The 115,343-nt window shown below is 43.2% G+C and carries 108 protein-coding genes, 1 tRNA gene, 1 other RNA gene and 3 pseudogenes (2 of these 113 cut by a window edge); 54 read left to right on the top strand and 59 right to left on the bottom strand.

Translation table 11 applies throughout. The annotated features are described in order from the left end of the window. The 8 genes from D1814_RS18595 to D1814_RS18565 all read right to left on the bottom strand — a co-directional run. Positions 1 to 18: the 5' end (the start) of a bifunctional diguanylate cyclase/phosphodiesterase gene (locus D1814_RS18595; protein WP_118495134.1), read on the bottom strand. The gene continues 2,028 nt to the left of window position 1, outside the view; the window shows 18 of its 2,046 coding nt (coding positions 1-18); its start codon is at positions 16 to 18; the stop codon falls past the left edge of the window. Continuing rightward, positions 18 to 524 carry a YfiR family protein gene (locus tag D1814_RS18590; protein WP_118495133.1) on the bottom strand — a complete coding sequence of 169 codons (507 nt, stop codon included), beginning with the start codon at positions 522 to 524 and terminating at the stop codon, positions 18 to 20. Before D1814_RS18590 ends, D1814_RS18595 begins: the two co-directional genes overlap by 1 nt. Positions 525 to 533: 9 nt before the next feature. Continuing rightward, positions 534 to 1,586 carry a hypothetical protein gene (locus D1814_RS18585; RefSeq protein WP_118495132.1) on the bottom strand — a complete coding sequence of 351 codons (1,053 nt, stop codon included), beginning with the start codon at positions 1,584 to 1,586 and terminating at the stop codon, positions 534 to 536. A gap of 207 nt (positions 1,587 to 1,793) precedes the next feature. Continuing rightward, a complete protein-coding gene (locus tag D1814_RS18580; RefSeq protein ID WP_118495131.1) occupies positions 1,794 to 3,989 on the bottom strand; it encodes a TonB-dependent siderophore receptor in 2,196 nt (731 codons plus the stop codon). Beyond that, positions 3,986 to 4,288: a DUF3526 domain-containing protein gene (locus tag D1814_RS19770; protein ID WP_332309993.1), complete on the bottom strand. Its 303-nt coding sequence runs from the start codon at positions 4,286 to 4,288 to the stop codon at positions 3,986 to 3,988. Before D1814_RS19770 ends, D1814_RS18580 begins: the two co-directional genes overlap by 4 nt. Continuing rightward, positions 4,173 to 5,303: a DUF3526 domain-containing protein gene (locus D1814_RS19765; RefSeq protein ID WP_332309992.1), complete on the bottom strand. Its 1,131-nt coding sequence runs from the start codon at positions 5,301 to 5,303 to the stop codon at positions 4,173 to 4,175. Before D1814_RS19765 ends, D1814_RS19770 begins: the two co-directional genes overlap by 116 nt. Next, positions 5,300 to 6,742 carry an ABC transporter permease gene (locus D1814_RS18570; protein WP_118495130.1) on the bottom strand — a complete coding sequence of 481 codons (1,443 nt, stop codon included), beginning with the start codon at positions 6,740 to 6,742 and terminating at the stop codon, positions 5,300 to 5,302. Before D1814_RS18570 ends, D1814_RS19765 begins: the two co-directional genes overlap by 4 nt. Further along, positions 6,739 to 7,461, bottom strand: coding sequence for an ABC transporter ATP-binding protein (locus D1814_RS18565; protein ID WP_118495129.1), 723 nt, complete (start codon positions 7,459 to 7,461; stop codon positions 6,739 to 6,741). The genes D1814_RS18570 and D1814_RS18565 overlap by 4 nt, the downstream gene beginning before the upstream one ends. Before the next feature lie 315 nt (positions 7,462 to 7,776). Here D1814_RS18565 and D1814_RS18560 point away from each other — a divergent pair, with 315 nt between their 5' ends. Further along, positions 7,777 to 8,379, top strand: coding sequence for a thiamine biosynthesis protein ThiC (locus D1814_RS18560; protein WP_118495128.1), 603 nt, complete (start codon positions 7,777 to 7,779; stop codon positions 8,377 to 8,379). Positions 8,380 to 8,647: 268 nt separating this feature from the next. Here the strand turns inward: D1814_RS18560 and ssrA are convergent. Beyond that, positions 8,648 to 9,007: a transfer-messenger RNA gene (ssrA, locus tag D1814_RS18555) on the bottom strand. Between the two features lie 408 nt (positions 9,008 to 9,415). On the opposite strand from ssrA, the gene D1814_RS18550 reads away from it, so the two are divergent. Next, positions 9,416 to 10,639 (top strand): NADH:flavin oxidoreductase/NADH oxidase family protein, encoded by a 1,224-nt coding sequence (locus D1814_RS18550; protein ID WP_118495127.1) that lies wholly within the window; start codon positions 9,416 to 9,418, stop codon positions 10,637 to 10,639. Positions 10,640 to 10,742: 103 nt separating this feature from the next. Here the strand turns inward: D1814_RS18550 and smpB are convergent, their stop codons facing one another. Further along, a complete protein-coding gene (gene smpB / locus D1814_RS18545; protein WP_012518302.1) occupies positions 10,743 to 11,222 on the bottom strand; it encodes an SsrA-binding protein SmpB in 480 nt (159 codons plus the stop codon). A gap of 145 nt (positions 11,223 to 11,367) precedes the next feature. On the opposite strand from smpB, the gene D1814_RS18540 reads away from it, so the two are divergent. Both D1814_RS18540 and D1814_RS18535 read left to right on the top strand, forming a co-directional pair. Continuing rightward, positions 11,368 to 11,799, top strand: a complete 432-nt coding sequence (locus D1814_RS18540; protein WP_118495126.1) for a type II toxin-antitoxin system RatA family toxin — start codon at positions 11,368 to 11,370, stop codon at positions 11,797 to 11,799. Then, complete coding sequence (locus D1814_RS18535; RefSeq protein ID WP_118495125.1) at positions 11,796 to 12,143, top strand: RnfH family protein; 348 nt, start codon at positions 11,796 to 11,798, stop codon at positions 12,141 to 12,143. Before D1814_RS18540 ends, D1814_RS18535 begins: the two co-directional genes overlap by 4 nt. An 85-nt stretch (positions 12,144 to 12,228) precedes the next feature. On the opposite strand, the gene D1814_RS18530 is transcribed toward D1814_RS18535, so the two are convergent. Both D1814_RS18530 and D1814_RS18525 read right to left on the bottom strand, forming a co-directional pair. Next, positions 12,229 to 12,705, bottom strand: coding sequence for a MarR family winged helix-turn-helix transcriptional regulator (locus D1814_RS18530; RefSeq protein WP_012518305.1), 477 nt, complete (start codon positions 12,703 to 12,705; stop codon positions 12,229 to 12,231). 30 nt (positions 12,706 to 12,735) lie between these two features. Beyond that, on the bottom strand, positions 12,736 to 14,706 hold the full coding sequence (locus D1814_RS18525) for a BCCT family transporter (protein WP_118495124.1): 1,971 nt from the start codon (positions 14,704 to 14,706) through the stop codon (positions 12,736 to 12,738). 322 nt (positions 14,707 to 15,028) lie between these two features. On the opposite strand from D1814_RS18525, the gene D1814_RS18520 reads away from it, so the two are divergent. Both D1814_RS18520 and D1814_RS18515 read left to right on the top strand, forming a co-directional pair. Continuing rightward, the gene (locus D1814_RS18520) at positions 15,029 to 17,731 is read left to right on the top strand and encodes a TonB-dependent receptor (protein WP_118495123.1); all 2,703 of its coding nucleotides are present in this window, start codon (positions 15,029 to 15,031) and stop codon (positions 17,729 to 17,731) included. 250 nt (positions 17,732 to 17,981) lie between these two features. Beyond that, positions 17,982 to 19,946 (top strand): tetratricopeptide repeat-containing sulfotransferase family protein, encoded by a 1,965-nt coding sequence (locus D1814_RS18515; RefSeq protein ID WP_118495122.1) that lies wholly within the window; start codon positions 17,982 to 17,984, stop codon positions 19,944 to 19,946. A gap of 97 nt (positions 19,947 to 20,043) precedes the next feature. Here D1814_RS18515 and D1814_RS18510 read toward each other — a convergent pair whose 3' ends face one another. After that, positions 20,044 to 20,508, bottom strand: a complete 465-nt coding sequence (locus tag D1814_RS18510; RefSeq protein WP_118495121.1) for a hypothetical protein — start codon at positions 20,506 to 20,508, stop codon at positions 20,044 to 20,046. Between the two features lie 301 nt (positions 20,509 to 20,809). Here D1814_RS18510 and D1814_RS18505 point away from each other — a divergent pair, with 301 nt between their 5' ends. Beyond that, complete coding sequence (locus D1814_RS18505) at positions 20,810 to 21,523, top strand: diguanylate cyclase (protein WP_118495120.1); 714 nt, start codon at positions 20,810 to 20,812, stop codon at positions 21,521 to 21,523. A gap of 218 nt (positions 21,524 to 21,741) precedes the next feature. On the opposite strand, the pseudogene ppsR reads toward D1814_RS18505, so the two are convergent. After that, positions 21,742 to 22,553, bottom strand: a pseudogene (gene ppsR, locus D1814_RS18500) (posphoenolpyruvate synthetase regulatory kinase/phosphorylase PpsR). A gap of 271 nt (positions 22,554 to 22,824) precedes the next feature. Here ppsR and ppsA point away from each other — a divergent pair. Continuing rightward, positions 22,825 to 25,197 carry a phosphoenolpyruvate synthase gene (ppsA, locus tag D1814_RS18495; RefSeq protein WP_118495119.1) on the top strand — a complete coding sequence of 791 codons (2,373 nt, stop codon included), beginning with the start codon at positions 22,825 to 22,827 and terminating at the stop codon, positions 25,195 to 25,197. A 294-nt stretch (positions 25,198 to 25,491) separates the two neighbouring features. Continuing rightward, positions 25,492 to 25,641 carry a hypothetical protein gene (locus D1814_RS19470; protein ID WP_162889844.1) on the top strand — a complete coding sequence of 50 codons (150 nt, stop codon included), beginning with the start codon at positions 25,492 to 25,494 and terminating at the stop codon, positions 25,639 to 25,641. Positions 25,642 to 25,833: 192 nt separating this feature from the next. On the opposite strand, the gene D1814_RS18490 is transcribed toward D1814_RS19470, so the two are convergent. From D1814_RS18490 to D1814_RS19830, 3 genes and pseudogenes are all read right to left on the bottom strand, one after another. Then, entirely contained in the window at positions 25,834 to 28,095 is a 2,262-nt protein-coding gene (locus D1814_RS18490) for a xanthine dehydrogenase family protein molybdopterin-binding subunit (RefSeq protein ID WP_118495118.1), read from the bottom strand. After that, positions 28,092 to 28,598, bottom strand: a complete 507-nt coding sequence (locus D1814_RS18485; protein ID WP_118495117.1) for a (2Fe-2S)-binding protein — start codon at positions 28,596 to 28,598, stop codon at positions 28,092 to 28,094. The genes D1814_RS18490 and D1814_RS18485 overlap by 4 nt, the downstream gene beginning before the upstream one ends. A 476-nt stretch (positions 28,599 to 29,074) precedes the next feature. Continuing rightward, positions 29,075 to 29,167 (bottom strand): annotated as a pseudogene (locus D1814_RS19830) (tellurium resistance protein TerC); the annotation flags it as partial. Positions 29,168 to 29,560: 393 nt separating this feature from the next. Between D1814_RS19830 and D1814_RS18475 the strand changes: the two are divergent. Continuing rightward, the gene (locus D1814_RS18475; protein ID WP_118495115.1) at positions 29,561 to 29,977 is read left to right on the top strand and encodes a DUF4826 family protein; all 417 of its coding nucleotides are present in this window, start codon (positions 29,561 to 29,563) and stop codon (positions 29,975 to 29,977) included. A gap of 47 nt (positions 29,978 to 30,024) precedes the next feature. Here the strand turns inward: D1814_RS18475 and D1814_RS18470 are convergent, their stop codons facing one another. The 7 genes from D1814_RS18470 to D1814_RS18440 form a co-directional block, all read right to left on the bottom strand. Further along, positions 30,025 to 30,483: a GNAT family N-acetyltransferase gene (locus D1814_RS18470; protein ID WP_118495114.1), complete on the bottom strand. Its 459-nt coding sequence runs from the start codon at positions 30,481 to 30,483 to the stop codon at positions 30,025 to 30,027. A 9-nt stretch (positions 30,484 to 30,492) separates the two neighbouring features. After that, the gene (locus tag D1814_RS18465) at positions 30,493 to 31,659 is read right to left on the bottom strand and encodes a cupin domain-containing protein (RefSeq protein ID WP_118495113.1); all 1,167 of its coding nucleotides are present in this window, start codon (positions 31,657 to 31,659) and stop codon (positions 30,493 to 30,495) included. 321 nt (positions 31,660 to 31,980) lie between these two features. Continuing rightward, positions 31,981 to 32,829: an adenylate/guanylate cyclase domain-containing protein gene (locus D1814_RS18460; RefSeq protein WP_118495112.1), complete on the bottom strand. Its 849-nt coding sequence runs from the start codon at positions 32,827 to 32,829 to the stop codon at positions 31,981 to 31,983. 105 nt (positions 32,830 to 32,934) lie between these two features. Next, positions 32,935 to 34,302 carry an adenylosuccinate lyase gene (purB, locus tag D1814_RS18455; protein WP_118495111.1) on the bottom strand — a complete coding sequence of 456 codons (1,368 nt, stop codon included), beginning with the start codon at positions 34,300 to 34,302 and terminating at the stop codon, positions 32,935 to 32,937. 13 nt (positions 34,303 to 34,315) lie between these two features. After that, positions 34,316 to 34,942 (bottom strand): high frequency lysogenization protein HflD, encoded by a 627-nt coding sequence (gene hflD, locus D1814_RS18450; RefSeq protein ID WP_118495110.1) that lies wholly within the window; start codon positions 34,940 to 34,942, stop codon positions 34,316 to 34,318. After that, positions 34,942 to 36,051 (bottom strand): tRNA 2-thiouridine(34) synthase MnmA, encoded by a 1,110-nt coding sequence (gene mnmA, locus D1814_RS18445; RefSeq protein ID WP_442857718.1) that lies wholly within the window; start codon positions 36,049 to 36,051, stop codon positions 34,942 to 34,944. The genes hflD and mnmA overlap by 1 nt, the downstream gene beginning before the upstream one ends. Positions 36,052 to 36,493: 442 nt before the next feature. Next, positions 36,494 to 37,036 carry an rRNA large subunit pseudouridine synthase E gene (locus D1814_RS18440; protein WP_118495108.1) on the bottom strand — a complete coding sequence of 181 codons (543 nt, stop codon included), beginning with the start codon at positions 37,034 to 37,036 and terminating at the stop codon, positions 36,494 to 36,496. A 513-nt stretch (positions 37,037 to 37,549) separates the two neighbouring features. Between D1814_RS18440 and D1814_RS18435 the strand changes: the two genes are divergently transcribed. Beyond that, a complete protein-coding gene (locus tag D1814_RS18435) occupies positions 37,550 to 39,769 on the top strand; it encodes an NADP-dependent isocitrate dehydrogenase (RefSeq protein ID WP_118495107.1) in 2,220 nt (739 codons plus the stop codon). Positions 39,770 to 40,309: 540 nt separating this feature from the next. Here D1814_RS18435 and cspD read toward each other — a convergent pair. Next, entirely contained in the window at positions 40,310 to 40,528 is a 219-nt protein-coding gene (gene cspD, locus D1814_RS18430) for a cold shock domain-containing protein CspD (RefSeq protein ID WP_014949330.1), read from the bottom strand. 245 nt (positions 40,529 to 40,773) lie between these two features. Between cspD and clpS the strand changes: the two genes are divergently transcribed. Beyond that, on the top strand, positions 40,774 to 41,094 hold the full coding sequence (gene clpS, locus D1814_RS18425) for an ATP-dependent Clp protease adapter ClpS (RefSeq protein WP_118495106.1): 321 nt from the start codon (positions 40,774 to 40,776) through the stop codon (positions 41,092 to 41,094). A 24-nt stretch (positions 41,095 to 41,118) separates the two neighbouring features. Further along, entirely contained in the window at positions 41,119 to 43,395 is a 2,277-nt protein-coding gene (gene clpA / locus D1814_RS18420; RefSeq protein WP_118495105.1) for an ATP-dependent Clp protease ATP-binding subunit ClpA, read from the top strand. Between the two features lie 163 nt (positions 43,396 to 43,558). Here the strand turns inward: clpA and infA are convergent, their stop codons facing one another. The 4 genes from infA to trxB all read right to left on the bottom strand — a co-directional run bounded on the left by infA (position 43,559) and on the right by trxB (position 46,335). Beyond that, entirely contained in the window at positions 43,559 to 43,777 is a 219-nt protein-coding gene (infA, locus tag D1814_RS18415; protein ID WP_008844395.1) for a translation initiation factor IF-1, read from the bottom strand. 75 nt (positions 43,778 to 43,852) lie between these two features. Beyond that, positions 43,853 to 44,575 carry an arginyltransferase gene (locus D1814_RS18410; protein WP_118495104.1) on the bottom strand — a complete coding sequence of 241 codons (723 nt, stop codon included), beginning with the start codon at positions 44,573 to 44,575 and terminating at the stop codon, positions 43,853 to 43,855. Next, positions 44,572 to 45,318 carry a leucyl/phenylalanyl-tRNA--protein transferase gene (gene aat, locus D1814_RS18405; RefSeq protein WP_118495103.1) on the bottom strand — a complete coding sequence of 249 codons (747 nt, stop codon included), beginning with the start codon at positions 45,316 to 45,318 and terminating at the stop codon, positions 44,572 to 44,574. Before aat ends, D1814_RS18410 begins: the two co-directional genes overlap by 4 nt. Before the next feature lie 51 nt (positions 45,319 to 45,369). Continuing rightward, positions 45,370 to 46,335 carry a thioredoxin-disulfide reductase gene (gene trxB, locus D1814_RS18400; RefSeq protein ID WP_118495102.1) on the bottom strand — a complete coding sequence of 322 codons (966 nt, stop codon included), beginning with the start codon at positions 46,333 to 46,335 and terminating at the stop codon, positions 45,370 to 45,372. Positions 46,336 to 46,920: 585 nt separating this feature from the next. Between trxB and yfbV the strand changes: the two genes are divergently transcribed. Further along, positions 46,921 to 47,370: a terminus macrodomain insulation protein YfbV gene (yfbV, locus tag D1814_RS18395; protein WP_118495101.1), complete on the top strand. Its 450-nt coding sequence runs from the start codon at positions 46,921 to 46,923 to the stop codon at positions 47,368 to 47,370. A gap of 103 nt (positions 47,371 to 47,473) precedes the next feature. Here the strand turns inward: yfbV and D1814_RS18390 are convergent, their stop codons facing one another. The 3 genes from D1814_RS18390 to D1814_RS18380 form a co-directional block, all read right to left on the bottom strand. Further along, positions 47,474 to 47,926 carry a SprT family zinc-dependent metalloprotease gene (locus D1814_RS18390; protein ID WP_197025475.1) on the bottom strand — a complete coding sequence of 151 codons (453 nt, stop codon included), beginning with the start codon at positions 47,924 to 47,926 and terminating at the stop codon, positions 47,474 to 47,476. A gap of 89 nt (positions 47,927 to 48,015) precedes the next feature. After that, the gene (sppA, locus tag D1814_RS18385) at positions 48,016 to 49,881 is read right to left on the bottom strand and encodes a signal peptide peptidase SppA (RefSeq protein WP_118495100.1); all 1,866 of its coding nucleotides are present in this window, start codon (positions 49,879 to 49,881) and stop codon (positions 48,016 to 48,018) included. A gap of 195 nt (positions 49,882 to 50,076) precedes the next feature. Continuing rightward, a complete protein-coding gene (locus D1814_RS18380) occupies positions 50,077 to 50,262 on the bottom strand; it encodes a hypothetical protein (RefSeq protein WP_118495099.1) in 186 nt (61 codons plus the stop codon). Between the two features lie 44 nt (positions 50,263 to 50,306). On the opposite strand from D1814_RS18380, the gene D1814_RS18375 reads away from it, so the two are divergent. Together D1814_RS18375 and D1814_RS18370 are read left to right on the top strand one after the other, a co-directional pair. Beyond that, complete coding sequence (locus tag D1814_RS18375) at positions 50,307 to 50,918, top strand: HvfX family Cu-binding RiPP maturation protein (protein ID WP_118495098.1); 612 nt, start codon at positions 50,307 to 50,309, stop codon at positions 50,916 to 50,918. Positions 50,919 to 51,100: 182 nt separating this feature from the next. Then, the gene (locus tag D1814_RS18370) at positions 51,101 to 51,652 is read left to right on the top strand and encodes an NAD(P)H nitroreductase (protein ID WP_118495097.1); all 552 of its coding nucleotides are present in this window, start codon (positions 51,101 to 51,103) and stop codon (positions 51,650 to 51,652) included. Positions 51,653 to 51,758: 106 nt separating this feature from the next. On the opposite strand, the gene D1814_RS18365 is transcribed toward D1814_RS18370, so the two are convergent. The 16 genes from D1814_RS18365 to D1814_RS18290 all read right to left on the bottom strand — a co-directional run bounded on the left by D1814_RS18365 (position 51,759) and on the right by D1814_RS18290 (position 68,414). Further along, on the bottom strand, positions 51,759 to 52,598 hold the full coding sequence (locus D1814_RS18365; protein WP_118495096.1) for a DUF2797 domain-containing protein: 840 nt from the start codon (positions 52,596 to 52,598) through the stop codon (positions 51,759 to 51,761). 107 nt (positions 52,599 to 52,705) lie between these two features. Then, positions 52,706 to 53,713, bottom strand: a complete 1,008-nt coding sequence (gene ansA, locus D1814_RS18360; protein ID WP_118495095.1) for an asparaginase — start codon at positions 53,711 to 53,713, stop codon at positions 52,706 to 52,708. Positions 53,714 to 53,926: 213 nt separating this feature from the next. Continuing rightward, the gene (gene lipA, locus D1814_RS18355) at positions 53,927 to 54,889 is read right to left on the bottom strand and encodes a lipoyl synthase (RefSeq protein WP_118495094.1); all 963 of its coding nucleotides are present in this window, start codon (positions 54,887 to 54,889) and stop codon (positions 53,927 to 53,929) included. Beyond that, positions 54,882 to 55,466, bottom strand: a complete 585-nt coding sequence (lipB, locus tag D1814_RS18350) for a lipoyl(octanoyl) transferase LipB (RefSeq protein WP_442857725.1) — start codon at positions 55,464 to 55,466, stop codon at positions 54,882 to 54,884. The genes lipA and lipB overlap by 8 nt, the downstream gene beginning before the upstream one ends. Positions 55,467 to 55,553: 87 nt before the next feature. Then, positions 55,554 to 55,817, bottom strand: coding sequence for a DUF493 family protein YbeD (ybeD, locus tag D1814_RS18345; RefSeq protein WP_118495092.1), 264 nt, complete (start codon positions 55,815 to 55,817; stop codon positions 55,554 to 55,556). A gap of 101 nt (positions 55,818 to 55,918) precedes the next feature. Further along, positions 55,919 to 57,103: a D-alanyl-D-alanine carboxypeptidase family protein gene (locus D1814_RS18340; protein WP_183037611.1), complete on the bottom strand. Its 1,185-nt coding sequence runs from the start codon at positions 57,101 to 57,103 to the stop codon at positions 55,919 to 55,921. 411 nt (positions 57,104 to 57,514) lie between these two features. Continuing rightward, positions 57,515 to 58,525: a septal ring lytic transglycosylase RlpA family protein gene (locus D1814_RS18335; RefSeq protein ID WP_118495091.1), complete on the bottom strand. Its 1,011-nt coding sequence runs from the start codon at positions 58,523 to 58,525 to the stop codon at positions 57,515 to 57,517. A gap of 5 nt (positions 58,526 to 58,530) precedes the next feature. Next, positions 58,531 to 59,646 carry a rod shape-determining protein RodA gene (gene rodA, locus D1814_RS18330; RefSeq protein WP_118495090.1) on the bottom strand — a complete coding sequence of 372 codons (1,116 nt, stop codon included), beginning with the start codon at positions 59,644 to 59,646 and terminating at the stop codon, positions 58,531 to 58,533. Beyond that, on the bottom strand, positions 59,646 to 61,559 hold the full coding sequence (gene mrdA, locus D1814_RS18325; RefSeq protein ID WP_118495089.1) for a penicillin-binding protein 2: 1,914 nt from the start codon (positions 61,557 to 61,559) through the stop codon (positions 59,646 to 59,648). Before mrdA ends, rodA begins: the two co-directional genes overlap by 1 nt. 30 nt (positions 61,560 to 61,589) lie before the next feature. Continuing rightward, positions 61,590 to 62,060, bottom strand: coding sequence for a 23S rRNA (pseudouridine(1915)-N(3))-methyltransferase RlmH (rlmH, locus tag D1814_RS18320; RefSeq protein WP_118495088.1), 471 nt, complete (start codon positions 62,058 to 62,060; stop codon positions 61,590 to 61,592). Positions 62,061 to 62,174: 114 nt separating this feature from the next. Then, entirely contained in the window at positions 62,175 to 62,495 is a 321-nt protein-coding gene (gene rsfS / locus D1814_RS18315) for a ribosome silencing factor (protein ID WP_118495087.1), read from the bottom strand. A gap of 17 nt (positions 62,496 to 62,512) precedes the next feature. Next, complete coding sequence (gene nadD / locus D1814_RS18310; RefSeq protein WP_118495086.1) at positions 62,513 to 63,214, bottom strand: nicotinate (nicotinamide) nucleotide adenylyltransferase; 702 nt, start codon at positions 63,212 to 63,214, stop codon at positions 62,513 to 62,515. 47 nt (positions 63,215 to 63,261) lie between these two features. Next, the gene (gene holA / locus D1814_RS18305; RefSeq protein WP_118495085.1) at positions 63,262 to 64,290 is read right to left on the bottom strand and encodes a DNA polymerase III subunit delta; all 1,029 of its coding nucleotides are present in this window, start codon (positions 64,288 to 64,290) and stop codon (positions 63,262 to 63,264) included. Between the two features lie 24 nt (positions 64,291 to 64,314). After that, entirely contained in the window at positions 64,315 to 64,842 is a 528-nt protein-coding gene (locus D1814_RS18300; RefSeq protein ID WP_118495084.1) for an LPS-assembly lipoprotein LptE, read from the bottom strand. Between the two features lie 11 nt (positions 64,843 to 64,853). Beyond that, entirely contained in the window at positions 64,854 to 67,457 is a 2,604-nt protein-coding gene (gene leuS / locus D1814_RS18295; protein WP_118495083.1) for a leucine--tRNA ligase, read from the bottom strand. A 321-nt stretch (positions 67,458 to 67,778) separates the two neighbouring features. Continuing rightward, positions 67,779 to 68,414: an SRPBCC family protein gene (locus D1814_RS18290; protein WP_118495082.1), complete on the bottom strand. Its 636-nt coding sequence runs from the start codon at positions 68,412 to 68,414 to the stop codon at positions 67,779 to 67,781. A gap of 284 nt (positions 68,415 to 68,698) precedes the next feature. Here D1814_RS18290 and D1814_RS18285 point away from each other — a divergent pair, with 284 nt between their 5' ends. Further along, positions 68,699 to 71,095: a Lon protease family protein gene (locus D1814_RS18285; RefSeq protein WP_118495081.1), complete on the top strand. Its 2,397-nt coding sequence runs from the start codon at positions 68,699 to 68,701 to the stop codon at positions 71,093 to 71,095. Positions 71,096 to 71,241: 146 nt separating this feature from the next. Here the strand turns inward: D1814_RS18285 and D1814_RS18280 are convergent, their stop codons facing one another. Beyond that, positions 71,242 to 72,018 (bottom strand): 3-hydroxyacyl-CoA dehydrogenase, encoded by a 777-nt coding sequence (locus D1814_RS18280; protein ID WP_118495080.1) that lies wholly within the window; start codon positions 72,016 to 72,018, stop codon positions 71,242 to 71,244. A gap of 114 nt (positions 72,019 to 72,132) precedes the next feature. Further along, positions 72,133 to 72,426, bottom strand: a complete 294-nt coding sequence (gene yhbY / locus D1814_RS18275) for a ribosome assembly RNA-binding protein YhbY (protein ID WP_014949363.1) — start codon at positions 72,424 to 72,426, stop codon at positions 72,133 to 72,135. A gap of 95 nt (positions 72,427 to 72,521) precedes the next feature. Here yhbY and rlmE point away from each other — a divergent pair, with 95 nt between their 5' ends. The 9 genes from rlmE to D1814_RS18230 all read left to right on the top strand — a co-directional run bounded on the left by rlmE (position 72,522) and on the right by D1814_RS18230 (position 81,836). After that, the gene (gene rlmE, locus D1814_RS18270) at positions 72,522 to 73,151 is read left to right on the top strand and encodes a 23S rRNA (uridine(2552)-2'-O)-methyltransferase RlmE (RefSeq protein ID WP_014949364.1); all 630 of its coding nucleotides are present in this window, start codon (positions 72,522 to 72,524) and stop codon (positions 73,149 to 73,151) included. Positions 73,152 to 73,252: 101 nt separating this feature from the next. Then, positions 73,253 to 75,199, top strand: a complete 1,947-nt coding sequence (gene ftsH, locus D1814_RS18265) for an ATP-dependent zinc metalloprotease FtsH (RefSeq protein ID WP_118495079.1) — start codon at positions 73,253 to 73,255, stop codon at positions 75,197 to 75,199. A gap of 148 nt (positions 75,200 to 75,347) precedes the next feature. Next, positions 75,348 to 76,172: a dihydropteroate synthase gene (folP, locus tag D1814_RS18260; RefSeq protein WP_118495078.1), complete on the top strand. Its 825-nt coding sequence runs from the start codon at positions 75,348 to 75,350 to the stop codon at positions 76,170 to 76,172. A gap of 9 nt (positions 76,173 to 76,181) precedes the next feature. Next, positions 76,182 to 77,525 (top strand): phosphoglucosamine mutase, encoded by a 1,344-nt coding sequence (gene glmM / locus D1814_RS18255; protein ID WP_118495077.1) that lies wholly within the window; start codon positions 76,182 to 76,184, stop codon positions 77,523 to 77,525. A gap of 96 nt (positions 77,526 to 77,621) precedes the next feature. Further along, on the top strand, positions 77,622 to 78,365 hold the full coding sequence (gene tpiA / locus D1814_RS18250) for a triose-phosphate isomerase (RefSeq protein ID WP_118495076.1): 744 nt from the start codon (positions 77,622 to 77,624) through the stop codon (positions 78,363 to 78,365). Positions 78,366 to 78,375: 10 nt separating this feature from the next. Further along, positions 78,376 to 78,789 carry a preprotein translocase subunit SecG gene (secG, locus tag D1814_RS18245; RefSeq protein WP_118495075.1) on the top strand — a complete coding sequence of 138 codons (414 nt, stop codon included), beginning with the start codon at positions 78,376 to 78,378 and terminating at the stop codon, positions 78,787 to 78,789. Between the two features lie 15 nt (positions 78,790 to 78,804). Next, positions 78,805 to 78,890, top strand: a tRNA-Leu gene (locus D1814_RS18240). Between the two features lie 231 nt (positions 78,891 to 79,121). Further along, the gene (locus D1814_RS18235) at positions 79,122 to 81,416 is read left to right on the top strand and encodes a GGDEF domain-containing protein (protein WP_118495074.1); all 2,295 of its coding nucleotides are present in this window, start codon (positions 79,122 to 79,124) and stop codon (positions 81,414 to 81,416) included. Positions 81,417 to 81,677: 261 nt separating this feature from the next. Then, on the top strand, positions 81,678 to 81,836 hold the full coding sequence (locus D1814_RS18230) for a YqaE/Pmp3 family membrane protein (protein WP_015067141.1): 159 nt from the start codon (positions 81,678 to 81,680) through the stop codon (positions 81,834 to 81,836). A 184-nt stretch (positions 81,837 to 82,020) separates the two neighbouring features. Here D1814_RS18230 and D1814_RS18225 read toward each other — a convergent pair whose 3' ends face one another. From D1814_RS18225 to D1814_RS18215, 3 genes are all read right to left on the bottom strand, one after another. After that, entirely contained in the window at positions 82,021 to 82,476 is a 456-nt protein-coding gene (locus D1814_RS18225; RefSeq protein WP_118495073.1) for a hemerythrin domain-containing protein, read from the bottom strand. Positions 82,477 to 82,705: 229 nt separating this feature from the next. Continuing rightward, the gene (gene gdhA, locus D1814_RS18220; protein ID WP_118495072.1) at positions 82,706 to 84,058 is read right to left on the bottom strand and encodes an NADP-specific glutamate dehydrogenase; all 1,353 of its coding nucleotides are present in this window, start codon (positions 84,056 to 84,058) and stop codon (positions 82,706 to 82,708) included. Between the two features lie 7 nt (positions 84,059 to 84,065). Beyond that, entirely contained in the window at positions 84,066 to 85,694 is a 1,629-nt protein-coding gene (locus tag D1814_RS18215) for a diacylglycerol kinase family protein (protein WP_118495071.1), read from the bottom strand. 150 nt (positions 85,695 to 85,844) lie between these two features. On the opposite strand from D1814_RS18215, the gene D1814_RS18210 reads away from it, so the two are divergent. From D1814_RS18210 to D1814_RS19655, 3 genes are read left to right on the top strand one after another with little or no spacing between them, the layout of a single operon-like run. Next, the gene (locus D1814_RS18210) at positions 85,845 to 86,375 is read left to right on the top strand and encodes a DUF2878 domain-containing protein (protein ID WP_118495070.1); all 531 of its coding nucleotides are present in this window, start codon (positions 85,845 to 85,847) and stop codon (positions 86,373 to 86,375) included. A 19-nt stretch (positions 86,376 to 86,394) separates the two neighbouring features. Next, a complete protein-coding gene (locus D1814_RS19660) occupies positions 86,395 to 86,847 on the top strand; it encodes an SDR family NAD(P)-dependent oxidoreductase (protein WP_232368925.1) in 453 nt (150 codons plus the stop codon). Positions 86,848 to 86,886: 39 nt separating this feature from the next. Beyond that, complete coding sequence (locus D1814_RS19655) at positions 86,887 to 87,099, top strand: hypothetical protein (protein WP_232368924.1); 213 nt, start codon at positions 86,887 to 86,889, stop codon at positions 87,097 to 87,099. A 64-nt stretch (positions 87,100 to 87,163) separates the two neighbouring features. Here D1814_RS19655 and D1814_RS18200 read toward each other — a convergent pair whose 3' ends face one another. Further along, positions 87,164 to 87,994: an HAD family hydrolase gene (locus D1814_RS18200; protein ID WP_118495069.1), complete on the bottom strand. Its 831-nt coding sequence runs from the start codon at positions 87,992 to 87,994 to the stop codon at positions 87,164 to 87,166. A gap of 204 nt (positions 87,995 to 88,198) precedes the next feature. Continuing rightward, the gene (locus D1814_RS18195; protein WP_118495068.1) at positions 88,199 to 88,789 is read right to left on the bottom strand and encodes a hypothetical protein; all 591 of its coding nucleotides are present in this window, start codon (positions 88,787 to 88,789) and stop codon (positions 88,199 to 88,201) included. 649 nt (positions 88,790 to 89,438) lie between these two features. Here D1814_RS18195 and D1814_RS18190 point away from each other — a divergent pair. From D1814_RS18190 to D1814_RS18170, 5 genes are all read left to right on the top strand, one after another. Beyond that, positions 89,439 to 90,485 carry a DNA topoisomerase IB gene (locus D1814_RS18190; RefSeq protein ID WP_118495067.1) on the top strand — a complete coding sequence of 349 codons (1,047 nt, stop codon included), beginning with the start codon at positions 89,439 to 89,441 and terminating at the stop codon, positions 90,483 to 90,485. 367 nt (positions 90,486 to 90,852) lie between these two features. Further along, positions 90,853 to 92,367, top strand: a complete 1,515-nt coding sequence (gene putP / locus D1814_RS18185; protein ID WP_118495066.1) for a sodium/proline symporter PutP — start codon at positions 90,853 to 90,855, stop codon at positions 92,365 to 92,367. A gap of 16 nt (positions 92,368 to 92,383) precedes the next feature. Then, positions 92,384 to 93,493: a glutamate 5-kinase gene (gene proB / locus D1814_RS18180; RefSeq protein ID WP_118495065.1), complete on the top strand. Its 1,110-nt coding sequence runs from the start codon at positions 92,384 to 92,386 to the stop codon at positions 93,491 to 93,493. Then, positions 93,490 to 94,737: a glutamate-5-semialdehyde dehydrogenase gene (locus D1814_RS18175; RefSeq protein ID WP_118495064.1), complete on the top strand. Its 1,248-nt coding sequence runs from the start codon at positions 93,490 to 93,492 to the stop codon at positions 94,735 to 94,737. The genes proB and D1814_RS18175 overlap by 4 nt, the downstream gene beginning before the upstream one ends. Before the next feature lie 131 nt (positions 94,738 to 94,868). After that, positions 94,869 to 95,819, top strand: a complete 951-nt coding sequence (locus tag D1814_RS18170) for a mechanosensitive ion channel family protein (protein WP_118495063.1) — start codon at positions 94,869 to 94,871, stop codon at positions 95,817 to 95,819. A gap of 91 nt (positions 95,820 to 95,910) precedes the next feature. Here D1814_RS18170 and D1814_RS18165 read toward each other — a convergent pair whose 3' ends face one another. Then, positions 95,911 to 96,465 carry an HNH endonuclease gene (locus D1814_RS18165; protein WP_118495062.1) on the bottom strand — a complete coding sequence of 185 codons (555 nt, stop codon included), beginning with the start codon at positions 96,463 to 96,465 and terminating at the stop codon, positions 95,911 to 95,913. A gap of 355 nt (positions 96,466 to 96,820) precedes the next feature. Here D1814_RS18165 and pnp point away from each other — a divergent pair. The 9 genes and pseudogenes from pnp (at position 96,821) to D1814_RS18115 (ending at position 106,748) form a co-directional block, all read left to right on the top strand. Continuing rightward, positions 96,821 to 98,933 (top strand): annotated as a pseudogene (pnp, locus tag D1814_RS18160) (polyribonucleotide nucleotidyltransferase). 160 nt (positions 98,934 to 99,093) lie between these two features. Next, positions 99,094 to 99,387, top strand: a complete 294-nt coding sequence (locus tag D1814_RS18155; RefSeq protein WP_118495061.1) for a DUF1244 domain-containing protein — start codon at positions 99,094 to 99,096, stop codon at positions 99,385 to 99,387. Positions 99,388 to 99,670: 283 nt separating this feature from the next. After that, positions 99,671 to 101,287: a TIGR04141 family sporadically distributed protein gene (locus D1814_RS18150; RefSeq protein ID WP_118495059.1), complete on the top strand. Its 1,617-nt coding sequence runs from the start codon at positions 99,671 to 99,673 to the stop codon at positions 101,285 to 101,287. A gap of 290 nt (positions 101,288 to 101,577) precedes the next feature. Next, positions 101,578 to 102,156, top strand: coding sequence for a hypothetical protein (locus tag D1814_RS18145; protein WP_118495057.1), 579 nt, complete (start codon positions 101,578 to 101,580; stop codon positions 102,154 to 102,156). A 155-nt stretch (positions 102,157 to 102,311) separates the two neighbouring features. Next, positions 102,312 to 103,217: a retron St85 family effector protein gene (locus D1814_RS18140; RefSeq protein ID WP_118495055.1), complete on the top strand. Its 906-nt coding sequence runs from the start codon at positions 102,312 to 102,314 to the stop codon at positions 103,215 to 103,217. Between the two features lie 154 nt (positions 103,218 to 103,371). Further along, entirely contained in the window at positions 103,372 to 104,331 is a 960-nt protein-coding gene (locus D1814_RS18135; RefSeq protein WP_118495053.1) for a retron St85 family RNA-directed DNA polymerase, read from the top strand. 1,179 nt (positions 104,332 to 105,510) lie between these two features. Further along, the gene (locus tag D1814_RS18125; protein WP_118495049.1) at positions 105,511 to 105,969 is read left to right on the top strand and encodes a nuclear transport factor 2 family protein; all 459 of its coding nucleotides are present in this window, start codon (positions 105,511 to 105,513) and stop codon (positions 105,967 to 105,969) included. 128 nt (positions 105,970 to 106,097) lie between these two features. Continuing rightward, complete coding sequence (locus D1814_RS18120; protein WP_118495047.1) at positions 106,098 to 106,292, top strand: hypothetical protein; 195 nt, start codon at positions 106,098 to 106,100, stop codon at positions 106,290 to 106,292. Positions 106,293 to 106,385: 93 nt separating this feature from the next. Further along, entirely contained in the window at positions 106,386 to 106,748 is a 363-nt protein-coding gene (locus tag D1814_RS18115) for a hypothetical protein (RefSeq protein ID WP_118495045.1), read from the top strand. Positions 106,749 to 107,082: 334 nt separating this feature from the next. Here D1814_RS18115 and D1814_RS18110 read toward each other — a convergent pair whose 3' ends face one another. The 3 genes from D1814_RS18110 to D1814_RS18100 form a co-directional block, all read right to left on the bottom strand. Continuing rightward, a complete protein-coding gene (locus D1814_RS18110; protein ID WP_118495043.1) occupies positions 107,083 to 107,391 on the bottom strand; it encodes a type II toxin-antitoxin system RelE/ParE family toxin in 309 nt (102 codons plus the stop codon). Between the two features lie 6 nt (positions 107,392 to 107,397). After that, complete coding sequence (locus D1814_RS18105; RefSeq protein ID WP_118495041.1) at positions 107,398 to 107,640, bottom strand: type II toxin-antitoxin system Phd/YefM family antitoxin; 243 nt, start codon at positions 107,638 to 107,640, stop codon at positions 107,398 to 107,400. A gap of 158 nt (positions 107,641 to 107,798) precedes the next feature. Beyond that, on the bottom strand, positions 107,799 to 108,776 hold the full coding sequence (locus tag D1814_RS18100) for a transposase (protein ID WP_118495039.1): 978 nt from the start codon (positions 108,774 to 108,776) through the stop codon (positions 107,799 to 107,801). 96 nt (positions 108,777 to 108,872) lie between these two features. Between D1814_RS18100 and D1814_RS18095 the strand changes: the two genes are divergently transcribed. From D1814_RS18095 to D1814_RS18045, 11 genes are all read left to right on the top strand, one after another. Then, entirely contained in the window at positions 108,873 to 109,166 is a 294-nt protein-coding gene (locus tag D1814_RS18095; RefSeq protein WP_118495037.1) for a hypothetical protein, read from the top strand. A 342-nt stretch (positions 109,167 to 109,508) separates the two neighbouring features. Next, positions 109,509 to 110,228, top strand: coding sequence for an NYN domain-containing protein (locus D1814_RS18085; protein WP_025255155.1), 720 nt, complete (start codon positions 109,509 to 109,511; stop codon positions 110,226 to 110,228). Positions 110,229 to 110,336: 108 nt separating this feature from the next. Beyond that, complete coding sequence (locus D1814_RS18080; RefSeq protein ID WP_147402519.1) at positions 110,337 to 110,576, top strand: hypothetical protein; 240 nt, start codon at positions 110,337 to 110,339, stop codon at positions 110,574 to 110,576. Between the two features lie 596 nt (positions 110,577 to 111,172). After that, on the top strand, positions 111,173 to 111,493 hold the full coding sequence (locus D1814_RS18075; protein WP_118495033.1) for a hypothetical protein: 321 nt from the start codon (positions 111,173 to 111,175) through the stop codon (positions 111,491 to 111,493). A gap of 281 nt (positions 111,494 to 111,774) precedes the next feature. Continuing rightward, positions 111,775 to 112,182, top strand: coding sequence for a thiol-disulfide oxidoreductase DCC family protein (locus D1814_RS18070; RefSeq protein WP_118495031.1), 408 nt, complete (start codon positions 111,775 to 111,777; stop codon positions 112,180 to 112,182). A gap of 120 nt (positions 112,183 to 112,302) precedes the next feature. Then, positions 112,303 to 112,473, top strand: a complete 171-nt coding sequence (locus tag D1814_RS19465; protein WP_162889843.1) for a hypothetical protein — start codon at positions 112,303 to 112,305, stop codon at positions 112,471 to 112,473. Positions 112,474 to 112,618: 145 nt separating this feature from the next. After that, on the top strand, positions 112,619 to 113,248 hold the full coding sequence (locus tag D1814_RS18065; RefSeq protein WP_118495029.1) for a hypothetical protein: 630 nt from the start codon (positions 112,619 to 112,621) through the stop codon (positions 113,246 to 113,248). 67 nt (positions 113,249 to 113,315) lie between these two features. Further along, positions 113,316 to 113,819 (top strand): zf-TFIIB domain-containing protein, encoded by a 504-nt coding sequence (locus D1814_RS18060; RefSeq protein WP_118495027.1) that lies wholly within the window; start codon positions 113,316 to 113,318, stop codon positions 113,817 to 113,819. 64 nt (positions 113,820 to 113,883) lie between these two features. Further along, positions 113,884 to 114,333: an MBOAT family O-acyltransferase gene (locus D1814_RS18055; RefSeq protein ID WP_118495025.1), complete on the top strand. Its 450-nt coding sequence runs from the start codon at positions 113,884 to 113,886 to the stop codon at positions 114,331 to 114,333. 32 nt (positions 114,334 to 114,365) lie between these two features. Continuing rightward, complete coding sequence (locus D1814_RS18050; RefSeq protein ID WP_118495023.1) at positions 114,366 to 114,956, top strand: GNAT family N-acetyltransferase; 591 nt, start codon at positions 114,366 to 114,368, stop codon at positions 114,954 to 114,956. Between the two features lie 66 nt (positions 114,957 to 115,022). Continuing rightward, positions 115,023 to 115,343, top strand: the start of a protein-coding gene (locus tag D1814_RS18045; RefSeq protein WP_118495020.1) for a DUF1444 family protein. The gene runs 528 nt beyond the window's last position; 321 of the gene's 849 nt are visible here — the first part of the coding sequence; it begins with the start codon at positions 115,023 to 115,025; its stop codon lies off the right edge, out of view.

The following is a 115,343-nucleotide window of genomic DNA, read 5'->3' as shown; positions in this document are numbered from 1 at the left end:
CGAGGAGCGTCGAAACATTACTTGATCCTCGCGACTTGTAACAGCTTAGCGCTAATCTTAATGTCTAATTCGTCTGCTCTTGCTATATCGATTTCAAACCTGAGTTTTTGGTTTTCAGTGTAAAAGCGGAAAACAGGGGCTGCACCAGTTAAAGTATCGCTTTCTGTAATCAATACGCTGTTACGCAAATGGGCGACCGTTAAATCATCACTTGTAGATAAATAAGTCATATGACAGGCGCTGGCGTCTTTACTATCAGATACTACAACGCTTGCTTTTTCCTTTTCTCGGGTTTTTACTAATGCATCGAAAAACGACAAAAGCTCATCGTTCTTGTGAATACAAAAAACGGTAGGAACAGACTCATTGCGCTCCCATGTAATAAACTTGGTAAAGTTGTACATGTAAGCGGCTTTAAGCTTATCAATTTTAGGGAGTTGGGCAATAGCGTTGGAACAGAGTAAGCAATACACGACTGTTACCCATGTTGTTTTGACGACAAAAGCGGTTATAAGTTTAATCACACAGTTTACTTAAAAAAGGGTCGACAATTGAAAGCCAAATCGCCACAACTCTTTGGGTTGAGGGCCATTTAGATTTTGATATACCGGTCTACTACCACTTAGTTGCAGTTGCAGCCAATCAGTAGCAAGGTAGTTTACGCCCCCGAACAATCTTACTTTACTCCCACCATATAATTCTGGATTAGTTATACCTGCAGGGTAGGGAAAATCACCATCAACAGTTATTTCATCGTCTCGTCCGTGAATTGAATCTGCATAGCTCAGTTCTGCGCCGGCAAATAGGCTGGTTTCTTGCGAAATAACAAAATTGTATTTGCCGTTAAGTTCGTAGTTGTTGCCTAAACGATAGTTTCTATCGTTGTCACCGGTACGAACTCTGGCCGAAAACATAATAGAAAACGGGTAACGTCCTTTATTTTGATAGCCTATTTCGAAAGGGAAATCATATGTGCCAGAACCAAGTTGCATAGTGTAGGGAAGTTGCTGGTCACCGGCAGCGCGCGGCGTATCTCCCTCTTCATCAATTGAACCTGAAGGAAGACTAATGCCGCCACTTAACCAAATACTGTAGTTTTCGTTCGACGCGAACTCATAGTGCCCAGTAACGACGACATCGCCTAATCCTTCAGATGAAATTAAAAACTCATCATATCCGGGCACCACGCTAACATGATCGGTTTCTTGCCTAATTAACGGTATCTGAATGCCTAACTTGATGTTGCTTCTTACTTGATAACCTATTTGTACAATTTTCGCATATTGATTAATGACGGTAGGCACAACCGGGAAGTTCTCTTCAGTTCGGGGTTCTTCACCAGGGCTAAATAGTACTTCATCCAGTGATACATCGCTGTCGTCAATCATATAACCGTCAAACTCAGCAGCTTTAAACTGTAAGGATAGTGTCCACTTTCGTTTTTCTAAACTGTCAGCATTGTCACTAACATTCACGTTGAGTAAATCTTGGAAGCTCATTTCAGCAAATTCTGATGGCGTGCTTTGTGAGTAAGCGAACCCGCTGGTAAAGATAAGAGAGCATGGAAATATATAGCGTAGCAACATATTAGAACCGCTGAAAAAGAGATGTCTGCATAAGTATAGGGTAGTATACGGGAGTTAAGAAACCTTGCTTATTAGTCTTTAGTATTGTTTTTGTTTTTAGTGTTTTGATTAATAAGGAAAAAATTTATTTAGCACTGAAATAAAAAAGAGGCCAATTCGATATCGGCCTCTTTTTAATTCATCTAATAAATTCTATGTTTTTAACAATTAAAAACGATAGGCCGCTGTTAGCCTAAAGCGCTGCGGCGCACCTGGTTCAACCCACACATCAGCAAACGAGTTAGTGTAAAACTCTTCGTCAAATAGGTTGTCTACCGCTACTTTAACCGATAGGTTCTCAATAGGCTCTATCTCAGCAAACGCACGCACTGTAGTGTAGCTTGGTAAGTAGAAGTCAGTGGCAGTTTGACCTAAGCGTTCGTCTACATACAATAGTCCAGAACCAATACGCACTGGCATATCTGCTAAAGTAAGACCCTTACTTAGCTGGATACTTAATTGGTTTTCTGGAACGTTTATTAACGGGTCTCCAGACTCAATTGCCGAAACAAAATTAGCATCCGCCGCATCGTTTGTGCTTTCTGCATCAACGAAGGTGTAGGACACCCAAAGCGAAACGTTGTTTTCAAACTCTGCGTTAATATCTAGCTCGATACCGCGGCTTCGCGCTTCGCCTGCTGGTGTTAAGAAAAAGCCATCTGATGCTTCTTCACTGTCATCAAACACCAGGATGTTGCTTTGCTCAATATTAAATAGTGATAGCGTGATATCGCCTCGCACGTTGTCAAACATTGACGTTAAATCGGTTTTAAGGCCAATTTCAGCAGATTCTGATTCGTTCGGCTCGAAAGGGTTACCTGCAAAATCAGAACCTGTTAACTGACGGAAGCCTTCGCCGTAGGTGGCATAAACGCTGGTGCTGTCGTTAAACACATAAACGGCGCCCACTTGCGGCGAGAAACGGGTATCATCTTGCGACGTAGTGCTTACCGGGCTTGCTAAGCGATTATCTATTTCTTGTTCAAACTTATCAAAACGACCGCCTAAACGAATTTGAAGGTTGTCGGTAAGGTTAATTTGGTCCTGAAAGTAAACGCCCCAAGCTTCTTGTACTTCTAGGCGGTCTAGATTGTCAGAAAGCTCAACATCGGGAAGCGGTGAGTAATCAGGGTTGAATATATCGACCACAAGGTACTGATCTAAGTCTAAATCGTTAATGTCGGTATCGCCTGAGAAAAAGGGTGGGCGATAGCGCAGAATCACCTGGTCGTTTTCAAATTTATCGTAGTCAGCACCAATAATAACGCGATGGGTTAGTGAGCCTGTTTCAAATTCACCCGCAATTTCGCCTCGTAATACAAGGTAATCAGTTTCAAAGTTACGATAACGCTTAAAGCGTGATAACAATACTTGATTAGGGTCGATAAATAGCGTTTGACGGCCACCAAAATTATTCTCTAATGCATTACCTTCAAACGTGGTATCACGCAACCCTGCACCTAACAATAAGTTCCAGTCATCAGCTAGCTTGTGAGAAACTTCAATTTGATGACCAACAACTTGGGTATCGATAGTGTCGCCATTCGGATCGCCAGTAAAGGTTTCAATGGGTTGATGGCCTAATTCGCCGTCAATAGCCACTACACCGCGATCAAAAGGAATCTTTTGTTCTGTGTACTCTAGCTCGTAAGTCATGGTAGTATCTGCCGACGCTTCCCAGGTTACCGATGGATAAAACCCAAAGCGCTCGGTTTCTACTGTATCGCGGAAACTTTCTGCGTCTTCATAAAAACCAACTAAGCGTACGCCAACATTCTCAGATGCGCCCGCAACAGTTTGTACGTCAGCTTCAACACGCATTTGCTCCCAGCTTCCGTAAGTGGCTTTAACTTCACCTCCTTCACGAAACTGAGGACGTTTAGTTACTAGATTAATTGCGCCACCTGGCTCACCACGTCCGAAAAGCGCTGCTTTCGGGCCTTTCAATACTTCTACGTGATCAATGCCAGATAAGTCACGAGGACCGCCGAAGCCACGACCTGCGTTAAAGCCGTTTACCAGAAAGCCGCTTGGTAAGTTTTCGTCCCCTGAAAAGCCACGAATTGCAAAGCTATTCCAAAGGCCGCCAAAATTATTTTGTCGTGCTACAGATGCCGATAGATCTAGTGCGTCATTCAAATTAATAGCACCAGCATCGCTAAGTAAGCCTAAGTCTATATCTTGGGCAGCTGCAGGTACCTCTTTGTATTCAAAAGCCCCTTGATACGCGCGGTGCATACCGTGCACGGTTATTTTTTCAACATCAGCTTCATTTTGGTTGTTATCGCTTTGCGCTAAAGCCGACGTGCTTAATAAAGCTGATATAGAGGCTGCAAGTGATGTTTTCACCCAACTAGTTTTCATTCTTCTTTTCCTGTGCGGTTCTCGTGTGAGCTTTTAGTGTTTGGTGTAAATTGTGGTAGTGCCTCAAAGCTTTCCTGAGAAAATTCAGGCTCTTTGAAAAGGTGATAGTAATAAAATTTTCGTAGCGCCTTATGAAAAGCGCGTACATCATTTTCATAGCCCACCATGGCGCTTACATTAGTATCAGCAGCGCTTGATAATAAACGTTGCGTAAGCAAGGAAGGAGAAAGTAAGGCTACGTAGCTTGCAATGGTGTCTCTTTGAAGCGTGGCGGCCCTGATAAGCTTTCGACAAGTCACTAGCCGTTTGGTCGCCCACTTGTTGAAATGCGTAGTACCATTTCCAATTAAATGAGCTGTCTCGTTCAGGGTCAAATTCTGTGTAGTCGGCCCACTGTGGATGCGTGGCTATGAATGCACGCCACGTGTCTTCAACGGGCTTATCCCACGCGCTATTTACTGCTTCGCGTTGGGTAAGCACAATGTCGCCGCCTTCAGGTGTTTCAACCACCGCATTAATTACCGTGTGTGCGGTCACAGGAACAACAACAGTGGTAACAAGCCAAACGCCCAGCATTATAGAGGCAAGGTGCGTTGCACTGAAATTTGCAAAACGTTTTGCTGCGCCAATCACAAGAACAATGACACTCCACAACGCAATGTTACCTATTACTATTGCGCAAACGGTTAATAGAGAGGGTAAAGATGCACCGTTAATTAATCCGAACACCACAAATGGAGCGAGCGTAACAAGCGCTAAAGGAACTAAGGTAACTAATACTCGTGATGTCCATATCGCATGGGCATTGCGTGCAGTTACATTGAGCAAATCGAAGCGTCGGGCTTCCCGTTCCTTTGCTTTTAAATCGTAAAGTAGCAATATGATAAATAATGGCAGCAATACGCTGGTCACAAAGGCAAAATCGAAACGCCCTAAAAACGCAAGCTCGGGGTTGTCGGTATCGCTTTCGTAAATTTGCCCTTCTAACGCAAGCATGCGTATACGGTGCTTCCAAGGAAATACATCTCTTTCACCTACGGCAGCAAAAGCCAGCGGGGAAGGGGGGGCATAAGTCAGATGAAAGGCGTAATAAGCAACCATGCCGAAGTTCGACTGGTGAGTGATAACGGCTTCACGCTCTATTTGGTCTTTTTCTAGTAAGCGTTCAATAGTGGCTTGTTGTTCGTGCATTTCTGCATAACCAGACCACAACGACACCGCGCTTAAAAGAAATACGACTAATAACGTAAGTTTTATTTGACGGTGACCAAAAACAAAATTAGCTTCACGTTTAAGATCGGTAAAACGCATCATGGGTTTAACCTCCTAACAGCCGCTTTTAAAAGCAGGGCGGTAATGCATACCCAAACAAACAGTTGTAGAAAATAGATAAGCGCGTTTGAAATGCGTGTGTTTGCTGCTTCAGGTTTGAAATTAAACTCGGCTAGCAATGCCCAATTATCTGCATCCACAACAGCTTTATCAGCCGCTTCTTCGCTTGCGTTGCGGTTCATGTCGAGTTTGTAGTCCAGCTTTTCAACATGCACTTTATTTAGCCCTTGCACGAATTCAAGGCGCAGAGCTTCTGCTTCTCGTAAAAAACGATGATGGGTTTCAAGGCTGGTACCCGCTAATATTGTAGAGATTGCGCGAACGGCAACGGTAGGCGATAGCCAACCAAACTGACGTGCAATATGTGCTTGTTCTAACTCTTCACCCATTCTGTTTTCGGCAAATTCATTAAGCACTTTTGCCTGTCTGCCTTCTGAATACTGAGCAACAACACCGCGGAAATTAACAGGCAGGTCGTCTACGGAATCCACATTGTATTTTGCTAATAAATCTTCTTTTAGCTTTTTAAATGCAGGGTCGTCTACGTCGTGACCGTCGCCCAAACTTCTAAGCTTTTCTTCTACTTTGAAGTCCGCTTCAAGCTTGCCAGTAGAAGGGGCGGCATTCGTTGCTACGCTGCTTCCCAAGCGAGGAAGTAACACACACGCGGCCATCCAAATAACAATAAGCATGGTGAAGCTAACACTGCTTTTTTCAAATAACGCTGAGCACGCGGTTACAACAGTAGCCCATAGCAAGAAGTAAACGGCGTAACTTAAGCAAAATAGCATCACCACGAGCGGGCTTTCGCTTGAAAAAGCTACATACAAGCAGGCCAGCAGCAAAGGGAGTAAGAACAAACCGCTAGCTGTAATTAACGCTAAAAGTTTTCCTAACATTAGCTGCCAGCGCGTAGTGCCTTGTGACAACAACAAAGTAAGTGTGCCGGCCTCGCGCTCTCGAGATACGCTGCCGTAACCAATGAGAATAATAAACAGCGGCGCAAGTACTAACGCAAGGAAGCTAGGGGTTAAGCTACTAAAACGCGTAAGCCCAACCGATTGCCTCTGCTCGGCAAACATGGCGCTATTTTGTCGATGCCCTTCTAAGAAAATAGCGTTACCCGTGTAGGTGTCTACACCAGGTTCAATTACGCTTAATGGAGTAGGGGCACGAAAAACATAATGACCGTAATGCACCATTCGGTGAGGGTGCTTGTCAGGCTGCGCTTTAAAGCGTTCTTCTGCTTCAGTTTGAAGGTGCTCTCTAGCGTGCGCGGCTTCCTCAATGTGAAATGCATTCACAACCAATGCCGCAAGGGTCAGTATCGCCCCTAGCAACAGCACCGTAGCGGCGACTTTCGTGCGCAGCCAATAGCGCCACTGATCTGCACAAATGGTTTTAACTACACTAAATATCATGCTTTGCGCCCTGCAAATGCTGCGTGTACCGCTTCAGTATCAATAGGCGTATCGCCAACACGCTCGAAGGAGCCGGTTAGCTTACCGTTACTTAAAAGCACAATACGGTGAGCGACTTGACAAGCGCCATACACGTCGTGGGTTACCATAAAAATGGTAGCGCCGTTGGCCGCTAGTTCAGAAACCAACGCATTAAACTCGTCAATGGCGGCAGGGTCTAGGCCTGATGTGGGCTCATCTAAAAACAGCACAGGGGCATTACGCAACAAAGCAAGGGCAATTGCGGTCTTCTGGCGCATACCTTTCGAGTAGTTTGATAACGCCTTATTCCATGAATCTTCTTGAAGCGCCACTTTGCGAAGTGCTGCAAAAATGTCTTCGTCTGATTTTTCTACACCAGCTACCGAAAGAAAGTAACGGATATTTTCCCAGCCAGAAAGGTGACCATAAAGCGTTACAGATTCAGGTAAATAAGCGACAGACTTTTGAACATCGTTAGGGTGAGTAGTGGCGTTGTGGCCCAAAACAGTAGCGCTACCACTGCTTGCCTTCATCAAACCTAAAAAGGTTTTAAGGGTAGTAGATTTACCAGCACCGTTTCCGCCTAAAAGTGCAAAAACTTCGCCCTTGCCAACATTGAAGTTTAGATTGTCTAAAAGCGTGCGGTTTTCAACGCGCACGGTCAGCGCATCTGCGCATATTACTGAATTTGTTTGCATTGTATAACGTGCTGTAACTGAAATTAGATAGCAATGTTATAATATAACGAAATGAATGGGAATACGTTTTACTATCAAGTGAGAGTGGAATGACCAATCAAACAGAGAAAGTAGAGCTTGAATAGAAAAAGTGTTGATTATGTGAATGAAAATAACTGGTTGATTGGTTGTTGGTCACCTCAATAGATTAATATTTCCTCTCTATATAGATGATTTCCAATTTTTACCAAATTTAGTGAAATAAATAATTAGCTTTACCTGTCTTATACCAACATCAATAAATGCTACTTACATATCTAAAAATAGAGAGCCATAATGGAATTTACACATAAGCGCACCATTCAAATTACAGCGTCGTTATTATTACTACTAGCAGTAACACAGGCTGTCTTTACAGCGCTTTACAGCAGCGGAATTAGCTTTTCAAGGCAGTATGCCTGGGGATCTGAAGCCGTAATTTTTACTGTGCTAGCTGCTTTTGCTAGTACCGCTATGGTGCAGGCAAAAAACGCCCAGCTAGGCTGGTCGGCTATTACTTTTAGCGCCGTTCTAAATATTGTGCAGGTAAGTATTGGCCTAACGTTATTTTCAACCTTCGGTCAAGTTGCTGGTGCAGTAGAAGGCGCTAAACCTTTAATTGGCGGCGTAGTATCTTTGTCTTTCATGATTTACTACGCGGCTAAATTACTATTAGGATTAGCAGCCGTCGTTTTCGGCCTATCTTTTGTGGCAAAAGGTGGTAAAGCAATTGGAGGTTTAACAGCTGTAGCCGGTTCAGTAGCTATGCTTTCTAATGCCATATTAATTATATTTGGTCGTGATGGATTTCTACCATCGGGTGTAGCTGGCGCTTCAGGTATGATTGCAACGTTACTATTGGCTATCTGTTTAATCAGCCTAAACCGCAAAGCAGACTAGCACTTAGTATCTTTCACATAAGGTACTTTACTAAGTAAAACATCGGCGTGTGTTAGTGGTCGGTGGGGGCGTGAGCAGTGGCGTACTGTTTAGTGTATCTAACCTGCCGCTAACGACTTTTTTAAATTATTAATGTTGCGTCGATAGTAGGGTGACAGAGGGCGTGTTAATTTCAGAGTATGCTTTCACATTATGGCTCTGGTTGAGAGGAAGTTACTGAGTTTGAGACATAAAAAAAGACGTCATAGGACGTCTTAATTTATTGAATTGGTGGAGCTGGCGGGATTTGAACCCGCGTCCAGAAAATGTCTACCTTTGGTACTACATGCTTAGTTTGTCATTTATTTAACTGCTTGGAACTCCGACAAACAGGATTTCCTTGCAGCTGGCCTAATACTGTTTCGCGGTTCACCCTTAGACAAGGTTCCCTCGCTATCCTACTTGGATGACCTTCCGAATCCCCGCTAGCAGGAAAAGACTAGGGTGGAAGGGCCTATACCGGTTATTAAGCGGCTAGTGCGTAAGTTTCGTCGTTTGCGACTATTTAAATGCGGCTTTTTTAAGAGGCCAACCGCTCCTCTGCATGCACCTCCGGCTTCCTAGATCCTGTCGAATCCTAATCAGCCCCGAGTGTGATTTTCAATAATAACACAAATGTTACGTCATTAAATGCTTTCTTTTAGAAAACGCTTTAAATTTTAAGGGTTTGGCTATAAAACAACCAAAAATAACACTTATGTTTTCAAAAGCTTACTATGCGAGCTAAGAAAACAAAGCTAAGAAAACAAAGATACCTTCATAACAGCAAGCCTATTATCGACTTGACATTGATATGTGGCTAGCAACATTATTTTTCAAGGGCCTGTACTAATATAGGGATAAGAAAGCTTAATGATAGCTTTCTGTTTTAATTAAGCGAGCCATCTGATTAATAATTTTTTAGCGAATTTTTAGGGAATAAGTACCTATGTAAGGATGCATTTAGCGGCAAGAACCATTAAAGTACGTCAGCATAATTAAAAGGCTTGTAGTGTAAATGTCTTCAGATTCCATATTGTATTCTCCTTATACCCTGCCTTGTGGCGTAACGGCGCGAAACCGCCTTGTTAAAGCTGCAATGGAAGAAAATATGTCGAGCATGGGAAACATTCCCGGTGAGTCTTTATATTCACTTTATCGATATTGGGCCCATGGTAATTTAGGCATGGTAATTACGGGTAACGTTATGGTTGATAAAGCAGCTATGACGGGGCCAGGTGGTGTTGCACTAGAAAAAAATACCGATATTACGTCGTTTCAAAAATGGGCGAAGATTATTAAGTCGAATGGCGCATTAGCCATTATGCAAATTAATCATCCTGGTCGACAGGTATTTAAAGCCATGAAAGGCAAAGCTATTGCGCCTTCTGCTGTACCCTTGGATATGGGCAAACATTCTAAGCTATTTGCTCAGCCACGAGAAATGACCTGTCAAGACATCCATGATGTATGCAAGCGCTTTGTCGAAACGGCGAAGCAAGCTGAAAATGCTGGATTTGATGGCGTAGAGATACACGCTGCTCACGGTTATCTGCTTACACAGTTTTTATCTCCATTAACTAATCAGCGTCAAGACGAGTGGGGCGGTTCTATTATTAACCGCGCACGTTTGTTGATAAATATAGTTAGCCAGGTTAGAGCAGTTTGCGCTAAAAACTTCATTGTTATGGTTAAGCTTAACTCTGCGGATTTTCAAAAGAACGGGTTTTCTTTTGACGATGCTTGTGAAGTGGTAAACCGCTTAGAAGCCTTGGGTGTAGATGTGGTCGAACTATCTGGCGGTAGTTATGAAGCGCCAGCCATGCAGGGCCAAACACGAGACGATACCACCCTTGCCAGAGAGGCATACTTTCTAGAATTCGCACAGGCTTTAGTGAGTAAAACCCATATCCCACTTATGACCACAGGCGGTATTAAAAGGGCCGAAGTGGCAGAAGAAGTGATAGAGCAGGGGTGCGCTATGGTAGGCTTAGCCAGTGCTTTAGCTATTACGCCCGACCTTGCTAAAAAGTGGCAGCAAGAATGGTCTTACTCAGGCATTATTCCACACTGTGCTTGGAAAGATAAATCGTTGGCAAGTCTTGCGAATATGGCGATGGTGCGACGCCAGCTCAGACGGTTGGGAAATAACCTAACCACGTTAAGAAATCCGTCTCCACTGTGGAGCCTTATTCTTGACATGCTGCATCGCAAGAAGATGACAAAACGAGATGTTAACTAACGCCGACAAGGTTAAGATGAGGCCATTAAAGCAAGGCTGCTTTACCTACAGGTAGCCTGCTACGTTATGTTTCTTCAACAAAAGCACAAATAAAAACACAGCGTTAAACGCTGTGTTTCATCATTCTTTCTTTTTGGCGTTGCCAGTCTTTATCTTTCAAAGTGTCGCGCTTGTCGTGAGCGTGCTTACCTTTAGCTAGGTGAATTTCTAGTTTCACCCAACACTTTTTCCAATACATAGATGTTGCAACAATCGAGTAGCCTTGGCGGTCACGTGCGCCCATTAAGCGATCTATCTCACGCTTTTTCAGCAACAGTTTGCGTGCGCGCTCAGGTGCAGCGACCACGTGGGTAGATGCTTGATTTAGCGGGCTAATTCTACAGCCTACCAGATACGCTTCGGCATTTTGGATGATGATGTACGCGTCGGTAATGTTTACTTTACCGGCACGAATACTTTTGATTTCCCACCCTTGAAGCTCAAGTCCGGCTTCGAACTTGTCTTCTAGGAAATAGTCATGACGCGCCTTTTTGTTCTGCGCGATATTTCCCGAGGTGTTTTTGTTGGCTTTATTCTTTTTCATGCTGGCTATTATACTGATTGTTCAAAGGAATGTCTTTAGTTGTCATTGTTATCTTATATTGGGGCATTTGGTTCAAAACCGAATACAAGAGATACAAATTTTCTGTGATACAATGCTGCCAAGAGTTTTAATTGTAGTGGGATCAATGCCAAGTATTCATAGAAGCGCGCTTGTAGCTCATAGCGCAGAAGCCATGTTTAACTTAGTCAACGATGTAGCTTCCTACCCTGAGTTTTTACCAGGTTGTACAGATAGTAAAATCCTCGATACCTCAGCGCAAAGCATGAAAGCGTCTTTGCTAGTGGCAAAAGCAGGTATCAAACAGTGGTTTACAACGCACAACGTACTAGAACCAGGTAAAAGTATTCAAATGCAGCTAGTAGATGGCCCGTTTCGTTCGTTAACCGGCGGCTGGACATTTTCAGCGCTCTCTGAAGAAGCGTGCAAAATAGAGCTTAACCTTGAATTTGAATTCAGTAATAAGCTGGCAGAGATGGCATTCGGAAAGGTGTTTAACAGTTTAGCTACTAGTATGGTTACAGCTTTCACTGACAGAGCGCGGAGTGTGTACGCATGAGTAATAAGCTCATCAATATTGAGGTTGCCTACGCGTTGCCCACCAAGCAAACCATCATTGATGTTGCTATTCGTGAAAATGCGACGGTAGAAGAGGCGATTAATGCATCTAATGTGCTGGAGCAGTTTCCGGAAATCGACTTAAAAGCCACAAAAGTAGGTATTTGGAGTCGCGTTGTTAAATTGCGAGATACGCTTCAAGATGGTGACCGAATCGAAATTTATCGCCCGCTGATTGCTGACCCTAAAGAGATTCGAAAACGTCGCGCTGAAAAGGCCAAAGAGGAAGGTAGGGCAGATAAAATTACCGGTGGAAAAGTAAACCCGCTGAAAGCGAAGTCCTAGTTTCGTATCGTGAACTATACGTCTATTACAGATACAAAAATGGCCTTCATATTGAAGGCCATTTTTTTAGAAAAGATAGAAGCTATTAGCTTTTTTCTGAAATGCTGCCTAGCTCCAAGAAAGGTGAGGCATCAATATCTTCAGCATCCATCATGCTAGCAATACGCTGAACGGTAGCTACCATTTGGCTTTGCTCCCATTCTTTTAGCTGAGAAAAACGCTCAACAAAGTGTTCCTGAAGCGGGCGCGGGGCGTCTACCACTGCTTCTTTTCCGCGCTCGGTTAAGAATACGCCCACTTTTCGCTTGTCTTGCGTACTTCTAATGCGCGTAGCTAAGTCTCTAGACTCTAGTCTGTCTAAAATATTAGTGATGGTTGCAGGGCTTAAGTTAATATTCTCTGCAATTTCGCGCACCATAATACCGGGGCGCTCTTCAATATTTTGCATTACTAACAGTTGTGGGCCCGTCAAACCCACGTGTTTACTTAGCTGCTTGCTGCGTAGGTCTACAGCGCGAATAACGCGCCGTAGTGCCACTAATAGTTCTTCTTCTTTTCGCATATTACTTCCAACAAATGCGTAACCGTGTGGTTACTTAAGCAAATGAATAAAATGTTGGTGTTTATGATAATGGTCGATTACGTCATTAATAACGGAAATTTTCGACCAACCCATAATGTCATAGTTCTGACCACCTTCACTCAGGTGAACCTCGGCGCGATAGTACGTTGCCTTTTTGTTTTCGTCCAGTATTGAAGTGTCACTAGGTCCAAATTCCGGCTGTTCTGTCGGCACTAGGTATACCGCGTAGATAAATTCGGGGTCATTACCCATATCAACAGTCAAAATAAGCGCTTCGTCCGTATCTTCAATATTTATATCGAATTGCTGAGACTTAAATTCTTCACCAACTTCTGTTAGTGCAGGCATAACCACCTTATTTACATATCGGCGAACAGCGTTTTCATCAGGGAAGGTAACGATGTTTTCCAATCGGTCTTTCCAGTTTTTATCTGAATCGTTATGCAAAGGCGTACCTGCCATTACCTGCAGACTCTCACGTTTGTAAGATTCTATCCTGAGCGCTTTTAGCAAACCGGAAATAGCAATAAGCAGCACAATAGCAAAAGGCAGAGCCGCTGCAATGGTCATTGTTTGAAGTGCACCAAGTCCGCCAGCATAGAGAAGTATTGAACTGACAATACCTACACCAACAGCCCAGTATACTCGTTGCCACAACGGTGTATCGTTTTCACCATGGGAACAAAGCATGTCGACTACCATTGCGCCTGAATCACACGAGGTTACAAAGAATATGATTACCATAAGTACGGCAATAAAACTAAGAACTGAAGCAAATGGAAACTGCTCCAAGAACACAAACAAAGCAACGGAAGTGTCGTCGTTCACCATCTGTGCCAGTACGTCTTTTCCTTGCACCAAGACTTGATCAATGGCGCCGTTACCAAATACCGTCATCCAAAATAGGGTGAAAGCAGATGGTATAAGTAGAACACCCATAACGAATTCGCGAATAGTTCTGCCGAACGAAATACGCGCTATAAACAAGCCAACGAACGGTGCCCACGCTAACCACCAACCCCAATAAAAGATAGTCCAGCCGCCAATCCAATCGGTTTTTTCATAGGTGTACAAATTAAAGGTGTTTCGTACTATGTCAGACAGGTATGCGCCAGTGTTTTGCATGAAGGCCTGTAGCAAAAATACCGTTGGACCTAACGACAATACAATTAGCAGCAAGATAATAGCCAGAACCATGTTAGTTTCTGAAAGGCGGCGAATACCCTTGTCCAAACCAGTGGTTACCGAAATAACTGCTAGGCCAACTACGCCTGCCATAATAGCAATTTGAACACCTGTGTTTGAGGGCAAACCGAACAGGTAGTTAAAGCCCGCATTAACTTGCGATGCGCCAAACCCTAGCGAGGTTGAAATACCAAATACCGTTGAGGTAACTGCAAATATATCGACCACGTGACCAGGCCAGCCGTAAATCCGGTCCCCGATAAGTGGGTAAAGTGCAGAGCGAAGGGTTAGTGGTAAGTTTTGACGGTAGGCAAAATAACCGAGTATGAGTGCTACCACCGCGTAAATAGCCCACGCGTGGATCCCCCAGTGGAAGAAGGTCGTTTTCATCGCTTCGCGCACGGCGTCTATGCTTTCTGCCTGAGCCGTGGGTGGAGACATAAAGTGCATTAATGGTTCAGCTACACCGAAAAACATTAACCCAATGCCCATACCTGCAGCAAACAGCATACTAAGCCATGTACCGAAACTAAACTCTGGTGTGGCGTGGTCAGGGCCTAGCTTAATTTCGCCATAGCGAGACATGCCCAAATACACCACTGCTAGAACAATGATAGTAACGGTTAGAACGTAAAACCAACTTCCGTTAGAAACAATGACACTTTGCAATTTTTGGAAGACAGAGTCTGCGAGTTCGGGCGTGCCCGCAGCGAAGATTAGTAAGCAGATGATTAACGCAGAAGACGTTATAAACACCGGCTTATTGAGTGGAGATTTCTTTTCGTTCTCAATCACGCAGTAATTTCCTTTCACCTTTTATTTCAACTTAGGTTATTACGGCGAAATATACAGCATGGAGCACTTTTAATAAATATCAGATGAAATAATTCGATTTATATGTATTTTAAAATTTCACTCTGTGCTTCGCGCTCGGGGGCTTCTAAATAACCTTCCAATATTAGACTTTCTGCTATTATTTACTACGTTTTGATTAAATATCAATCGTTAGTGTAGTAATTAATTATAGTTGTTGTATTGTAATATATGATCTTTTTGATATGTGTAGAAAGTAAACACAGTCCGAAGAATAAAAACCAATTGAAGGAAACACACACAAATGCGAAAAACTCAGCTTAGCTGTGCCATCATCGCTGCATTGGCATCTACCTCTTTGGCTGCGCAAGAATCAGACGCGCCTGCTAAACTCGAAACCATTGAAGTTACCGCCACCAAAAGAAGTGAATCAATACAAGATGTACCTGTCGCCGTCTCTGCTTTAGATGGCAAAGCGTTAGAAAACCTTGGTATTGATAACTTTCAAGACTACGTAGAATTCTTACCTAACGTAGTTTTCCAGGGCACGGGTCCTGGACAAAATGAAATTTATATTCGCGGTGCTGCTACCACGCAATCAAGCATCACTCTTTCTTCGGTTCAGGCACTTCAGCCTTCTGTTGCCTTCTATCTAGATGAAATGCCAGTTTCAATGGCTGGAAGAAACTTGGATATTTTCGCTACCGATGTTGAGCGTGTAGAAGTACTTCCTGGGCCACAAGGTACGCTATTCGGTGCAAGTTCCCAGGCAGGTACCGTTCGACTAATTACAAACAAGCCTGATCACTCGGGTTTTGCTGCAGGCTTTGATACCAGTATCTCTACCACCAAAGGCGGTGATATGAGTAACACGGTAGAAGCCTACTTTAACGTTACGCCAACCGACAATTTAGCCTTACGCGTAGCGGCGTACAACGATAGCCAAGGCGGTTGGATAGACAATATTGAAAACGACCCGAATAACGGCGGTTATATTGGCAGTGCAGTGGTTATCGACCGTATATCCGGCGGTGCACTTCAAGCCAAAGGCATTAACCCCGCTGATATGGATGCACGCCGTGGCATTAACGGCTTTGATCGCAGTGAAGCGGCGGTAGTATCGCCAAGAAACAGCGAACACGTTGAAGATAACTTCAACGATGCGGTTTACTCTGGTGCCCGTTTTGGCTTGTCATACATTATTAATGACAATTGGGATGTAGTGGTACAGCATACAGAGCAAACCCTAGACACCGAAGGTGTATTTGCTTACGACCCAACGGTTGAGGGAGAGAGCTCGGCGATTCGCTTCCAAAGCGATGAAAACTCTGATGAGTTTGGCTTAACTACATGGACCTTAAATGGCCGTCTTGAAAAGCTTGATGTGGTATATACCGGTGGTTACTTAGATCGTGAGATAGATACGCTAACCGACTACACAGGCTATACAAACGGTGGTTTGTTCTCGGCATATTACGTGTGTACACACTATGAAACGCCGGATAACCCTGACGATGCCCGTTGTCTTGACCCAACTAAGTATTACAAAGAAGACACTACAAGCACGCGTTTAACGCACGAACTACGCTTTAGCACAACGATGGACACACCATGGCAGCTAACTGCTGGTGTGTTTTATGACGAGCAAGAAGTGGCTTCGGTAGGGCAGTTTAAAATTGCAAGTACTGAGATATTCACTGACCTTGCAAAAACGCTTCAAGGTGATAAAGGTATTAACAGTGATGGTGGCCCTTTCTCACCTGAAATTAGCTTTGTTAACGATGTAACGCATACTATCGAGCAAATTGCAGTATTTGGGCAGCTAGGTTATGAAATTACTGACTCGGTAACCGCTACCTTTGGCGCCCGCTGGTATCAAATTGATGACATATACCGGGGCGCTACTTCAACCCGCGACGTAACAAGTCGTTTAGAGGCCTATGGTCAGGGTGTATTAGACCCAGCAGTTTACGATGGATTAGGTCTTGACGGCCAGGGCGTAGTAGATGCTATCCAAGACGGTTCACTTGATATTAGTCTATTGGGTGATGACGGCGTACTAACGGTAGATGACACTATCTTCAAATTCGGCCTAGACTGGAAAGTAAACGAAAACGTATTGTTATTCGCGAACTATTCAGAAGGTTTCCGCCCACCGGTAACTAACCGTTTAGGCGGTGATGCTGCGGCAAATAGCACGGGAGCGTTTGCTGACTTCCGTGTACCGGTTTATTCAACAACAGATACCTTAGACAACTACGAGATTGGTCTTAAAGGTGACTTCTTAGATGGTATACTTCGCGTTAATGCAACCGGTTATTACTCAGAAATCACTGACTTGCAAACTTCTCGTTTTGATCCGGCTAACATTAGTTTCTTAGTATTTACCGACAACGTAGGTGATGCAGAAGTTAAAGGTATTGATGCTGATATTTCATGGCTTGCTACCGATAACCTAATAATTAATGCGGCGTTTAGCGTGCTTGATACTGAGCTTGTACGCATCAACCCTGAACTTGAAGGTATTGCCGCAGGTGTAGGTAGTGAATTGCCATATTCAGCTGACTTCTCGGGTAACATTAGCGCGCGCTATTTCTTCGAGCTTGAAGGTGGTAAAGAAGGTTTTGTTAACGCATCACTTACCTATACCGGCGATCGCCTTGCAGGCATGGTTATGAATGCCTATGCCATGGAAGACGCCACACGCCTAATTTACGGCACGGGCTCTGGTCTAAAAATTAAGGACGAGGGTGAGGTATTTAATGGTGCAACATATCCAGGCGCTGACGGCGAAGTCATTCGTGGCGGACGCTACATTCAGGAAAGCTACGTCATCGGTAATGTGTCTGTAGGCATGTCATACGAGAGCTGGAAAGTTGAAGCATTCATCGATAATGTTTTCGATAAGTCGGCGATTTTAAACATCGACACGCAACAGTACACGCCTAAAGTTGTGACAAACCGTCCACGTACTATCGGACTACGCTTCTCTTACGACTATTATTAATAGTTGTCGCTGGTTAATTTAACGTTAACCACGCAATAGCATTATTAAACGGCAGACATTAGTCTGCCGTTTTCATTACTAAAGCTAAAAATTTCGGTAGTATCTGTATTTAGTATCTGTATTTAGTATCTGTATTTAGTAACTGACGCGTAAACTAAAAGAGAAGCTGTGCTGAAACGCTCGTATTTATGTATTTAATTAGGCTCATAAAAGCGCGCTATATTTCGAAAATAGAATAATAAAGTAGGCTATGACATCAGAAGAATTTCAACAACAAGTTCGCACTATAAAGCAAGCGCTGCAGCGTGGGCAGTTTTCAATTGCAATGGAAAGCATTCAAACGCTTTTTTCTGCATCGTTGAGCGAGCAGCAAAAAGCGGAAACTCACTATTTAGCAGCGGTTATTCAAAGGCTTTCTAAGCAATATAACGAAGCATTTAAACATATTGATGCGCTACTAGGCCTTAAGCCGGATTATGGAAGAGGTTACCAAGAGTTAGCGTATTGCCAGGAAGCAGTAGGTAATCATCAAGCAGCGGCTAGCGCATTTTTTAAAGCTACGCATTTTAACCCGGCGCTAATTAGCAGCTGGAAAAAGCTCCTAACCATTTATAAAAGCCATGCTGATGTACCCGCAGTAACGATGGCAAACCAGCAAATCGAATATTTGCAGTCACTTCCTGCACCCGTACTCGGTGCTTACGATTTAATGTATGAAAAGCAGTTTTCTGCGGCCGAGCAAGTATGCCGCCAGTTTTTAACTAAGCAAAAACATCACCCTGAGGCAATGATGTTACTTGCTGAAATAGGCATGCAGCTTAAGGTATATAGCGATGCAGAATTTCTCTTAGAAAGCTGCGTTGAGCTTTATCCAGAAAATGAACGTGCCGCTTTAGCTTATCAAAACGTTTTGTCTAAATTAGGTAAGTTTCCTGAAGCGGTGAAGGTAGCGAGGGCGCGTTTAGCGCTTAATCCAGAAAGCTTTGCCATTAAAACAAGCTTGGCCCATGCTCTTGTCGGCGTTGGGCAATTAGATGAAGCAATAAAGTTATACCAAGGTGTACTGTCACAAAATGCTGATAGACCTAAAGTGTGGGTTTCATTAGGCCATGCATTAAAAGCAAAAGGCGATACTACGGATGCCGTTAATGCTTACGAGAAAGCAGTGAAATACGCTAATGATTACGGTGACGCTTACTGGAGCTTAGCTAATACAAAAACCTACAAATTTAGCGACAACATGCTATCGCAGATGTGCAAGCAAGTGGAAGCTAGCTCGATAAAGCTAGACGATAAAATTCACATCTGTTTTGCGTTAGGTAAAGGGTTTGAAGACAAAGGCCAGGCAGATAAAGCTTTCGCCTACTATGCGCAAGGTAATAAGCTTAAACACAGTACGCTACAATTTGATATTGGAAGGACAGAAAAGGCCTTAGAAGCTCAGCAGCAGGCTTTTACAATAGATTCTTTCAATACAAAACAGGGCTGCCAAGCTCCCGATCCTATTTTTATCGTAGGCCTGCCTCGCGCTGGCTCGACATTATTAGAGCAAATCCTCGCGTCACATTCGCAGGTAGACGGCACCATGGAGCTACACGATATACTAGGCATTGCTTCATCATTAAGTCATCAAAAAACACCTTATCCGCTTAACGTTAGCGGACTGGATAGCGCAACGTTAGAAAAGCTCGGTGCCCGTTATATCGAGCAGACTAAAGCCTACAGACAGGGCGCGGCTTTCTTTATTGATAAAATGCCCAATAACTTCATTCACATAGGCTTAATTAAAAAGATACTGCCTAACGCCAAGATTATTGATGCACGCAGAAACTCAATGGACTGCTGTTTTAGTGGCTTTAAACAGTTATTCGGTGAGGGGCAAGAGTTTAGCTATTTACTTAATGATATTGGCCGTTACTATAACGCCTATGAACAGCTTATGGACCATTGGCATCGTGTATTGCCTGGTGAAATTCTTACTGTACAGCACGAAGATGTTCTTGATGATTTGAAAGGGCAGGTTAACCGCATTCTAGATTTTTGTGGGTTAGACTTTGAAGAAGCGTGCTTGGCGTTTCACCAAACCAAACGGGTGATAAAGACCCCAAGCTCTGAACAGGTTCGCCAACCTATCTACAAAACAGGAATGGGCCAGTGGAAGCCTTTCGAAAACTATCTAGCTGAGCTTAAACAAGCGCTAGGTAGAGACATGTAGGTGACAAATAATTAAGTGATAAACAAAAATAATAAAGTCATGGCTGTCTATAAGTCATGACTTTTTTATTTATCGGTCAAAGCGTATCAACAACCTTTTAAGGCTGATACGGTAGCGAAGATTGATGAAGGATAATGCGAATTTTTCCGTCTTCACATTGTTTGAAAACAAAGCTCTTATTTACAAAAATATGGCTGTCGTCTTCGCCGATAAAGTGTACGTTACACTGAACAATGGCAAGCTCACCGTTCAAGATAAAGTCTTCTTTGCTATACCAAACTTTCACCCATGGCTTTAATTTAAAACCATTGTCGTTTGGATATTCGCTGTTACCGCCTACGAAATAAGATAAAGCGCCTTCTTTAGTTGGGCGAAAGGTTTGAGAGCCGAAAGTAAGCGTAGGTTTAAATAGTACTTTTCCATTATCGTAGTCGTAGTTGTCTGACAGTACTTGTGAAGCAAATGCTTTCACGTCGCCACCCTCAGTGTGCACTTTACCTACCGCTACCACATTGTCGCACCAAGTTTGTAGCGCGGTATGAACCATTTCTTCTGTGAACATGTTATTTCTCCTAAGAATGCATGTAATGTTATATTGTATCATTAATGTTGTTCACAATAACTGCAAATTAATGAAATGTAACGGTTTATCCGTGATAGTTATTTGCTATCAGTAAACGCTAAGACCTGCCGACTGCATAACTCCAACTTTTCCAATAAGAAAACCTCTTACCAATTAGACATTAAAAAATGTTAATCATTCTTAATCTAATCTTCTGTTTTCAACGTTACAACGTTATCTGGTATCGAGTATTAAACTTCGTATACATGAATCGCGGCGACTTATTTTTGAAGGTTTAGTCATGAATGACGTTACACAGCTCATATTGATGTATTTCATTATACCGCTGTGGTTCACAGCGGGAATAGTAGACTGGTTTTGCCATCGCAGCAGTAATATTGCTGCTACCGCAGGTCCAAAAGAGTCCTTAATTCATCTATTGATGTTTTTAGAGGTGGGAATACCGCTTTTCTTGGTTCTTCTTTTTGAAGTGAATAGCTTAATTATAGCTGTAGGTATAGTGTTTTTCTTCTTACATGAGTTAACAGCACTGTGGGACGTTAGTTACGCGGTAACGAAAAGAAGAGTAGGGCCTATTGAGCAGCATGTGCACAGTTTTCTAGAGATGATACCGCTGCTTGCACTGATATTGGTGATCGCCAGACATTGGTCACACTTTATTGCGTTATTGGGATTGGGCGAAAATCCTGCTGATTTTGGCCTGCGGTTCAAGCAAGAACCCCTACCAACGTGGTACTTACTGTCAGTTATAGCCGTCGCTACTATTTTAGAGTTTTTACCTTATATAGAGGAGTTGATAAGAGGTATGAAAGCAAAAGAAAAAAGTTCACGAGATAAAGCTGCTTTTTCGCCAGAAAACGAAAACCAGCCAAATAATAAGGCGGACGTGTCACATCAGGATGCAGAAGCTGCGAGCCCTTATGCTTCATCTGTCGCAGGTGAAGAAGACCCAGGTGTAGCTCTAGAAGAATGGGTAGAAAGCAACAAAAAGTGACGCTTTAACAGCAAGTGTTAAAAGGGAAGCTAAATCGCAATAAAAATAGCGTCGCTTTTGTCTAATCAGTTATGAACAAAACCCGAATCTTGTCTATAAGGTGCCTTGTGAGGTTAATAAGATTTCAACAAGGCACCGCAATATAAAAAGCGCTGTATAAAACGCAGTAGGTAAACATCGTTGCTACAAAGGTTGTTACTGATAACTTAAAAGCCCGCCTAGTACTTACGACGTTTTAGCCCTGTTTCTGCCAAAATCTTTGCCGAAATCTCTTCTATTGAATATTTAGTACTATTTAAAAACGGGATCTTTTCCTTTCTATACAAGTTTTCTACTTCACGAAGTTCCATTCGACATTGTGGCAGCGATGCATATTTGCTGTTTGCACGGCGCTCTGAACGTATTTGATGGAGTCTATCCGCTGCAATCGTTAGCCCAAATAGCTTATGCTTAAACCTACGCAGGGCGGGGGGAGCTTTAGCATGTCGCCCATGTCCTCTTCTGTAAAAGGGTAGTTAGCGGCTTTTATTCCGTATTGAAGGGCTAGATAGAGGCTTGTAGGAGTTTTACCCGAGCGCGACACGCCGGTAAGGATAATATCGGCCTCATCGTAGTCTTTTAAGTTTGAACCATCATCATTGGCCAACGCATAGTTTACGGCTTCAATTCTAATGTCGTAAGTGGTTTCATGGATACTATGTGTACGATGTTTTTCTGGTTTTGAAGGAACACCCAATACTTTTTCTAACGGCGCGACAAACTGGTCGAGAAAATTATAGTTAATGCCTACGGATTTAGAGATTATCTTGCGAATATCTACATTCACAATTGTATAAAAAACGAGCGGCCTTTCTCCGGTGTCTTGAAAACTTTCAGAAATTTGCTGCAAAACTTTGTGGGCTTGTTCCTCAGTTTCAACGAAAGGAATGGTGTTGTGATTGAAAGAAACGGGAAACAGAGAAAGCAGGGCGTGGCCAAAGACCTCTGCAGTGATGGCTGTACCATCTGAAATATAAAAAGCTGTGCGCACAACATATCCTTAACATTGGTGTAATTTTATTACAAAAGTAATAAAGGGTTTACTTTCTGAATTTCCCCATTCTAAGATGATTTCGTCGAAAAGCTACACGGTTCTTGTGAATGACAGCAAATATCAAAGGTTCGCTGTCAAACGTAATGGACAGCGTTAACGGTGGTATCCACCATATTTCGACGACAATTTAATGAGTTTCAGGTGATAAAAAGCACAAACCTGAAATAAACCTCATACCCTACACATAAAAAAGCTGGAGGCTTGGGCTGTGCAAGAATACGTACTTTGGTATCAAGAACTGGGCATGCATGATGTTGGTCGCGTAGGCGGCAAAAATGCATCATTGGGCGAGATGATTTCAAACCTGGCGAACGCCGGTGTGCAGGTGCCGGGTGGTTTTGCTACCACCGCCGAAGCATTTAATGAGTTTTTAGAGCAAAGCGGCCTAGAAGCGCGCATCCACGAAGTCTTAGACTCGTTAGACGTAGACGATGTAAATGCACTGACTGAAGCAGGTAAAAACATTCGTCAGTGGATCATCGACACGCCGTTCCAAGGCAAATTAGAAGAAGAAATTAAAACGGCGTTTGTTACGCTACAGGGCGATGCAGGTGAAGAAGCTTCATTTGCAGTGCGTTCTTCCGCTACCGCAGAAGATATGCCTGATGCATCTTTCGCAGGGCAACAAGAAACTTTCCTAAACGTTAAAGGTTATGAAGCCGTGCTGGTGGCAATTAAGCACGTATTTGCATCACTGTTTAACGACCGCGCTATTTCTTATCGCGTTCACCAAGGCTACGACCATAAAGGTGTGGCACTATCTGCTGGTATTCAGCGCATGGTGCGCAGTGATATCGCTTCATCGGGCGTTATGTTTACTATAGATACCGAGTCTGGTTTTGAAGACGTGGTATTTATTACCAGTTCATTTGGTTTAGGCGAAATGGTGGTACAGGGTGCCGTTAACCCTGATGAATTCTATGTGCACAAGCCAACGCTAGACAAAGGCTTACCTGCTATCGTTCGTCGTAACCTAGGCAGCAAGCTTACTAAGATGGTGTATTCAGACGATGAAGCTCATGGTAAGCAAGTATCTATTGTTGATATTGATGCTGCCGACAGCAAAACCTTCTCGTTGACTGACGACGAAGTAATGGAACTTGCTAAACAAGCACAAATCATTGAAAAGCACTACAAACGCCCAATGGACATCGAATGGGCCAAAGATGGCGCAGACGGCAAACTTTATATTGTTCAGGCTCGCCCAGAAACAGTGCGCAGTCGTGAAGACTCACAAAGTATTGAGCGTTTCCAATTAAAAGGTCAGAGCAATATTGTTGTTGAAGGCCGTGCAATTGGTCACAAAATAGGTGCTGGTGTAGCGAAGGTACTTGATTCAATTGAAGAGATGGACAAAATCCAAGCGGGTGATGTGCTGGTAACTGACATGACAGACCCAGACTGGGAGCCTATCATGAAGAAGGCGTCTGCGATTGTTACTAATCGTGGTGGCCGTACCTGTCACGCGGCAATCATTGCTCGTGAGTTAGGTATTCCAGCGGTAGTAGGTTGTGGTAACGCAACTGACAGCATTAAAAATGGCGACAAGATTACTGTGTCTTGCGCTGAAGGTGACACCGGCTTCATTTATGGCGACGAACTAGAGTTCGACGTTGTGACCTCACGCATTGACGCTATGCCAGAGCTACCGCTTAAAGTGATGATGAACGTGGGTAACCCAGACCGTGCATTCGACTTTGCGCGCTTGCCAAACGCAGGTGTTGGTCTTGCTCGCCTTGAGTTCATTATTAACCGTATGATTGGTGTACACCCTAAAGCGCTACTTAATTTCGACAGCCAACCAGAAGAGTTGAAAGAAGAAATAAGCGATATGATTGCAGGCTACGAATCGCCTACGGAATACTACATTGAAAAATTGGTGGAAGGTATTTCAACTATCGGTGCAGCCTTCTCGCCAGAGAAAGTTATCGTTCGTATGTCAGATTTTAAATCGAACGAATACTTCAACCTAGTGGGTGGTTATCAATACGAGCCAGATGAAGAAAACCCAATGTTAGGTTTCCGCGGTGCGAGCCGCTATATTTCTGAAGACTTCCGCGATTGTTTTGCCCTTGAATGTGAAGCGATTAAACGGGTTCGAAACAAAATGGGATTGACCAACGTTGAGATCATGATCCCGTTTGTTCGCACGCTAGAAGAAGGTCGTCAGGTTATTGAACTTCTTGAAGAGCAGGGCCTTAAGAAAGGCGAAAATGGCCTTCGCGTTATCATGATGTGTGAACTGCCATCGAACGCTTTGCTTGCCGATAAGTTCTTGGATATCTTCGATGGTTTCTCAATCGGCTCTAATGACTTAACGCAGCTAACGCTGGGGCTAGATCGAGACAGTGGCCTTATTGCAAACTTATTTGACGAGCGTGACGAAGCAGTGAAAGCCCTACTTTCAATGGCGATCCGAGCTGCGAAGAAACGCGGCAAATACGTGGGCATTTGTGGTCAAGGCCCATCAGACCACGAAGATTTCGCAGCCTGGTTAGTAGATGAGGGGATCGATTCGGTATCACTTAACCCTGATACTGTCGTGGAGACATGGCTATATCTTGCTGAAAAGCACGGCTAAAGCCCATTCGAAGAGTTCTATATCTGCAAGGTGACTTGTCAATGTGGCGCTCAGTCGATACGAGTAGAAAAGAGACCTTTTGGTCTCTTTTTTTGTTAAAGGAATACTCAAAGCGTGGTACCGATTTAACTAAGTTTTATGCCAGCGTTACATTCCTCAAATAAACTATGGTTATTTCGTAAAAGTATGCGCTTTTGGTCATTGTTCACATGACTTTATGTAATTAAAAATGTAATATTACAATGTGACTTACAAATTGTGATTTAGATTAATAATTAACTTGGTTGAATTCTTATGGCACATAATGATAGCGCGGTTTCAGTAAATAATTCCGAAGAAAATGTAATGCAATCAGGCTCTGTGGCCGAGCAGCTGGCGCAAGCGCAAAAAGAAATTAACGAACTTAAAATGAAGCTTATGTGGATGGAACGCAATTACGAGTAAGTATTGCGTATCAAATTAAGGGTGGAACTAGCGCCAATTGACCACTTGAACAGTTTTAGTTTCGTAAGCTTTCAAATAGACATTCAGTTTTGCTTTTAAAAAAAGGGTAATCACACCATTTTGTGATTACCCTTTTTTCTTTTAAAATTCACTAATACCGCGATGGTTTTTATTCGCGGTAATGGTGAGTTTCTAAGCTTTTAGCTGGTCACCTATAGGTAACTGTCGAATACGTTTACCGCACGCAGCAAATATCGCGTTACAAAGTGCTGGTGCAAATACCGGCGTAGCTGGCTCTCCTACACCTGCTGGAGGCGCATCGCTTTCAATCACTTCAACGTCTACCTCTAACGGTGAATCGCTCATGCGCGGAACGCGATAATCGTGGAAGTTACTTTGCTGCACACGGCCTTCATTAAAGGTAATACCATCGCTTATCGCGGTGGTTAGTCCGAAAACTAGCCCGCCTTGTACTTGGTTTTTAACGGTATCAGTGTTAACTACTGTACCTGCGTCAATCGCAGCCCAAGACTTAATGATACGAAGCTCTCCCTTTTCAGTAACTTCAACTTCGACTACAGCGGCAACGTAGGTTAGGAAGCTACGGTGAGCAGCAATGCCCAAGCCTCGGTCTTTAGGCATTTTCCGTCCCCAATCAGCCATAGACGCCGCTTTTTCGATAACATGCCTGAGGCGCCCTATGTCTAAAGGGTATTCTTCTTTGTCTGCGCCATAGTTATCGTAGTCAGCGCCTTGTTCTGTAACATCTACTATGCGTGAAGGCCCTATGGTTTCCAGTAAATAGTCTTTAGGGTCGCGTCCAGCTTTATGCGCAGCCTCAGCTATGAAAGATTGTATGGCAAAAGCATGGAAGATATTAGAGACTGATCGCATCCAGCCAACGCGTGCCATAGCTTTTGCGTTTCCTACCTCTAGTTTTAAATTAGGCGTGTTAATAGGGTTATCTGTAAACCCTAAGCGTAATTCAAAGCCCATCGGCGTTGTTGCGCCTTTTTGGAAAAGCGCCGCTATTGGGGAAAAGGCAGTTCTATGTAGGTAAGCGTCTATTGCCCCGTTATCATCCAAACTTGCTTCAACGTGTTGAGCAGATACCGCGTGATAGAAACCGTGTTGAATATCATCTTCGCGGGTCCACTGTACGCGTATTGGCAGCCCAGTCTTCATTGAAAGATAAGCCGCTTCGGCAGAGAAATCTGGTTTCGATTTTCGGCCAAAACCACCACCTAACATAGTGACATTGACTTCCACCTTTTCCTTAGGTATCCCTAATAACGCTGAAATAGTCGCCATATCTGCTTGCGGGTTTTGCGTAGCAGCCCATACTTTTACTGCGCCGTCTTTAAAGAATGCTGTGGCGCACGGAGGCTCCATAGGTGCTTGCGCGAGGTGAGGAATATAATAATCTGCAATGAGTTTATTAGACGACTTCGATAATACCGCGGCAGCATTACCTTTTTCTCGAACATGCGCTTGAGATGAGTTAACTGTAGAAAGTAGCTCGGTCTTAAAAGCTTCAGAATTGTACGCGCTATTTTCGCCGTCATCCCACTCTACCTTTAATGCTTTGCGGGCTTGCCACGCTGCCCAAGTATTTTTTGCAATTATGGCAATGCCGCCTTTCGGCTGAAACTGCAGTGCGCCACTAGGCGCCGGTATCTCTACTATATCTACTACGCCCGACATCGCCTTAGCAGCTTTACTGTCAACGCGCTTTACTCTGCCTCCGACAACAGGTGGGCGCATCACAACGGCAACCATAGTATTAGGAATTCTTACATCCGCAGCGAAAGTCGCTGAACCAGTCACAAGATCGTGTAAATCGATATGCGCCATTCCAGTATTAATGTAGCGCCACTCGTCTCTACTTTTTAGCGTAATCTCTTCTGAAGCGGGTGGAATGAAATGAATAGCGTCGTTAACTAGCTCTTTATACGATAATGTTTTGCCGGAGGTGTGACTCACTACATGTTGGTTCGCCGTGCAGGTATCGGCAGGCACGCCCCAACGCTTGGCAGCAGCATGTTGCATCATGTAGCGTACGCTGGCGCCCATTTCACGAAGTCGTTGCATATTGTAGCGTATGCTTCTTGAACCGTCTGTGTTTTGGTCGCCGTATTTAGGGTCGCCTTTACCTTGTATAACGATAACCTTATCCCAAGCCGCTTCCATTTCGTCTGCCACAATTTGAGCAATTGCGGTACGGATCTGCTGTCCCATTTCACTACGGTGGCAGGTAACTTCAACCATTCCGTCTGGACGAAGTGCAATAAACAAGTTTGCTCGCTTTGCATTATCGGCGGGTTTAGCCAGAACGCCAGCCATAGCGCGAGGAGCGCTGCCCATAAAATAGGTACCTAGTACCAATGCACCTGCTGCAGCGGTCGACTTTAAAAAGCTGCGACGATTCATATCAAAATAGGTATTCTGACTCATGCTTCTTCTCCCGTTTTGCTTGGGTCAAAGTAGCTAACACCCGCATTGCCGCTCATTGATTTCGATGCGGACTTTATAGCCTTGTGAATGCGAGGGTATGTGCCGCATCGACAGATGTTGCCCGACATATTCTGAACAATCTCTTCGTCGTTCGGTGTTGGGTTGGTTGATAACAGGCTGGCAGCTTGCATAATTTGACCGCACTGGCAGAAACCACATTGTGGTACTTTGTGTTCTACCCACGCTTTTTGGACTGGGTGATCGCCATTTTCGCTTAGCCCTTCAATGGTGGTAATTTTTTTGCCTTGAACGGCTGAAACAGGTAATACGCAAGAGCGTTGTGCCATACCGTCAATGTGAACAGTACACGCGCCACATTGCGCCATACCACAGCCAAACTTAGGTCCTGTAAGGTTTAATTCGTCACGAAGGTACCACAACACTGGTGTTGAAGGGTCACCAGAGAATTCGTGTTTGTTACCATTAACGGTAAACGTGATCATGGTCTTGTCTCCATAGGTAAGCTATAAATATGAACTACCCAAGCAGTACTGCGTTATTTGAACACACTACAGAATTCATACTTATACGGTTACATTGCCTGATGATACGAACTATCTAAGATGCTGAGCATGCAAAGATAAATGCCACTACTTTTATTATTTAAGGCTTCGCAATTGTTTATTTAAATTACGTTAACACGCATTGCATCGTTACGCATTTACATAAGATTAAATGTTAGGTGTCTGCGATAAAATAACGTAAGAACCGCGAAAGAAATTCTTATGCAGTAAAAGGAGTATAGTGTTGTGTGGGCGAGGCGTGTATATGAAGAGGGGAAAAGCTCCGGTAAGCGCTATCGAAGCTTTCGCAAAAGAAGAAAACGGTCTATTTTGCGTGCGCTCATTGTCATTGTTCGCTGGCTATACTTAAGCCAGCTACGTGCTCTAGGCCAGTCGTAACTTAGCAGTACTAACCCTGCTATAACAAAAAGGATAGAGCCAGGAAGTAGTGTCAAAACAATTCCGCCAACAAATAAAATTGCTCCCAGAGTAAGTCTTAGTATACGCATTTGCCTGAACTCGTCTTATAACGCTAGATGTCTTTATAGTGTCGCCCAACCGCATCGGTTTGCCAATAATAAAAATGTAAATGTTTGTGCCTGTCTAATATAAAAAGGCAGGTTGTTTAAATATCAAAAAAATAATATTAGAGGGCAGGCACAAAGTTAACATCGCACTATTGTCGATTAATTAATCGTTTAAAAGCTCAACGCTTATGATCTGTCTGATTGCGCTAGAAAGCGTGCTAGAAATGCAGTACAAAGGGGCACACACAAAGTGATAATTAGCGCTCTTTGAAAAAAGAACGGTGTAAAGCCGTAATCTATAACGCGCGTATTGCTTGGGAATTCACGCAACGAGAATTTTGCGCGATAACAAAAAATATAAGAAAGAGATTAATCATGGCTGAACAACAAGAAAGACAACCTATCAGTGAAGAAGAACACGCGAATTGGGTAAGAGAGCAGTTTCAGAAAGCAAATAAGTTTCTAGCAGAAAATGGTGTGTTGTTTGACACTGTTATTACTGAAGATAGCCGTTACTTAATGCCATATTTAGCAGTGTGGAAGATTAAAGCAATGGACGGTAAGCTTTACTGGGTAATTAGTGGAGACTTACCATCTGATTACACCTCAATAGATAACGCGAAAAATGCTAAAGAAGTATTGCGTCATTTTTCTATGCATTGGCAACTTAAAGCAGAAAACTTGATTAACGCAAAAGGTGCTGACGAAAGCCAAAAGGCGTTTGGAGAGCTTCTAGTGAATCGTGCTGAAAGCTTATTCGCGATGCAAAATACGCCAGAACTTTGGGTGTAACAAGCAAGGCTTTCAATTAGTTTACTTTGCGCTAGGTTACAAGTGACTTAGTGAAGCTGGGTGACGTCTGGCAGAGGGAATCGCTCTGCCGGACATTGAAGCCTTTGTCTGGGAACGCCCGCGTCCATAAACACGTTGCCATCTGGTTTAAACCCGATAGATTGGTGATATGACACGCTTTCCAAATTACAGATAACTTTAATAATCGGAAGGTTATTTTGTTTAGCCGCTGCAATTAAAGCGCCAAACAAAGCGCGGTATACCGGAAGTGTTCTGTGACAGCGCTTAACGGCAATTCGGCCTAGTTCACCTTTTTTCGTTAAGCGCCCTGTAGCAATGGGTTCGTTTTGATCATTGACTATAAGCACATGGCACGCAGAGCTATCGTGTTCGTCGAACTCGCTAGCTTCTGGTACTTGCCACTCTAAAACAAATACATGTTCCCTAAGTGCTTTAAGTCGATGTTTATCCTTTTCCCAATCGACGTTTTGTATAGTAAACGCCATATTTTCCTGTTAATCCTCGGCCCATTCCCAATAACCATTATTAACAAGTGTAGTTAAGGTTTCTAAAAATGTAAAAGAGGGCGCATCTTGGCAGCATGTTGCGTTCAAAACGGCACCCGATGCTAGCACTTCAAACCATTCTTGGTCACTTTTCGCAAACGCAAATTGACTTCCGTTTACATAAAGAGCACGGGGTAAGCCTCGTTTGCCATCGCAAATTAACGCGCGAATGCCGGGCGCAGGAGCAAAGCTAATGCCCGCCGCAAATTCATTTGAAATCTGCTCTAAGGTGACTTCATCTTCGAGAGGGAATTCCGGAACCCCTTGCTCGCTCATGGCTTCTAGAAGGGAAAGAGTGAAATCTTCGCTATTGATCGCGTCTATTAGTTGCTGTTTTAGTGCCGCAATATCGCTAGCATTAACCAATGCGCTGCTTGATTGTATTGCTCGGCCTGCATCGGTAAAACGGTAATTTCTAGCACCTTTATCCAGCATCATTGCCAAGCTTTCCGCTAATTGGAGATTGTCTGGTGCGCGATAGCCCACAGAATAGGTCAAGCTGTCTTCAATAGTTGCGCCATCATGAGGCCACCCCGGCGGCACGTATACCACATCACCAGGCTCACAAGTAACGTCTATAACAGGTTCAAAACCTTCAATTTGTCTCAGTTTTGGGTGTGGGCACACTTCTTTGTAGTCTGCAGGCTTACCTACACGCCAGCGTCTTTTTCCTTTGCCTTGTACAAGAAATACATCGTATTGGTCGATGTGAGCCCCTACGCCTGCTCCGGTAGTTGAGAAGCTTACCATCAGGTCGTCTAGTCGCCAGTCTGGAACAAAAGAGAAAGGCGCAAGGATTGGCGCAACGTCCGGTACATATTTATCTACGCCCTGCACAAGTAGTGTCCATTTGCCCCTGCACGCTTCTTCGAAGTCGCTAATTGGCCCTTGTTCAACGTGCCAGTTTCCCTGACGATTACTGATGATCCGAGCGTCGACATCAGACTCTTGTGCGAGTCCTGCTAAATCGTTTTCATCAATAGGATCTGCAAAGTTTGGAAAGAAATTCTTTATTATCACCGGCTTTTGCTGCCAGTAATGCTTCAAGAAAATTTCGGTATTAAAGCTTGTACCTGTTTGTGCATCAATAAAGTACGTCTTGTCGTTGGTGCTCATAGCATCTCTTTTTTGTAAGCCATGTTTATGGGGTTCCCTCGCAGAGCTTAGTGAAAGTAATTACACAAAGCGCGGTTTATATGTTGCATAAAGCATAAGTGAGCGCATTACATAGACGAAAGCGTAAACTTAGAACTAAGGCGAGGTGATAGTGTAAAAACGGCATTATCAATTATTGAAAAGGGGATTGCCACCTTAGTGTCTAAAAAGCTTAGCGGGTAGAGTTGATGATAAGCATAGGCTATTCATGGAAAGTATTAGAAGCATAGAAAATAAAGATAAGGCTTGTTACTCAAATGGTGTTTTTGCTCTTGTGGCTACCTAGCAAATGTATGCATTCAATGATGCTGTTTTGACTTTAATCTGCGTGTTGTAAAGCGCTAGCGGGCCCACTTGATTAGTTAAAAGCCAAAATTCACTTGGTTTTTTGTTACCGATATTAGACGTAGAGTTATTAGATTCAGATAGTTTAGCTGAACCTTCGGTTACTGGAGAGCCAGCTTTTACACTACTTGGGTTTAGCACGTGATAGGTTTTTTCACATATGGCAATAGTGTTAGGTGCAGTAAATTGCTCTAGCATTGCTGCTTTGTTTACAGTTGAGCCCCAAACATCAAAGCCTGACGATACGCGAGAAGAGTAACCCGCCAGTAACGCGCCGGCAGCAATACCTGAGCGAAGCTGACAGGATGATGACTTCAGTAAGGTGTTGCTGCTAACAAGGTTACGAGCCTTGATGGCAAACTCTATCGCGCAGTGTGCTACGTCTTGAAATACCGGAAAAAGTTCATATTGATGTGCGTGCTGTAGTGAAGTTCTAGCAAGACTAAATTCACTGCAAAACCCCACGGCAATATACTGGTCGCCGTTGGTTTTTAAGGGCTGGAGCGATAAGTCGTTTGCTATATCATCGAACTGGCTAAATAGTGTTTCCACAATACCAGTACACATTGTGTCACCGTATTGCTTTGCTATAAGTTGATAATTCGACAGGTCACAAAAGATTACAACGGCGCTTTGCACCTCATATTTTACGCTTACACCCTTAATGGCATCGTCTTGTACTTGCTTAGCGTTATGCAAGGTATACGGGTAAGAGGTCTTCAAAGTCGGCCCGCCTTGCTCACTAGGCATGACATGTCCTTTATCAACATTATTGCGTAAGTCCATCTACATGCTCCCAATTAATATCCGTTTAACGAATGAACAAAAAGTAGGTATAAAAAAACGCGGTGCTTATGACCGCGTTTTTAGTGTAGTGGAAAGGTCAGGCCTTTATAACTGATCTACAAGCCTGATTGCGTCACCAATGTAAGTTGCCGGAGATAAGGCTTTCAGCTCTGCTTTAGCAGCATCGGGCATGTCTAAATTATCGATAAACTCGGCAATAACCTCGGCATTTACTTTCTTACCACGAGTTAACTCTTTGAGTTTCTCATAAGGTTTTTCAATACCGTAACGACGCATTACTGTTTGGATAGGCTCTGCTAACAGTTCCCAGTTGTTGTCTAGTTCGTTAAGCAAACTTCGCTCGTTAACTTCTAGCTTACTAATACCTTTTAGCGTGGCTTGATAAGCAATAACTGCATAACCTACACCTACGCCAAGGTTACGTAGTACGGTTGAGTCGGTAAGGTCACGTTGCCAGCGAGAGATAGGAAGCTTAGCTGCTAAATGATCAAAAATAGCGTTCGCCAGACCTAAGTTACCTTCTGAATTTTCGAAATCGATAGGGTTAACTTTGTGTGGCATTGTAGAAGAGCCGATTTCGCCAGCAACAGTCTTCTGCTTAAAGTGACCCAGTGCAATGTAACCCCAAACGTCACGATCGAAATCGATAAGAATGGTGTTAAAGCGGGCAATAGCATCGAACATTTCAGCTATATAATCGTGAGGCTCGATTTGCGTAGTGAACGGGTTCCAGGTAAGGCCAAGTGAGGTAACAAACTTCTCTGAAACGCCGTGCCAGTCTACATCTTTATAGGCCGACAAATGCGCATTGTAGTTGCCCACTGCACCGTTAATTTTGCCAAGCAGTTCAACACCCGCAATCTGACTGCGCTGACGCTTCAAGCGAATAGCCACGTTTGCCATCTCTTTACCCATAGTAGTCGGGGAGGCTGGCTGACCGTGGGTACGGGCCATCATAGGTACATTCTGATAGCGCTTAGCAAGTTCTACTAGCGCTTCGATTAATTTATCGCAGTAAGGAAGAATAACGGTCTCGCGAGCTTCACGGAGCATTAAGCCATGTGAAAGGTTGTTGATGTCTTCAGACGTACATGCAAAGTGAATAAACTCGTTAACCGAAGAAAGCTCACTGTTGTCTGCTACTTGCTCTTTAAGGAAGTATTCAACGGCTTTTACATCGTGGTTTGTAGTGCGCTCAATTTCTTTGATGCGCATGGCATCTTCAACGCTAAATTCAGCTACTATTTTGTCTAGTAGTGCATTTGACGTGTCTGAAAAGGCAGGAACTTCTTCAATTTGTGGGTTAGTAGACAGCATTTGCAACCAACGTACTTCTACTTCTACACGGTATTTTAACAAGCCGTATTCACTGAAAATACTGCGTAATTCTACGCTTTTGCCAGCATATCGACCATCGACAGGGGAAATTGCAGTTAACTGACTCAGTTCCACCTTAAGCTCCTCACTAGTTTATTAATCGTAGTGCTTTAACAGCACTGTTAAGAATGTGTTTGCGTTTAAATAATATGTTTCTTCGCTTACCGCCCATCTGACGCCACATTACCGCTGCCCTTACGCCTGCAAGTAAAAGGGCACGCACTTTGTGCTGATTAGCAGGTTGGCTCAAATAATCTGGGTTCCCCGCCACCTGAATACGTGGTGCAAGGGGGCTGATGATGTCGCTGTAAATACTTGCTAATGAGGAAACAATTTGCGGATTTTGGAAGTCTACGTGGGCAAGCTGGCGCTGAACGTGTGAAATGCGTTCGCCCAGTTCCTGCATTGCTTTAGGTTTTCTCGCTAGCTTTCTTTCAAGACCTAGGATACTCGCAATATAGCGGGTTAGCTCTGTATCTTTTGTTGCTTGTTTGTCTGACAACTGTGCAGCGAGTGTGGTGTAACCGGTTTTTAAGTTGGCCAGTTGGCCGAAAACCTGTTGAGGCGTTTCTGGGTCAGTAACCAGTATGCTCGATAAGCTGGCTTCAATTGCTTCATTTTCAGCAGAGCCTCGTCTGGCCAGCTGCTGCACTAGCGCAGCAGCCTGACATACCCCAGCGAGGGCCAAATTATTTTCTATATCGGTATCTAGCATCAGCGAATGTAACTCTCAATAATACCGCCACCAAGGCAAACTTCTTCACTGTAAAATACCGCCGACTGCCCCGGTGTTACTGCTTTTTGTGGCTCATCAAACACAACTTCGATGGTGTCGTTTTCAATTGGCGTAATAGTACAAGGAATATCCGCCTGACGATAACGCGTCTTCACTACTGCGCGCATGGGCTCAGTTAGTGTTTTTCTGTCTACCCAGTGTAGCTGCTTGGCAACCAAACCTTTTGAATAAAGGCGTGGGTGATCGGCACCTTGACCTACAATAAGTACATTGCGGGCTACGTCTTTATCTACTACATACCAAGGGTCATCACCGTATTTAGCTAAACCGCCAATGTGAAGACCTTTACGCTGACCTAAAGTGTGATACATCAAGCCTTCGTGTTGCCCGATTTCCTCGCCTTCTGCGGTTTCGATAACGCCAGGCTGCGCGGGAAGGTAACGGGCTAGGAAGTCTTTAAACTTGCGTTCGCCGATAAAGCAGATCCCAGTTGAATCTTTTTTATCGTGCGTAATGAGCCCTTGTTCTTCAGCGATTTTGCGCACCAGTGGTTTTTCAATATCCCCCACAGGGAAAAGGGTTTTAGCAACGTGTTCTTCACCCAGTGTATATAAGAAGTAACTTTGGTCTTTGTTGTTATCAAGACCACGCAACATCTGCCATTTGCCGTCTACTTCACGGCGACGGACGTAATGACCAGTAGCAATGTAGTCTGCGCCAAGGTCTTCTGCTGCGAACTCAAGAAACGCTTTAAATTTAATTTCTTTGTTACACATAATATCTGGGTTAGGCGTACGGCCGGCTTTGTATTCCTCTAAGAAATACTCAAATACGTTATCCCAGTATTCAGCAGCAAAGTTGATGGTGTGCAGCTCAATGCCAAGCTTGTCAGCAACCGCCTGTGCATCTTTTAAATCTTCCGCTGCAGCACAATATTCATCGTTATCATCTTCTTCCCAGTTTTTCATGAAAAGGCCTTCAACCTGATAGCCCTGCTGTTGAAGCAGGTAGGCTGAAACAGACGAATCGACACCGCCGGACATACCGACGATCACTTTTTTGCTGGCGTTAGATTCAATATCACTCACTATGGATTGCACACTCATTTGATTAATAAAAAAGAAACCTTATTTGCTAATGGGGTTATGCATTAACATACTCATTAATTTGCCAATACAGTTACTCATTTGGTGGGCTACTCCACCAAGCTACTATTCACTAAGCTACTATGTAAGCTGCAACATGAGCTTCACCGTAAGCTTTACAGTAAGAAAGCACGAACAAACAGGCCCGTTTTCGAGGTCGCGGATTTTATCAGATTCCGATCGGTAATTCACATTTAATCCTTATCTGATTAAGTAATTAAATATGTACGTTGCAATGCTTGGTTCTAATGCACAAATAAGTCTGTACACCAACGAACACCAAAAGCTACAGCTAGCCCTATCGGTTACAATAATTTCCAGATTCTCGGTGCCACATTAGTGTGGTCGACAAAGGTGAATTCAAGTATGAGGTTTGCCTTTAACATTAAAAGCTCACGTATTTACCATTTTCAATTCCATCTATGGTCCAGTTGCCTACTCGATACCTGATAAGGCGAAGGGTAGGGAAACCTACGTGTGCGGTCATACGCCTTACTTGCCGGTTTCTGCCCTCTGTGATGGTAATCGCCACCCAGCTAGTTGGGATAGATTGCCTGAAACGCACCGGTGGATTCCTTGGCCATACATCAGGCTCCTGCATTGCTTTTACTTTGGCAGGGCGGGTCATGCCGTCTTTTAATTCAACGCCGTCGCGCAACGCCTGCATAGCTTTTTCGTCCATTACTCCTTCTACCTGCACCCAATAGGTTTTGCTGGTCTTGGCTTTGGGATTAGCAAGTTTGTGTTGAAGCTTACCATCATTGGTCAGTACTAAAAGGCCTTCAGAATCTCGGTCTAAACGCCCAGCAGCGTAGACATCGGGAATGTCGATATAATCTTTGAGCGTCTCTCTGCCGTCCGCGTCGGTGAATTGAGAAAGAACTTGAAAAGGCTTATTAAACAGCACCACTTTGGCGTTTGAAGACATGTTATTTCCGCTTATTGATTGTCGAGATTTCGAGGGGATTTTACTTCAAATCGAATTAACGCGCTTGATAAAATTCAGCATAAATAGCGGTTTGTGTACGGTAGTTTGTCGATAAATTCGGTGATCTTATGTGCTAAGACAATGGTATGACTTGTAACTCAAACTTTCGACCCTATACTAATGGTCGCTCCCATTTTTATAAGAGAGCGCATCTGCATAATTATTAGACAGTTTTAGCAGTGACAAGCGGGCTTGCTTGTACATCAGACCTCGCCGCTTTGCGTGACTATTTAGTTAAGCGCATGGCTACGAGGGGCTTATTGCTAACATAGGGAATTGAATAATATGCAGGGAAGAAAACAGCAAGTGACCTAGTGCTTAATAAAAAGCAAAAGGTGGAAAACATCAAATACGTTTCGCAATGACTGTGGGCGTAACAGAAACATGTTACGGGTTGTTGCGACCTAATGGACTAAAGACGACAGTACCCTGTCGAAAAAATTGAGGTATATAATGACCAAGTCTAAGATCATCTACACGAAGACTGATGAAGCGCCAATGCTGGCGACTTATTCACTTCTTCCTATCATCCAGAAGTTTGCCGCAGCTGCAGATATCGACGTTGAGCTAAGCGATATTTCATTAGCTGCGCGTGTATTGGCAAATTTCCCTGAGTATCTTTCTGAAGAACAAAAAGTGCCAGACGCGTTAGCTGAACTGGGTGAGATGACCCAAGACCCGAACGTTAACATCATCAAGCTTCCAAACATCAGTGCCTCAATTCCTCAGCTTCGTGCAACGATCAAAGAATTAAACGACAAAGGCTTCAACGTACCAGCGTTCCCTGATGCACCAAAAAATGCTGAAGAAGAAGAAATTCGTGAGCGCTACGGTAAAGTACTAGGCAGTGCGGTAAACCCCGTATTGCGTGAAGGTAACTCTGACCGTCGTGCACCTACTGCTGTTAAAAACTATGCGCGTAAACACCCGCATTCAATGGGTGAGTGGTCTCAAGCATCTCGTTCACACGTAGCGCACATGCGCGGCGGCGACTTTTACTCTGGCGAGAAGTCAGTGACAGTTGAAAAAGACGGTCACGTTAGCATTGAGTTTACTGGCAAAGATGGTAGCAAGAAAACCCTTAAGCCTCGCGTAGATTTGCTTGCTGGCGAAGTGATCGACGGCATGTTCATGAGCAAAAAGGCGCTTTGCGAGTTCTTCGAAGAGCAAATTGAAGATGCGAAGAACACTGGCGTTCTATTCTCGTTGCACGTGAAAGCGACCATGATGAAGGTGTCTCACCCAATCGTGTTCGGTCACTGTGTAAAAGTATTCTACAAAGATCTATTCGACAAATGGGGCGACCTGTTTGAAGAGCTAGGTGTTAATCCAAACAATGGCCTTGGTAGCGTTTACGACAAAATTGCCAGCCTACCTGAAAGCCAGCGCTCTGAAATTCAAAAAGATATTAACGCATGTTATGCCGACCGTCCGCCAATTGCGATGGTTAACTCTGATAAAGGTATCTCGAACCTACACGTACCAAGTGACGTAATTGTAGATGCGTCTATGCCTGCGATGATCCGTAACTCTGGTCAAATGTGGGGACCAGATGGAAAGGCGCACGACACTAAAGCGGTTATCCCTGAAAGTACTTACGCCACCATTTACCAAGAAGTTATTAACTTCTGTAAGACACATGGTGCATTCGATCCAACAACAATGGGCACGGTGCCTAACGTTGGTCTAATGGCGCAGAAAGCAGAAGAGTACGGTTCGCACGATAAAACGTTTGAGCTAGAAGCTGATGGCACGGTATCAATTGTTGACCAAGACGGTAACGTACTTATTTCTCACGATGTTGAAGAAGGCGATATCTGGCGTATGTGTCAGGTGAAAGATGCACCTATTCAAGATTGGGTTAAGCTAGCGGTGACCCGTGCACGTCAATCGGGTATGCCAGCGGTATTTTGGCTAGATGATGAGCGTGCTCACGATGCGCAACTTATCAAGAAAGTTGAAAAGTACCTTCAAGACCACGATACAAACGGTCTAGACATTCAAATTATGTCTCCTGTACGCGCTATTCGCTATAGCATGGAACGTGCACTTCGCGGCTTAGATACTATTTCAGTAACAGGTAACGTACTTCGTGACTACCTAACTGACTTATTCCCAATTCTTGAGCTTGGTACAAGTGCTAAGATGCTATCAATAGTTCCATTAATGGCTGGTGGCGGTCTTTATGAAACAGGCGCAGGTGGTAGTGCACCTAAGCACGTGCAACAGTTTGTTGAAGAAGGTCATTTGCGTTGGGACTCACTAGGTGAATTCCTTGCTCTAGCGGTTTCGCTAGAAGATGTTGCTATTAAGCACAGCAATACCAAAGCGAAAATAATTGCTTCTGCGCTTGATAAAGCCACTGAGAAGTTACTTAACAATGGTAAGTCTCCGCTTCGTAAAGCAGGCCAGTTGGACAACCGTGGTAGCCATGTCTACCTAGGCTTATACTGGGCTGAAGAAGTAGCGAACCAAACGGAAGACGCAGATCTAGCAGCGCAGTTCAAGCCAGTGTATGAAGAGTTGTCTGCGAAAATTGACGACATCATGGCTGAAATTGATGCGACGCAAGGTAGCGCTCAAAATATTGGCGGTTACTACTACCCAGACGAAGATAAGCTTTTCGCAACAATGTCTCCTAGCAAGACGTTAAAAGCGATTCTAGACGCATAATAATATTGTCTAGACGTGGTTGTATTATTGCAGTTGCGTAAGCTTGCTAGATAACAGTTATTGTTTTCTAAATACACTATCGGAAAGCCCGCTTGTATAACAAGCGGGCTTTTTTTATGCCGTTTCTAGGTAAAAGGGCGGAATAAAAAGGGCAGAGTGAAAATAGTAAATTGCACAATAACAACGTATCTATACAGCAGAGTTAGAACACGGCGCAACCGCATTGTGAGCAAAGCATGCTGACTAAAAGGTATGAGAGTACTTATTTCAAAGAAATGTCAGCGTTAGCTATCTGTAGGTATTAGTTAGCGTAAACTTATTCTATGAATATCGGTAAGCTTAAAAATTTATAATAAAGCGAAAAGGGGAAAACAAAAGGCTTACATAAAAGAAGTGTTTGTAATTGTTTTTGTATAACAAAATTTAAAGACAGCGAAGTACATGACGCAAGATTGCACCCATTGCACTTGTTTGTGGCAAAAAACTTACGCCAAAAAATCAAAAGCCCGACGCTAGGGTCAGGCTTTTTAAATTCTTTTTTTAACGCTCTGGTTCTTCTTTGAAGCCAATGTTCTCAGCGTGTAAGCCTTTAGGGCCTTGCTGAACTTCGAACGTTACTTCCTGACCTGCTTTTAGCGAACGATAGCCTTCCATTTGAATCGTAGAGTAATGCGCGAAAATATCTTCACCACCATCCTCAGGCACGATAAATCCAAAACCCTTTGCGTTGTTAAACCATTTAACTTTGCCAACCGCCATACTTCGACTTCCTCTTAATCCTTGAACTCACGAGTATCTGCCCCCATTATAGATCCGGAGACATTGTGGAAAGAGTATTGACTATAGAAACTTTAAAGTGACTGCTTTAAAGTGACAAACGTGCAATACTCAAAACCACTATACAAAATGTAGATTTTTTAACCATATTATGTCAAGGGCAAATGTGAATAAATTTATACAAAAGTTTGTACACATATATGCCGGTATACCACTATTATTAAGTTATGAGTAAAGACAACGCTATTAGTATCGAAAAGGAAAAACAAAAAGACGCGCAGCGACAAAAGCCGCAGCCGCCTCCCATGTATAAAGTGTTGTTGAACAATGACGACTATACACCGATGGATTTTGTCATTGAGGTACTCAAAAAATTTTTCAATATGGACGATGAGAAAGCCAACCAACTTATGCTGACCGTTCATTATCAAGGAAAAGCCGTGTGTGGCATTTTTACTGCTGAGATAGCAGAGACAAAAGTGATGCAGGTTAATCAGTACGCACGCAAGCATCAGCATCCGCTGATGTGCACGATGGAGCAAGCATAAGGTTTTTTGTAGAGGGCGAGCAATATGTTAAATAAAGAATTAGAACAAACGTTAAACGATGCGTTTGTATTTGCCAGAGAGCACCGTCACGAGTTTATGACGGTTGAGCACTTGTTGTTGGCATTGCTTGATAACTCAGCTGCTCGCGATGCGCTTAAGGCTTGTGGTGCCGATATTGAGGCAATCAAAAGCGAACTTCTATCGTTTGTTAAGGATACCACGCCACTTATCTTAGATGACCAATTAAACGAGCGGGAAACACAGCCGACGCTGGGCTTCCAGCGTGTGCTTCAGCGTGCGGTATTTCACGTGCAGTCGTCAGGTAAAGATGAAGTAACCGGCGCCAACGTGCTAGTTGCTATTTTTAGCGAACAAGAATCGCAAGCCGTTTATATCCTCAAAAAATCTGACGTTACCCGATTAGATGTTGTGAATTTTATCAGTCATGGCGTTAGTAAAGCGGACGACGATGAGCCCGTTAACCCTGAAGCGGCTGAAGACGGTGAATCGGGTGAAGAGGGCGGTTCTGCATTAAGCAAATATGCCACTGACCTAAATCGTCATGCTAAGGACGGCAAAATTGACCCGCTTATAGGTCGCGATTCAGAAGTAGAACGCACAATTCAAATTCTGTGTCGTCGCCGTAAAAACAATCCACTACTTGTGGGGGAAGCGGGTGTAGGTAAAACTGCCATCGCGGAAGGTCTGGCGTACAGGATTGTAAACGATGACGTGCCTGACGTTATTGCAGAGAGCACCGTGTATTCACTTGATTTAGGCGGCCTATTAGCTGGCACCAAATACCGAGGCGACTTCGAAAAACGCTTAAAGGCAATATTGAAAGAGCTTGGTAAAGACAAACACGCCATTCTGTTCATCGATGAAATACATACGATCATTGGTGCCGGAGCGGCCTCAGGCGGCGTAATGGATGCGTCCAACTTGCTAAAGCCTAAACTATCTAGTGGTGAACTCCGCTGTATTGGCTCGACCACTTATCAAGAGTACCAAGGTATTTTTGAAAAAGACCGCGCCCTTGCTCGTCGCTTCCAAAAAGTAGATGTGACTGAACCAAGCGTGAGCGACACTACCAAAATACTACTTGGGCTTAAGAGCCGTTATGAAGAGCACCACAATGTGCGCTTTACACAAAAGGCGATTCAAGCGGCAGCTGAACTGTCAGCTAAATACATTAATGAGCGTCACCTTCCAGACAAAGCTATTGATGTTATGGACGAAGCCGGCGCTAGCCAGCGTCTGCTGCCACCGTCAAAACGCAAGAAGACAATCAATGTGGGCGACATTGAACAAATAATTGCAAAAATGGCGCGTATCCCTGAGAAGTCTGTATCGGCTTCTGACAAGGAGGTTCTTAAGAACCTAGGTCGTAACCTTAAGATGGTTGTCTTCGGCCAGGATAAAGCCATAGAGACGCTAAATGACGCTATTTTGTTATCGCGCTCAGGTTTGGGTAATGAAGCAAAGCCTATTGGTAGTTTCTTATTTGCGGGCCCTACCGGGGTGGGTAAAACAGAGGTAACACAACAGCTGGCGAAAACTATGGGCGTTGAGCTAGTGCGTTTTGATATGTCAGAGTACATGGAACGCCACGCAGTGAGCCGTCTTATTGGTGCTCCTCCAGGCTATGTAGGTTTTGACCAAGGTGGTTTACTAACAGACGCGGTAATCAAAAACCCGTATTCTGTAGTGCTTCTTGATGAGATTGAGAAAGCCCATAGCGATATATATAACATCCTCCTTCAAGTTATGGATCACGGAACGCTGACCGATAATAACGGCCGCAAAGTCGACTTCAGAAACGTCGTGTTGGTAATGACTACCAACGCAGGTGTGCAGGAAACGGTGCGTAAGTCTATTGGCTTTAAACAGCAAGACCACAGCCACGATGCAATGTCTGAAATAAACAAGGTGTTTACCCCTGAGTTTAGAAACCGTCTCGATGGTATTATTTGGTTTAACCACCTTGAGCCAGAGATTATTCTTCAAGTGGTTGATAAGTTCATTATCGAGCTTCAGGCGCAGCTTGACGTTAAAGGTGTGTCGCTAGAGGTAACCAGTGCTGCACGTGCTTACATGGCCGAGAAGGGCTATGACAAAGCGATGGGCGCACGTCCTATGGCTCGGGTTATTAAAGACGACCTTAAGAAGGAGTTGGCGAATGAGTTATTATTCGGCGAGCTATCTAAAGGCGGAAACGTGAAAGTAGATTGTGTTGACGACAAGCTAACCTTCGAATACTCAGGCGTTGATGCTAAGTCTGAAGAAGTAGAACCAAGCTAGAACAGTATATTAATACTGAGCAGTGACCAAGCGTAGCGTTAGGCAGTACAACTGTCGTTGTGTATCTTAACGCTATAGTTTCTTTTAGACGCTGTAACAATCAGATACGAAAAAGCCCGATAATGCTCGGGCTTTTTTTATGCGTTACCGCTTAAATGGCTCATTATCTTGCGCGATAAATGATACGACCTTTAGTCAAATCATAAGGAGTCATCTCGACGGTGACCTTATCGCCAGTAAGAATACGGATATAGTTCTTGCGCATTTTACCAGAGATGTGTGCAGTCACTACGTGACCGTTTTCTAGTTCAACGCGGAACATAGTGTTAGGTAGTGTGTCCAACACAGTACCTTCCATTTCAATACAATCTTCTTTTGCCATGTAAAGCAGTTACCTCAGTAATTCAAAATTTTTGCCGCGCAGACCTTACCCAATCTTGGGTGCGGTGTAAAGCAATTAAGTGTCTATTTTACTATTTTTGCTAAATAGATGCCATTCATTGTCACTAAACTGCTCAAATGGCGAAAATTTGTGTTTATAAGACATTTTTTTACAGCCATCTACGTAGTACCCCAGATAAACGTATCGATGGCCTAAACTCTTTGCTTGCTCAATTTGCATCAATATCATCCAAGTACCCAAAGAGGCTGAACTATAGTCGGGGTCAAAAAACGTGTAAAGCGCAGAAAGCGCTCCCATGTGCTCGTTGGCATCAACGATATCGGTTACAGCGACTGCAATAAGCTTGTCGCCATCATAGGCCTCTAAATAATGGGTTGTCATCCACTCACACAATACGAAATTATCAAACTGTGTTTTAGATGGCGGGTACATACTGCCGTCTGCATGACGCTCTGTAATATAGCGCTCATACAGTGGATAGTACGTTGATTTGGTTTTCTCAACGAGCTGAACGCTAAAACCCTTGTTGCTTTTGAGTAGCCGTTTCTGACTGCGAGAAGGCGTGAAATCGTGGACCGGTATTCGCACTGATTTACACGCTTGGCAGGCAGGGCAGTGGGGCCGGTAAATTTGCTCGCCGCTTCGACGGAAGCCCGCTTGTATCAGTTGTGAATATCGCCACGCCTGAAAATCATTATTTTCGGCGTACACTAACAACTGCTCTTGCTCATCAGGCAAATAGCTACATGAAAATGATTGCGTTATACCAAACTTCACGGAGTAATCACTCTTGGCTTCCAACGATTAAGGTAGTCTTCAGACAGCCTACCGTCTTCAGTTAAAGTGTGGTTGTTATTTTCGAGTTTTTCAATAAAGATTTCACGCGGTAACACGTTAGCACCTAACGACGACAAGTGTTCAGTAGGAAGCTGGCAATCGATAAACGCCATATCTTGAGATTTCATATGTTCGACCAAAGCCAACATAGCAAGCTTAGATGTGTTGCTTTCTGTATGGAACATAGACTCACCGCAATAAACTTTTCCTATTCCCACGCCATACAGACCGCCAACTAGCGTATCTCCGTTCCATACTTCTACCGAGTGCGCTAAACCCAAACCATTAAGCTGTCGATAGGCGCCAATCATGTCATCGGTTATCCAAGTTTCGCTGTTCAACTCTCCCGTATTGGGGTTCTTACGGGGTGTCGATGAACAGGCCTCTATCACCCGGTCGAACGCATGATTTAAGGTTACCCTATACTTTTTCTTACGAGCGAGTTTCTTAAGGCTTTTCGATGCAACAAAATTGTCGAGTTCGATAATGGCTCTTGGGTCAGGTGACCACCACAACAAAGGTTCGTCGTCGCTAAACCAAGGGAATATTCCTTGCGAATAAGCTGAAAATAAACGGGCTGGGCTGAGGTCGCCACCAAACGCTAACAGGCCGTTGGGGTCTTCCAATGCGGTATCGACAGAAGGGAAGGGAGCGCCTTCTTCTATGTAGTGTAACGCTATCATAATTCAGCCAGAAAAAAGCCCCACAGAATTGTAGGGCTTAGGTGTAGAGTATTAACCTTGCTCAGGCATGGTACCGTCTAGGTACTTTTCGGCGTCTAACGCAGCCATACAGCCAGTTCCGGCTGATGTAATAGCTTGACGATAAATGTGGTCGCTCACGTCACCCGCGGCAAATACACCTTCAACGCTAGTTTGAGTTGCGTTTCCGTTAGTTCCACTATTCACTACGATATAGCCATCTTTCATTTCTAGTTGGCCATCGAAGATATCAGTGTTTGGCTTGTGGCCGATAGCCACGAAAAGACCCATAACATCAATCTCTTCTGTCGCCTCACTGTTGGTATCTTTGATACGAACTTTGGTTACGCCCATCTCATCACCAAGCACTTCATCAAGGGTACGATTTAGGTGAAGGACCACGTTGCCATTCTCAGCTTTTTCGCGAAGACGCTTCTCTAGAATTTTTTCGCTTCTAAAGCTGTCTCTTCTATGGATAACGTGTACTTCTGAAGCAATGTTCGAAAGGTAAAGTGCTTCTTCAACAGCCGTGTTACCACCACCGATAACCGCTACTTTTTGATTGCGGTAGAAGAAACCGTCACAGGTTGCACAGGCAGATACACCTTTACCCATAAAGGCTTGTTCTGACTCTAGGCCTAGATATTTAGCAGAGGCACCTGTTGCAATAATTAATGCGTCACAGGTATAGGTACCACTGTCACCGTAAAGGGTGAACGGGCGCTTAGAAAAGTCAGTTTTGTTGATATGATCGAAAATAATTTCGGTATCAAACTTTTCTGCATGCTTTTGCATACGAACCATTAGATCAGGACCCGTAAGTCCTTCTGGATCGCCCGGCCAGTTTTCTACTTCAGTGGTGGTAGTAAGCTGTCCGCCTTGTTGAATACCAGTTAACAATACAGGTTCAAGGTTTGCACGTGCAGCATAAACCGCCGCTGAATAACCCGCAGGGCCTGAACCTAAGATAAGTAGACGGACGTGTCTGCTTTCTGCCATTTTCCTCTCCAAATAATTCACCCGTTATGGGTTACTTATAAAATTCTCTTAGAAAGCTAGGTAGGGGCGAAAATTCGTAAATCAAGCTCAATACCCAGTTACTTTTATTATAGTAATCTGCCAGCGCATTATCTGCAGGTCGTTAGATAGTTGTGTTAACAAAAGTAACAACTAAGCCATACAAGACTATGTTCAGGCTAAAGCGCTATATGATGCCTTCAAGTGCTAAAAATGTCACTTAAAGATAGGCTCAATTTATACCTTTTAATTATTACGATGCTTTTAACTTTGTAGTACCTTTTAAGCATAACCACTGAATCGATGTGCCGAAGGCATCTAAAAAGTAAGCCAGAACGTAACTAAACTACAGTGGGTTCGCAGAAGCGCTTTACCGCGTCTTAGACAAAACTTAATTACCCAAAGCGTTATCTTATTTGATAAAATGTTCTATATCGCGGGTTCTTCATAAGAGGCGCTGCATTGAACGTAAAAAAGAAAACGGGTGAAAATCACGCAACTAAATTGTAATAGATAAAAAGCAGTTTACAATTTAACTATACCCATCTGAGAACGAAGAGGTGAACCATGTCTCAATCAGTAATGACAATGTTGAAAAACGGTCAGCAGTACATGAAGACATGGCCTGTGAGAAAAGAACTTTATGCCTTCTTCCCAGAATGCCGGGTTGTTGCAGCCACTAAGTTTGCTATCAAAACTATGCCACCGGTTGCTATGTTGTCGTGTGCCCTTTTGTACCAAAACTTAGGCTCCGATTACCTTCCTCAAACTATTACAATAGGTGCTTTCTTTCTAAGCTTACCTATGCAGGGCTTGCTCTGGTTAGGGCATCGTTCGGATCAGTATCTTCCACCTCAGCTAAAAAGCTGGTACCAGGAAATTCACTCTAAAATGCGCACCCAGGGAGTGAATATCAGTAATGCTAAGTCTAAGCCTAAATACAGGGAACTAGCTCAGCTTCTTAAAACGGCCTTCAACGACTTAGATAACGCGTTTACCAAGCACTGGTTTAATTAAAACTACCAGTTGTTTCAAAGCTCTCGTAGCCTGTTAATAGTAGTTTAGCTATTAGGCAAACTTTTGTCCGATAAATGAAAATTTTTAGGTGGCTCGCAGCTGTTTATGCGGCTCGTAGCGGGGCCTGACATTTCCGACATTTGTACAGTGTGCCTTTTAAAATATTATTGTGTCTGCGCGTAGATAACGCATAGGTGTCGCAGTCGCAAACATATTGGTAGGTTTTTGTTACGCGTTTCACATCGAACTGATGTGTGGCTGCAGGCGCACGGTTAAAAACACCACGCATAACCGATTGCCATTCTCTGCCGTGGGGTTGAACCCTTCCAAACAACGTCCATACCAGTAAATGACTCACTTCGTGCGGAATCACGTCGTTTATAAAGGCGTCGACGTTTTCTTTGAAAAGTATTGGGTGAAAGTTAAGGCGGTTTTGCTGTAGAAACGCCGTTCCTGCATTTCTACCAGAACGTCTAAACGTAATAGCAGGGCGTTCAAACTTCCGGTTGAAGTAACGTTCTGCTTGCTCAAAACAATAAAAAACAGCGCCGGTAATAACGCGACGCTGTTCGTCATTTAGATCATTTGAAGCGATGTGTCTGTCTCACTCTATGTCTTTAAGTAGTTAACTGTACTTAATGTTAACTACTCGACATCACAAGGTAAACACAGCACATAAGTTCCTTTAGGATCGTTAAGCTTATTAACTAAACTAAACTCTTTAAGTACGCGTTTAAACTCGTTAACTAGCGATGAGTCGGCGTGAGCAAACTGCCACTTTCCTACGAACATCATGGCTTGACCGAAAAACTCTTTCCAGAAAATTTCCTGTGCGGTTAACGTGCGTTGTACATAGAAGGTGTCATAGTTCTCAAGTTCTGCAATCTCTGCGGCGGCAGCCACAGCGTCATCAAGTGTTCCTAACTGGTCAACTAAGCCTAGCTCGATTGCATCTTCACCAATCCATACGCGACCTTGTGCAACGCTATCCACTTCTTCAACCGACATACCACGAGCGTTAGAAACTAGCGATAAGAAGTTACCGTAGGTATTTTCAACGTTGCGCTGAAGAATTTGACCAAACTCTGGTGCAAGAGGGCGCACAGTAGAAAAGCCAGCAAGTTCTGTTGAGCCTACACCATCACTGTGAATGCCTAAATAATCGAGTGAGTTTTCGTAGGTCATAAACATACCAAACACGCCGATAGAGCCTGTAATAGTGCTTGGGCTTGCAATAATCCTGTCGGTACTTGCTGCTATCCAATAGCCACCCGATGCCGCGTAGGTGCTCATAGACGCGATAACGGGCTTACCCGCTTGTTGAAGCTGTAATACTTCCTGGCGAATAATTTCAGAGGCAAACGCACTGCCTCCGGGAGAATCTATTTGAAGTACAACGGCTTTAACGTTGTCATCTAAGCGCGCTTTTCTCAATAGGCGAGCGGTACTGTCGCCGCCAATTGTGCCCGCTTTTTGGTTGCCGTCTAAAATAGTGCCTTTAGCAACAACGATGGCCACTTTATCCATGTCTGATTCTATAACAGGCATAGGTGGGTTAACGACTTTAAGGTAGGATTTAAACGTAGTGAGATTTACACCCTGCTCGTTATCACCTTCGCCCACTAGTTCGGTTAATTCTAGTCTTACTTCTTCGCGAGTTTTCAAGGCATCAACCCAATTGTTTTCAAGCGCATACTGGGCGAAGTCACCACCTGCCGCTTTAAATTTTGCTAATAAGCCCTGAAGTGTTTCATCAAAATTTGCTTCATCAATACCGCGAGCGGTGGCAACGTCAGCTTTATATTGTGCCCAATAGCCGTCTAACCATTGCTTTTCAGCTTCTTTCGCTTCCTCAGACATATCGTTTCGCATGATAGGCTCAACAGCAGATTTATACGTACCTACACGGAAGATATGGGTGGTTACTTTTAGCTTCTCAAGCATGTCTTTGAAGTACATGCCGTAGCGCCCGTAACCTTCAAACATTAAACCGCCCATTGGGTTTAGGTAGATGTTGTCTGCGTGTGCCGCTAAATAATATTGGTCTTGAGAGAAGTAATCGCCAATGGCGTAAACCGGCTTTTCTGATTCTTTAAACGCATCGATAGCGTTCGCGACAGTGCGCAGTTTATCTAAACCGCCTCCTGTTAACCCATGGAGGTCAAGCACAAGGGCTTTTATGCGACGGTCTTTCTTGGCATTTTCCAAAACCTTTATGACATCGCGAACGAGCACTTCAGGATTTTCTGGCTCGCTACCAAGCGACTCCTGCAAAAACTGCTCAAATGGGTCAATACTTTCCTTTTCGATAACTAGCTTACCGTTCAAAGTAAGAAACAGCGCGCTATCTTTATTCACTGATAAGGGCTCATCGTCCTGACCGGCAATGGCGATAATCAATCCAACAAAAATAACAATGAATATCACATTAAAGAAAAGTTTGCGGGTGAAGTTAAGCACCGTCCACAAGCCAATAAACAAGGATTTAGTCCAATTTCCTTTGGCTGCCATTTTTATCACTACCTTTTTTGAATTAACTAATCAGAGCAAGATGTAACAGGTGTATCAAGCCCAGTGTACTGCATCCTATTATGTTACCTAAATCGAGTAAGATCGCGAACTTAATTGTAATTTTTTGTAAGCACTTTTGGATTGAGTATTGCCAGTGTAGAAATTCACATTAAAAACATCACTGGTTAGTGTAGGTCATTGGTTTGTTTCATCCTGCGCTAGCCACTTACTAATTAACTTAGCTATGCGAGTATGATCTTCTTCGCTCATCACCATGAGAAGCTTGCCGTTACGCGCTTTGTAGTTTGTTTTTCCTTGGCCTTTTCGCATTATTCGAGAGAAGGGAGAGGGCCTATTTTTGTGAGGTGAAATTTTTTTCATAAAGCGCCGTTCTTATTTTCTAAGCACACCGAATAGGCAAAACGATGACACACCTCTATCAACAATTTGTTACACGGCTACAAGTAGCCGAGGGCATCCCATTACTTTTAATACGCCTATATCTAGCACCTGTGATGATACAGGCTGGATGGAATAAAGCATCTAGTTTCGACAGTATAGTCGACTGGTTCGGGAACGACGATTACGGCCTTGGATTACCCATGCCGCTGGTCATGGCATTTCTGGCTACAGCCGCTGAGCTAGTAGGTGGTATTTTGTTGTTGTTTGGCGCTTTAACGCGATTGGTCAGTATACCTCTTATGATAACTATGGTCGTGGCCATGGTAAGCGTACATGCTGACAATGGATGGTTAGCCATAGCGGACGCGTCGTCATGGTTAGCAGACGGTACTATCTTATTAAATGAGAGCATTATGGCTGCGCCAGAAAAGTTGTCGGCCGCTAAGTCGTTGTTACAAGAGCATGGTCACTATGATTGGCTAACCTCAAGCGGTAATTTTGTTGTACTTAATAACGGTATCGAGTTCGCGGCCACCTATTTCGTCATGTTGTTAGTTTTGTTTATTTATGGCGGTGGGCGTTTTGTCAGCATAGACTACTATTTGAGTAAATTGTTTAGTCGCAAAATGGATTAATTTAGCGATTATTCACCATCACGATATTCATGTTGATAGGCCGGAATTTTCTGGTCTTTTTTGTTTTTCAGCCGTAGGATCTACCACATAGTACCGGTATGCTTTCAACTCTGTTATACCATTTTAATTACGCGCTAGCATATGGACCAATAACCATATGAGTGAAAAAAGTAGGGACGTAAATGGACGCATTAACATTATTACTTAATAGAAGTTCTCAGCCGCGATTGGAAGCACCTGCTCCAAGTGGTGATGCCCTAGAAAATATCATGCAGGCAGCGCTTCGAGCGCCAGATCACGCGTGCTTGACGCCGTGGCGATTCATTGTATGTACAGGTAAGGGCCTAGATAAACTAGGCGCTCTTTATGAACAATCAGCGATAAAAAATGGGAAGTCACAGAAGGAAATTGAGCGAGCAGTTCAACTCCCTAAACGCGCTCCTATGATAATCGTTGCTATTGCAAAATATATTGAGCACGAAAAAGTACCGCGTGTGGAACAAATTGCCTCTGCAAGCTGCGGTGTGATGGCCATGCAAATGGCAGCCGTCGCACAGGGGTTTAACGGGATGTGGCGCTCCGGGGGCTATGCGCACTGTGAGACGGTAAGGAACGGATTAGGTTTAAGCGAAGAGGATGAACTAGTCGGTTTCCTATATTTGGGAACGCCAGCGTTTGAACCCGCACCTAAGCCGCAGAGAAATAGTGATGACTACTTTGAATATTGGCAGTAAGCGATAGTTTTCTAACTAAGTCACTACAATATTCAACATACATAGCGAGCTGTTTATAATAAAGGTCTGTTGTTGCTAATACTTAACAACAGACCTGACATAATCTCTAGAACGATAGATTCACATTGTAACCCGCGAACTTTCTAATGTTGATAACGCGATCGCCATCTAGCATCCAATACTGACCCTTAACGCCCTGCAATACACCGCTAAATGACGGGTCCTTATCAAGATTCAAAGACTTTATCTTTACCGGGTATTCTTCGACAGGGTAGTGAATGTCGTGTATTGGTGTAGACACTTCTGAGACAGACTGAAGCCCTTTTTCTTGTTTTAGCGTCTCTAAATCATTTTCAATTTTGCTCATTAGCTCTGTTTTCACTTGCTCTAAATCGACCTCGTCGGGCTTTCCTTTAAGCATGGTTCGCCAATTGGTTTTATCTGCAATATGGTCTTTACATAACGTTTCAACTAACCCACTTGTCAGTCTGTCGGGCACGCGCAACATAACGGTTGCTTGGGTTGCGCCTTGGTCCATCCAGCGTGTAGATACACCATCAGTGACTTGGCGGGTAATGCCTACTTTGACGGTTCCGGTATTTGCTAAGTAAACAAAGTGTTCGCTGAAGCAATGTTCTTCACCCCATTGAGGCTCTCTGCACGTACCTTCGTGATAGTGGCACTTTTCTGGTTTGATAATACAGCTGTCGCATTGAGCTAGTGAAATTAAGCAGGGGTAGCAATACCCTTGGTTAAAACTCTTTTTAGTTTTACGGTTGCAGTGAACACAGTTAATTTCACCGGTAAAAGTAACGGACACCTCTTTACCGATAAGCTCGTTAATATCTAACAATGCATCGCCAATAGGCAGTGTATAGTTAACCTTGTTATTTTCGTCTGCAGAGGTACGCATCTTTTTCAGCATACCTGAATAGTTTGTTGTCACTTTTTAAACCTTTACTCTTTGAAATCTTTTTTACTTGGCACTATTGCTACGTTTTAAATAAAGCTACATTTTAAATAAAGCCTTTAGCATTAACCCCTTATAGAAGCTTAGTCGCTTAATTCGCCACGCAGATTTTGCGTTAGCAACTTACAGACATCTTCAAAAGGAAGCCCTTTACTTAATAAATAGTGCAGTTTGGCAAGAGCAGCTTCAGGCGTCATATCACTACCCGACAATACGCCAACTTCCTGCAAACCGTGACCTGTAGCATAACCACCCATATTCACGCGACCGCGCATACATTGGGTGCAATTTAAAACAGGTATTTCACGGGATTTAGCGTATTTAAGCTGCGCAATAAGCTCAGGGTTCTGGGGGGCATTCCCCACGCCGTAGCTAAGTAAGATTAGCGCGTTTACAGGTTGCTGCAGGGTGTTTTTAATCACCTCTGGTGCAATGCCTGGATATAAACTTACCATGCCGATAGGCTGCGCCGTTACACTAGAAACTTTTAAGCTGTTGGTAGGGGCTTTCGCTAGTTCCCCTGCTTTAAGACGGATATTAATGCCAGCCTCTAATAAAGGAGGGAAGTTAGGCGAGTCAAATGCGCTAAATCCGTCTGCATCCACTTTGCGGCTGCGGTTACCCCGTAATAGCCGGTTATTAAAGAAAAGTCCGACCTCAGCGATAGGGAAGTTCGCAGCTACAAATAATGCATTAAGTAGGTTAACTTGGCCGTCTGAACGAAGCTCAGCTAAAGGAATTTGTGACCCCGTTACTATCACTGGCTTACACAAGTCTTCTAGCATAAAGCTTAGCGCTGAGGCAGTGTAAGCCATGGTGTCGGTGCCATGCAAAATAATGAAGCCGTCATACTTGTCGTAGTTATCAGCGATATCATCGGCAATACGCTGCCAATCCGTAGGATCCATATCTGAAGAATCGATGAGATTGTCGTATTCATGTAGCGTAAAAAGGGGCATCTCAGAACGATGAAACTCTGGCATATTTTTAAGCGTTTCTGATAAGAAGCCTGCGGCTGGAACATAGCCCTGTTTAGATGGCTTCATACCAATTGTTCCGCCTGTATAGGCGATATAAATATGTTTGCGCATGAGAATGCTCTTACCCTTAAAGGCCCTAAAAAAAGGGGATGCGTAGTTTGTGGGCATTCTAACAATACCTACGGGTTTGTCACCCAGAAATAGAGGCATAAAAAAAGCGGTGAGGATCACCGCTTTTTGTCACTATTACCAGTTTACGTCTTTTCTTCGAAACGCAAACTAAATGGGCGACTTATAAATTAACTACAACTCATTTACTTCGTCTTATTTAACTTCCTTGCCCGCTGCCTGTTGGTCGGCGTGGTAGCTAGAGCGAACCATAGGGCCGCATGCCGCATGGGTGAAGCCAATTTCTTTAGCATAGTCACCTAAAGCATCGAATTCTTTCGGGTGAACATAACGTTTAACCGGGTAGTGATGACGGCTTGGCTGGAGGTATTGACCTAAAGTAAGCATATCCACATTGTGAGCACGTAAATCATCAAGTACACCTTGAATCTCTTCGTTCTCTTCACCCATTCCCATCATGAGGCCTGACTTAGTCATAACATCTGGGTGCTGTGCTTTGAACTTTTTAAGTAAATCTAGTGACCATTGGTAGTTTGCACCTGGACGACACTCGCGGTATAAGCGTGGAATGGTTTCAAGGTTGTGGTTGAATACATCGGGTACGCCGTTCTTAAAAATCTCTAGCGCACGGTCCATACGTCCACGAAAATCAGGAACTAACACTTCAATAGTTGTCGAAGGGCTGTGCTCGCGAATTGCGTTAATGCAGTCTACGAAATGTTGAGCTCCGCCGTCGCGAAGATCATCGCGGTCAACCGAAGTAATAACCACATAACGCAGGTTCATTTCAGCGATGGTTTTGGCGAGCTTTTCAGGTTCTTCGGCGCTAGGCGGAAGCGGCTTACCATGGGCTACGTCACAGAAAGGGCATCGGCGGGTACAAATGTCGCCCAAAATCATGAAGGTGGCGGTACCGTGATTAAAACACTCTGCTAGGTTAGGGCAGCTTGCTTCTTCACACACCGAGTGAAGATTATTTTTGCGCAGGGTCTTCTTAATGTGGTCAATCTTCTCGGTAGTACGAGGAAGCTTGATTTTGATCCACTCAGGCTTGCGCAGCATTTCTTCCTTTTCTGTAGGAATAATGGTGACGGGTATGTGTTTTACTTTTTCATCATCGCGAAGTTTTACCCCCGCTTGAGGTCGTGCGTTACTCATCAAAACCTTCTTTATATGTTGGCTGTGCAAGGGAAAGCGCTTCTAGCAACAAGTGCGTTAATTCCTTACCAGCGGTTTCAAGTGTCGTTGGACCATTAAGGCGCGCGGTATCGATCATTTCCATACCGGCGTAACCACATGGGTTGATACGCTGAAACGGTGATAGATCCATATTAACATTTAAAGCCAAGCCGTGAAACGAGCAGCCATTACGTATTCTTAAACCTAGCGAACAGACTTTCTTCTCGTCGACGTATACCCCAGGCGCGTCGGGCTTTGGATAGGCCTTAACATTATACTTGGCAAGTAGTCCGACCACTGCTTCTTCCATCGCAGTGACTAAATGACGTACGCCTAGCTTACGGCGCTTTATGTTGAGCATCAGATAAATGACCTGCTGACCCGGGCCGTGGTAAGTAACTTGACCACCACGGTCTACCTGAACAACGGGAATATCACCAGGCATCAAAATATGCTCAGCTTTACCTGCTTGCCCTTGAGTAAATACCGCATCGTGTTCTACAAGCCATATTTCATCTAGCGTGTTCTGGTCGCGCTCATCAGTAAAGCGCTTCATCGCCTCAAAGATTGGCGCATAAGGCTGACGGCCTAGTTGACGTACAATGACGCCCTCTACGGTAGCCGGTGTCGACTGCTCATTCACTTAAAGTACAACCCTTACAAGCTCTAATTTAGCTAATTCAGTGTAAATGGTTTCCATGTGTTCTTTACTGGTAACACGCACACTGACAGAGACCGAGTGGTAAGTACCTTTACTGCTTGGTTTCACTGTAGGTGAATAGTCGCCAGGAGCATGCTGTTGAAGACAGCCAACTACCTGTTGTGGTAGGTCTTCGTGGGCAACGCCCATTACTTTGAAGGTTTGGTTTGTTGGAAAATCTAGTAATTCGTCGAAACGGGTATCCATGCGATATCCTTGGTACTTTAAATATCATATAAAAAAACGGCCAGATTGTAACAAATCTGGCCGCTTCACAACTACCTTTTTAACGTTTTCTGTATGGTAACTTACTCGTCGTCAAAACCTAGTTGAAGCATAATGTAGTCTTTAGCGCGGTTGAAGAAACTGCCTTCTTTCACTTCCTGAAGTGTAACTAGCGGGTAGCTAGCCACATCTTTACCGTCTAGCTGAAGGTAAAGCTTTCCAACTACCTGGCCTTTTGCAAGTGGCGCTTCTAGCTTGTCATCAAGTTCAAAGTTAGCTTCCAAGTTTGCCGCCTGACCGCGCGGAATAGTAATGGGGGTAGATTGGTTAATTCCAAGGTCTACAGTTTCTCTATCACCCATGTAGATGCGGTGTGCTACGAAACTATGGCCAGCTTCATAAGGAGTTAGTGTTTCGTAGAAACGGAAGCCGTATTTCAGTAGCTTTTTGTTTTCAACTTTACGCGCACGTTCGCTGTCGGTACCCATAACCACAGAGATTAGACGCATTCCGCCTTGCTCAGCTGATGTGATAAGGCTGTAACCTGCGTCTGACGTGTGACCAGTTTTGATACCGTCTACGTTCAAGCTCTTATCCCACAATAGGCTATTGCGGTTGTATTGCTTAATACCGTTATAAGTGAATTCTTTTTCGCTATAAATTTTGTACATTTCTGGCGTCTCAGCAATAAGCGCGCGAGACAAAATAGCCATGTCACGTGGTGTAGTGTAGTGATCTGGATCGTGCAATCCGTGAGCGTTTACCCAGTGAGAACTAGTCATACCAAGTGATGCTGAGTGAGCATTCATCATGCTAGCAAATGCAGATTCAGAGCCTGCTACGTGTTCGGCCATTGCAACGCAAGCATCGTTACCTGATTGTACGACGATGCCGCGAAGCAAATCACGTACAGAAACCTGCGTACCTACTTCGATGAACATTTTTGATGAATCGGGGAATTTCTTCGCCCATGCATTCTCAGAAATAGTAACTTCATCGTCAAGACTAATATTGCCGGCTTGAAGCTCTTTACCAATGACATAAATTGTCATGATTTTGGTTAAGCTTGCTGGCGCAAGCTGCATATCTGCGTTTTTTGACGCAATAACGTTACCGGTTTCATAGTCGGTAAGTAAAAAACCTTCTGCAGCTACAGTGGGGGCTGGCGGTGTCACTACTGCAGCGTTAGCTGTGTGTAGTAATGTCCCCATCACCAAAAAGGCAAATGAAAGTAATGACGGTTTAGCGCGTTGAATTATTCTGAGCATGGTTCTAATTTCTTTGACCGTTTATCCGTGTGAGTTAAAGCTTACCCTGTTATTGCGATGACCGCGAAGCGAATACCTCAAAACATGGCTACCCAATTTTAGCTTTTATCCAGTTCGTAACCGAACTCTGATAATTTACCCACGTTATGGTGGGGCAATACGAGATCTTAACGAAAGGCTGCTTATAAGACTAGGTTTTATCAAAAAAGTTTAAGGGATAGTAGGGATAAGACGAAGAAACCGTGATATTGCCTGCTGAATGACACAAAGCTGCCATAATGTCGTTGATTTTATGAGCGGGAATAAGCTGGCAAGACAGTAAGCTCATATTTTTTTATGAGGGGGGCAACCTTCAACGGGCATGAACAACACTGAACAAATAAGCTGGGCTATTTATCGCTCAGTAACAATTTATAGCGTTTGTGTAATCGCGTAAGCGTTAGGGTAACCGTTTTGCTTTAATTGCTCGAGTACCTCTGCCACGACAGCTTCGTCGTGAATAGGCCCAAGCTGGAGCTTGTAGATGTTATCAGCAACCGGCAAGTGAGCGGGGATTTGATACAAGGCCGACAGTACGTTGGAAATAGATTTTGCCTTTTCAGCGTTTGAGAGCGCGGCAACTTGTATGTAAACGGCGTCGGCAACAGTATTGCTGCTTGGTATACTTGCCGTTTTATCAGCTGCGGCGGGGTCAAGAGGGGGCTTAGGCGAGGTACTGGCTATCTCAGGAGAAGGGGTTACCGCTATGCCTAAATACTCGTCGTAGGTCACTGTTGGGTTATTGCCTACCGTGACATTGTTCTGTTCGTCAAAATGGATAACTTCCAGTTTAACTTTTGCCGTGCCTTTACTGTGATAGCCAAGTTTCACTGCAGCGGCATAAGATAAATCTATGATCCTGTTATCATGAAACGGGCCCCGGTCGTTAACGCGAACTATGGCTTGCTTGTTGTTTTCCAAATTGGTAACGCGTACGTAAGAGGGAAGCGGCAATGTTTTATGAGCTGCGCTCATAGCAAACATGTTATAGGTTTCGCCGTTTGAGGTTAAATGACCATGAAACTTCTGACCGTACCAACTGGCATAGCCTACCTCTTCATAGCCTTTACCGCTATTCATCGGCGTATAGTGTTTTCCAAGTACCTTGTAGGGCCTGCTGTTGAACATGCGGTAGGCTTCGTATTTTGGTACCGCGTCTAATGTCTCAGGTTTTTTTGCAACGTGTTTTGGTGCAGAGTCTTGCTGCTGAGTGTATCGGCTAGACTGTGAAGGCGCGCTTTGACACCCAACTAATACAACTGCGGTAAAAACAGCCGCGCCGCAACGCAGAAAGTGTTGGCTGGCGAAACCTGCGTTTACCAAGTTTGCTCGCAGTGAGCTCCCGTTAACTAAATCAAGTACCGAAAAAAGGCGCTGTAACATACAAGTTATCTAGACATTAAACGTTTTTGAGTGGCAATGGCCATAAGAATGCCAAAACCTGCCATCAAAGTCACCATAGATGTTCCACCAAAACTTACTAAGGGTAAGGGGACGCCTACCACAGGGAGTAATCCGGAAACCATACCCATATTAACAAAGACATAAACAAAAAAGGTAAGCGTGATACTACCGCCGAGTAGTTTCGCATAAGCGTCCTGTGCGCGACTAGAAATGATCAGTCCGCGCATAATGATAAAAATGTAAATTGCCATTAAGCACATGACACCGGTAAGACCAAATTCTTCGCTAAATACAGAAAAGATAAAGTCAGTATGGCGCTCGGGTAAAAACTCTAGCTGTGATTGGGTACCCTGTAGCCAGCCTTTACCGTCAACCCCGCCTGAGCCAATGGCAATTTTAGATTGGATAATATGATAGCCTGAGCCGAGCGGGTCGCTTTCTGGGTTCAAAAAGGTAAGAACCCGTTGCTTCTGGTAGTCTTTCATTAAGAAAAACCACATCACAGGCGCAAATGCACCGATTAGCCCGCCAACTATTGAAATAAGACGCCAGCTCATACCGGCTAAAAATATGGCAAAGATACCTGAACTGGCAATTAATAATGATGTACCTAAATCTGGTTGCTTAGCTATAAGGATAGTGGGCACAACGACTAGGCCAAAACCAACAATGATATGTGTTGTTCGCGGTGGCATGGTGAATTTACTAATGTACCACGCTACCATCATAGGTACGGCAAGTTTCATAAGTTCAGATGGCTGAAATCGAATAAAGCCTAAATCGAGCCAGCGCTGTGCGCCCTTACCCATGTCGCCAAACAGCAATACGGCTATAAGCATCAATAGGCCGGCAGCATAGGCATAGGTTGAGAAAAACCTAAACACGCCCAAAGGGGCTTGAGCTAAGCCGAACATAACGATAAAGCTGAACCCCAGTCGAATAAACTGGCGTTCCATTTGTTCCATGTCTTGGCCGGACGCAGAGTAGAGCGTAAATAGTCCAACGCAACTTAACACAAGCAGACCAATGAGTAGCCAGCCATCGATATGAATGCGCTGAAGAAAACTTATTTTATTAGGGTTTATGGTGGTTCGTTTCACTAGTTTGTCCCTAATTTATTGTCACTGTTTGCTGGGTCAGCTTTTACAGTTTCAAAGACACGATCTTTGAAATAGAAATCCATAATTTGACGTGCAACTGGGGCAGCGTTCTTACTACCACCGCCTACGTTTTCAAGTACCACGGTTACCGATATTTCTGGGTCATCAAAAGGTGCAAACCCTACGTACATGGCGTTGTCGCGAAGGCGCTCGTCTATTTTACTGGCATCGTATTCTTCATTTTGCCCAACGGTAAAAAGCTGCGCTGTGCCTGTTTTACCCGCCGAATCATAGGGCGTGTCTGCGAACGCATGGCGTGCTCCGCCTTCATCGCCACTTACCACATCGCGCATGGCGTTTAATACCACATCTAAATTTTCACGGTTTTTAATCTCTATAGGTCGTAGCGACTTAAGCGGAATAAGGTCGACAGACCTATCTGAGTTCATATAACCGCGAATAATTTGAGGGATATAGCGTTCGCCTGCGTTAATCAGTGTGTTGACTGATGTATTTAATTGCACAGGAGTAGTGGTCCAGTAACTTTGGCCTATACCAACAGGGATGGTGTCGCCAATGTACCATGGCTGATTAAAACGAGCGCGCTTCCACCCGCGACTTGGCATGTTTGCATCAGACTCTTCATATAAGTCAATGCCGGTAAAATCTCCGAAGCCGAATTCATACATAGACTCACTAATTTTATCGATACCTAATTTATAGGCCAGTTCGTAATAGTAAGTATCGCAAGACACTTCAATGGCTTTCGATACATCTACTTTTCCGTGGCCCCAACGGCGCCAGTCACGCCACACATGAGACACATTTGGTAATTTATAGCGACCTGTATCGTTAACCGTATAGTCTTTTGTAATAACGCCTTCCTCAAGACCAACAAAACCTAAATGAGGCTTGATGGTAGAAGCAGGCGGGTATTGACCTTGCGTAGCACGATTAATAAGTGGCCGGTCTGGTGAATTCAACAGCGCAGAATAATTTTTACTGCTAATACCGTGCACGAATAAATTCGGGTCATAGCTAGGGTTAGAATATAGGGCAAGTACGCCACCGGTTTTAACATCGGTTACGACTACTGCGCCGCGCATGCCTTCTATTATTCGCTGAGCCTCTAATTGGAGCTCTAGGTCTAAGTTAAGCACTATATCTTTGCCTGGCGTTGGCGGTTCAACGCTCAGCACACGAATGATACGGCCCTGATTGTTTACTTCAACCTGCTGATAACCAACTTTACCGTGCAGTAATTCTTCGTGGTACTTCTCAATACCTAACTTGCCAATATCATGAGTAGCTGCGTAGTTATCTTCTTGACCTGCTTCAACAAGTTTTTGTAAGTCGCGTTTATTAATTCGTGCCACATAACCAAGCGCGTGAGTAAGGGTTTCTTTGTACGGATAATGCCTGGCTAGACGGGCTTCAATTTGCACGCCTGGAAATTTGTGTTTACTGGCAGAAAAAAGCGCGACTTCCTCTTCACTTAACTGTGTGCGAAGCGCTACGGGTTTAAATCGACGGGTTCCCTTAAGCGTTGATTGAAAGCGTTCTAATTCATCGCTAGTAATATCCATTAATTCGGTTAGTTCAGCAAGGGTCTGGTCAATATCGTCGACTTGTTCGGGAATGACTTCTAGGCTAAAAACCGGACGGTTTTCCGCTAAAAGTACGCCATTTCGGTCGTAAATAAGGCCACGGTTGGGCGCGATGGGTAAAACTTTTATTCGATTACCATTAGAGCGGGTTTGGTAATCTTCGAATTGGGTGACCTGTAAAGAGTAAAGATTGTTTAGCACAATGCCCAACATGGCTACAACGATAATAAAAGCGATGGTCGCGCGGCGAGCGAATAAGTTCGCCTCAGCTGAATGGTCGCGAATTGCTTGTCGTTTTCGTGGCATTGACTTCCTTTGCATTAGCGTAGCGATATCTTATTCACGGTGGTACGGGTGATTTTGCGTGACCGACCAAGCGCGGTATAGGCTTTCGGTAAGAATAATTCGAACTAGAGGATGGGGAAGCGTGAGGGCCGATAAAGACCATTTTTGTTCTGACGCAGCAATACACTCAGGCGCCAACCCTTCAGGCCCGCCAATGAGAAGGCTTACATCGCGCCCGTCCATTTTCCAATTGTCGAGTTGTTTAGCAAGCGTAGGAGTGTCCCAAGGCTTTCCGGTTACCTCTAATGTAACAATACGGTTTCCTTTAGGAATAGCGGCCAGCATTTGCTCGCCTTCTTTCTCTAAAATGCGCTTTATATCGGCATTCTTACCTCGTTTACCGGCGGGTACTTCGGTGAATGACACCGGCATATCGCTGGGGAATCGACGAATAAATTCTTCTACGCCAGTGTTTACCCAGCCTGGCATCTTTGTTCCGACCGCGACAATTTGTATACGCACTTAACTTACCCTTACCGCAGGAATTAATTTTTCTTTTATACAATAAAGGCCATACGCTAGTGAGGTATGGCCTTTATCGACCGTGTTGCTATGTAGTACTAGCTGGCGCTTAAATTATTGCGCCCACAGTTTTTCTAACTGATAGAAGTCACGGGTTTCATCCTGCATTACGTGCAAGATAACATCACCAAAATCCACAAGGACCCATTCACCTGTTTCCTTACCTTCCACACTGCCAGGCGCATGGCCGGCATTTTTTGCCTCAACCATTACGTTTTCAGCAATAGAAGATACGTGGCGTTTAGAGTTACCCGAACAAATAATCATGGTATCTGTAATCGTTGATTTGCCGCGAACGTCTAGTTCGATAACATCACGGCCTTTCATATCGTCAATTTTGTCTTTAACAAACTGTTTGAGCTGTTGACTCTCCAAGAGCTTTCCTCACTTACTTAACTTTTATATAACTGATGTTCGTTTATGTAGGCTAATACGCTTTCTTCTAACCAATATTCGGCAGAAATAGCCCTTGAAGCGCTTGGCGCATTCGCTTTGTCAGACGTAGCGGCACCCGCTAATACGTCACGAATTTCAGTAGATGAAACACTATACAGTGGCGTGTTGGTTAACACTACATGGCCTGTAGGCTTTGTGTGAATAACATTTTTGTCGTTAGTCACATGACAATCTAACCAGGCTTGTATTGCGGGGGGAGGCGAAAACTCTTCGCCGTCTCTGCGCATAACCACTAAGTGACAGTAATCGAGCAGGTCTTCCCACTCGTACCATTTATCCAGATTATACAGTGAATCTGCGCCAATGAAAAAACAGATTGTATCATCGCTTTTTTCTTTAAGCGCCCGCAGTGTTTTTAACGTATAAGAGGGCGATGGAAGCGTCAGTTCAATTAACTCTGGAATCAGTCTGTCACTGCTTCGGGCACAAAGTTCAATCATTCTTACCCGGTGGGTTTCTGAAACGCCTACCGACTTATGGGGTGCTAATTTACACGGCATTAAATAAACGTGGTCAATACCCACTTCATCAGCGGCCTTCAGTGCAGCACCAATATGCCCCTTATGTGGCGGATTAAAAGTACCGCCAAGGATAGCTTTTACACGAGGGCTTAGTTGGAAAGAACGTGATTGACTCACTTTTATATATACCTTGTCTGTGCCTTATCCGTACTTTATTTGTAATTTTACGCTTGCAACATTGGGATTTCGCGAAGATCTATCCCCATGAACATCATGCAAAGGTGACACATTTCAACATAGGGACGGGCGATTACATTTTGTTTAAATGCATGGTCAGCTCTCGTCAGTGCATTTTGTATGTCTTCGAGCTGCGCAAGGCTCAAACGATTCAATGCACTTTGATAAAAGCCTTGCCTATTACGCCATATACCAAACTTTTGCCACTGTATAGGCGTGCCGCTTTGCTGAGCCAGTTTTAGCTTCCATAACTGCTCCCATTCACGTACAAGCGCCCAGATAATAATGTTTGGCTCTAGACCTTCGCTTTCTAATCGATAAAGCATTTTGATACAGCGAGTGCTGTCACCGCTAAGCATCACGTCAACCAGTTGGAACACGTTAAAACGCGATTGGTCCACCATAGCCTGCTCAATTTGCTCATCTGATATAGACTGTTGCGGATAGAGCAGAGCGAGTTTGTCAATTTCTTGCTTGGCGGCTAGCATGTTGCCTTCACAAAAATCGGCAATCATTTTGGCACCTGACGCGGTCACGGAAAGCTGATGGGCACTGAGCTGTTTGTTCAACCATGCGTTTAGCTGCTTACCTTCCAATGGATAGCAAAGTACCGACACGCCCAGTTCATCAAGAACTTTAAACCACTTGCCGCGTTGTACGTCTTTACCTATTTTGGGGCCGTGTACTAGCAACAGAATATCGGGGTTTAAAGACGCTGCGACTTCCTGCAGCATTTTGCTGCCTTCCGTGCCAGGCTTTCCGGTTGGTAACTCTAATTCAATAAACTGCTGATTTGAAAAAAGCGACATGCTTTGCGTAGCTTCAATCAACTGATTCCAGTTAAAACCTGTTTCAGCAACAAGCACAGTGCGTTCTTCAAAACCATTAGCCTTCGCTTTAGCGCGAATTTGCTCAATAACATCAAATTTTTGCTGAGGCTCGTCTCCAAACACCAAATAGCATGGACGTAATGCCTTTGAAATATCTTGGCTAAATTGGTTTGGGTAAATTTGCATGAAAAGTTCTGATGTCTATTTGATTTATAATGACGATACGTTAGGCGCAGCAACTGCCTGACTAGAAAGGCGTCTAATCATAATATCTGCTGCTTCGTTGCGCATTTCGCTTAACATTAGTTCAAGTTCACGAGACTTTGCTAACACTTGGTCCGGATCGTCTTGATAGTCACGTACCACTTCAAATTGGGCCATTACCGCTTCTTTACCGGGAAATTGAACACGATAACGAACTACGTAAATAAGCTCGTACTCAGCAACTTGTCCAGACGGGTAAACAGACAGCAGCTGGCGCTCTAATTTCTCTGGTAGCAAGTATATGTTTACGTGTTGATTGGAGCGGGTTGCTTTATCCACGTTAACACTGGATAAACCATAAACGTTAAGGCGTTTATCGAGCGCACGCGCGAGGGGCGCGTGTGCTCGAGCACTTTCAATGGCAACCGTGTTAATGTCGTCAGGTAGGCTAGGGCTGCTTCGCAAATGAAAACCACAGCCTGTAACCCAAACGGTAGCCAACACAGCGACTACAAATTGTAAGTGCTTTTTCATCACCATCTGACCTAGTTAGCTACAATGTTGACAAGCTTGCCAGGAACAACAATCACTTTGCGAATGGTTTTACCTTCGATAAATTGCTGAACGTTAGGCTGCTCTTTTGCAGACGCTTCAATTGTCTCTTTACTTGCATCAGCAGCAATGGTCATTTTCGCGCGAACCTTACCGTTAACCTGAACAATAATAAGCTTTTCGTCTTCAACCAAAGCTGCTTTATCTGCCTGTGGCCATGGCGCTGAATCGATATCTTCACTGTGACCTAGTACTTTCCAAAGCTCATGAGCAATATGCGGGGTAATAGGGTTAAGTAGCAACAAGATTGATTCACAGGCTTCGCGCATAATAGCGATGTCCTGGGCGTTTTCTTGTGGCGCTTTTTGAAGGTGATTCAGTAGCTCCATTACTGCAGCAACCGCAGTATTGAAGGTTTGGCGACGACCTAAGTCATCAGACACTTTCTCAATCGTTTTGTGTACTTCACGGCGAAGTGCCTGCTGGTCTTTCGACAGTGACTTAACGTCAATAGCTTCTGGCGCGCCTTTTTCCACATGCTCGGTAACAAGCTTCCAGATACGACGTAGGAAACGGTTGGCACCTTCAACGCCAGAATCAACCCATTCTAGGGTTTGCTCTGGAGGCGCTGCAAACATAGTAAATAGACGCACTGTATCGGCACCGTACAGGTCGATAACTTCTTGCGGGTCGATACCGTTATTCTTCGACTTAGACATTTTCGTCATACCGCCATGAATAACTTCTTCGCCATCTGCTGTCAGCCACGCTTTAACAATACGGCCTTTGTCGTCTTTCTCTGTGCTTACTTCTGTAGGTGAGAACCAGGTTTTCTTACCAGACGCGTCTTCACGGTAGTAAGAGTCGGCTAATACCATGCCTTGACACAATAAGCGCTTAAATGGCTCGTCAGAGTTCACCAAGCCTTCGTCGCGTAGCAACTTGTGGAAGAAACGCGAGTAAAGCAAGTGCAAGATGGCGTGCTCGATACCACCGATATATTGATCTACCGGTAGCCAGTAGTTGGCTGAAGTCGGGTCAAGCATGGCATCATTATTAGTAGCACTCGCATAGCGCGCGTAATACCAAGACGATTCCATGAAGGTATCGAAAGTATCAGTTTCACGTAAAGCCGCTTCGCCGTTATATGTGGTCTTAGCCCACTCAGGGTCTGCTTTGATTGGCGAGGTTACGCCATTCATTTCTACGTCTTCCGGTAGCACAACCGGTAGTTGGTCAGCAGGAACTGGAACCGATTCACCGTTTTCCAAATTTAGCATTGGAATAGGCGCGCCCCAGTAGCGCTGTCGGCTTACGCCCCAATCACGTAAACGGTAGTTTACTTTGCGCTTGCCACAGCCTTTGTTTTCAAGCTCATCGGCGATACCGTTAAATGCCGCATCGAACTCTAACCCGTCAAATTTTTCCGAGTTAATTAAGCTACCTTTTTCTGTAAACGCAGAAGCAGAAAGGTCGCATTTATCTTCATCACCGGCATTTGGCGCAATAACTTGCTTAATAGGCAAATCGTACTTTGTGGCAAACTCCCAGTCGCGTTGGTCGTGACCCGGTACGGCCATTACTGCGCCAGAGCCGTAGTCCATCAATACAAAGTTAGCGACCCAAATTGGCAGCTTTTCACCGGTTAGTGGGTGGATAACTTCAAAGCCAGTGGCAAAGCCTTTTTTCTCCATCGTCGCTAATTCAGCTTCAGCAACTTTGGTGTTTTTGCATTCTTCAATAAAGGCTGCTAAATCTGGATTAGTCTGCGCTGCAAACTCCGCTAATGGGTGCTGTGCCGCTACTGCTACATAAGTTACGCCGTAAAATGTATCCGGACGGGTGGTATATACCGTTAAATCGGCAATATCATTAACCGATGACGCTAGGTCAAACGTAATTTCCACGCCTTCAGAGCGGCCAATCCAGTTTGCTTGCATGGCGCGTACTTGGTCCGGCCATTCTTCAAGCTGCTCTAAATCTTGTAAAAGCTCTTCAGCGTAGTCAGTAATTTTAATAAACCACTGTGGAATTTCTTTTTGTTCAACTAGGGCCCCTGAACGCCATCCGCGACCGTCAATTACCTGCTCGTTAGCCAGAACAGTTTGATCTACAGGGTCCCAGTTCACGGTGGAGTTTTTCTTGTACACAAGGCCTTTTTCGTAAAGGCGTGTGAAGAACCACTGCTCCCAGCGATAGTAGTCAGACTTACACGTTGTTACTTCGCGATCCCAGTCGTAACCAAACCCCAACGAGCGAAGCTGGTTTTTCATGTAATCAATGTTGGAATATGTCCATTTCGCTGGTGCAGTATTGTTGTTAATCGCTGCATTTTCCGCCGGTAGACCGAAAGCATCCCAACCCATAGGCTGCAATACATTTTTACCCTGCATGCGCTGGAAACGGCTTATTACGTCACCAATGGTGTAGTTGCGCACGTGACCCATGTGAAGTCGGCCACTAGGATATGGAAACATCGACAGGCAGTAGAATTTTTCTTTGTCTACATCGTCGTTTGCTTTAAAAGATTGATTATCTTCCCAGTATTGCTGAACGCGTTGTTCAATGTCTTTCGGATTGTACTGATTATCGGCCATGAAACTTAGGCTTCCGCATTAAAAGTTAAAACGTTTATAGGGCGGCATAAGGCGAATGAGTTGAAAGAGCATCTATAACTGCTTTTTACATTATTGCCATATAACCGCACGTGGGATTTTCCCACTTTACATACATATAGCCCAATAGAATAACCCAGCGCTAAGCCATGCCTCAATAGCTTAACACTGAACTAGGCAATATTTATTTCTGCTTGCATGAAAAGTGAGCATTAATGCTGTAGTTTAGGCTCGTTAATGAAAATGATTTGCTTAAACTCTCGCGTAAAATTCACATAGCGACCTATTTCTGGTCGATTTCTATTATCGTTTAGCATTGTCTTTTTCCACTTCGTTAAATTGTTTATTGCTAAAGGCAGTTAATGCATTTAACTGCTGCGCCTGCACTTTATCGACAACTTTAACCAAATTGGCAGCGTCCTCGTTAGATGCTCTTTGTCCGTTGAAGTGAATGTTGCCAGAGGCGTGGTAGTTAAGGGTAACTTTTGTTTTTGTTGAATGTTCGCGCTTTGTATCGTCATTCGATGAGGTGTTTTCTTCTAAGGTACTGAATTCCCATGTAAGCGCACCTGATACGCCCATTTCTTGAAGGGGGCCTAAACCGCCGGTCATTACCACTTTTTTGTTAGGCTCAACATAGCTTATTTGCATGTGTGCCGCGCTCGCTGTTTGTGTAATTTCGCAAAAACAACCACCGGCTTGTTCATCAATGCTAAGCGTGCCCTTCCACCAAGTGTGATCTTTCGGCCACCACTTATCCACGTGTTGAATAAAGTGAGAATACACTGCTTCGATAGGGGCCGCACTTTCACTTTCGTTAGTAATGGAAAAGCCCGAGTTATCCGCATAGTTTACCTTAGCGAGGCAAAATGGAGAAAATATAACTCCCAGTAGACTCGAAAAGAGCACGGCTTTGCCAGCTTTCGTTGTTGTCGTCATTGTTCTAACCTTTGGTTTTTATTATTCGTGTTGGCTGCTTGCTAATCTAAATTTCACTATGTATCGCACGTACTGCCATTAAAAAGCTACACCTTGTTTCTTTATGTATCAATATGAACAGAAGCCTTAGTGTCTGCTCGTTATGTGTTAATCAATACATTGAGGCGCCAAGCTGGTTGTTTGTTGCGCAATTAACAACGTAAAGCTGCCTTATTAGAGTTAACCGTTTGACAGTGCTGTTAATTAGGGTTTCACTTAAGTAAAGAAACGAAAATAGAACAGGCATGTCTGTAGACACTAATATATATGCGTTAAATGTAGACGCGCTATCACCTACCATAAATCGCCGAGCGGTAAACAGTGCCTTAAAAGACGATGAAGCGCTAAACGCGACTTTTATTGGGCAAGAGCGTGCACGGGAAGCGCTCACATTTGGTTTAGGTATTAACACCAAAGGTTACAACCTTTACGTAATGGGTGAGCCCGCCACAGGGCGTTTCACTTTAGTAAAAGACTACATTGAACGCCAGGTCGCACAGCTTTGTGCACCCGATGATTGGTGTTATATCAACAACTTCGACGATGAACGCCAACCCGTTGCGCTAAAATTCCCGCCAGGTGGTGGTAAGGCATTTCAAAAAGATATGGCTGCGCTTATCGATGATGTTTTGGATTCACTGCCTATTGCATTTGATAACCCTGGTTATCAGCGCCGTCGTGCATCTATTTCCAGAGAATTTGAACAAAAGTACGATGCAGCTATCGATGCTGTAGAGCGTTACGCACAAGCTAATGACGTTGCGCTTTATGAAGAGGGTGGCTCAATTACGTTTTCACCTATCGTTAACGGCAAGCCAATAAGGGATACCGATTTTGCATCGCTCACAGACGAGCAGCGAGAAGGCTTTTATACGCTCATTGATGATTTAGAAAACAGACTGAGTGAAAGTCTGTTGAGTTTACCTACGTGGAAACGCGAAAACTCAGAGCGGCTGCGCGAGCTTGATAAAAAGACAGCAGAGCATGTGATTAAGCCACTTATCAAAGTGTTTGAGCACAAATACGCCTCTGAGCTTGGTGTTATGAAGTATCTAAAACAGCTTAAAACCGCTTTGGTTAACGCTATCTTAGTTATTCATAATGAAGAGCAAAAAGAGGAAAAGAGTGACGATTTCGATAAGAAGATATTTTTAGAAGAGCAGTTTCTTCCTAATGTATTGGTATCAAATAAATTAGACGATGCGGCACCTGTTATTTACGAGCCGAACCCTACCTACCAAAACCTATTCGGTAAAATTGAATACACCAACATTCATGGTAGCGTATTTACTAATTACAGAATGATACAGTCAGGTGCGCTGCACAGGGCAAATGGCGGTTACCTTTTATTGGATGTTGACCAGTTAATAGAGCAGCCTTTTGTGTGGGATACCCTGAAGCTTGCCATTAAGTCCCAGCGCTTGCGCATGGACTTACCTCAGCAAGACGTGGGTATGGTGAATAACATCACGCTAAACCCTCAGCCTATCGACTTAAATGTAAAAATCGTTTTGCTAGGCTCCCGCGACCTGTATTACACCCTGCAAGATTATGATGATGAGTTTGACGAACTTTTCAGAGTATTAGTTGACTTTGACTTAGAAATCCCCGTCACCAGACAGGCGCTTTTCGACTTTGTAGGCAAGGTGCGCGCGCATCTAAATACACTAGGGCTTGAAGGTATAACGGCTAATGCCATGTGCAGACTAGTAGAATATTCGCTTAGAATGGCCGAACACAAAGAAAAGCTCTCCGCGCATTTTGCTGAAGTTATCGAGCTAGTTAATGAAGCCTACTATTTCTGCAAGAAGTCGAATGCCGACACGCTAGAACTTGATCATTTAAAGACAGCATTAAGTGCCAAAAAACGCCGCACAGGCCGCGTTAGTCAAACGCTTTTAAACGATATTAAAGAAGGGCACGTGCTTATTGCCACTGAAGGCAAAGCGGTCGGAAAAGTCAACGGATTAACCGTATTGGATATTGGTGACACCGCATTTGGTACACCTGCACGCATTACATCTACTGTGTTTGCTGGGGCAAGTGGCGTAGTTGATATTGAGCGTGAAGTAGAGCTTGGACAGCCCATACACTCTAAAGGGGTTATGCTACTTAATGGCTATTTAGGTAATAAATACGCTCAGCATTTCCCGTTAACACTATCTGCAAACATCGCATTAGAACAGTCGTACGGTCATATAGACGGCGACAGCGCATCCCTTGGAGAGCTCGTTGCGCTTATATCAGCGCTTACTGAAATCCCGTGCCTACAAACCTTGGCTATTACAGGTTCTATAAACCAATATGGTGAGGTGCAAGCGGTGGGCGGTGTGAACGAAAAGATAGAAGGCTTTTTCGACTTATGTCAGCACCGCGGCCTAACCGGTACGCAGGGCGTGATTATCCCTAAATCTAATGCAATAAATTTGGTATTAGACGCCACCGTTATCGATGCCGTGAAAAAAGGGCTGTTTCATATTTACACGGTTGAGACGGTAGACGATGCGCTTACTATTTTGATGGAACAAGAAGCAGGTAAAATTAGCAGTAAAGGGCGTTACCCTAAAAACTCTATCAACTACCATGCGGTAAACCGTTTATACAATATCGCCCTTATTGTGAACGGTGGAGATGGAGAGTAACTGTAAGCGATAGTAGCAAGCACCAATATCGACTCCAAGAAAAAAACGCCCCGAATGAAGTGACCCCTATCAGTTGGACATTCCAATTATAGGGAGTCGCTTCACGAAGGCGGTTTTTTTGATTAATACGTTAATGTACTTCTCTACTACTTCGGTGGCATGCGAAGGCCGCCGTCTAAGCGGATTGTTTCACCATTTAAATAGCTGTTGTTTACCATGTGAATAACCAGTTTTGCAAATTCTTCAGGCAGCCCAAGTCGTTTAGGAAACTGAACGTTGGCAGAAAGGGCGTCTTGTACTTTTTCAGGCATAGCAAGCAGCATTGGCGTACCCATTACACCCGGCGCGATGGTGTTAACGCGAATGCCTAATGGTGCTAAATCTCGCGCCATTGGTAGAGTTAGACCAATAATGCCGCCTTTACTTGCGGCATAGGCAGTTTGGCCTATTTGACCTTCATAGCCTGCAACTGAAGCAGTATTAACAATAAGACCGCGTTCACCTTCTTCATTAATAGGCGCCTGTTTTGCCATAGTTGCAGCCACCAAACGAGATACGTTAAAACTGCCGACCAAGTTAATATCGATAGTTTTCTGAAAATCGCCGAGTGGAGCAGGGTTGCCTTCTTTATCTAGTAAACGTTTTGCGGGCGCGATACCAGCGCAGTTGACTACCAGTGAAATAGCACCAAACCTGTTAGTGGTTGCGTCGATAGCCGCTTGAACAGAAGCCTCATCACGAACATCGGTTTTGGCGAAAAGCGTGTTGACCTTACCTAATTCTTCAACGCGTTGCGCGCCAAGTTCATCATTTAGGTCGAAAAGGCTGACGTTGGCACCCGCATCGCGAAGCGCAATAGCAGTGGCGTGACCAAGTCCTGAACAACCGCCAGTGACAACGGCGGTAAGATTATTTAGCGTCATAGTTTTCCCTTAAACCCTAATTGTTCACTATTATTAACGTGATGTTAACGGGAAGTAAGAAGAAAAACTATGGTGCCGAAAGGGAACGGCACCTTTTATTCAGTTATTTTGCAGCTATTTTGGCAACTGAATTTTACAGTCTTCGCTTTGACGGTAGATAATTAGCGTGTGACCAATTACCTGAAGCTTAACTGAGTTGGTTTCACGTACAATGGCATCCATGATAAGCGCCTTTTCTTCGCGATCATCGGTTGGTACCTTAACTTTAATTAATTCATGGTGGCTTAGTGCGTTGTCGATCTCAGCAACCACACCTTCCGTAAGGCCGTTTCCACCTAGCTGCACAACAGGTTTTAACGGGTGTGCAAGACCTTTAAGGAATTGTTTCTGTTTATTTGAAAGTTTCATCTAGTAATATTTCTTACAATTAATCTGTTAGTTTATGCTTGAAATAACGTATTCTAACGCCATCTTCTCTACAATCCTAATGACATTGTACTGGAATGACAAAAAAGAAACACTCCGCCAGCAGTAAACGCTGGTTACAAGAACACGTCAACGACCATTATGTGCAAAAAGCAAATAAGGAAGGTTGGCGCTCGCGAGCTATTTATAAACTGGAAGAAATCCAGAAAAAAGATAAGCTTATAAAACCAGGAATGACACTTGTAGACCTTGGTGCCGCACCAGGGGGCTGGTCTCAGCTAGCTGCACAGCTTGTTGGCGACAATGGTCAAGTTATCGCGTGCGATATTTTGCCAATGGACCCGATAGTGGGCGTAGATTTTTTACAAGGTGATTTCAGAGAGGACGCTGTTCTCGACGCACTATTGAACAGAATCGGTGGGAACACCGTAGATATTGTGTTGTCTGATATGGCACCGAACCTTGCGGGTAACGCTTCGGTTGACCAATCTCGCTCTATGTACCTTTGCGAACTAGCGCTAGATATGTGTCACCAAGTTTTAAAACCTGGTGGTTCTTTTGTCATTAAGGTGTTCCAAGGTGAGGGGTTTGTTGAGTTCATGAACGCACTTAAACAATCTTTCACAACCATAAAGACGCGCAAGCCTGACTCGTCCAGATCACGTTCTCGTGAGGTGTATTTGGTGGCTTGTGGGTATAAAGTGTAGTACGCTTTGGGTTAAGCGGTTTTCGTTGCGAGTTGTGCCGTTTATTCAATAAACAACTTGTTGGATATACAAGCAATTCGGGTTTATAGAGGTTAGTAGCATTGAGCGATATGGCAAAAAATTTAATCTTATGGTTAGTCATCGCCGTTGTTTTAATGTCGGTTTTTCAGAGCTTTTCACCGAGTGAATCGTCTCGTTCGCAAACTGACTACACAACGTTTTTGAGAGAAGCAGAACAGGGAAATATTCGTGAAGTTCGCATCAACAATAGTGGCGAAATTCGCGGTACAAAGCGTTCAGGCGAAACTTTCCAAACATTCGTACCTTACTTCGATGACAAGTTGGTATCTGACTTAGTTAAAAACGACGTAAGAGTTTACGGTGAACCACCGGAAGAACAGTCTCTTCTAACGTCAATTTTCATTTCATGGTTCCCCATGTTATTGCTTATCGGTGTATGGATATTCTTCATGCGTCAAATGCAAGGTGGCGGCGGCCGTGGCGCTATGTCTTTTGGAAAAAGCAAAGCTCGCCTACTTGGTGAAGACCAAATAAAGACGACGTTTGCTGACGTAGCCGGCTGTGATGAAGCTAAAGAAGACGTATCTGAATTAGTTGACTTCCTTCGTGACCCGTCTAAGTTCCAGAAGCTAGGCGGTAAAATTCCGAAGGGCGTACTTATGGTAGGTCCTCCTGGTACAGGTAAAACATTGCTTGCGAAAGCTATAGCGGGTGAAGCAAAAGTACCTTTCTTTACTATCTCTGGTTCTGATTTCGTAGAGATGTTCGTGGGTGTTGGTGCATCGCGTGTTCGTGATATGTTCGAACAAGCTAAGAAAGCAGCGCCTTGCATTATCTTCATTGATGAAATTGATGCGGTAGGTCGTCAACGTGGTGCAGGTTTAGGTGGTGGTCACGACGAGCGTGAACAAACACTTAACCAAATGCTTGTTGAAATGGATGGCTTTGAAGGCCACGAAGGTATCATCGTTATTGCGGCAACTAACCGCCCAGACGTTCTTGACCCTGCGCTACTTCGCCCTGGTCGCTTCGACCGTCAGGTTGTAGTAGGTCTGCCAGATATTCGCGGTCGTGAACAAATTCTTAAGGTTCATATTCGCAAAGTACCAGTGGCTGACAACGTAGAACCTTCTGTTATTGCTCGCGGTACACCAGGTTTCTCAGGTGCTGACCTTGCTAACCTTGTAAACGAAGCTGCATTGTTTGCTGCCCGTGGTAACAAACGTTTGGTTTCAATGGAAGAGTTTGAGAAAGCGAAAGACAAAATCATGATGGGCTCTGAGCGTAAGTCTATGGTGATGTCTGAGCCTGAAAAAGAAATGACAGCGTATCACGAAGCAGGTCACGCCATTGTTGGTCGCTTAGTGCCAGAGCACGATCCGGTTTACAAAGTATCGATCATTCCACGCGGTCGCGCGTTGGGTGTGACCATGTACTTGCCTGAGCAAGACCGTGTTAGTCATTCAAAACAACACTTAGAAAGCATGATTTCTAGCTTGTTTGGTGGGCGTATTGCTGAAGCCATCATTTACGGCGACGACAAAGTAACCACAGGTGCCTCTAATGACATCGAGCGCGCTACTGAAATTGCACGTAAGATGGTGACTCAGTGGGGCTTGTCGAGCAAAATGGGCCCAATGCTTTATGCTGAAGACGAAGGTGAAGTGTTCCTAGGGAAGTCTATGTCTAAGGCAACGAATATGTCTGACGACACAGCGCGTGCCATTGATGCCGAAATCAAATCTTTGATTGACCGCAACTATGAACGCGCTCAGAAAATCCTTGAAGACCACATCGATATCTTACATTCAATGAAAGACGCACTAATGAAGTACGAGACCATTGATGCTAAGCAAATTGATGACCTAATGAATCGTACTGACGTTCGTCCTCCTGCAGACTGGGACGACAGCAAGCCGTCTGGTGGCGATAAGCCAAGCGGTGGTGCGCCGGTTCGTGAAGGTGAAATTAAAAATGACGGTGTTGATAAACCGTCTGTAGGCAAGCCGGGTGACATACCAAGCTAAGCCTCTACACTAATTAAAAAACGCCAGTTCAGCTGGCGTTTTTTGTTAGAGCAGGTTGATTTTAATCTAACGCTTATTGCTATTTCCGTGGGTTAAAATCAGTTTGTTTTATAGCTTCATTTTTAAAGAATAATAACGCGAGTAGTTCATGCAGTTTGGAAAGCACTTCATCGATTTATCACAGTCACACGTGATGGGCATATTAAATGTAACCCCTGACTCTTTCTCTGACGGTGGCAAGCACGCCAATGTGACGCGAGCGGTTGAACATGCGCATCGCATGCTTGATGATGGCGCAACCTTCATTGACATTGGCGGTGAATCTACACGACCTGGCGCCCCTGATGTATCTCTGCAAGAAGAGCTAGACCGCACGATACCTGTTATTGAAGCAGTCGCAAAAAATAGTGATGCTGTGATATCTATTGATACCAGTAAAGCAGAAGTAATGCGTGAAGCAGTCAACGCGGGTGCAGGGTTAATTAATGATGTACGTGCTTTACAAGAATCCGGCGCACTAGAAGCCGCCGCGACAGCTGAAGTGCCCGTTTGCTTAATGCATATGAAGGGGCAACCGCGAACTATGCAAAATAACCCCGAATATAGTGATTTAATTGAGGAAGTAAGTCAGTTTCTATTAGCTCGCGCAAAGGTGTGTGAGCAAGCTGGCATTGCGAAAGAGTCGATATTGTTCGACCCAGGCTACGGATTTGGTAAAACGCTAGAGCATAACTATGCCCTAGTTAAACATCTGCCTGATATTATGTCGTTGGGCTTTCCCGTCTTGGTTGGAATGTCACGTAAATCAATGATAGGCAATTTGCTTAACAGAAAAGTAGATGAGCGCTTGGCTGGAAGCGTAAGCCTCGCTACAATTGTCGCCCAAATGGGCGCACAGATTATTCGCGTTCACGACGTTAAAGAAACAGCGGACGCTGTCAATATCGTGAAAATGCTGAATACGATTAAATAAGGAAGAATAATGACTCAGCGCAAATATTTCGGTACCGATGGTATACGTGGAAAAGTGGGTGAGAGCAATATCAACCCAGAGTTTGTGACCAAATTAGGATGGGCTGCGGGAAAAGTTTTAGCTGGCCGCGGCACAAATAAAGTACTTATCGGTAAAGACACTCGTATATCTGGCTACATGCTAGAGTCCTCTCTAGAGGCTGGCCTATCGGCTGCAGGCATTAATATAGGCTTGCTAGGGCCTATGCCTACGCCCGCTATTGCGTATCTAACGAAAACATTCCGCTCTGAAGCGGGTATCGTAATCAGTGCCTCCCATAACCCTTTTTACGATAACGGCATCAAATTCTTCTCTGCTCAAGGCTTTAAGCTAGATGACGACATAGAGTTAGCTATTGAAGACATGTTAGAGCGTCCAATGACATGCGTAGCGTCTGACAAGTTAGGTAAGGCTACACGAATTAATGACGCTGCAGGCCGTTACATCGAATTTTGTAAGGGCACATTTCCTTCTGAGCTATCGTTAACGGGTCTAAAAATAGTGGTAGATTGCGCGCACGGCGCAACGTATCACATAGCACCAAACGTTCTTCGCGAGCTAGGCGCAACAGTAATTGAACTGGGAACAGCGCCTGACGGCCTAAACATCAACGACGGTGTTGGCGCAACTTCAATGAATGCGATTGTAGAAAAGGTTAAAGAGACCGGCGCTGACCTTGGCTTTGCGCTAGATGGCGATGGCGATCGCATTATGATGGTAGACCATCTTGGCAACGTTTTAGACGGAGACCAAATTGTTTACATTATTGCCCGAGATGCGCTTAAAAATGGCAAGATGCAGGGTGGTGTAGTGGGCACATTGATGAGTAACCTTGGACTTGAAAACGCACTTTCAAAGTTGGGCGTTCCATTTGTACGAAGTAACGTAGGTGATAGATACGTAATGGAACTGCTGCAGCAGAAAGGCTGGTCTATTGGCGGTGAAAATTCAGGTCATGTTCTTAACCTTAATATGAGTTCGACTGGTGATGGTATTGTCGCTGGGCTTCAAGTACTTGCCGCTATGTTGCGCTCTCATATGGATCTACACGACTTAGCCAGTGGTTTTGACATGTACCCGCAAACATTGGTCAACGTGCGTTACGCCAACCAAGAAGTGGATTATCTTTCACACCAAGACGTACAAAACGCTAAGAAAGAAGCAGAGTCAGCATTGGGTAAAACGGGTAGGGTTTTACTGCGTAAAAGTGGTACTGAACCACTAATTCGTGTGATGGTAGAGTCGAACGACGATGCACAATCTCATAAATGGGCTGAGCATATTGCAGAAACTGTTCGTAATCTCGCCAATTAGTTGGCGTAGCAGGAAATTTTGCTTTTTGTGCTTGTATCTTTTCAATTAAATAGTTAATATCACGCCCGCTTTAAAGACAGGGCTAAGGTCTGCGTTGTGAGTGAAAATGTAAGAAAGCCATTCGTGGCTGGCAATTGGAAAATGAATGGGAATTTAGCACTAGTTGCTGAATTTAATCAGAAACTTGCTGATGTAAAAGCTGAATCGGAAATCGTGATTTGTGCTCCTTCACTACTTTTACACGCATTTGAAACACGTTCATTTGCTATCGGTACTCAAAACGTAAGTCATTTAGAAAATGGCGCACATACTGGTGAGTTATCAGTCCAAATGCTTAAAGAAGCGGGTTGCGAATATGCAATCGTTGGGCACTCTGAAAGACGCGAAGACCAGGGTGAGTCAAGCGAACTTGTAGCGCTAAAAGCTAAACAGTGTGTCGCATCTGGCATAGTTCCTATCATTTGTGTGGGTGAACCCCTTGAAGTGAGAGAAGCTGACAACGTAGAGTCATTTGTCGGTGAACAGCTAGACGCCCTTGTTAATGCAATGTCTGTTGATGAACTACGCAAAACAGTTATAGCTTACGAGCCAATTTGGGCAATAGGTACAGGTAAAACGGCCAGCCCAGAACAAGCACAAGACGTTCACGAATTTATTCGTGGCTACTTTAATAAAGTAGACACAGAGCTGGCACAAGGCCTTCGTATTTTATACGGCGGAAGTGTTAAGCCAGATAATGCCAGCACCTTATTTGCGCAAAAAGACGTAGATGGCGGTTTGATTGGCGGGGCCAGTTTAAAGGCTGAAGATTTTATTTCAATTTGCCAAGCGGCAAACTGACGAGGTATTTATGATTTACGAAGTGCTATTAGTAGCATACCTAATTGTTGCACTTTTGCTTATTGGATTTGTTTTAATTCAACAGGGTAAAGGTGCAGATATGGGCGCTTCATTTGGCTCAGGTGGTTCAAACACAGTTTTTGGCTCGTCTGGCTCTGGTAACTTTATGACGCGTACCACCGGCATTTTGGCAGGTTTGTTCTTCTTCATTAGCCTTACTTTAGGTGCATTGACCGCCAACCGCGAAAGTGCTGAAGATGAATGGAATAACTTAGAAGTTCCAGCAGCTGTTGAAGAGCCGGTACAGCTTCCGGCTGACCAGGATGTACCAGTAATTGAAGATGCAGCGCAAAGCGACGTGCCAGCTAGTGATGTTAAGGCATCTGATGTGCCTGTAGCTGATGGCTCTGAAGGTTCAAACTAAACATATAAAAATTTCGCGGAAGTGGTGGAATTGGTAGACACGCCATCTTGAGGGGGTGGTGAGCATAGCTCGTGCGGGTTCAAGTCCCGCTTTCCGCACCAAATAGTAATAAAAGCCAGCGTTATGCTGGCTTTTTGCTTTTTCTCGATTTTTTACTGTAGTAGCGTAGCTTTAGCAAATACATTTCGAGAGCAAGGCATTTGTAACAAAGCGTTAAAATCTAAAATTTACAGGGTGTTATACCTGTCCCTATTATTGTTAATCAGCTATTCTTAACTTCGATACCTATTTCGACTGCTTTAAAATTACAACAATCTTCACGGGGCACTATAGTGCAAAAGACACTAAGCCAGACTTTATTTCAAACCTTATTAATAGGGATTGTAATAGCATCACTTCTGATTATTGGCGCTGTTTGGCGCTCCGCAAACACTCTCGTTGTTCAGAATATTGATCACGATATTCTATTGGCTGAAAAAGTTTTCGATAAAGTTGTTGCCGACAGGCAAGCCGTTATCAAAAGTGTATCTAAAGTCCTGGCGCGTTCCTTTGATTTCAGGCGCGCTGTTGGAACCGAGAATATCCCCTCTATTGAAGCTGCATTTACGAGTTATGCAGATCGCCTTAATACTCAAATTATCGCGTTAGTGAGCTTAGACCATAAGGTTGTTGCAACCCACACTGACTTATTCAATGTTGGTCAGGATATAGAGAGCAGTTTATCGCTTGTTGCAAAAGGCCGAGACAGCGGCTTTTTTGTTGTAAATAACAACTTAATCCAGTTGAACCTTATCAAGGTAGAAATCCCTACACTCAGATATTACATGCTAATAGGCGTCGAATTCGACGATGAGTTACTTGAACAGCTGAAGCAACTTGTTGATGCAGAGATAATTATCTCTGACGTAGATTCAAATGAGGTTATAAAAGCAACACTAGCCAAAGGTGAAGCGCTACAAATAATTGCATCAGAACAAGACCCGTCTTGGGTGGATGTAACCTTTAAAAACGAATTAACTTACTTGGCGCGTCAGGTAAGCATAGGCGTAGAACAAAATTTACCGGTTGCTATCACATTAGCTGTCGATACAACGTCTTATTTCAACGCCTTTACGCGTATTCAATTAACCATATTGGCATTCTGTCTACTGGCAATTCTAGTAGCGCTGGGGCTTTCCCTTTTTCTAGCAAGGAATGTGAGCGACTCTGTCTCTAAGCTAGTAAAAGCCGTAAATAAAGTAGCATCGGGTAAGTATGGTTCAACCCTTGAAGCACCATCTAAACTAAAAGAAATTACAGAGCTTGCAGTTGCCGTAGACAGCATGCAAGCAAGTATTAAAAGTCGTGAAAAGCACATTCGCTACCAGGCTGAACACGATGTATTAACCGGTCTTTTTAATCGTAATTATGTTGAAGGCTATTTTCAGTCTGAACTTGACTATGGAAGAGCCGTTCAGGTTGTGGCTATAACAGTTATCGGGTTTAGAACCATAAATGACTTATACGGTTACTCAAATGGTGATAACACGTTAAAGGCTCTCGCTGAACGTTTGCAGCGCTGGCCGGGCACGTCTGCACGCCTTGCCGGCGGCGAGATACTGTATATTTCACACGAATCGTTAAACGACGATCAGCTAGAAACGCTTAAACACATTCTGGAACAGCCTGTCGAGAGTAACTTGATTGCCATTCCCGTAAAAGTCGCTATGGCAATAATCGAGTGCCCTCAAGATGCCTCATCTTCTGAAGAACTATTTAGAAAGATGAACATAGTGACCGATGAGGCTATTCATAGTGATAGCTGGTGTGTGCGGTATCGCACAGATTTAGAAGATAGATATAATCGCAGACTCGCCATCACAACGGAATTGAAGAGGGCGCTTGTGAGCCAGCAAGACGAATTGTCTATGGTTTACCAGCCCAAGGTTGACTTGCAAACGATGAAAGTTTGCAGCATGGAGGCGTTGATCCGCTGGAACAATAGCGCGCTTGGTTTTGTGCCGCCAGATGAATTCATTACCATTGCCGAGCAAGCAGGGTTGATAGAGCAAGTAACAACCTGGGTGATGCAGCAAACCATTACTGACTTATCTTACTTTAGGTCGAAGGGTTATCGGTTTACCGTTGCCATGAACCTGTCGACCCAAGACATTCAAAATAAAGTGTTACTAAGCAAGCTAGTGGCTCTGCTTACGAAAGAAGGGTTATCACCAGAATCTTTAGAGCTTGAAATAACCGAAAGCGATTTAGTTGCTGATGCATCACTTGCGATTGAAAACCTTAACGAATTAACTGCGAGAGGTTTTCACTTCGCTATCGATGATTTTGGTACTGGTTATTCGTCACTGGCCTACCTAAAGAACCTACCCGTTAAAACGATTAAAATAGATAAAAGCTTTATTCTTTCTTTGGCTAGCGACGAGAATGATCAACAAATTGTTCATACTGTGCTTAGTTTGGCCAATGTCTTTAATTTGAAAGTGGTTGCCGAGGGTGTAGAAGACTTAGCTTCCCTTGATATTTTGAAAGAGTGGGGGTGCGATATCGTCCAAGGTTATTACATTAGCCGCCCGCTCAATCGTTCAGACCTTGAAGATTGGCTTCAAAATACGCCTTTCGGTGAATAGCCTTTTTATAAGGAAAAGTTTATTTTCTAAGTATACACAATGCTTTGTTGTTGGGCAGGTAAATATGGCAAGGTAGTTTGTCGTTGCTTTTGCCACTTGGCATCGTTCATGTGACTTGGCGTTATTAATGCGACTTGGCATTGTTAATGCAAAAAATAACAACGAGACGTGTAAAAACGCTCTACAGGCCTAAATTTTTCACCATGTGTGAGTATTTTGCCTACTGAGTTGTGAAATTACTTCAAAAACAAGGAATTTATTATGGACATCATTCGTATACTTTTATCAATTCTACTTCCACCACTAGGCGTATTTTTACAAGTTGGTCTAGGTGCTCACTTTTGGATTAATATTCTGCTAACTATTCTTGGTTATTTTCCAGGTGTTATCCACGCAATTTATATTATTGCCAAAAAGTAGTTGATGTCACTTGCTATACTGCGCGAGTTACTTTGTAATACGAGTAACGTTGTATTGCGAGTAGCGTGATATTTAGTGTTGTAAAGCAGTAATGAAAACAAACAAAAGCCAGCTTTTTAAGCTGGCTTTTTAATGTAACGCTAACAAGAAGTGAAGCGAGAAAATGCGCTAAATTTCTTCCTAACTAAGCCGTAATTTTTTCCTCGTCTAGTTCTTGTTTCATTTCTTTTTTATATTCATCGGCAAGTTTAGTTTTCTGATGTTCATTTAAAACATTGCCTGCAACCTGGAAAAACTCTTGTTCTTCATCGGCGAGGTGGTGTTCTACTTTTTCTTGTAGGTTCTTTAAGTGACGTAACCAAGCAGGGGAACTCATGTCGGTCTCATCTAGTTTTCGTAGTAGCTCGTCAATTTCATGATGCTCTGCGATACCGTGGCGCGTTAAATCTACTGTCGAATCTTTTTGTAATAAGTGAGTATAAAAATGGCGCTCTTCTGCTATAGCATGACTTTCAAGCTGTGTTTTTAACTCTTCAAAGTATTCACGACGTGCCGCAGTATTACCGCTGGTTTCAGCTAAGATCTTCAATAGTAAACGTTGTTTTTCATGGTCTTGACGTAGTGCTTCAAAAATTTTCATGGGAAGTTCCTTTTGCATATTTAAAAGTGAATGACACTTTTAAATATGCGATTTCTATTCCATAAAACTTATGTAAGTAACTTTATGAATTTATTGTTTTTTATTAGTCTTATCGATACAAAAGAGAATAATTTTGTCAGAGTTGGAGAGCAAAATTTACACTGAGGTTGCCGATAAATTCACGGCGCTTTACCGTGAAATTATCGTCATATTGGATAAGTGGCGGCGGTTATACGCCTTGAGCAACCATAGCATCAGCAAGTCGCCTGAACGCTGCAATGTTGGCGCCCTTCAAATAATTAACGTACTTGGTATCACCGTCGTTAGCCTTTCCTTCATCTAAACAGCGTTGATGAATACTCTCCATAATAGAATATAATTGTTCATCTAGCGTACTCGCGTCCCGTTGATTGAACATCGCATTTTGGCTCATCTCTAAGCCCGATAAAGCCACACCGCCAGCGTTAGATGCTTTACCTGGCACATAAACAATTTTAACGTCTAAGAAGCGAGCCTGAGCCTCGTTTGTACATGGCATGTTCGCGCCCTCTAATACCATTTGGCAACCACTATCTAGTAATGTATTCGCATCTTCCTCAAGCAGTTCGTTCTGAGTTGCGCAGGGCAGGGCGATATCACATTTCAAGTGCCATGGTTTTTTATCAGGTAACCACTTACCCATGTCTTCGTCAGCCATGTCTGCAAGAATATTGTTGCGGTTTGCGTGGTTATCTATTGCCCATTTCAGCGCAGTATCAGTTAATCCATCTTCATTAAGTAAAAGCCCTCGGCTATTAGAAAGGGAAATGACCTTTCCACCTTTCTCTACCGCCTTTAGTGCAGCGTGGAGTGCTACATTACCCGCGCCAGATACTACAATGGTTTGGCCTTCTATTTTTGAACCTCGGTGCTTACATACCGCTTCCAAAAAGTAGATTAAACCAAAACCTGTAGCTTCCGTGCGTACATAACTGCCGCCAAATTCTAAGCCTTTACCTGTTAATACACCTTCAAATTTATTATTTAACCGGCGGTACTCACCATAGAGGTAGCCTATTTCGCGGGCACCTACGTTAATATCACCAGCCGGTACGTCAGTATTGGCACCTATGTGTCGCTGGAGTTCGCGCATGAAAGCTTGGCAAAATAGCATAATGTCTCGGTCTGTTCGGCCTTTAGGATTAAAGTCTGAACCGCCTTTACCTCCACCCATGGGAAGGCCCGTAAGTGCATTTTTGAAGCATTGCTCGAAGGCTAAAAACTTCAGCACCGATAAATTAACGGTAGGGTGAAAACGCAGTCCGCCTTTATAAGGGCCCATTGCTGAATTATGCTGTACACGCCAGCCTTGGTTAATTTCAATTCTTCCCTCGCTATTCATCCAAGAAACTGTGAAATAAATAACCCGCTCAGGCATACTGATACGCCTGACTATATCAAGTGCTTTGTATTGTTCATTTGCATTGTAAACAGGAACAATGTCTTCAAGTACTTCATGTACCGCTTGAAGGTACTCTGTTTCGTTAGAAAACTTACCGTGAAGGAAACTAAAAATTTCTTCAAAATTACTTTTTTGAGCCATCTACCAATTAATCCTTATCTTCAAAGTTGGCGAGTACGGTGAGGCTTCTAGGGACGGTTTTTAAAACAATTTTTTCGCCCTCATAGATTTCACCATCTACTGCATAGGCAGTAGGCTTATCGAAAGACAATGTTATTTGTGATGCGCGTTCATGGCGTATGGAGTCTGATTGTTTTTTTGATTCGGCTGGGCTTAAAACGAGTTCCGCTAATGATGCAAATTGTCTGTCAGAGCTTGGCTGCGGCAATAACCAAGTAAGGTCTAGCTTTCCGTCGGTAATATCCGGCTGCTCTGCGCCTTGTGCCAAAGCCGTTGTCATAGGTGCTGCGTTGGCAATTACAAAGCTAGGTGTATCTAACGTCTCTGCGGGTTTGCCATCTTTTGCTACTTCAAATGACATATTTTCATTATTGGAAATAGCATTCCACAGTCCTTTTAAATAGGCGAACTGCCCGCCTATGTTCTTTTCTTCTCTGTCAGCGGAAGAAATCATTTGTTCTTCAAACCCGACGGCTGCTACCAACAACATGACTTTATCGTTACACGTTGCGGTATCAATCTTTAAAGTGTCGCCTTTAATAATAATGTCGCACGCAGTGCTTATAGGCATAACTTTACTTATATATCCGTGCAGTACTTGACTGAGCGCATTTGCAGTTCCAAAAGGGATAATTCCCATTGTGATGTCGGTATTAATTAACGCTGACGCTACTTCGGTCAACGTGCCATCACCGCCACAGGCAATAACAATATCCGCCTTTTCATCCTTGGCCTGTTGCGCTAATGCTCTGCCGTCTATTTCCGGTGTGGTTTCTTTTACCGTCACTTTAAACTTTTCATTTAGCCTGGAAAGCACTTCGTCGCGATACTGCTTCCATTTACCGCCGCCCGCTACTGGGTTAACGATTAACGTAAGGTTTTTTCGTAAAGACAATAGTCCGCCATTTCTCACTTTTTGTAACGACGCTAACTGACGCTTATTGAGCCTTGCGGTTTGGCGTATTTGATTAATCTGACGTAAGGCATCATCAACACTTAAGTTTGGATTCTTTGCCAAAAGATAAGCTGCCACCACTAGCACCGAACGGCCTCGGCCAAGTGCACAATGCACAACGACATTTTTGTTATCGGATATTTGCTGATTAAGCCAGTTAATCGCAAGAACAAGTTGCTCTGAGGTGGGGCTGGTATGGTCAAGGACGGGCACGTTTAAGTATCTGTAATCTTCCTGATAAGCCGTCCAATCCAGACCGTCAAACTCTGCAGTTACATCAAGGATGGCATCGATATTGTTTTCGTTTAGTAGGTCAACGTGCTGACCAGACATACGACAAGCAAGAAAAAGGTGGGGCTCAATTTTTTGAAGTGGAGGAACTTTGTCTGTTCTGCGAGCATATTCGTTGTAAAGCCCTGTGCCCAGAAGAAATGGAACAAAGATCCAACGAACATAGAAGGGAATTGAGCCATCTTCGCGTTTACGAAATAAGCTTGGATAATTAAGCAAATAGGCACTGCTTACCGCAATTAGCGAAAAGGCTATCCATCCGAATGCAATTTTTAGCAATAGCACAGGTACAGTTACCGTTAGCACTAATGCCAACAATGCTCCAAGTATGTAGTACTTCACCATTTTCACGACTAACACATCCTTTGTAATTAGAAAAAGCAAATAGCATATGCGTTTATACTTACACCCGTTTGATTTCGTTTACTTTTGAGATTTTTGATTTGAACTATCATTACGCAGTAAGCGTATATTTTTGTATAGAAAATATGAGCGTTTGTAATGAATAAAACTGTCGTACTCAAAGTGGCCAATTTCGCGTGGTTTCAAGCTATATGGTGGCTAGTCATACTGTTTCAAAATAGCGCCGTGCTTCCAGTTTTGGGGTTACTTTTGATTTGGATTGTATTTTCCCCCAAACGAGTCGAAGACATTAAACTTATGAGTGCAGTTTTTCTGCTCGGCACTGTGGTCGATGCTTTACTCACGTTAAGTGGTCTATTCATTTTTAACCAAACAGAAGTGTTGGTGAGCTTTTGGCCAATTCCCATATGGCTTAGCCTTCTCTGGGCCGCATTTGCAGGTACTGTTTATCACAGTTTAACTGCTTTTAATGGCCGAATGATGATTGCAGCGGTTGTAGGGGCTGTTTTTGCGCCCCTCAGCTATATTGCTGGCGCTGAGTTTGGTGCGGTTGAATTAGGGGCCAGCGTGATGCTTTCTTATATTTTCATCGCTTTAGTGTGGAGCGTAATTTTCCCGCTGTGTTTTTATTTATCCAATCGTTTTGAGGCAAAACAAGCCCAAGCGTAAATGCAAGGAGTGTATTGGCATGACAAAAAACGTATTAGTAACTGGTGGCAATAGAGGTATCGGCCTGGAAATAGTGAAAGGAATGGTGTCTAAAGGCTACAAAGTATTGATGGGATGTCGAGATGAAGCGTCAGGTCTTGAAGCGAAAGAAGAGATAGTGGGCGGGGATATACATGTTATTGAATTGCCTCTTGATAATGAAACAGCCATTGTAGACGCGTTTGTGCGTGCAGAAGCCGTTTATGGCCCTATCGACATCCTGATAAATAACGCGGGCATACTGGATGATACCGATTGGAAAGAGGCGAACTCTGAAAGTTTGGCGAAATCTATGCAAGTTAACCTGAGCGCACCCCTCACGCTTATTCAACAAACCTTGCCGCAAATGATTGAACGAGGCTTTGGACGCATTATTAACGTAAGTTCTAGTTACGGTAGCTTTGCCGAAGGTCTAAAAGGGCCCTTATGTTAGGCTTTATCGAAAGCCGCCGTTAACGCGCTGACCGTTAAAATGGCAACTGAAGTAGATAAAGCTTCTGACGGCAAAAAGATTGATGTTACTGTTAACAGTATGACCCCAGGTTGGGTACATACCCGAATGGGAGGCAGCGATGCGTCCAAAACACCTGAAGAAGGTGCAGATACCGCAATTTGGCTTGCTACTCACGAAGAGGGTGGCCCTCACGGTCAATTCCTAAAAGACAGAAAACCTATTGAATGGTAGCCCTTGAATAAGTGAACATATTTTAGGCCACCATCAATTTTAGTAACCTAAGCTCTCCTACCGGTTAAAGTGAGAATCGCTCTCTTAAAAAGCGAGCGATTCCATCTTCATCGTGATGCCCTATCACAGAAGTGGCGGCGTCTTTGATATAAGGTTTGGCGTTTGAAGGCGCATAAGCTTCGTCAGCAAGTTTAAACATGCTTAAGTCGTTATCACTATCTCCAAAAACAATAACATTGCTCGCATCCAATTGACTGCGTAATAACTCCACTGCGCTGCCTTTGTTGGCAAGGTTATGGTGAACGTCCATCCAACGGTATTCATCGCCTTCAATGGCGGGGCCAGAATATGCAATTAATTCTTCATGCAGGTTTAGTTGCTTGTACATATCGTAAACCAGCGCAGCGTCACCAATCATACTGATATTCGTAATGTGAGCATCAGCTGGTAAGGTCTCGATGGAGGCAAGCCGGGCTTTCGTTCGCGAAAAGTATTTTTCGATTAAATCGAATTCCACTTGGTGCTTCGGCGCTGAATGATAAATCACGTGTTCGTGGTTAGGGCTATCCATATTAACCGTGTTAATGAAAGGCGTAATATTGTTCTTAACGGCATGCTCAATAATAAGGTTGACTTCACTAGGGGCGAGTAGGTTTTCCAGCGTTAGCGCATTTCCAGTTGGGTCCCATATAGCTACGCCATTATTATAGATGTGAGGTAGAACAAACGATTGACCCTGCAGTACGAACTGCGCTGAATGCATGGTGCGCCCTGTGGCTACCGTAAAGGCAATATCCTTTTCACTCAGTAAGCCGAGGGTCTCCCTTGTGAAAGAAGAAATCTCCGAAGACTTATTTAATAAGGTCCCATCTAAATCAAAAAATATCAAATCCATACAGTAGGTGCCCAGTCTTTCTTTAATATCGCCACTTTACAAATGACACAGGCCCGATGAAAAAGGGCCCAATGTAAAAGGACAACATACGCGACATTCGGTACATTGCCCTTAGATAGTTTTGAAGCGGCGTGTTCTATCGATAGTTTTTATCTTAACACATCCTGTCGGTAACCATGGTTGCATAACATGTAATTAATTTCTCTATCGGATTGATTCTACCACGCTATCGGAATGCTGTTTCAGCACTTGCGATACCGTAGAGGATGATTGCGACTTCTTAAGATTTATCACTAATGCCACTTTACCGTAGCGAACCGCGTGCCGTACTGTTTGTATCACTTCATTTCTATCTGGGCGCAATCCTATCAGCCCAGCTATGAACAACCCAATGAAAAGTCCAGGACTGATTAATGCGATGTAAGTAAATAATGGGTTTTGCTGCGTAAGCGCGGGGCCAAATTGTGTTAGCAGAAAAGCGGCAATCAAGCCTGCTACAAGACCAAGAGACCCAAGAAGAAGATGTGAAGACCACATGCTCTTACCTATTGATTCGCTGTTTCGCTCTAGCTTTTCACTCAACTTAGGGTCACCCGCTTCAATGATCTCTATTTGAGACGTTTCAACCGATGTTTTGTCTTGCACAATTTCTAGTACTTCACGCACCTTTTGCTTTGAACTAAATACGGCAGCAACTTGTAGCTCATCGTTAGATACGACATTAGCCCTTAAGTTCTCATGCTTGCTACTTTTAGCGCTTTCTGAATCAACCTTGTTCGAATTTTGAATACTCATATTTAAATCCTCGACTTCTTTCTTGGACTTGCTAATTAAATCCACTTAATTAGTTCAAGAGTTACTTGCCGGTAGTAGGTTTTACGGAAACCTCGCAAGCAACTTTTTGCAGATGTCTCTTCCAAATGTCTGCAGCTAATTACTATTTATAACTAACTATTCAATTTGTATTCCGCTGGAGTATGAGTGGTGCTAATACTTTAGTTTAATTTGCAAGGTGAGATTTCCTAACTAACTGTAAAATAGCGGTATTTCACGTTCATTACATATGATTTAGTTAATAAAAGGGCAGGCTATCGATGACAAATACTGGTAACGACGGTGCCTCTTCCTGTTTTAAGGGGGAAGATGAGAGTTGATACTGCGATTTTTTTACACGGGTTGTGAAAAATTGTTACAGCGTAGATTAAAAGCCGCTGTAGGTAGATAAATAAACTCGGCAAAAGGTTCAAAGGCAAGTGATCAATTACCTTATTTCAGCTGTAAATTCTACTTATAGATAAGCGCTGTAGTTCGAGGGAAACTGACCTTTCCCCCAAAAATAACACAACGGTATGTCAGTATTGAAGCAAAGCCGCCCTTAACACGTGCTCTTACAGCTATTCAGTTGTTATTGTTTGGGGCAAGTAGGGGAAAGGAGTAAGTAAAAATGAAAAGGACTAAAGGCTATTGTAATGTGTATTCAGACGATAGCCACCTCACAATTAGACGCATCCCTTGCGGGCAAAAACGGTTTTACTATCGTTATGGTAGCGGCAAGAAGGTAACGGGAGAACGAGTGATCAAACGCATTAAGAAGCTTGTTATTCCTCCAAATTGGAAAAATACTTTTATAAGCCGTGATAGTAAAGCAAGTATACAGGCTGTTGGCTTCGATGATAAAGGGCGCAAACAATACATTTACCATGACAAATGGCACGAACAGCAGCAAGTTGAGAAATTTGAGCGACTGCTTGCATTCGGCAACGCCCTTTCTGAATTTCGTGAACACTGCCTATCTCTAATTTCGCAGCCAACGTGGACGCAAGAACGAGCATGTGCTCTCGTATGTCTTCTTCTAGATTACACAGGTGCGAGGGTAGGTAACGCCCAATATAGCAAAGAAAATGAAACGTACGGGTTAACGACCCTGCGGCGTAAACACGTGCAATTACAGTGTGAGGATAGTGTTGAACTTGCGTACATAGGAAAGCATGGTAAGCCAAGAACCTTAAAGGTTAATGATCCTGAACTTGCCTCACTGATTTGCGATTGCGCTCAGCAGCAAGGTTATTGCCTTTTCCGCTATCAGGATAACAATAAGCATTGGCACGACGTAACCAGTGAAGACGTGAATGCGTTTATTCAAGAAGAGTTAAGCGAGCAGTTCAGTTGCAAAGATTTTAGAACTTGGGCTTCTAGCCGTTTCGCGTTATCCAACCTTCCTTGCGTGTACGACCAAGTTAATAATTCCAGAACCAAAAAATGGGAAAGTACCTTAAGCAAGGTTGTCGCCGCAGAACTTGGAAATACTCCCACAGTATGCCGAAAATATTATATTCATCCAAAACTATTTACCGTTCAAAACAATAAGAAAGCATGCGAAGCGCTTGTAGAAAAAGTGCGTTCACTAAACCACGAAGATTGCACGCAGTTGACCCAATTATTGCCTGTAGAAAAGCTTCTTTTGGATGTTATTTCGGCTGAGTGCGCGTAACAAAGCATTTTTAATGAAAATGTTTTAGCTGATAGTAAAGTTGTGTGTTTTATGTGCTTTAGACACCAAGTTAAATTGTTTCATGGTTGAATAGTTTTTTATAACATTATGAATAATAGAGATATTATAGAATGATTTTTAACTAAAGTGTCGTGAAACATGGTTGGTGTTAATTTGAGCATCAATGCTGCTTAAATAAAGTTGATTAAAATTTAAACTTGAAAATTTCTACCAAATCCTTATATTGTTAGAACTCTAATGATTATTGTTCGATTTAATTATTTGCATTTGAAGTTGAATTAGCAAAGGTTAAACGACGTTATCATGTACGAGTTTTCGAAGAGCAATAGAGGAAATAACTAACGTTATGCCAATGGAAAGTTACCTATCACTAGCCGTTTACTTTATAGCGATGTTGGGGATAGGATTGTTTGCTTACCGACAATCTACCAGTGATATTTCTGGTTACATATTGGGGGGACGACAAGTAAGCCCTCAAGTTACTGCACTATCCGCAGGCGCATCCGACATGTCAGGCTGGATGTTAATGGGTCTTCCCGGCGCTATGTATTTAACCGGTTTTGACGCGGTGTACATTGCGATTGGTTTAGTTGCTGGTGCGTTAGCTAACTATTTACTAGTAGCACCTAAACTTCGTGTATACACCGAAGTAGCTAACGATTCACTTACTGTGCCTGAATTCTTTGCCAAGCGATTCAATAAGCCGAATTCAAGCTTACGAATCGTTTCGGCGGTAATCATCGTGCTGTTCTTTACGCTTTATACATCTGCAGGGTTAGTGGCAGGCGGTAAGCTGTTTGAAAGCGCATTTTCAGTAGATTACCAATTGGGCTTGTTCATCACACTAGGCGTGGTGGTGTCCTATACACTACTAGGTGGCTTTTTAGCAGTGAGTCTCACAGACTTTGTGCAAGGTTGTATCATGTTCGTGGCGTTGGTTTTAGTGCCAATTGTTGCTTTTACCGAGTTTGATAGCGTATCGCAAATGACAAGCGCCGCTTATCAATCTGTACCGAATTTCTCAGAATCGCTAGAGACGCTAACGATAGTGGGTTTGCTGTCAAGTTTAGGTTGGGGCTTAGGTTATTTCGGACAGCCTCACATTATCGTACGATTTATGGCAATTCGTTCTGTTAAGTCAATCAGTACCGCGCGGAACATTGGTATGTCATGGATGATAGTGACAATTATTGGTGCATTAGCAACAGGCTTTGTCGGCATTGCTTATGCTAACCAATTCGGCCTTGCAGTTGACGACCCAGAGACTATATTTATTATCTTCTCACAATTGCTTTTTCATCCACTAATAAGTGGATTTCTAATGGCAGCAATCTTAGCCGCCATCATGAGTACAATTTCGTCGCAGTTATTAGTTAGCGCAAGTTCGTTAACAGAAGATATTTACCGTGTACTGGTAAATAAGAAGTCGCCTGAAAAATCGTTAAGCGAAAAGCAAACGGTAACAATTGGGCGATATGGTGTAGCAGGTGTGGCTGTGGTTGCATTGCTATTGGCCATGGATGCGTCGAATACAATTTTATCTTTAGTAAGTAACGCTTGGGCTGGTTTTGGCGCCGCATTTGGACCGCTAGTCCTGTTTTGTCTGTATAAAAAGGACCTGACGGCGAAAGCGGCGATGGCGGGTATGATAAGTGGTGCGGTAACTGTACTGTTTTGGATTTATGCGCCCGTTTTAGCTGACGGTAAAACGTTAAGCAGCGTTATTTATGAAATTATTCCAGGGTTTGTAGTAAGTACGTTAACGCTATACGTGGTAAGTCGCTTAAGCGAAAACCCCTCGTCAAACGTTCAAGAAACGTTTGTGCAAGCCAGTGAAGAATTAGCGAATCAACAATCTTAAGGTTAAAAAGTTTATTATGAGTCATCCTAATTGGAAACGCGTAGTCATCAAAGTAGGTAGTGCACTAATATCGCCCAACCAGCGAGGTTGTAGCAGCCACTACTTACTGAGCATCGCACAATTTATCGTCCGTTGTAGAGCTAACGGTACACAAGTGGTGCTTGTGTCTTCGGGTTCTGTTGCGGCGGGTGCGCACCTGTTTCCAGATCAAGAAAAATCAGATATTGCGGTTAAAAAAGCCATGGCAGCAGCGGGTCAAACCGAGATGATTGCCACGTGGGACAGACTATTTGATTTTCCGTCTGCTCAGATGCTACTTACCCATGCTGATTTGAGAGACAGAGAACGTTACGTAAGTATTCGTGAAACCATATTCAGTTTGTTAGATAACAACATTCTTCCTATCGTGAACGAAAACGATACTGTAACTACCGACAAATTGAAGGTTGGTGACAACGATAATTTATCGGCCATGGTGGCGTCAGCGGCTGAAGCTGATGCACTTATTATTTGCTCAGATATTGATGGGTTGTACGACAAAAACCCACATGAGCACGAGGACGCAAAACTGCTTAAATCGGTTGATACCATCGATCAAAGCGTTTATGACATGGCTGGTGGTGCGGTTAAAGGCGGTGTTGGCACCGGCGGTATGCGCACGAAAATTGAAGCGGCCGAGAAAGCCGTTTCGCATGGTATAGATACATATATTATTAACGGTTTTACTGAGCTGTCGTTTAATATGCTGCTAGCAGGTGAAAACCCAGGCACGCATTTCAAACCTCACGCTAAGCCAATGCAAGAGAATGTGCATTGGATGCGCCATACGTCAAATGCGCAAGGTGAGGTGATAGTAGAAGGAGACTTCGACGACTCTTTACATACCGATGCTGAGCAACTAACAAGTAGCGAAATTATAGACGTGAAGGGTGAGTTCTCGGTAGGCGACACCATATTGGTACGTAAAGAAGACGGCACCAAATTGGTGAAAGCCAAGTCGAACTACAGTAGCTGTTTACTGAATTTTATTGCGAATCAGGAAAGTGATGAATTTGCCCACGAGTTTGAGGAAAAAACGGGGCCAATTATTTCTGATCAGCACATAGCAAATCTGGAGAAAGAATGAGTATTATTACAGAGTTAGCACAACAGGCGAAAAAAGCTGCACGTACACTGGCAATTCTAAGTGAGAGCCAGAAAAACGCGGTGTTAACTGATATGGCCGCGGCAATTCGTGCAAATAAAAGCAAAATTATTGAAGTGAACGAAAAGGAAGTTGCGCGCGCTAAAGAAAATAATCTAGATGCAGCAATGGTAGACCGCTTAATCCTTAACGATGAGCGCATTGAATCAATGGCTGAAGGCATTGAGGTTATTGTTGAATTGGACGATCCGGTAGGTAAAGAGCGTGTTATTGGTACTCGCCCTAACGGAATTGAAATTAAGAAAATGCGTATACCGCTAGGCGTTGTGTGCATGATTTATGAAGCGCGACCTAATGTTACCGCCGACGCGGGCGCGCTGTGCTTTAAATCGGGCAATGCCGTAATTTTACGTGGCGGTAAAGAAGCCCTTGATACAAGTTTAGCCATTGCCGAACTTATGCAAGACGTGCTAGAAAAGCATGACTTGCCTAAAGCGCTAGTTACCGTTGTGCCAAACCCAGATCGCGCGTTGATGCAAGAGCTGATGGAGCAACGCGACTACATCGACGTTATTATTCCACGCGGTGGTGAAGGCCTTATCAACTACGTAACCGATAACGCTAAGGTGCCGGTTATCCAGCACTTTAAAGGTGTGTGCCACCTTTATGTAGATAAAGATGCTGATTTAGAAAAAGCCATGGCTATACTTCTAAACGGTAAAACTCAGCGTACTGGCGTATGTAATGCACTTGAAGGGTTGGTTGTACACCAAGCCGTGGCAGGTGATTTCCTGCCAAAAGTGGCCGAAGCCTTTAAAGAAAAAGGCGTAACGGTTCACGTTAACGAAAAAGGTAGCCAGTATTTTGATGGCGCTGACGTAATTGCAGAAGACGCATACGGCGAAGAGTACCTTGGCTTAGAAATCGCAATTCGCGTAGTTGATGACTTCGAAGGTGCAGTTGATCATATTGCGCAGTTCGGTAGTAACCACACCGAAGTTATCGTTACCGAAGACGCCGAGAAAGGTAAGCTGTTCCAACGGGCAGTAGATGCAAGTGTGGTAATGGTTAACGCGTCTTCACGCTTCTCTGACGGCAGCCAGTTAGGTCTTGGCGCAGAAATTGGTATTGCTACAACCAAGCTACATGCTTACGGTCCGATGGGCCTAGAGTCGTTGACATCAGAGAAATACCTGGTGAACGGTGAAGGCCAAACTCGCGACTAAATAATAGATGTTGCAACTGGTCGGCATTGTGCCGCAGGTTTACATGCTTCATAATAAAAAGCGCTGACATTCGTCGGCGCTTTTTTATTTTTATTCAAAGATTTACCCTCGCCAGCACAGACGGAGAATACATGGAGATTGTGATAGACCCCACGCAGTTATGGAACCAGCTTATTGCGTTTGCCAATGAGTATAAACTGCTGACATCACTACTACTTTTAATTGTATTGCACTTCTCTAAAAAAGGTGTGTTGCTGCTGATAAGACGCATCAGTTCTCAGCGCGGGGAAGATAGAAGAAACCAGATTAATATTTTAGAGCAGTTAGGTAACGCTTTTATCATCATTGTATTGATGATGGTGTGGAGTTCTGAAATACAAACACTCGCTATATCCATTGCCGCATTTATGGTTGCCATAGTGCTCGCCACCCGGGAATTTATTCAATGCTTTATGGGCTTCATTTACTACCTAGGCGCAAGGCCATTCAGGGTAGGGGACTGGATCCAAATGCATAATATCATTGGTGAAGTGGTAGAAATGGACTGGGCGAAAACTGCGCTTCTAGAAGTTGACCCAGAAAGCTTCAATTACACGGGTAAGCATGTTTACGTACCTAACAGTCAGCTAGTTACCCAAACCGTGCGTAACCTTAACTTTATGCGCCGCTACCGTTTACACTCGTTTGAAATTGTTAACGAGCCTACGGTAAATGCCTATAGCTTATTACCCGCTTTTCACGCCCGAGCTCAAGCCCATTGTGAATATTTTCGAGACGTTGCAGAGCGCTACAAAGGCTTAATTGAACGTCATTTAGAACAAGAGTTTATTCGTATCGACCCAGAAGTTGAAATCAAAACAAACGAACTTGCAAAGGTCGTTGTAAAGGTAAGTTTATTCTGCCCAACCATTGAGGCTCATGAGCTAGAACACAAAATGTGCTCAGATTGGTTAAGCCTGTGGTTTAGAGCGCAAAAAGAAGAGCAAGCTATGCTGATGCAACAGCAAAGCGAGAATAACAACGCCAACCTTCAAGCGTCGGCTACAACAGAACAGCAAACAACAACCAGTACTGGGCTATAAAATTCAATCAACGGGCGGCCTGTTTTTTTAAATTACTGGTCGCTCACTGCTTTTTGTTGGCATTTATTCGTTATATTTTATTCATTACAACTCATTCGTTACATTTCCATTCTCGCTGGTGGGAAAAATGCCCTTCTAAAAATGCCATCTGATCGGCCAGTATGCGTCTATTCATTAAATAAAAACGCTCGTAAACATTGGGCCTGAAAGGTACAGCAAGTAAAGGCATATTTGCTTCTTCAGGCGTTTTAGCCGCTTTGGCATGATTACATCGCTGACAAGCAGTGGCTACGTTTGTCCAGATATCTTTTCCGCCGCGAGAACGGGGAATAATGTGGTCTCGGGTAAGTTGTTTAGGCGTAAACTTGTTGCCGCAATACATGCACAAATAGCTATCGCGCCTAAATAAATAGCGGTTGGTAAGGGCAACTTTGCCTGATAAATCTGTTACCTTACCATCGCAAGCGATAATACTTGATAGGGTAAGCTCGCTTTGCAGCCCTTCGTGATTCCAGCCACCTTTAAGCGTAATAGCATCACTGCCTAGCTCGAATAGCACCTTGTCCTGACTGTAAAGCTTTGCGGCTTGTTCAACATCTATCCACTCTTGTGGCATGCCTGCTTTATTAAGTCGAAGTACCAACATGGTTATCTCCTTTAGCACACTAATATTAGACGTTCTTTTTATGAAAAATTTTTATTGCCCGTATCTTTATTGCCTGTATTTGGTTAACAGCATTACCTACGGGTTGTTTCTTTGTTCGCTTTTTGTTCTAGCATACGCTGTTTTGTGTCAGTATGATGAAAATATAGCCAATAATTGAAATTTCACAGATATTTCATATAGTCATGGTGCTATAGGTGATAGCGATTTTTCGCAAATTCACTAGATAAATTCCACGCGGTGCTGTATTTGGCAATGGCATTAAAGCTACTTCAAAGCTATACTATGCGCCGCGTTTAAAAGCGATAAAATAAAGATTGAAATTAAAGGACAAATAGTGACTCCTATTACTAAATCATTTCAGTATGGACAGCATACTGTAACTCTAGAGACGGGTGTAATTGCTCGTCAGGCGACAGCTGCGGTTCTTGCGAGCATGGACGACACGTCTGTACTGGTAACAGTAGTTGGTAAAAAAGAAGCCAAGCCAGATCAAGACTTCTTCCCTCTAACAGTAAACTACCAAGAAAAAGCATATGCTGCGGGTAAAATCCCAGGTGGTTTCTTCAAGCGTGAAGGTCGTCCATCTGAAGGCGAAACATTGACTGCGCGTCTTATTGACCGCCCAATTCGCCCATTATTCCCAGAAGGTTTCAAAAACGAAGTACAGGTTGTTGTTACTGTAATGTCTGCTAACCCAGATATTCCTACAGACATCATCTCTATGATTGGTACTTCTGCAGCGCTTGCTATCTCAGGTATTCCTTTCAACGGCCCAATCGGTGCGGCTCGTGTTGGTTATAGCAACGGCGAATACATCCTAAATACACGCGCAGAAGAGCAAGCTGAAAGCGAGCTTGACCTTGTTGTTGCGGGTACTGAAGGTGCAGTACTTATGGTTGAATCAGAAGCTGACGTGCTTTCTGAAGATACTATGCTAGGTGCGGTAATGTTCGGTCACGAGCAACTTCAAACTGTGGTTAGCGCAGTTAATGAATTTGCTGCTGAAGTTGGCACTGAAAAGTGGGACTGGGCACCAGAAGCAGAAAACACTGCACTTAAAGACAAAGTTAAAGCACTAGCTGAAGCTGAAATGACAGCGGCTTACCAGATTTCTGACAAGTTAGAGCGTAAAGACGCAGTAACTGCAGCAACTGATAAAGCACTAGAAGCTATCCTTGCTGAAGACGAAGAACAAGACAAGAAAGAAGTACTAGACCTTCTTCACGATCTTGAGTCTGACGTAGTACGTTCACGCATTCTTTCTGGCGCGCCACGTATCGACGGTCGTGAGCCTGCAATGATTCGTGCGCTAGACGTAGCAACAGGCATTCTTCCTCGTACTCACGGTTCTGCACTATTCACCCGTGGTGAAACGCAGGCAATCGTTGCTGCTACTTTAGGTACAGAACGTGACGCACAGATGATTGACGAGCTTCAAGGTAAGCGCGACAGCCGTTTCATGCTTCACTACAACTTCCCTCCATACTGTGTTGGTGAAACCGGTATGATTGGTTCGCCTAAGCGTCGTGAAATTGGTCACGGTCGTCTAGCGAAGCGTGGTATTCAAGCAGTAATGCCAAGTGAAGAAGAATTCCCGTACGTAGTACGTGTGGTTTCTGAAATCACAGAATCAAACGGTTCATCTTCAATGGCGTCTGTATGTGGTACTTCACTAGCGCTTATGGATGCAGGTGTTCCAATTAAAGCGTCTGTTGCGGGTATCGCAATGGGCCCTAGTAAAGAGCGACGACAACTTTGTTGTACTTTCAGACATCCTTGGTGACGAAGATCACCTTGGTGACATGGACTTTAAAGTAGCGGGTACTACCGACGGTATTACTGCACTTCAAATGGACATTAAGATTGAAGGTATTACTAAAGAAATCATGCAAATTGCGCTTAAACAAGCAAAAGAAGCACGTTTGCACATTCTTAACGTAATGGACGAAGCAATTGGCGGTCACCGTGAAGAGCTAAGTGAATTTGCTCCACGCATTTACACAATGAAGATTGACCAAGACAAGATTCGTGACGTTATCGGTAAAGGCGGCGCAATGATCCGTCAAATTACTGAAGAGTCTGACACTAACATCGAAATTGAAGACGACGGTACTATCAAAATCTTCGCTACCGAGCGTGCGAAAGCAGACATCGCTATTGGCAAGATTGAGCAAGTAACGGCTGAAATTGAAGTTGGTAAGACTTACAACGGTAAGATTACACGTATTGTAGACTTCGGTGCGTTCGTAGAGGTACTTCCAGGTAAAGAAGGTCTTGTTCACATTTCACAAATCGCTCACGAGCGTGTGAACAAGGTTACTGACTACCTTAAAGAAGGTGAAATGGTTGACGTTAAGGTTATGGAAATCGACCGCCAGAACCGTGTACGTTTAAGCATTAAAGAGCTTCTAGAGAAGCCTGCGCCTAAGTCTGACGACGCAGAGTAATAGCAATTAGGGTTTAAACCTAGTTAGTTATGTTTAAGTAAAAAGGGAGCTTGGCTCCCTTTTTTCGTTTTAGGCTTTAAGAGAGATAGCGGGTTGGATTATTCCCGTTAATCCATACATTTAAACCATAACGATAAGCGCTTTTTTGAGGTATTAGATAATGGATAAGCAAACGCAAACCGAAGTAGAAGCAGCGGTATTCCGCCGCTTAGTAGAACACCTAGACGCAAATAAAGACGTTCAGAACATCGACCTGATGATTTTGGCGGATTTCTGCCGTAACTGCTTGGCAAAATGGTATTCGGCGGCAGCAAGCGAGCATGGCGCTGATATCGACTATGAGGCCGCACGTGAAGTGGTATACAAAATGCCGTATTCTGAGTGGAAAGAGAAGCACCAGCTTCCGGCGACTGACGAGCAGTTGGAGAAGCTGGCTGCTAGGCAGGGGAAGTAGTTTTTAGATAGGAAGAAACTTGTTTTTGTGTTTTGAAGCCAGCTTATGCTGGCTTTTTTGTTTTTTGGGTAGGGGACGCATCAAATGTACCTACCCTTCTATTTGCCGTTTTTAATATGTGAGTGATAAAAGGCATTGCGATTTTTTCTTTATTTCTCTGTTGGTTATAGTTTAGAGTAATGGCATATAAAAAGGACAAGTACCTGAGAGTGGTGTGGAATAGCATGACGGCTTGGGGACGAGTAAATTGTTAGTTTTACAGCGCTGAGCCGAGAAGGGATTTATGGCAAAAGTAAAGAAAATCAGAAAGGAAAAGCTGTCTATCTATTTAACGAGAGATGCGAGCAAGCCGGATTCTGATGTTATAAAGTTAGAAAACGCTAAGCAACCTATTGAGCTGGATTTGCCAGAAACAGAATCAGCCCGCCTTTACATAAAAAAGCAACCACCTAAAAACTCTCCTCCTTGGACTCAATTGTTTACAATAGATGCCCAAGTTGATGTTTCAGAATTTGGCACCTCTTCAAATGTAGGAGCTGTATTTGTAGTAAGAATAACTGGAGCTACATTTGTACTGTCTTTTGGCACTGGTTTTCATCTTTTAAAGCAAGAGTCTATTGAGCGTGATTTCGGTTTAAAGGTGACGCTGAACTCGGTAGATCCCGACAAACTGAGAAGTTTAGACAAAGCCAGTTATGACCACAATCCATTGAATTCAAGAACTCAAAGCACACGGGATGTAGACATATTTAATCTTCATTTGGATTCTGAGATGGAGATGCTTTATGCGGTAACAGGAACATCACTTGTAAGAGAATTTGGCAGTCATGTAACTGGCAGGGATGCGCTGACAATAGCAGTAGAAACTAACCTTTCAGATATACCCGCGATTCTTTCGAAGTCCATCAAACAATATCGTTCTAATCTTCCAGATAAATTTAGTTGGGTAGAAAATATCAATAGAGTTCGGGACTATGACGAGATTGAAATTTTAGACTTGGAACTAGATCAATACTTGAGTAGTAACAATGTTTCTAATTTCTGGTTAGGGGAGCCGGAAATAGTAGACTGGGAAGGTCAAATCGGCTACTCATTTGATATGTATCAGAAAACCCTTCGACATGTGATTTTATCTTTCGATGACTATATAACATACCTGAACGGAATTACCCCTACAGTTGAGTTAATGAAGAACAACGTTGTTCACGTAAACAACAATGAGTATCAGTCTATAAAAAGTTGGACTGTCTACCGCTGCTTGTATGCTGAAATTAAATTTGGAAACGATCAGTATATTCTAAGAAATGGAGTATGGTACAAAGTAAACTGTGATTTTGTATCAGCAGTGGATGACTACCTAAGCGATATTGATATTCATCCATTCTCGTTTCCCACATATTCTCATGATGATGAAGGCGACTACAATGAGCTGGTGGCAAAGACAAACAGTGTTTTTTGCTTGATGGATAAAAAAAATATCCAGATTGGAGGTCCATATGACAAGTTAGAGCACTGTGACTTGATAAAGGATGGAAATGAATTTATTCATGTCAAGTTATACAGAAGCTCGAGCACATTAAGTCATCTATTCTCTCAAGGATTTGTCGCTGCGGAAGCGTTTATAAAAGACTCTGACTACAGAAAAGAATTGAACCCCAAATTGCCTGCATCAATCAAATTGGCAGACCCAAAATTAAGGCCTGATCCAAGCGAATATAAGGTGGTTTATGCAATTGCTACAACCAAAGATATACCGAAAGAGCTCCCATTCTTTTCAAAGGTGACATTAAAGAATTCTTTAAAAACTCTGAGGGCGCTAAATTACAAAATTTCTTTATCTAAAATAGATATTGACCAAAATTGGTTAAAGACAAAAAAGTGCAAACCAAAGAAAAATTAACAAGTAGGTCAAATGCGTTACGAGCCTGGGGCCCACCGCCGGACGAAGCAAAGCTGCGCCGTTTACCAAGGCGCTAATTTAGGACTTACCCAAACTTAGTGGACACCTCCTATAGTTAGATAAGAGGTGACTTATGGCTAATAAAAAGAAATACTAAACAAGACAGGCATGTTTGTGTAAGGGACTATGAAAGACAGGCATCCTTGTGTACTGAGTTATAAATTTAGTGCTTGTCTTGCTCTTGTCTCCAAACCATTCACGTATGCATATTTGATTCTTAGGAGGTATTAATGAAATACGCTGCGGCATTAATCGAATATCTGATAACTGGAATCATATCCTTGATATGGATAGGCTTATATTCTAAACAATATGTAGATATCTCCGCTGAAAATATTAAAGACTACAAAGAGGTCATAGTTATTTGTATTTTTCCGATTGCTTATGTGTTTGGAATATATGTAGATGTTTCATCATCTTATTTGCTAAAAAGATTTAATAATATAGCCGAGTTTATTTCAGGACGCATTTCCTGTCCTAGGTGGTTAAAATGGCTGTTTACTTTATTAGTAGGTACTTCTAAATCAGAACCCTATAAACGAAGTGCGGAAATTTTATCGTATTCTCCGTCTGACACTATCAAGACAATGGAGGCTTATATAAGTAGGGATCGTATTGCTAGAGGGATGGCTTTAAATTCATTTGCCTGCGGTCTTATTTCTCATTTAACACTCACTGGTAAAACGCAACATATAACTGTTAACTTAAGTGTTGCTGTATTTATACTCTCTATATTTGCTTGGTTTAGATTACGAAGACTATCAAAGGCGTTTAAGACTCAAGCTTTAATACAACTAACAAAGCGTTAGCAAAAGAACTAATAAAGCCAACAGATCGAAGGCAAAGACTTGCAGTAGAGAATCCTTTTCACAAATATAGCATGTATGTTCCGCCCAATGGGTTAACAATTACAGCGAACAATAGTGTATCATTTCAATAAGTTATTTAGGCAATTAGGTCGTGTATGAATAAGTCTTTGACAGACCAAGAACTTGAGCACGTAGCTCGGGTTATTAAGGACAAAATTTTTGTACCTCGTAATCGCAAGCGAGTCACAGTGTTTTTGTGTGGCGCAGACATAAAGAATGATAAGACAGCACGTTCACAAATGGCTGCTGTATTTTCGCATTATCCTCGATATGAATTATTGTACCCAGAGGACTTATTTGACGATTTGTTAGCGGGTCAAGGTCAACATAGCTTGTTAAAGCTAGAAGGAATTTTGGCGGATAGTGTTGATGCAATAGTTCTCTTCCCCGAAAGTCCTGGATCGTTTGCTGAGATTGGGGCTTTTTCGAATAATGATCGACTTGCTCGTAAAATGGTTGTGCTTTCTAATAAAAAGTATAAAAGCAACAAAAGTTTTATCAACTATGGACCTTATAGATTAATAAAGTCATCAGGAACAGGAAAAGTTATCCATATTAATTATGATCATTTAACTGACCCTGATGAATACCAACGGATATATCGAAATGTTAATAACTATATTACAATGATACGGAAGGAGCACCCTGTAGAAAAAGACGTGGCAAATATATTAGAAGCTGAAAACTTTATTCTTCCTTGCATTTACCTACTAGATAAAATCAACAATTTTATGCTTTCAAAATTGATTGGTTTTGCGACCAAACAAGATAAAGTATTATGTGATATTGCGACCAAATCATCACTAGGAAGGTTGGCTTTTAAGAAATTTATATCACGAACTGTCACTGGCTACCAAATGACGCCTTTAGGTGCTGAATATGTGAGAAATACATTCGATAACACATACTTGGACAAGGTAAGGCTCGAAATATTGAATGCGGGAAATCGTAGAAATGCAACCATACGTTATGATAGAATCGTATCTGGCGCACACCCTTAGCGAATGAACTTACTTGGTTCATTGGATAGCGCTTCGCTATCCTGCAAACAATCTGACTCAATGTCGCATGAAAATGTGCAGAGCCAGAATACAGTAGTTTCTGGAACTGCACCTTTTCATCCGCGATTTAAGACGTAAGGGTGTGTCGCCAAAAATGACTTCAAAAAATATATATAGCCTTAGAAACATTGGATTGCCTGCAATGCTATCCGTTGATGACTTCGCTAATCAATCTCGACTTTCTGTGGGTAAAATTCGCTACCTCTCTGCAACAGCTAAGTCTCATTACAAGGTTTATCCAATCCCCAAAGTGAGTGGAAAGAGTCGACTTATTTCTCAACCCTCTAGGGAACTTAAAGCCGTCCAGGCTTGGATCTTGAGAAATATCCTAGACAAGCTTTCATCATCTCCTTGCTCGAAAGGTTTCGAAGTTGGAGCATCAATTCTTGAAAATGCTCGTCCACATATTGGTTCCAACTATTTATTGACAATAGATCTCGAGGATTTTTTCCCTTCTGTTACGGCGTCTAAGGTTTATGGAGTTTTCAGTTCTGTAGGTTACAATAAAGATTTGGCGATTTTGCTAACTAATCTTTGTACTTATGGTGGTGGTCTACCTCAAGGAGCGCCTACTTCTCCAAAATTGGCAAATTTAGTATGTGCGAAACTTGACGCTAGGATTCAAGGTTATGCAGGGCCGAGAGGTATTGTTTACACTCGTTATGCTGACGATATGACATTTTCCGCTCATACGGCGTCAAAAATTAGAAAAGTTAAGCACTTTATCGGGACCATTATTGATGATGAAGGTTTCAAGATTAACCATAAAAAGACAGTCTTGTGCGGTACGAAACGTCAGAAAAAGGTTACTGGTCTCATAATTTCGGAGAGCTTTGTAGGGATAGGGCGTGTTAAATACAGAGAAATTAGGGCAAAGCTACATCATCTATTTACAGGTAAGTCTTCAGACTTCTCTCATGTTAATGGGCTATTATCATATATTTACTCTGTAGATCGACGTGCCTATAACAAGTTGTATACTTACATTGTCGGTTTGAGGAGAAAGTATCCTTCTTCAGACGCAATAAACAAAATTAGTCCTAAAATCGTGTGACTACTTCCTAAGTATGCCTGTCATGACTAAAGACTAAACAAAAACCATCTTTGTGAGCAAAGGCATATATTTTGTTTCTGTCGGCAACTCTGGCTTTCTTTTTTTGCTAACTTCATTCCGGAAATGAAGCTTCTATAAACAAAAAACTAAACAAGACAGGCATATTTCTTTTCTGGGCTTGCGTGAGATACACCAAAAGAACCTGCTCGCCGATTTGGTAACCAAACAAGACAGTCGTTCTTACACTACATGTGTTATCGCCCCTTAGTGGGGTGTTGGTATGACTCCCTTTGTCAACCCTGAACGAGCGCTTCCCTAACACTCTTCCAGCCCATGATTAGCTTTGTTTCTAAAGCTAAACAAGACAGGCATGTTTATATACTCCAGCTAATACTGGCTTTTTTGTTTTTGGCTTGCGTGAAATACACCAAATTTATCTGAACGTCGGTTTGGTATTTTTATATAAATGAGCGAAAAACGACATTACAGTTTTTTCTTTATTTCTCTGTTTGTTGTAGTTTAGAGTATTGAGTATTAGAAAGGAGAAGTGTTCCAAAGTGGTGTGGATTAGCATGACGGTTTGGGGACGAGTACGCTGTTATACGCTACTGGAATTATTAATTAATGAGCACTAAACAAGGAATAGTTCTGTTATTAATAGCTGCATCAATAGCTGTATTAACCGCTTTCGCTCACCTATCCTGCATCTTTTTGGGACCCCAGTGCTTTAAGACTCAAATGGCTCCAGTAAGCGTAATTGAATCGGCTAAAGCGGGAACACTTTTGGCACCGCTGGGTACGATCGTGGTTTCGGCAATATTTATCGTTTTTGGCTGTTACGCTCTGTCGGGCGCTACACTCATTCGTAGGCTTCCGTTACTCAGCTTTGGCATATATGCAATTGCTGCTGCGTGTATTATACGTGGCATTTTGCCAATTCAACTCTGGATGAGGCACCCAAACAAGGTAACTGACACGGTTTTGATTGTGGGTGTTGTATGGCTACTTGTTGGTCTATGCTATCTCTTTGGGTACAAGGCAATTAATGGCAAACGCGTATAACAACCCAATCAACACACTCACTTCGTTCGCTGGGACGCATACACGCGGGGCGGCTGCGCCATTGTGCCCCACATGTCCTGCGCCCGTTATTGGAAAGTTATACACACAAGGAAGATTATGTATAAGCTCTTACTTTTATTTGTCTTTTTACCTCTATCGTTTGTTGCCAATGCAGCTCTCTCTAAGGGAGAACTGGAGCAACTAGCAACAAAGTTTGTGGAAGCCAAAAATGCTCGACAGCAACCTGATACTACAATTCATGATATTGATGCCTTTATTAATCTAATTGCAGACGAATTCGTCGATGAACATGTGAAGTTTAATGTAACGATTACGGAAAAGTCCGCTTTACGTGAAGGTATGATTGCCAAAATGAGGGACAAAATTTACTACAGTTCAATAGTCATAAACGAAATGATTACTGGGGGAAATGTTGCCATTATTAAGATGACTGAGTCAGGAAAAGTCAGGCCAAGTCATTTAGACAAAGATATAACCTACAGCTCTGTAAATATAGTAACCTTAGAATTCAATGAAGATAAGCTGATTACGCATATTCGCAGGCATCACGGTTAATGTGTGTATAACAAAACGCTGTTGGCACTCCCTTCGGTCGTTGGGACGCTAACACGTGGGCTGACTCGCTCCGCTCGGATTTTAGCCCACGTGCTAGCGCCGTTAGCGGTCTTAAGGAGAATTCAATTATGGAATCACTATTTAAATCTATTGGCATCGGAGTTTTTGTCGGTGTATCAGGAGCTTTATTTCTATACCTATTTTCCGAGTACATATCAGAACAAAATGAAGCACTAGTATTTGGTATTTTCGCAGGTATAGCATTTCCACTTGTGGATTTAATTGCTAAAAAGTTAAAGTCAAATAACAGAGTAGACAGCTAACAAAAACATCATGGTGGGAATTTTACTCGCTGGCCTTCGGCCAAAAGCGCTCCTAAAATCCCCATATGTTAAGCGTTAGGTGCAAAATAAATTATGAGCACTAAATTCAAGAAAGCATTGCTTGCTCTACTTATACTTCCAGCTAGTATACATTGGCTTGGAATAACCGCATTAGGGTTTATGGTTTTTGCTCATGGCACGTTTTACGACATTTCATCATTTTTTGTAACGGTAGTAATGCTTATTGGTCTGCTTGCTTTAGGTGTCGCCTGTTTCTCAGTTATTCGCTACCCCAAAATTAGCAAGTTTACAATTTATTCTATCGGGTTAGGTTGCGCTTCACTAACAATCGCCTTGTATATGGGGCTTTATACAGAGAGGCAGTTCTTAGTGTCTGCTTGTAGTTTGTATCTTGGCAGCGCGCTTTTCATGGTTGATTATGCGAGAAGCACCTAACAAGGCGCTTAACTCGTCCCCTTCGGTCACTGGGACACAAACGCAGCGCGGCTTCGCCATTGTAGCGCTGCATTAGTGCCCGTTAGCTTAGCGTTAGGTTGCAATCATACTCACCGATTTCATCAAAATAAACAAGACAGGCATATTTGTAGTAGGCATATTTGTAGTAGCAACTACGTGCCGATACGGTTGCGGCTCTCCATGTTTGGTTCTGTGGTGTTACTTGCCATGCTTGGAATTGCAACATACTAACCAAGACAGGCATGTTTCTGTATAAGACAGGCATGTTTCTGTATAAAGTTATTAATTTTTTGCTTCTTATGCGTTGAAGAACTCATAAATAAAATGACAAATGGTTTTCAGGTAGTTGTGATTGACCGAGTATAGCTACGACCAAAATAAAGCCGTCTTCTTTTGTGAAGTAAGCCGTGTGTTTACCTACAGGAAAGTAAAACCCGTTTGGGTAAATTTCATCACAACTTCGACCTACGGCAGGGTTATCCGCAAGCATCTGAAATCCAGTTAGTAATGTATCTTTGTAGTTGCGCCACTGCACTTCAGAGAAATTGTTAACGGAATAGCTTTTGATTTTTCGCAAATGAGCCTGAGCTAGTTTACTTATTTTGTATTTACTCTTCTGCATAACTGGTTATAAGGCGTTCAGAAAATCTTCGCCATCAACGGCATTACCTTGTGCTAGGTCTTGTTTGGCTGCTTCGAAGCAATGTTTAAGGTAGTCAGCTTTCATTGCTTCTAGCTCTTCATAATCTTTAATAGACATTACAACTACGGCATCTTTGTTGTTTTTGCTAATCTTGACTGGCTCGCGCTGGGCACTAAGAAGTAACTCACCAAAATTACGTTTGGCGTCATTTGCTGTTAATGTGTGCATGATTAATCTCCAAATCTGAAGTAAGACTGAGATTATAGTTAGTCGTACGAAATGGTCAATATAATCAAATCGTGCGATTTGTGCGAAAGATGAACTTACTGATAAAAAGGACAGGCGTCTTTCTGTATGTAAGTTTTGCTCTCTATTTAACTGCAAAGCTAACCAAGTAAGCGCATTGCACTTTGTCGACCTTGCACACGTTGCTGATGCTGATTGTGTGCGTATTGCTCTAGGTGAGTCACTTTGCCGGCGGCGTGCTTAAAGCAGGTTTCAAACTGCGTGGTTAAAGTTATCCAATGTTCGAGTTCAATATTGAGGCGCTCTAAAATAGAGGGTAGGTTATGCTCAACCTTGCCACGCTTGTTTGAGTGAATATATCGGCTGGTTATATCTACAAGCTGTAAGTAGTCTGGAAGAGTAAAAGGTAAACCGTGTGGCATCTCTAGTCTTGGGTTACCTGCAAAAGGCATAAGTCGTTTAGGTGTTTTGCCGACCCTAGCTGCGTTAATTCGGTATTTAATGCTGGTATGCTCTGATGTTTCAGGTGTTTTAGCCATCTTTGCTCGTACTGGGTTTAAATCAACATAAGCCATACAGGCGGCAAGGGCTGACTCATCCAAAAGCGCTTGAGATTTGAACCGCCCTTCCCAAAAATGGCCCGTGCAATCGTCTTCTTTATTAGCTGCCCTAGCAATGTATTCATTCAGTGCACGCATAAACCAGCTGATATCAAATAGCCTTTTACGCCATACTTCAGCCGTTAACTCTACCGCTTTAATTTGGATTTCATGTAAATCTTTACGTGAATCTTCTGACATATAGCGCTGCGAGAGTAATGTTCCTTTGTAAAGCCTATGCCAACGTTGAATCACGTCTTCGGTACTTAGTGCGTCTGCTTTCTCTTTGTTTACGTGTAATATCAAGTGCGTATGGTTGCTCATTACCGCATAAGCACATACATCAATGGCGAACACCTCACTTAAAACATGAATACGGTCTTCTACCCATTGGCGGCGATGTTCAAAGCTTCTACCGTTTTCCTCGCCACATAAGAAAGCACGACGAACACAGCGGGAAATACAGTGATAATAGGACGTATCCGATAAACTAATTTGTGACTTTCGGGCCTTAGGCATAGTAGTTGACCGACTCTGATTAACTCGTTTACTAGTTTGAATAGGTATTTAGATTGATGAAAGTGTACGAGGGGACAGTTTGGCTGTTTTTGATTTATGCCTGTCATGTTAAGTTTTCTGAATGAAGTTGAAGATTTGACACCATTTATTCGCCACGTTCCATTAGATAGTAGATCATTACTGAACAACAAAAAAACTCTCTTAATTGGAAACCGTCATTTATCGAAATCAGATCTGGCTGGATATTTGATTTACCTAGAAAGCTTTGAAGTTCCTAGTGAAGATTTAGAGCTGTTAATCCAATCGATTCTGGAGTACAGCCAGGAGCCTCCTCTTCAGTTGAGGCTAACTTTGGTTGAGGAAGAACTTCAAATTAGTAGAATTGAATAGCAGTGACTAAACAAGACAGACGATAAATAAGACGGTCATCTTTTCATATAAAGACTGTTTCTAGTCTTATTCTTTGTCAGCGGTACAACTAACCTTGTTGCTAACTGGTCAATTACGAATTGTGCCTGTCATAATTACTCTATAACTCTAGACGCAAGTATGGTGAAGCGAATAATATGCCTTCACTGGCTTATGAAAAGACAGAAAAATTCAAACAGAAAATCTATCCAGATAAATCTGGTCAATTCAGGGGGGCTAATTGGCATGATATTAAGGTTTAAATTTCCTTTTATCTAACACCGATAAGTAATGGGTAATTCGCGTATAACCATGGAATAGAAAATGTCAGAAAACGGAAATGACAAGTTGGCGGTATTAATTGACGCGGATAATGCTCAAGCTGCAATTTGCTCAGAACTTTTAGCTGAGGTATCGAAATTTGGCGTTGCTAATGTAAAACGTGCATACGGAGATTGGACAACCGTAAGTTTAAAAGGTTGGAAATCGTATTTGCACAAACATGCTATACAGCCGATTCAGCAATTTAGTTACACACAAGGAAAGAACTCTACTGATTCATCGTTAATTATTGATGCAATGGATCTTCTCCATGAGGGCAAATTAGACGGTTTCTGTCTCATATCTTCTGATAGCGACTTTACCCGGCTTGCAAGCAGAATTAGAGAGAGCGGCCTTTTGGTTTATGGGTTTGGGGAAAGGAAAACGCCTGAAGCCTTTGTAGCTGCCTGTGACAAATTTGTTTATACAGAGGTTCTTAAATCATCTACAAAACAAACTGTAAAAGATGAATCGAAAAACGTAGATTTAAAAACCATTGTGGTTGACGCTGTGAATGCAGTTTCAAGAGATAATGATTGGGCGCCACTTTCGGGAGTAGGGGGTTATATAATTAAAAACACTCCATCTTTTGACCCAAGGAATTATGGTTACGATAAACTCGGTCAACTGGTTAAATCGTTGGCTTACCTCGAATTTGAGGAGCGAAGGTTTAGCGACGGTTCATCAAATGTACACATTTATGTTAGAGAAAAAGTCGCGTAACGAGTTACAAGAAGAGACTAAACAAGACAGGCATCTTTGTTAATGGTATATATTTTGTGCCTGTCTAATGCTCTAGGTAAAGTTATACAACTTAAAGGATTTAATATAGTGAAATATCTTATGTCACCTATTGTCTTATTCGGCCTTGTTGGTTGTGGCACTATCAACACACCTGATGATCGTGTAGACGCCATCTATAACACCACATCAGCAGTGATAAAAGGAAAGAACTCGAACTGTTCTACAGGCCATTCTGACGATAGAAAAGAGTGCCGTAAACGCTCTAAAGAAAAAATAAATACTATTTCAGAATCCATTAAGAAACACCGGCGTGATGGCGGCGTATAACAATACGCTATTGTCACTTACTTCGTTGAAATGCATACACTCGCGAGACTAAAGACTAAAGACTAAAGACTAAAGACTAAAGACTAAAGACTAAACAAGACAGGCACTCTAGTAGGCATCTTTGTAAAAAAAAGTGTACGAGGCGACAGTTGGGCTGTTTTCGTATTATGCCTGTCATATTTATCTTTTCTATGGAAACAAGCTGAGCCTGAAGCTGTAACAGTTTTGCAAGTATTAATTCTATTTTTAGTTGGTTGCATATTTCAATTTGGAACAATCGCAATTGCAAATACCAATGAGTGGGCTAAATCCATAACTAGGCGCTAAATTCGCTCTAGGGGTATACATAGCTGGGACTACACAAGACAGGCATGTTTGTTTAGATGATGGAGACTTTACCTCAAAAGGTGCGAGCGTGTTCAAAAGGGCTATAGAAAAATCAATTTAACAAGTCACGTACTCAATAAGACAGACATGACTAAACAAGACTGTCATTCTTACAAACGTGTGCATTTCGTACCTGTCTTACGCGCTTAGTGAGAATACGGAACTAGAACCTTTACAGAGAGTCATTGTGTCTGAAGGAAAATAGAACTATGGAATCAGAACCTGATTTTGAATCTTATTCACGTCAAGAGTTGCTCGAGATATACGAAGTTATTGACCGGCAGGCCTACCCTGAGAGGTTTCATAAAGTGAAATCATTATTAGGTTTTGATGAACAGGAAAGAGAGCATGAAGGAATTGGCCAATATGACGATGACCATCCTTATATAGATCCACAACTACGACAGATAAACAAAGCTAATAGGATCAAAGAATACTTTGATTCATTAGCTGAGAACGATAGCTCTCTAATGTCGTCAGACTACGGCAATTGCGATGGTGGTGGTACAGGAGATATTGGAAGCGACTAACACTCACACTAATAAGTCCTGTAATACAGCTCTAAATGAGGGTCACACAGAGGGCTATATCGTTGTGAACTAAACGAGACAGGCTCATCTCTATACTTTTCTGGGCAAAATGCACCATCATGCCGACCTATCTGAATTTTTATTAAAAGCTATATTCCAGTAATAGCAAAGTCTATTGCATTAGTAACACTAAACTAGACAGGCATGTTTCGCTGCACTTCGTTCCTAATTTCACTTCATGCAATCGCGTCACGCAGCTGTATATTATTTGGGTTAATTCATTGAAAGAAAAAGATTTAATTATTTACGATGGAGTGTGTAACTTCTGTAACGGAGCTGTCGCATTCATTTTGAAGCGCGACAAAATGGAACGCTTTATTTTCTCCCCAATGCAGTCAACTTACGCTCAGGAGGTTATAGAACGCTATAAAGTCGATACAGTAGGTGTTGATACTTTCATGTTGGTTAAAGAGGGGAGAGTCTTTCTGTGGTCAGACGCAGCACTTGAAATCGCCAAAGGTTTAAGTGGTTTCTGGTTTTTGTTCGGCATATTTAGAGTTTTACCAAGTACATTTAGAGACCTGTTCTATAAAGCCTTTGCTCGTAATCGCATCAAGCTTTTTGGTGGTACACAGCAATGCCAAATACCCAGTAAAAAGGTACTAAAAAGGTTCAAAGGCCTAGAGTAATCGCTAAAGACATCATGTTACAAATTGGTTTAAGCCTTAAGCTTAAAAGTTGACTAAACTAGTTTAAACAAGACAGGCATCTTTGTGTTTTTGTGTTAGGCATTTGAAAGGATAGTTAAAATGAAAGGTATTTATCGAATTCTTATCGCTCTGGTTTTTCTAATTGCAGCTATTGCATCTTACAGTATGGGAATTCAGTCAGGTGTGTTTCTATTCATCATTTTAGGCCTTGTTCTAGAAGGGGCATTTTGGTTCGGCATGTTTTCAGCCAAAAGGCGGAACGAAGCTTAGCGATATGTACCAGCACTTTTAGAATTATAGAAGATAGGCTCTTTTTGTAATATTTAACTATGCCTGTCTTGATTAGTTTGTTTGTGTCTTTGTGCTCCACATATATAGGATTGTTCTCAAAAAGTCAGAACGCTAAAAGGAATTTATGAAATCTAGAAGCAGAGTATTATTGAAATATATCGGGCTACTCCCCATCGTTTTGTTGCTTATTGTGGTAAGTATCTTAGGTGAATATCACAGAGCAAAAGAGCTTGTAGAAAATTACCTAGAAACTGTAAAGGTGGGCTCTGGAGCTGAAAAATGCATCCCTCTGACCTTCGAAACTTCAAGTAGAATCGATCAAAACCCATCCTGTGAAGATCAAAGCTTCTTATTTTTACTTTCCCTAATGAAAGCGCTCGAGTTAAAGGATTTTGGTAGTGTTAAATACACCACAGACCTGAGAAAATACTGGACTCCATTTAGTTCAAATAACTATGTTTCTGTTCACGTTTCTTTTGAAAATCAAAGCAAAAATACTCTTAAAAATATTATATTCGTAGTCGAGCGAGATGGACTATCGTGGACGATTAATAAAGTCGATGTTAACAATAAAGAACTCGTCAGAGTTTATGAAGAGTTCATGGCTTTAGACTTATCCCGATATGTAGAAGTTTCTGGCGATACTTTAGAAATAAAGAGTAATCAATTGAAAGGAGGCAGTCTGTCTTACATCGACAGGATGGTAATAAAATATAATCTACAGCGGTTAAATAATTACCTCAAAGGCAACTGATAACCGTATTTTTATTACCTAATTTTACCAACTCACAATACTCAAAGAATAAAGGTAGTCTCTAAAAATGAAGTGTCCAAGAACGCAAACACCGCTTAAAAGAGTTACAGTTGGTAAAGTTCCGGTTTATTACAGCAAAGCATGTGGCGGTGTCTTACTCGAAAATCAGACATTAAGTGACTTTGAAAACCCGCAAGAAAAAAGAGGGAATGTGTTGGCAAAGCACCTTAGTCAGTTTCATTACGAGCTCGATTCTTTAAATAAACGGATTTCCTGCCCCAAATGCCCTGATACCATGATGTTGCGCAGGTTTTATAGCCCGCTGCATGCGGTAGAGATAGATGAGTGCCCGGGCTGTGGTGCGATTTGGCTAGACACTGGCGAGCTAGAAAAAATACAGTCATTAATGCTAAATGAAAAAGAACGCGCACTGCTAAGAATAGAGCTAATGAAAAAACATGAAAGGATTGAGGTGAAGGGTATGCCTCATACTCATGATAACTGGAACAAACGCGGAGATAAGGTCGATGCTTTTTTTGATTTAGCATCATATATCTCTAACAGTTGGTAGGTTCAACTACTCATAGACATATACTCGTTCTCAAAAAGGGTACTCATTTCGGGGCTGACTTATAATGAAAAGCACACTGTCTCTTGCGCAATATGTTAAAAAACGAAATGGCGTGCCGTTGGGTGCAAGTAATTCAATGAAAAACATGCTTTCACGCTCTTTTGGTGCCTCTTCTTTCCCAGTTTTTTGGCGATATTGGAATCCTATCTGGGGTTACTATTTATCACGTAATGTTATGCGCCCAATTACGAATATCCTGCCTGTTTCTTTAGCTACCCTTGTAACATTCCTTGTTAGCGGTGCTCTTCACGATATCGCAGTATCAATTATAAAGTGGAAAATCATTTTATTTTTCACGCCGTGGTTTGGGTTAATGGGATTAATAGTCATTTTTTCTAAATGGGCTGGGGTATCGTACGGTCAGGTTAGCTGGCCTGTTCGCGCATTAACTAATGCGTCGTTTATTTTAGTCTCGCTAGGTATAACGTACTTTTTGGAAACCTTGTATGCTTAACATCATACAACTAATCAGACATGGAAAGTGAAATGTGGTTTAAAGATATTGAGTTAGAATCTGAGAATATAAAGCTCACTCCGTTAACAATGGAACATGCAGACGCTTTAGTGAACGCAGCAACCGACGGTGAATTGTGGAAACTATGGTTCACCTCTGTACCAAGCGCTGAAATTATTGATGATTATATTACGTCAGCATTAGAGCAGAAAGCCAAAGGGCTATCGTTACCGTTCGTGGTTATAGACAAAGCGAGTGGAGAGGTTATCGGTTCAACACGCTTTTGTAATGCTGACCTTTTAAATCAAAGGGTGGAAATTGGTTACACCTGGTACAGCAAAAGCTATCAGAAAACATCATGTAATACCGAATGTAAGCTACTTCTTCTTACACACGCTTTTGAAAGCCTCGAAGCAATCGCTGTAGAGTTCAGAACGAATTGGCATAACCAGGCTTCTCGAGCCGCTATTACTCGTTTGGGCGCAAAACAAGACGGCGTGCTTAGGAATCATCAAAAAATGCCTAATGGTGGTTATAGAGATACGGTTGTGTTTTCAATTATTAAAACAGAGTGGCCTTCTGTGAAAGAGAACTTAATGTTTAAATTGTCAGTGCGTTGCTAACACAAGCGTAAGTCCAAAACAGGAAATCGTAGGCTTTACGATAAATAAGGAAATAAGTGAGTAACGATGAGAAAAATTCTAGTAGCGTTTGTATGCTTTTTTATCAGTAGTGTGGCTGCCGAAAGCACTTTAGATGAAAGCGCGTTTACTCAAAGGTATGTGAAGGCTGTTATCACCAAAGCAGAGGTTGCGAGTGCACAAATAAAAGGCCGTCTAGAGGTTGAGATGACTTACAGTGGTGGAGGGACGTCTACCACATACCTCGATAACGCCTATATGAATTACCTTTCTGACCCAGAAGAGCTCGACGTGATTATAGAAGCGTACATCAGTGCGTTAACAAAGAGCAGTAGTGACGCTAAAGCTAACATAGATAAAGCGAATATC

Source organism: Alteromonas sp. BL110 (assembly GCF_003443615.1).
Taxonomy (GTDB): domain Bacteria; phylum Pseudomonadota; class Gammaproteobacteria; order Enterobacterales; family Alteromonadaceae; genus Alteromonas.
This window is presented reverse-complemented; position numbering and strand designations above follow the sequence as displayed.

Coding starts and splice junctions, on each gene's coding strand:
- D1814_RS18585 (WP_118495132.1), bottom strand. CDS start 1,586: ATGTTGCTACGCTATATATTTCCATGCTCTCTTATCTTTACCAGCGGG.
- D1814_RS18580 (WP_118495131.1), bottom strand. CDS start 3,989: ATGAAAACTAGTTGGGTGAAAACATCACTTGCAGCCTCTATATCAGCT.
- D1814_RS19765 (WP_332309992.1), bottom strand. CDS start 5,303: ATGATGCGTTTTACCGATCTTAAACGTGAAGCTAATTTTGTTTTTGGT.
- D1814_RS18570 (WP_118495130.1), bottom strand. CDS start 6,742: ATGATATTTAGTGTAGTTAAAACCATTTGTGCAGATCAGTGGCGCTAT.
- D1814_RS18565 (WP_118495129.1), bottom strand. CDS start 7,461: ATGCAAACAAATTCAGTAATATGCGCAGATGCGCTGACCGTGCGCGTT.
- D1814_RS18560 (WP_118495128.1), top strand. CDS start 7,777: ATGGAATTTACACATAAGCGCACCATTCAAATTACAGCGTCGTTATTA.
- D1814_RS18550 (WP_118495127.1), top strand. CDS start 9,416: ATGTCTTCAGATTCCATATTGTATTCTCCTTATACCCTGCCTTGTGGC.
- smpB (WP_012518302.1), bottom strand. CDS start 11,222: ATGAAAAAGAATAAAGCCAACAAAAACACCTCGGGAAATATCGCGCAG.
- D1814_RS18540 (WP_118495126.1), top strand. CDS start 11,368: ATGCCAAGTATTCATAGAAGCGCGCTTGTAGCTCATAGCGCAGAAGCC.
- D1814_RS18535 (WP_118495125.1), top strand. CDS start 11,796: ATGAGTAATAAGCTCATCAATATTGAGGTTGCCTACGCGTTGCCCACC.
- D1814_RS18530 (WP_012518305.1), bottom strand. CDS start 12,705: ATGCGAAAAGAAGAAGAACTATTAGTGGCACTACGGCGCGTTATTCGC.
- D1814_RS18520 (WP_118495123.1), top strand. CDS start 15,029: ATGCGAAAAACTCAGCTTAGCTGTGCCATCATCGCTGCATTGGCATCT.
- D1814_RS18515 (WP_118495122.1), top strand. CDS start 17,982: ATGACATCAGAAGAATTTCAACAACAAGTTCGCACTATAAAGCAAGCG.
- D1814_RS18510 (WP_118495121.1), bottom strand. CDS start 20,508: ATGTTCACAGAAGAAATGGTTCATACCGCGCTACAAACTTGGTGCGAC.
- D1814_RS18505 (WP_118495120.1), top strand. CDS start 20,810: ATGAATGACGTTACACAGCTCATATTGATGTATTTCATTATACCGCTG.
- D1814_RS19470 (WP_162889844.1), top strand. CDS start 25,492: ATGGCACATAATGATAGCGCGGTTTCAGTAAATAATTCCGAAGAAAAT.
- D1814_RS18490 (WP_118495118.1), bottom strand. CDS start 28,095: ATGAGTCAGAATACCTATTTTGATATGAATCGTCGCAGCTTTTTAAAG.
- D1814_RS18485 (WP_118495117.1), bottom strand. CDS start 28,598: ATGATCACGTTTACCGTTAATGGTAACAAACACGAATTCTCTGGTGAC.
- D1814_RS18475 (WP_118495115.1), top strand. CDS start 29,561: ATGGCTGAACAACAAGAAAGACAACCTATCAGTGAAGAAGAACACGCG.
- D1814_RS18470 (WP_118495114.1), bottom strand. CDS start 30,483: ATGGCGTTTACTATACAAAACGTCGATTGGGAAAAGGATAAACATCGA.
- D1814_RS18465 (WP_118495113.1), bottom strand. CDS start 31,659: ATGAGCACCAACGACAAGACGTACTTTATTGATGCACAAACAGGTACA.
- D1814_RS18460 (WP_118495112.1), bottom strand. CDS start 32,829: ATGGACTTACGCAATAATGTTGATAAAGGACATGTCATGCCTAGTGAG.
- hflD (WP_118495110.1), bottom strand. CDS start 34,942: ATGCTAGATACCGATATAGAAAATAATTTGGCCCTCGCTGGGGTATGT.
- D1814_RS18440 (WP_118495108.1), bottom strand. CDS start 37,036: ATGTCTTCAAACGCCAAAGTGGTGCTGTTTAATAAGCCTTTTCAAGTT.
- D1814_RS18435 (WP_118495107.1), top strand. CDS start 37,550: ATGACCAAGTCTAAGATCATCTACACGAAGACTGATGAAGCGCCAATG.
- cspD (WP_014949330.1), bottom strand. CDS start 40,528: ATGGCGGTTGGCAAAGTTAAATGGTTTAACAACGCAAAGGGTTTTGGA.
- clpS (WP_118495106.1), top strand. CDS start 40,774: ATGAGTAAAGACAACGCTATTAGTATCGAAAAGGAAAAACAAAAAGAC.
- clpA (WP_118495105.1), top strand. CDS start 41,119: ATGTTAAATAAAGAATTAGAACAAACGTTAAACGATGCGTTTGTATTT.
- infA (WP_008844395.1), bottom strand. CDS start 43,777: ATGGCAAAAGAAGATTGTATTGAAATGGAAGGTACTGTGTTGGACACA.
- aat (WP_118495103.1), bottom strand. CDS start 45,318: ATGATAGCGTTACACTACATAGAAGAAGGCGCTCCCTTCCCTTCTGTC.
- trxB (WP_118495102.1), bottom strand. CDS start 46,335: ATGGCAGAAAGCAGACACGTCCGTCTACTTATCTTAGGTTCAGGCCCT.
- yfbV (WP_118495101.1), top strand. CDS start 46,921: ATGTCTCAATCAGTAATGACAATGTTGAAAAACGGTCAGCAGTACATG.
- sppA (WP_118495100.1), bottom strand. CDS start 49,881: ATGGCAGCCAAAGGAAATTGGACTAAATCCTTGTTTATTGGCTTGTGG.
- D1814_RS18380 (WP_118495099.1), bottom strand. CDS start 50,262: ATGAAAAAAATTTCACCTCACAAAAATAGGCCCTCTCCCTTCTCTCGA.
- D1814_RS18375 (WP_118495098.1), top strand. CDS start 50,307: ATGACACACCTCTATCAACAATTTGTTACACGGCTACAAGTAGCCGAG.
- D1814_RS18370 (WP_118495097.1), top strand. CDS start 51,101: ATGGACGCATTAACATTATTACTTAATAGAAGTTCTCAGCCGCGATTG.
- ansA (WP_118495095.1), bottom strand. CDS start 53,713: ATGCGCAAACATATTTATATCGCCTATACAGGCGGAACAATTGGTATG.
- lipA (WP_118495094.1), bottom strand. CDS start 54,889: ATGAGTAACGCACGACCTCAAGCGGGGGTAAAACTTCGCGATGATGAA.
- lipB (WP_442857725.1), bottom strand. CDS start 55,466: ATGAAGCGCTTTACTGATGAGCGCGACCAGAACACGCTAGATGAAATA.
- ybeD (WP_118495092.1), bottom strand. CDS start 55,817: ATGGATACCCGTTTCGACGAATTACTAGATTTTCCAACAAACCAAACC.
- D1814_RS18340 (WP_183037611.1), bottom strand. CDS start 57,103: ATGCTCAGAATAATTCAACGCGCTAAACCGTCATTACTTTCATTTGCC.
- D1814_RS18335 (WP_118495091.1), bottom strand. CDS start 58,525: ATGTTACAGCGCCTTTTTTCGGTACTTGATTTAGTTAACGGGAGCTCA.
- mrdA (WP_118495089.1), bottom strand. CDS start 61,559: ATGCCACGAAAACGACAAGCAATTCGCGACCATTCAGCTGAGGCGAAC.
- holA (WP_118495085.1), bottom strand. CDS start 64,290: ATGCAAATTTACCCAAACCAATTTAGCCAAGATATTTCAAAGGCATTA.
- D1814_RS18300 (WP_118495084.1), bottom strand. CDS start 64,842: ATGAAAAAGCACTTACAATTTGTAGTCGCTGTGTTGGCTACCGTTTGG.
- leuS (WP_118495083.1), bottom strand. CDS start 67,457: ATGGCCGATAATCAGTACAATCCGAAAGACATTGAACAACGCGTTCAG.
- D1814_RS18290 (WP_118495082.1), bottom strand. CDS start 68,414: ATGACGACAACAACGAAAGCTGGCAAAGCCGTGCTCTTTTCGAGTCTA.
- D1814_RS18285 (WP_118495081.1), top strand. CDS start 68,699: ATGTCTGTAGACACTAATATATATGCGTTAAATGTAGACGCGCTATCA.
- D1814_RS18280 (WP_118495080.1), bottom strand. CDS start 72,018: ATGACGCTAAATAATCTTACCGCCGTTGTCACTGGCGGTTGTTCAGGA.
- yhbY (WP_014949363.1), bottom strand. CDS start 72,426: ATGAAACTTTCAAATAAACAGAAACAATTCCTTAAAGGTCTTGCACAC.
- rlmE (WP_014949364.1), top strand. CDS start 72,522: ATGACAAAAAAGAAACACTCCGCCAGCAGTAAACGCTGGTTACAAGAA.
- folP (WP_118495078.1), top strand. CDS start 75,348: ATGCAGTTTGGAAAGCACTTCATCGATTTATCACAGTCACACGTGATG.
- glmM (WP_118495077.1), top strand. CDS start 76,182: ATGACTCAGCGCAAATATTTCGGTACCGATGGTATACGTGGAAAAGTG.
- secG (WP_118495075.1), top strand. CDS start 78,376: ATGATTTACGAAGTGCTATTAGTAGCATACCTAATTGTTGCACTTTTG.
- D1814_RS18230 (WP_015067141.1), top strand. CDS start 81,678: ATGGACATCATTCGTATACTTTTATCAATTCTACTTCCACCACTAGGC.
- D1814_RS18225 (WP_118495073.1), bottom strand. CDS start 82,476: ATGAAAATTTTTGAAGCACTACGTCAAGACCATGAAAAACAACGTTTA.
- gdhA (WP_118495072.1), bottom strand. CDS start 84,058: ATGGCTCAAAAAAGTAATTTTGAAGAAATTTTTAGTTTCCTTCACGGT.
- D1814_RS18210 (WP_118495070.1), top strand. CDS start 85,845: ATGAATAAAACTGTCGTACTCAAAGTGGCCAATTTCGCGTGGTTTCAA.
- D1814_RS19660 (WP_232368925.1), top strand. CDS start 86,395: ATGACAAAAAACGTATTAGTAACTGGTGGCAATAGAGGTATCGGCCTG.
- D1814_RS19655 (WP_232368924.1), top strand. CDS start 86,887: ATGGCAACTGAAGTAGATAAAGCTTCTGACGGCAAAAAGATTGATGTT.
- D1814_RS18200 (WP_118495069.1), bottom strand. CDS start 87,994: ATGGATTTGATATTTTTTGATTTAGATGGGACCTTATTAAATAAGTCT.
- D1814_RS18195 (WP_118495068.1), bottom strand. CDS start 88,789: ATGAGTATTCAAAATTCGAACAAGGTTGATTCAGAAAGCGCTAAAAGT.
- D1814_RS18190 (WP_118495067.1), top strand. CDS start 89,439: ATGAAAAGGACTAAAGGCTATTGTAATGTGTATTCAGACGATAGCCAC.
- putP (WP_118495066.1), top strand. CDS start 90,853: ATGCCAATGGAAAGTTACCTATCACTAGCCGTTTACTTTATAGCGATG.
- proB (WP_118495065.1), top strand. CDS start 92,384: ATGAGTCATCCTAATTGGAAACGCGTAGTCATCAAAGTAGGTAGTGCA.
- D1814_RS18175 (WP_118495064.1), top strand. CDS start 93,490: ATGAGTATTATTACAGAGTTAGCACAACAGGCGAAAAAAGCTGCACGT.
- D1814_RS18170 (WP_118495063.1), top strand. CDS start 94,869: ATGGAGATTGTGATAGACCCCACGCAGTTATGGAACCAGCTTATTGCG.
- D1814_RS18165 (WP_118495062.1), bottom strand. CDS start 96,465: ATGTTGGTACTTCGACTTAATAAAGCAGGCATGCCACAAGAGTGGATA.
- D1814_RS18155 (WP_118495061.1), top strand. CDS start 99,094: ATGGATAAGCAAACGCAAACCGAAGTAGAAGCAGCGGTATTCCGCCGC.
- D1814_RS18150 (WP_118495059.1), top strand. CDS start 99,671: ATGGCAAAAGTAAAGAAAATCAGAAAGGAAAAGCTGTCTATCTATTTA.
- D1814_RS18145 (WP_118495057.1), top strand. CDS start 101,578: ATGAAATACGCTGCGGCATTAATCGAATATCTGATAACTGGAATCATA.
- D1814_RS18140 (WP_118495055.1), top strand. CDS start 102,312: ATGAATAAGTCTTTGACAGACCAAGAACTTGAGCACGTAGCTCGGGTT.
- D1814_RS18135 (WP_118495053.1), top strand. CDS start 103,372: ATGACTTCAAAAAATATATATAGCCTTAGAAACATTGGATTGCCTGCA.
- D1814_RS18125 (WP_118495049.1), top strand. CDS start 105,511: ATGTATAAGCTCTTACTTTTATTTGTCTTTTTACCTCTATCGTTTGTT.
- D1814_RS18120 (WP_118495047.1), top strand. CDS start 106,098: ATGGAATCACTATTTAAATCTATTGGCATCGGAGTTTTTGTCGGTGTA.
- D1814_RS18115 (WP_118495045.1), top strand. CDS start 106,386: ATGAGCACTAAATTCAAGAAAGCATTGCTTGCTCTACTTATACTTCCA.
- D1814_RS18110 (WP_118495043.1), bottom strand. CDS start 107,391: ATGCAGAAGAGTAAATACAAAATAAGTAAACTAGCTCAGGCTCATTTG.
- D1814_RS18105 (WP_118495041.1), bottom strand. CDS start 107,640: ATGCACACATTAACAGCAAATGACGCCAAACGTAATTTTGGTGAGTTA.
- D1814_RS18100 (WP_118495039.1), bottom strand. CDS start 108,776: ATGCCTAAGGCCCGAAAGTCACAAATTAGTTTATCGGATACGTCCTAT.
- D1814_RS18095 (WP_118495037.1), top strand. CDS start 108,873: ATGCCTGTCATGTTAAGTTTTCTGAATGAAGTTGAAGATTTGACACCA.
- D1814_RS18085 (WP_025255155.1), top strand. CDS start 109,509: ATGTCAGAAAACGGAAATGACAAGTTGGCGGTATTAATTGACGCGGAT.
- D1814_RS18075 (WP_118495033.1), top strand. CDS start 111,173: ATGGAATCAGAACCTGATTTTGAATCTTATTCACGTCAAGAGTTGCTC.
- D1814_RS19465 (WP_162889843.1), top strand. CDS start 112,303: ATGAAAGGTATTTATCGAATTCTTATCGCTCTGGTTTTTCTAATTGCA.
- D1814_RS18065 (WP_118495029.1), top strand. CDS start 112,619: ATGAAATCTAGAAGCAGAGTATTATTGAAATATATCGGGCTACTCCCC.
- D1814_RS18060 (WP_118495027.1), top strand. CDS start 113,316: ATGAAGTGTCCAAGAACGCAAACACCGCTTAAAAGAGTTACAGTTGGT.
- D1814_RS18055 (WP_118495025.1), top strand. CDS start 113,884: ATGAAAAGCACACTGTCTCTTGCGCAATATGTTAAAAAACGAAATGGC.
- D1814_RS18050 (WP_118495023.1), top strand. CDS start 114,366: ATGTGGTTTAAAGATATTGAGTTAGAATCTGAGAATATAAAGCTCACT.